Here is a 115,343-nt window from a genome sequence, read left to right as displayed (position 1 = left end):
CCAGGCCGAAGCCCAGGAGGCGGCCGACGTTGCTGACGACGTCCAGGCGGTTCAGCTCGGCTTCGTTGCGCGTGATGAACGAGGCCCAGGTGTCGATGATGGTGGGGTCGGCCTTGAGGGCGGCGCGCCAGCCGCGCGCGTCGTTCTTCGCCTTGAAGCCGTTCTCGGCGACCCACTCGACGTGCTGCACCGAGAGGTTCATCTGCTCGGGCCACGTGCCGTTGTAGTTGGCGAGCAGCCACTTCACGAAGCCGGCGTAGCGGCCCGCTTCCTGGGTGCTGTCGATCAGCGTGACGACCTCGTTGAGGATCTCGCCGTTGGCGTTGGTGACGTCCTTGCTGCGCGGGTTGCCGAAGTAGGCGTCCAGGGCGCCGCGCGCCGCGCTCGCCAGGGCCGTGCCGTACTCGCCGACGGCGGCCGCGTTGTTGTCCTGCACGTAGTAGCCGGCGCGCAGGAACAGCACCAGCTGCCCGATGTCGCCGCTGTTGTCACCCGTGTACGTGGTGGACGCGTCGCGCAGGGCGTTGGCGACGGTCACCATCTTGGCCTCGGGGAAGGCCTTGCCCGCGTTGTCCCCCGTCAGCTTGAACAGGGGGTACGTACAGTCGATCCGGGACAGGGACTTGAGCTCCTGGACCAGCGCGCTGCCCGTGGAGTTGATGACGCCCGAGAGGTCGCTGCACGAGTCGCCCGCGAAGGCGGTGCGGCGCTTGCCCGCCTTGACGGCGGGGGCGGGACGCGCGGGGGACTCTTCGAGGCTCTCCTGCGAGGAGATCCGGAAGCGGGTGTTGTTGCTCATCGCGTGCGGCGACTTGGGGACCGGGATCGCGCGGGGCGCGGAGGCGGCGGCCCCGCTCGCGTTCGCCCCTGACCCGGCCTCGGCGCCGACGGGGGCGGCCTGGCTCTGCGGCGTGAACATACCGAGCGTGATGAAGACGGCCGCGCCGAGCGCGGGAAGTCTTCGTGCCTGGGTCTTCGATATCCGGAAGGGATGCATCTGTGGGGGCCTCCGGGGCCGTTGTGGCCACGTGCTGGGGAAACACGGGCGGCTGACACGTGACGTGTAAAATTTCACATGTCGCATTGTTCTGGAAGACTTCTCGCCAGATTCATCGACCAACGCAACCGAAACTTTGCCGAGGCCCTACTCGGGATCCCCATCAATCCCCCACATCGGTGCGCGAGTTGCGAACTCCCCAATGCCCAGTCATGTCCGCTTATGTGCAGCTCCAGGTGCCCCGGACCGGGCGCCGGAGTGCCCCGCCGGAGGCATCGGGCCGCGCTTGGGGGCGGGGGTGGGGCCGGGGCGGAGCGACGACAATCGGCCAGTTCGGCGTGGGCCCTTCGTGCCGCGGGGGCCGTCGTGGGGACGGCCTCCGCCGCACTGGTGCGGTGCGTGCTCAGTTCACCGTCGCGGTGAAGACGGTGTGGTCCTGCTGCGTGCCGGTGATCCAGAAGCCCGTGTCGTCCCCCGCCCCCTCCAGGGGCGCCGCGTCGATCCACACCGGCGACGCGAACTCCGCGTACTGCTGGAACTGTGCGCGCACCGAGGACGGGGTGAAGCCCCGCGGGCCGCCGAGCGCGGTGGCGGCCTGCCAGGCGGCCTCCAGCAGGACCATGCCGGGGTAGTGGTCGCCCGCGTGCTCGAAGAGGATCGCGTGCCGCGGGTCGGGGTCGAGGAGCCAGCGGTCGTCCCGGTCGGTGGCGGCGAGCACCACGTCGGCGGACGCCGCCTTGCCGACGGCGGCCGGGGCCAGCGTGTCCCCGGGCCGGGTGCGGGAGCGCAGCCTGGCCGTCGTGGCGGTGCCGCGCAGCCGCCGGTAGGTGCCGTCCGAAATGCAGGCGAAGCGGCCGCCGCCGGCGGCGCACGGCCTGCCGTCGCGCTCGATGGTGATGTCCATGCTGAACTCCGCGAGCCGCTTGCCCCTGCGGACCATGTCGGTGCAGGCGGCCGTGAGGGACAGGTCGCTGGGGCCCCGGCCGATCACCAGGTTCTCGGCGAAGGTGGTCAAGTACAGCTCCGACAGCAGGAACTGGTGGCCCAGGGGGACGTCGAACTCGGCGTGCGCGAGGAAGAGCCCCGTCTGGCGGACGGTCTCCGCCGCCTGGAGGGCGGCGTGGCCGCCGCCGTCCGCGCTGGTGAAGAACGGGTGTACGCGCGGCCATTCGCCGGTGAGGGCGAACCGGTCCTCGTCGAGCTTCTCGCAGCCGGTCAGGAAGACCTCCGCGTGGCTCGCCCGGTGCACGTACTCGCGGGGGACCGTGGTGGTCAGCTGCGGCATGGCCGCCAGGTCGGTCGTGTAGGTGGTCGTACGGCCCTTCGGTGCAGTCACGTCTACTCTCCGCCTCTCAGCAGGGAAGTCGAGTCAGATGGGGGGTGGCTCGGAGAACGAAAGATACGGACTAGCTGGTTTCGTATTGGGTCCCTTTCGATCCGTGATGGAGGGAGGCTTGGGTGCTGGCTGAGCCTTAACCGGGTTGAAACGGTAGATAGTTCGCCACCTCAAGGGCTTCTTGGTGAGGCCCTCTTGACCATGGACATACCGCGTGTACGGTTTTATCCATCGTGCGGGCGCTCCGACTCATGGAGCCCGCCTCAACGACCGGAGGGCCAATGCGCCGTCAGCAGACCTGCCCGTACGCCTTCGACCCGTCGGGGCGGGACGTCCACGGCGAGGCCGCCCGACTGCGGGAACAGGGCCCCGTCGCCCGGGTGACCCTGCCCGGTGGCGTCGACGCGTGGGCGGTGACGGGCCAACAGGAGATCAAGGCCCTGCTGACCGACCCCCGCATCTCCAAGAACGCCTATCTGCACTGGCCCGCGTGGATCGACGGGGAGATCGCGCAGACCTGGCCCCTGGCCATCTGGGTCTCGGTGCAGAACATGGTCACCGCCTACGGGGACGACCACCGGCGCCTGCGCAAGCTCGTCTCCGGCGCGTTCACCGCCCGCAGGACCGCCCTGCTGAAGCCCCGCGTCGAGCGGATCACGCACGACCTGCTCGACCGGCTCGCCCAGGCGGCGCCCGACCAACCGGTCGACCTGCGGCAGGGGTTCGCCCACCTCGTCCCGACCCAGGTGCTCGCCGAGCTGTTCGGCATCCCCGAGGAGATCCGCGAGAAGCTGCGCCACATCATCAACGGCTTCTTCCAGACCTCCGCCACGCTGGAGGACGCGCAGCGCAACGGCGCCAACCTCTACCTGACGATGAACGAACTGATCGCCCTCAAGCGGGAGAACCCCGGCGAGGACCTGACCAGCGCGCTGATCGCGCAGCGGGACGAGGACGGCACCCGGCTGACCGAGAAGGAGCTGGCCGACAACCTGATCCTGCTCTACACGGCCGGCTACGAGACCTCCGTGAACCTGATCGACAACGCGATCACGCTGCTCCTGACCCACCCCGACCAGCTCGCGCTCGTCCGGTCCGGGCGGGCGACCTGGGAGGACGCCGTCGAGGAGACCCTGCGGATGGACGCCCCCGGCGCGAACGGCATCCTGCGCTACGCGGTGGAGGACGTGGAGATCGGCGGGACGGTGATCCCCAAGGGCGACCCGCTGGTCATCTCGTACGCGGGGGCGGGGCGCGACCCCGCCGTGCACGGCGAGCACGCCGACCGGTTCGACGTCACCCGCGAGACCCGCCGCGAGCACCTCTCCTTCGGCCACGGCCCGCATTTCTGCATCGGTGCCCAACTGGCCAGGACGGAGGCGGCGGTCGCCCTGGAAGGCCTGTTCACCCGGTTCCCCGGGATGGGGTTCGCCGTGCCCGCCGAGAGCCTGCGCCCGCTGGAGTCGTTCATCTCCAACGGACACCAGATGCTGCCCGTGCTGCTCGGGCCGTCCGCCACGGCCGGGGCGCGGCGGACGGCGGCGGACGGCGTGCACCAGGAGACCGCGGCCCTCGCGCACTAGCGCGGTGCGCCCGTCCGCCGTCACCGCGCGCCGCAGCCGGTCGGGGCGCCCTCGCGCAACAGCGGTCCGTACCACTGGAGGTGGGCGGCGAGACCCGCGGCGGGGGCCGGGCCCGGATCACAGCCCAGCTCCCGCCAGACGTGCGCGCCGGCGAACCAGTGGTCGGCGGCGAGCATGTCGAGGTGGTGCAGGGCGGTGGGGAAGCCCTCGACGCGTTCCCTGGCCCGCCGCAACGACAGGAAGGCGCCCCCGGCCAGGCCGAGGGGCTCGACCAGCAGACCGACCAGGGCGGCGGACGACACGGGACGGGGGTGGCCGACGTGGAGGACCGGAGGGACGTCGTGGTCCGCAAGGGCGGCCGCGACGGCGACCTCGGCCAGCGCGGCGACGTCGACGGCGGAGTGCACCGAGGAGCACGCGACGCCCGCCCCCAGGAACCGCAGCAGTCCGGCCAGCCCGGGAAGCATCCACCGGTCGCCCGTGCCGTAGACGAGGTGCGGCCGCAGGACCGTCCCGCCCGCGGCCAGCACGTGCCGCTCGGCGGCGGCGCGGGCCCGGCTGGTGGCGGAGGCCGGGGCGGGCACCAGGTCCTCGGGCCCCGCCCCGAGGAAGGGGCCGCGCCCGTACACCGAGGCAGTGCTCACGTACACGATGCGGCGCACGCCGTGCCGCACCGCCTCGTCGACCAGGGCCCGGGTGCCCGCGTCGTTGACCGCGCGCAGGGTCCGCGCGTTGCCCTCCACGCGGGACGCGCAGTGCACGAGGGCGTCGACGCCCTCGCACGCGCCCCGCAGCGACGCGGGGTCCGTGAGGTCGGCCCGCACGGCTTCCACGCCCTGCCCCTCGGGAGCTTCAGGGGTGCGGTATATCATTCGAACCCGCACGGTTGGTTTTGTAAGGGCAGAGCGGAGCACATGGCGTCCGATGAAGCCTTTTGCCCCTGTGATCAGCACTTTCTTTGACATTATGAAGATTCCTCGCATGATCGGGGAGTGCGATTGAGGGTCGAAGCAGGGCCTTCGGTGGCGAGAATTCGGACGGGCGGGTTTGGTTCCGGGAGGGTGGACACCTGACCTGGTGCCGAACTCCGGACAAGACCAGGGAGGGCTTTGATGGCACGGCAGGAGCGTGCGGTCCGAACGAGGATGACGATCCTGGAGGCGGCTGCCTCCGTCTTCGACGAGTACGGATACGACCGCGCCACCATCGGCGAGATCCTGGCCAGAGCCGGTCTGACCAAGGGAGCGCTGTACTTCCACTTCCCGTCCAAGGCGGCCTTGGCGGAGGGCGTGCTCACCCAGCAGTTCAGCCTGACCTCGGTGGAGCCCAGCAGCTCCAAGCTTCAGGAACTCGTGGACACGGGGCTCACGGTGGCCTACCGCATGCGGCGGGATCCGCTGGTGAGCGCCGTGGCGCGGCTGAGCCTCGACCAGGACGTGCGGGCGCAGTTCGGGACTTCGGCCATCACCCAGTGGATCGACGCGAGCGGCGGGCTGCTGACCGAGGCCAAGAAGCAGGGCGAACTCCTCCCCCACGTCGTGCCGGCCGACACCGCCTGGCAGTTCTCGGCCGCCTGGACCGGCGTGCAGGTCTACTCGCAGATCCTGGCGCAGCGGGAGGACCTCGAAGAGCGGGTGGTGTCGCTCTTCAGGCACCTGCTGCCGAGCATCGCGGTCCCGGCCGTCCTGGCCAGCCTTGAGATCAGCGTCGGGCGGGCACTTGAGCTCGGCGCCAGGAGCGACGCGCGGGCCCGGGAGGAGATGACCGAGGAGCTGGCGACGACGGGCTGAGGGTCTGCGTTCGTCGGACACCGGCTCTGACCGGGCGGGCCCGCCCGGTCGCCCGGCCTAGTCGCCCGCCACGGTCACCACCGAGCGGAAGACGAGGCCGCCGCCCTGGTGGCCCGTCACGAGCACCGACTCGGAAGCGTCCACGCCGCTGCCGGGGATGCGCCACGCCTCGATCACGCAGGTGCTGGTCAGCTCGGTGCGGCGGTCGAACTCCGCGGTGATGTCCAGCGGCACGCACGGGCGGCCCAGCGTCATGGCCGCCGCCTGGCAGGAGGCTTCGAGCAGCATCGCGTCCGGGGTGTGGTCGAGGTGGCGGTCGAAGAAGACGGGGTGCCCGGTGTCCACCCGCAGCAGCCACCGGCCCGGCCACGCCATGGCGGACAGCACGACGTCCGCGGGCGAGCGGCGCCCCACGGCCGGGGGCGGCACGGGGGGCGTCAGCCCGGCCGCTCCCGGCGCGGGGCGGTCCGTGCCGGGAGCCCGGTCGGCGGCCGGGGCGGTGGGGGCGGCCGGGGCGTTTGGGGCGACCCGGGCCAACGCGCCGCCGGTCGCCGCCAGTTGGCCGTCCCGGTGGATCTCCACGGTCACCCGGAGCCCGGTCAGGGCGCCGCCTTGCCCCGTCGTCGCCAGGGTGTCGACGCGGAGTTCGAGCGTGGCGGGCGTCCAGTCGATGTCGAAGTGCTCGGGAAGGGTGCGCACGTCGATGTCCGCCACCAGCAGCCGCCGGTCGAGGGGCACGCCGTACTCGGCGTGGGCCAGCAGGGTCGCGGTCTGGCGGATCGTCTCGGCCGCGATGAGCGGGTGGTAGCGGCCGTCGACGGCGAAGAGGCTGTGCCCGCGGGGCCATTGGGCGGCCACGGCGAAACGGTGGTCGCCCACCCGCTCCCAACCGGTGAGCACGACCTCGGCGACGCTCGTGCGCTGGACGAACTCCTTGGGAACGGTGCTGGTCAGGGGCCGCACGAGCAGACTCCCCCGCCCGGCGGCCGCGGTGGTGTCGTGCTCTGCGCCCGCCGTGCGCGACATCGCGCGATTCAGACGTAACAAGCTCGCAGACATGGTTATCCCCCTGAGTCATACGGACCTGATGCCGAGGGCAGCCCTTCGACACCGCCGAAGATACATACCGTCCGGTTTAATCTCTAGCGGGAATGCTGAAGTCCGGTCGTGTGTAAAGGGAGGTGTGGATTCCTCCTAGTGATTCCTGAGGGGATCCCTTGGGAGGGCGGGGCGAACGGGGCGGGGCCGGAGGGGTGTGCGGGCTGCGGATGGGTGGCCTCGGCACGCGAATCGGCGACGGTGTCGACCGTTCTGGGGTCGTCGGTCTTGTTTATATACCAGCCGTGCGGTTTTGTATGATGCCCTGACGGGTCGGGCTGATGTGCTCGACCGCGCCCGGCGCCCGCGCGGCGGCACCGGCCGGCCCGCGCGGCCGCCGCCGCGCCGAGGGTTCGTCGGCCACAGATTCCCAAGCGGTCCGGCGGCGCGCCGGACCCGTTGCCCCAGGAGGGCCTTCATGGCGAAGCAGGAGCGTGCCGCGCGCACGCGGCAGGCCTTGGTGCGAGCGGCCGCCGAGGTGTTCGCGCAGTGCGGTTTCACCACGGCGTCGCTGGCGTCCATCAGCGAGAGGGCCGGGGTGAGCGCCGGTGCGCTGCACTTCCACTTCGAGAGCAAGCAGGCCCTGGCCCGCGCCGTGGAGGAGGAGGCCGCCGCCGTCGTCCGCGACCTCGTCGGACGCGTCTCGGCCGCCGGGCCGCACCCGGTGCAGCGGCTCATCGACTCCACCCATGCCCTGATGGGCCGGTTGGACCGCGACGTCGTGGTCAGGGCCGGGTTCGGGCTGGGCGGCGCCCTCCCGCGCCGGGGCGATGCCATGTACCTGCACGGGGTGTGGCGGGACTGGGTCGAGGAGGTGCTGGGGGACGCGGAGCGCGAGGGCGTGCTCGCCGACGGCGTCTCGGCGGCCGACGCCTCGGTCGCCGTGGTGGCGGCGACCGCGGGCTTCGAGCTGCTCGGCGCCGACGACCGCACGTGGACGTCCACGGCCACGCTCGTGCGCTTCTGGGAACTGCTGCTGCCCCGGCTCGCGGCGGCCGACGGACTGGGGCGGCTGGTGTCCGGCGGGACTCCTGCCGTCGTTCCCGAGGGCGGCTAAACAGCGCACGCGGTACGTCCAGGGGGTGCCGATCGCTTGAGATTTGACGGGGATCTCGCTGGATCTCTGCTCTCAGGCGCGGGGATCTGATGCCGTCTCGATCGGATGGTGTTGGCATTTCCGCAGCTCAAAGGCGTTTTTTCAGGCTAGAGCGAGAGTGGAGGCACGCTAAAAGAAACAGCACGGATGGTTTGATATTGACAGACCGTGCGTGCTGTTTTTTACTGAGTGCAGCCGCACACCGAACAGAGAGCAGGGGGAGCCGGCGTGGACATCGACATCCTGGGGACACTGGACGTCAGCGAGAACGGCGTTTCGATCACCCCCACCGCACCGAAGCCCCGCAAGGTGCTCGCCCTCCTGGCTCTCTACGCCGACCAGGTGGTGCCGGTCTCCGGACTGATCGAGGAACTGTGGGGCGGCAACCCGCCCCGCAGCGCCCGCACCACCCTCCAGACCTACGTGCTCCAGCTGCGCGAACTCATCACCGCCGCACTGGAGAAGGACGCCCCCGCCGGGGACGAGCCGCCGCGCAGCGCCAAGGACGTCCTGCTGACCTCGCCGGGCGGCTACGTGCTCGTCACCGGCGGCGGCCGCGTCGACGTGCGCGACTTCGAGCGGCTCTCGGGATCGGGCTACCGGGCCATGGACGCGGGGGACTTCCCCGGCGCCGCCCGCAAGCTGCGCGAAGCGCTGGACCTGTGGAGCGGCGCCGCCTTCGCCGACGTACAGACCGGCGTACAGCTGCAGATGGAGGCCAAGCGGCTGGACGAGAGCCGGCTGTGCGCCCTCGACCAGCGCATCGAGGCCGACCTGCGGCTCGGCAGGCACCGCGAACTGCTCGCCGAACTCACGGTGCTGACGGCCCGTTACCGCACCCACGAGAACCTGCACGGGCAGTTCATGCTGGCCCTGTACCGCTCGGGACGGCGCAGCGAGGCACTTGAGGTCTACCACCGGCTGCGCGGCACGCTCGTGCGGGACCTCGGCCTGGAGCCCTCGGCGCGGCTGCGCCGCCTCCAGCAGTCGATCCTGGTGTCCGTGCCCGAGACCCCGCTGACGGCGGAGCACGCCGTGCCCGCCGCCGTCGACCGCGACCGCATGGCGACGGTCTGAACGACCGTACGTCCTACGCCTCCTACACCTCCCGCGCTTCCTGTGCCTCCCGCTCCTCGATCCGAACCGCCGCGCCCCTCCCCGCCCTCGGCCTTCGCGCGAGCGGGGCAGGGGCCGCACTGCTGTGGGCGCCGCGGCGCCGCGCGTGGAGGCCCGCTAGAGGGCCGCTACAGAAGCCCGCTCGCCGAAAACGTGCCCGGCTAGCGTGAGCCGCGGCACAGGTTTCTGGCCAATGGAAGGAATCAGGACAGAGAGCTCGACCACTACGGAGGAAGCCATGAAGGTTCAGGTTCTGGGTCCGTTGAGTGCCGAGGTCAACGGGGGATCGATCGTTCCTACGGCGGCCAAGCCGCGGCAGATCCTGTCGCTGATGGCGCTCTACCCGGGACGGGTCCTGCCCATCCCGATGCTCATGGAGGAGATCTGGGGGACCGCGCCACCACAGAGCGCGCTCACCACTCTCCAGACGTACATCCTCCAGCTGCGCAGGAGGCTGGCCGGCGCGATGGGCGTCGGCGCTCCGGGCAGCGTCAAGGAAGTGCTGGCCACCCGGCACGGCGGGTACCTGTTGCAGGTGCCCGAGGGAAGCGTCGACGTGCACGAGTACGAGCGCCTCGCGCGGGGCGGGCAGGCCGCCTTCGAAGCGGGCGACAACGAGGCGGCCGCGCGGCGGCTGCGGGCGGCCCTCGACCTGTGGTCGGGACCTGCGCTGGTCGACGTGCGCATCGGGCCGATCCTGGAGATCGAGGTCAGGAGGCTCGAAGAGAGCCGTCTCGCCACGATCGAGCGGCGCATCGACGCCGACCTGCGGCTCGGCAGGCACACCGAACTCGTCGCCGAACTCATCGACCTGACGGCCCGCAACCCGCAGCACGAGGGCCTGCACGCGCAGGTCATGGTGGCGCTGTACCGGTCGGGCCGGCAGGCCGGGGCGCTCGACGCCTACCGCAGTCTCCGCACGCGGCTGATCGACGAGCTGGGCGTTGAGCCCTCGCCGCAGTTGCAGCGGCTGCACCAGGCCATGCTCACCGTCGACCCGCAGCTGGACGTGGTCGCCGGGGCCCGGCGCACCACGACCTTCGACCTGTTCGCCGCCTGAGGACCTGCGTCCGAGTCCGAGTCCGAGTCCGAGTCCGAGTCCGCGCCCGCGTCCGGGCCCGGACAGGTGCGCCGTCGTCACGGGCGCGTCCGACAGCGTCTTGGGAGCGCCTTGAGAGCGCCTTGAGCGCCGCTCCAGGGCGGCGGGCGAGGCTCGACGTCGAACTCCTCACCGCGTACGAGCCGGTGCGCGGCCCCGTGGGCCACGGCTCCTGGAGGAACGGCCAGGCGAGTGTCCCCGACGACACGAGAGGCCCGGCCGTGCGCCTGACGCTGACGGATCCCCTGACCGAGACCCTGCACTCCCTCCTGGCCCGCCACACCGCCCGGGAGCGCAACAAGGAACTCGCCCTCGCCCTGGTCGAGTCGGCCAACCGGGGCGAACCCTGCCCGCTGACGGCCCCCTTCGCCGCCGACCGCCCGCTGCTGGCCTGCGACCGCGTCATCGCCGACGGCGACCACGTCGCCCTGCGGCTGACCGCGACGACCGGGACGGCGGTCAGCAGGCTGCTCGCCGAGCTCCGCTTCGACGGCGACGGCCGCCTCGTGGAACACCACGCGGCTCCGCTGCCCGCGGGCAGCGGCTGAGAGCCGGTGTCCGAACGCCCGCGCACGGACGCGCCCGGCCCAGGTCGGGACACGCGCTCCGACATGCCTCGTGGAGCGCTGGGCAAGCGCTGGAGGAATCGGGGGCGCGGCCCGCGGCGCCCCTAGCGTGGTGGTGTCGAGGAGGGACGGGCCGCGGACGGGAGGCGGGCCACTCGGCGCGTACGGTCCGCCCGGCCGTGTCAGCGCCGTGTCAGCGATACGTGGGCGGACCTCTCCATCATCGAAGATCCGTGCGCCAGGAGAGTCCGTGCGCCAGGAGAGGAGGAGACCGATGCCGACGGACCGCTCCCCGGCACCGACGATGATCGTGGTACTCGCCCCCGGACACGACCCCCGGGACTCGCGACCGGTCCTGGAGCTGCGGGGGCGGCTCGACGCCGACCTGTTCAGGGCCGCCGTCGACCGGATCGCCGCCGACCACCCCGCGCCGTCCGCCGGACGGCTCAGGCTGCACCGGCACGGCCCCGACCACCACAGCGTCGAACTCCCCCCGGCGACGGGCGATCCGGCGGCCGGCGACCCCGAGCCCTACCCGGCGGGACTCCTGGCCGACCTCATCACCGGCACCCGGGCGACGGAGCACGGCCCCGTGCCCGCGCCGGACGGCGGCCCGGCGCACGCCCGCGGACCGCTGCCCCGTACCTTCCCCGTGACGCCGTTGCAGCGCGAACTGCTCGCCGACGCGGGCGCGGGCCCCGACCACCAGGTCGAGCAGCTCGTCTGGCGGTGGTACGGGCCCCTGGACACCGGCCTGTTCAGCACGGCGTGGGGGTCGGTGGCCGACTGCGAGACCGTCCTCAGGTCCGCGTTCGTCTGGGACCCGCACCCGCGCACCGTCCTGTTCGACCGCTGCGGCTTCGAGGTGGCCCACCACGCGCACGGCACCTTCCCCGACCGCGAACACCTGCTGACCGCCGAGCGCCGCCGCGGCTTCGACCTGCGCCGACCGGGCCCGCTGCGCGTCGCCCTGCTCGACGGGCCGCCCGTCCGCTCCGCCGCCGACGAGCCGTCCACCGACGTGGTCCTCACCTACCACCGCGCCCTCCTCGACGGCTGGAGCGTGCGCCTGCTGATCCGGGAGTTCTACCGCGCCTACCTGTCGGGCGGCGTGCTGCCCGGCGGCGAGCGCCGCCCCGACCTGCGCGACTACACGCGCTGGCTGGACGGCCGCGACACCGCGCCCGCCCGGGACTTCTGGCGGCACACCGCCCCCGTCACCGCCCTGCTGCCGCGCGCCGAACCGGGCGAACGCACCGGCTACGACGGCGCGGGCCGCAGCCGCACCCGCCTCTCCCGGGCCGAGAGCATGCGGCTGGTGCACTGGGCGGCCCGCTGGGGCGTCACCGAGTCCAACGTCCTGCACGCCGTGTGGGCGATGCTGCTGTACCGGGCCACGGGGCCGCTGCGCGGTCCCGCGCGGATCGGCTTCGGCGTCTCCTTCTCCGGCCGGGGCTGCCTGATGGAGGACGTGGAGCGGATCCCCGGCCCGCTCGCCAACCCGCTCCCGCTGTCCGTCGAGGTCGACCCGGCGGACACGGTGGTGCGGCTGCTGCGCACCCTGCGGGACCAGGTGCTGGAGATGGCCGCCCACGAATGGACGCCTGCGGGCCGCGTACGGGAGTGGACCGGCCGGGGCCCCGAGGGGGACGCCGAGACCCTGCTGGCCTTCGAGCGGACCCCGCGCCGCGACGACCGGCTGGCCCGCGCCCTCGCGGCGCGCGGCGTGCGCGTCGAGCAGCCCGTCCCGGCCGTGGCCCGCACCGCGAGCGCGCTGGGCGTCGTCGCCCACCACGACGGACAGGGCGGCCTGGTGCTGTCCGCGGTCCACGACCGCGAACGCCTGGCGGACGACAGGACCCGCGCCATGCTCGTGCAGAGCACCGGGCTGCTGCGCCGACTGCCCTCGTCGGTGCGCGAGGGGACCACGGTCGCCGAGGTGATCGGTCCGCTCAGCGCGGCGGAGCTGCCCCGCGTGCACGAGCGGCACGGGCCGGGGAGCCGACTGGTCCGGCTGCGGGCGGCGGCCCTGCCCGGCCGGGCCGCGGTCTGTCTCGTCGCGGCGCCGGGCGCGCCCGACACCTGGTACGGCGACCTCGTGCGGTGCTACGAGGGCCCCGAGGCGCTGTTCGCGCTGGGAGTGCCGGTGGACGCGGCCCGCGACGGCGCGGCCGCGGTGGGCCGGGTCGCGGGCCCGGCCGACCGCCTGGTGCTGGGCGGCTTCTCCGGCGCGGGCGCCGTCGCGTACGAGATCGCCCGCCACCTGGCGGCGGCGGGCCGCGTCCCGCCGCTCGTGGTGCTCGGCAGCGACGAGGAGGCTTACGGGGCACGGGAGTTGGCCCGCGCGCTCACCCGGGCGGCGGGCTGACCCGGGCGGCGGGCTGACCCGACGCCGCGCCCGGCCCGGGTTCAGACGCAGGCCCTGACCAGCAGGGCGCGGTGCACGTCGTCCCGTATCCGGTCCGCGACCTCGGGGAGCCGGTCCTGGAAGTAGAAGTGGCCGCCGTCGAAGAGGCGTTGGCCCAGGAAGTGCTCGGAAGCGGCCGCCCAGCCGGTCATGCTGTGCGGCGGCGCCACGTGGTCGCCGGTGCCGCCGAACACCGAGAGGGGCACCGGCAGCGGCGCGGTCAGGGGCGGCGTGCGCCAGGTCTCGCTGATGCGCAGGTCCGCGCGGATGACCGGGGCGAACAGGTCCCACAGCTCCGCGTGCTCCAGGACCGACGACGACGAACCGCCCATGGCCAGCAGCTCCGCGCGCAGGTCCGCGTCGGACAGCAGGTGCCGCCGCGGGGAGTCCCCCTCGGGGCGCAGCGCTCCGCGTGCGGACACGCCGAGCCAGACCGGCGGGGTGCGCCCCGATTCGAGGAGCCTGCGGGTCAGTTCGTAGGCGACGAGGCCGCCCATGCTGTGCCCGAAGAACGCGAAGCGGCCCGTCAACAGGTCGTCCAGCTCGTCCAGGAGGTGGTCGAACAGCGCGCCCGCTTCGGGCACGGCGGGACGCGCGTCGCGCGGACCGCGGCCCGGCGCGTCGGGGATCCGCACGTCCCAGCCGGCCGGGAAGCAGGACGGCCAGTCCTGGTACGTCAGGTGCGACCCACCGGAGTGGTGGAACACGAACAGGCGCATCTCCGGCTCTTCTGACATCCGCATGACCGCTCCATCGACGAGACGTGCGAGCGGGTTCGGTCCCGCTCGGCACCCATGCTCCCGGCCGTCCGTCGAGGGCCGCTCAAGGGCGGATCAAGCCGGGCGGGCGACCGTCGGACACGTGCCTGGAGTGGCCCGGCGCGTTCCCTCCCCGCCCGTACCGGCCCCGTGGCCCGCGGGAGGCGGTGCCGCACACCCGCCGGACCCGAGCACACGCCCTCTCACAGACATCAGGAGGAACCGGCATGTCCCTGAACGACGCCCCGGTCGGCGAACGGGCACCCCGGGCCGGACGGCGGGCGGTCGCGCGCCGCCTGCTCATGTGCCGTCCGCAGTACTTCGACGTGACCTACAGCATCAACCCCTGGATGAACCCGGAGAAGCCGACGGACGCCCGGACGGCCCTGCTCCAGTGGGAGCAGCTGCGCGAGCTGTACCTCTCGCTCGGGCACACCGTCGAGGTGGTCGAACCCCTCTCGGGCCTCCCCGACATGGTGTTCGCCGCCAACGGCGCCACGGTGGTGGACGGCAAGGTGCTCGGCGCCCGCTTCCGGCACAGGGAGCGGACGGCGGAGGGGCCCGCGTACCTGGAGTGGTTCGCGGCCAACGGCTTCGACGAGCTGCTGTGGCCCGACCACATCAACGAGGGCGAGGGCGACTTCCTGCGGGTGGGGCGCCGGATGCTGGCGGGCACCGGGTTCAGGACCGACGTCCGCTCGCACGCGGAGGCCCAGGAGTTCTTCGGCATCCCCGTGACGGGCCTGACCCTGGTCGACCCGGACTACTACCACCTGGACACCGCGCTCGCGGTGCTCTCGGACGACGAGGTCATGTACTACCCCGAGGCGTTCAGTCCGGGCAGCAGGGCGGTGCTGCGGGAGCTGTTCCCCGACGCGCTGCTCGCCACGGCCGACGACGCCGCGGTGTTCGGCCTCAACGCCTTCTCCGACGGCCTCAACGTGCTGCTGCCGCAGGCCGCGACCGGGCTCGCCGCCCGGCTGAAGGAGCGGGGGTTCCATCCGGTCGGAGTCGGCCTCGGGGAACTCCTCAAGGCGGGTGGCAGCGTCAAGTGCTGCACTCTCGTGCTGTCCTGACGGTGTGTCATGCACGCGGTGCGACGGTCCAGGCCGTCGTCCGGATCCGCAGGTCAGGGCAGGCCGGTGACCGCCGCGAAGACGTCGTCCAGCGCCTGTGAGTGCACGGTGAGCGCCTCGGCGGCGACCGCCGCCGTGTCGAGCACGTCGAGCACCGCCCGTACGGTCCCGACACCGGTGTCGCCCGCCATCTGGAGGGTGAGCGTCGCGGTGTCGATCAGCGGGGTGCCCAGGCCCGTGTCCGTGCGGTCGTCGAAGGCGGCGGCCGCCCGGACGAGGGCGTACGGGTCGGCGAACCGCAGCCGGACGAGGCCGGGCGGCGGTGCGCCGCCGGGCGCCGGGTGGTGCCGCCGCTGCTCGTTCACGACAGGGCCTCCGTCTCGTCCGGGTCGGGCACGACCACCGTGCCGCCCTCGTCGTCGGTGAACATCTGGAGGAGCACCGCGTGCGGGACCCGCCCGTCGATCACCCGGGCCGACCCCACACCGCCCCGTACGGCGTCCAGGCAGCCGGTCATCTTGGGCACCATGCCGCCGCTCAGCTCAGGCAGGAGCTTCTCCAGCTCGCGGGCCGTGAGCCGGGGGACGACCTCGGCGTCGTGCGGCCAGCCCGCGTACAGGCCGGGGACGTCCGTCAGCACGACGAGCGCCTCGGCGCGCAGCGCGACGGCGAGGGCCGAAGCGGCGGTGTCCGCGTTGACGTTGTGGACCAGGCCGTCCTCCGCGCTGCGGGCGAGCGGGGAGACGACGGGGATGCGCCCGTCCGCCAGCAGGCTCTCCAGCGCGCCCGTGTTCACGGCGGTGATCTCGCCGACCCGGCCGATGTCCACGGGCTCCCCGTCGATCCACGGCACGTGCCGCACCGAGGTCAGGGTGTCCGCGTCCTCGCCCGTCATGCCGACGGCGAGCGGGCCGAAGCGGTTGACCAGGCCGACCAGTTCGCGCTGGACGTGCCCCGCGAGGACCATCCGCACGACGTCCATCGCGGGCGGCGACGTGACCCGCAGCCCGGCCCGGTACTCGCGCTCCAGGCCGCGCCGCGCCAGCTCGGCGTCGATCTGGGGGCCGCCGCCGTGCACCACCACGGGGCGCAGGCCCGCGTGGCGCAGGAAGACGACGTCACGGGCGAAGGCCGCGGTGAGGTCCGGGTCGGTCATCGCGTGCCCGCCCAGTTTCACGACGACCGTACGTCCCTGGTGGCGGGCCAGCCACGGCAGGGCCTCGCCGACGATCCCCGCCTTTTCCGTGGCCGAATGCGCGAGGACATTCATAAGGGCCTCGAATGCCGTGGCGCGGGCGCGCCCTGCGGGCGTTTCCTACTCATGGGAACGACTCCTCGGTCTCGTATCCCGTGCGGCATCACGATGCACGGTCCACTCGAAATCCAATTGTGTGCGACTCGATCTTCGGTGGAGCGGAAATCCATGAGGAATTCGCACTGGATGTGCGAATGCGAATTACCTTTGGCGGACGGTCTCAGACGGCGGACGGCGTGCGGTCCAGCTCCCGCTCGGCGCGGCGCAGCACGATCGAGTCGGCGATCTCGCCGCTGCGCACGGCGATGTTCGACAGCAGGGACGACGACAGGCCGTGGCTGTGCTCGGTGCCGCCCTGGAGGTAGACGCCGCAGGTCAGGCCCGATGCGGACGTGAGGCGGTAGTCGCGCTCCATCCGGTGCTTGCCCGCCGCGTCGCGCTGGAAGTGCCGGTCGAAGTCGCCGAGCAGGCGGGCGGGGTCCAGGCCGTCGTAGCCGGTGGCGAACACCAGCGCGTCGACGGACAGCTCCTCCGTCCGGTCGTCGAGCAGCGAGCGCAGGACCACCCGTGCCGAGCTGCCGAGCTGCTCGACCGAGTCGACCCGGGTGAGGTTGCGGAAGTGCAGCCGGCGGCTGTCGCGCACCTCCTCGTCGTACGAGCGCCGGAACAGCTCCCGGATGACGTCGGCGTCGACCACCGAGTAGTTGGTGTTGCTGTGGTAGCGCCAGAACGCGTCCCGCGCCCGGTCGGTGCCGAAGTAGTACTCGTCGACCGCGCCCGGGTCGAAGACCTGGTTGGCGAAGGGGGTGTCGTCGGCGACGGTGTAGCCGTAGGACGGGATCACCGACGAGACCTGTGCGTGCGGCAGCGCGTCGTGCAGGAACCGGGTGATCTCCGCGGCGCTCTGGCCCGCGCCGACCACGGCCACGTGCTTGAGGTCGTCCGGCTCCTGGGCGCGGAACCTGCTCAGGAACTGCGAGCTGTGCCAGACCCGTTCCCCGGCGCTCACGCCCTCCGGCAGCCGCGGCACCAGGCCCGTCGAGACGGCCACGTTGTGCGCGAGTACCACCTCGGTGGTCCCGTCGGCGCGGCGCGCCTCGACCTCCAGCAGGTCGGGTGCCCCTTCCCCGTCCCCGGGGACGGGGCGGACCGCGGTGACCCCGGTGCCGTAGGAGACCCGGTCGCCGAAGCCGGCGGCGGCCCACTCCAGGTACTGGTGGAACTCCTGCCGGGTCGGGAAGAAGTCCTGGTTGTTCACGAACTGCACCAGCCGGTCGGCGGCGTGCAGGTACGAGACGAAGCTGAACCGGGACATCGGGTTCCGGAAGGTCGCCAGGTCCTTGAGGAACGAGATCTGCATGGTCGTCGACGGCAGCAGCATGTTCCGGTGCCAGCCGAACGAGGGCTGCCGCTCGAAGAAGCGGTAGGTGACCGGGTGCTCCGGGGTGCTCGCCCCGTGCTCCTCCAAGGCGATCGCGAGCGACAGGTTGGACGGACCGAACCCGATGCCGACCAGGTCGATGACCTCTTGGTTGTGCCTGCCCGTTGTGCCCATGAAGACTCTCCCACTTTGCGTCTGGAAAATGAGGACGTTGTCCCGAGAGACCGATGTGAGTGTGCGCCAGCGGTCTGCTCGAAGGCAACTCAAAGACGGCATGAAGTCCTGTCCAAGACTTCTACAGAGGCGCTCGACACCTGAACTCGTTGTCCTGTTGACGGGACGGAGTTATGTTCTGCGCGGGTTCTCAGAATCTCCGCACGGCACGGCCGGAAGCCGAAAAGTCCCACGATGTGCGATCAGCCATGACCTGATGCACAGCCATGCCCTGCGCCAATTCTAGAAAGGGTGAATCCGCATGTTTGTGCCCAGTTTCTACCGTGAGCCGGAGAGTTCATGGATGGTGGACCTGATGGCCGACAACCCGTTGGCGCTCGCCGTGGCGAACGGCGCGCCCGACACCGGCCCGTTCGCCACCCACCTGCCGGTCATCTTCGACCCCGTGACCTCGGGCGACTGGCGGGGGGACCTGCGGGGGGCCACGCTCCTCGGCCACATGAACCGGGCGAATCCGCACTGGTCGGCGCTGGAGGACGGCGGTGTCCTGCTGCTGACCTTCACCGGTCCGCACTCCTACGTGTCGCCCACGGTGTACGACGTGACGCCGGCCGCCCCGACCTGGAACTTCACCGCAGTACACGTCAGGGGAGTGGTGGAGAAGATCGAATCGACGGAGGAGACCCTGGAGGTGGTGCAGTCCACCGTCAGCGCCTTCGAGAAGGCGTTCGGCGCGGACTGGGACATGACCGAGTCGCTCGGCTACTTCCGGAAGATCGCGCCGGGAGTGGGGGCCTTCCGCCTCACCGTGACCGCGGCCGACGGCATGTTCAAGCTCAGCCAGGAGCAGCCGTGCGAGGTGCGCGAACGGGTGCGGGAGTCGTTCGGGCAGAGCGGGTGCACCTACAAGCAGCAGACCGCGGGGCTGATGGGCCGACTGCCCTGAGCCTCTGTCGGACACAGGCTCTGAACCGGGCCGGGGCGCCGGAGGCTTCGATGCGGGGCCCCGGCCCGGAGGCCCGGCCCGGCCCGGAAACCCGCCCCGGAACCCCGGCCCGGCCCGGGACCCCGGCCCTCAGACGCCGACCGGCACCGAAGGCGTCCGCCCGGCCGCGTCGGCGCGGCGCGCGTCCCCCTCGGGGACACCGGCGTCCGGCGCGGCCTGCGCCCGGGGGCCCGCGGGCTCCGCCGGGGCGTGCGCCTCCAGGGCGCGGGCGGCCGCGCGGTCCAGCGTGGCCGTCACCCACTGCTCGAAGTCGACGCCCGACTGCTCCGCCGCCTCGTGCCACCGCTGGAAGCGGCTGCCCGGAACCTCCAGCCGGCGGTTCGGCTCGGCGGGAACGGCGGGTGACGGCCGTTCGCCGCCGCGCTCGGCGCGCAGGGCGGCGCGCAGTTGCTTGGTGGTCCACTGCGACCGTTCGGCGCGGTCGAGCCAGAGGTTCTGCTCCTCGACCGGCATAGAGGCCAGCTCGGCGTGGTGCTGGAAGCTCAGGGCGGTCCGCCGTCTGGAGTGGGGGAAGCGCCGCGCGACCCAGGCGTAGTTGCGCAGGGTCTGGTACGAGAGGCCGACCGCGCGTATCCCGCGCTGGTACCGGTCGGTGTAGTGGTCCTTGCCGTAGACCAGCCAGTCGCCCAGCCACCAGCAGGACGAGTCGACGACCCCGGCGAGCTGGCGCCCCGACCGCTCCCACTCGTCGTAGGCCATGCCGGTCGGCAGTTGCAGGCCCACCTTGGTCGTGAGGACCTGGTTCCTGACCGGCGCGGCCCCGGCGGCGGGCGACTGCCGCGGCGGGGTCTGGGGGAGGGCGTTCTCCGGGCCGCTCGGCGACCCCGGTGTCCGACCAGCCTGACGCGCCATCATGCCTCCAGGGAAAAGGTGCACACGATCAGCCAGAAGTCTGTAAGGACCGGCTGAAGCGGCACCGGAGCGGCACTCGAACTCTTGCGCGACCGCGTTCCGTATGGCATCGCCCGCCCGGCCATGCGCGGCCGCTCAGCCGACCGTCGTCCGCGCGGCGCTCGCCGCCAGCGCGTCGAAACGGCGCAGCAACCGGTGCTGCTCCTGCTGGAGTTGCTCGATGCGGTGCTGCAACCCGGCCAGCTCCTGGTAGAAGGGGAGCACCGCCTCGTCGGCCGCCCGGCCCGGCGCCGTCCGGGGCGCGGCGGGCAGGAGGGGGCCGGGGGCCGCGGCGAGGGTCGGGTCCTGGCGGAGGATCCGCTCGCGCAGCCCGCGCAGCTCGGGGCCGGGCTCGACGCCCAGCTCGTCCCTCATGTGGTGGTGGGCCCTGGCGTACACGCCCAGCGCCTCGGCCTGGCGGCCGCAGCGGTAGAAGGCGACCATCAGCAGCTCGTAGAACGTCTCCCGCATCGGGTGGTCGGCGGTCAGCTCCAGCAGCTCGCCGGTGATCTCGCCGTGGCGCCCCGTCCGCAGGTACGCGTCGTACTTCATCTCCAGCGCCGTCAGCCTGCGTTCCTCCAGCTGGGCCGCCTCGACCGCGCAGATGTCGCCGAGCACGCTGCCCTCCAGGGCCGGTCCGCGCCACAACGACAGGGCCCGGTGCAGCAGTTCGCCCGCCCGTCCTGGATCGTCGAGCAGGACCCGCCGGCCCTGCGCGGTCAGCTGCTCGAAGCGGACGGCGTCCGTCTCGACGGCGGGGAGCTGGAGGGCGTAGCCGTGTGCGGTGGTCACGATCCACGGTCGCCGCACGGGCTGTCCGCCCTGCGGGTCCGCGCCGGACAGCAGCCGGCGCAGCCGTGCCACGTGGACCTGGAGCGCGTTCGCCGCGTTCGCGGGAGGGCGGTGGCCCCACAGTTCGTCGATGAGCCGGTGCGCGGAGACGTTGTGGCCGGCCCGCACCACCAGCGCCCCCAGCAGCGCGCGCTGCTTGGCGCCCGTGGGCAGGATCCGCAGGCCGGTCTGCTCGTCACGGCCCTCCACGAGACCGAGGATGCGGAACTGCATCGCTTCACCTCACACAGGCTGGTCGCACAGGACGGGATCTCGGTCGGCCGCGGGCGTACGGGCGGTCGGCCGCGGGCGTACGGGCGGTCGTCGCGCGCCTTCGACCATAGGGCGGCGCCCGGCCGCGGAGCCGCGGGTACGAGGGGACTTCCGCCGCCCTTGTAGCGGGTCTTGAGCCGTCGGCCGACTGCCTCGGCGGCGGCCCCTGGAAGCCGCTCGCGCACCTGCCGGGCCCGCGTGCGCGGCGCGGGATCGTGGCACAGGAACACCTGTGCGTACAGGGGATCTTGGCGGGATCCGGGTCGTGCGGACGGCCGGTCGGCACCTGGACACGGCTGCCTTGTTGCGCCGCCGAACGGGTCCTTACGGTGACGTGGCACGCCGGAGGTCGCCGCCTTCGCCGGGTGTCCCGTCGACGGGACGGGCCCGGTGCGGCGACCGGGCCCGGTGCTCTCCCGCACCCCGCCCGGCGGCTTCCCATCCCCAGTCACCCGTGACGGACAAGGACGGTGCCAGTTGAGCACGAACCCATTCGATGACGAGGACGGCCGCTTCCACGTCGTGGTGAACGACGAGGAGCAGCACTCCCTGTGGCCGGCGTTCGCCGAGGTGCCCGAGGGCTGGCGCGTGGTCTTCGGCGAGGCGGCCAGGGCCGAGTGCCTGGAGTACGTCGAGCAGAACTGGACCGACCTTCGACCCAAGAGCCTCCAGGACGCGATGGCCGGGGACTGAAGCCCCCGCACGACAGTGATCGCCGCCCGGACGTCCCGCCGACGTCCCGCCGACGTCCGGTCCACGTCCGGGCACACACTTTTGAGTTGGGAGTTGAAGGTCGTGAGGGGCGCTGTGAGAACCGCGAGCGCGGGACCGGTGGACAACGGCGGTGAGCCCGTGCGGCACGAAGCCGTCCTGTCCCTCCTGGGGACGCAGGCCGAGGTGCACGAGTTGGGGATGGTCCTCCCCGCGAACCTCCCGGAGCGGGCCTGGGAACGCATCGGGACCAACCTGCGCGGACTGGCGAACTCCTCCGCGTGGTGGCTCGCCGACTGGCTGACCTTCGGGGAGGCCACCTACGGCTGGCGGCGGTACAAGGAGGCGATCGAGCGGACCGGGCTCGACTACCAGACCCTGCGCAACTACGCGTGGGTGGGACGGCGGTTCGACCACTCGCGCAGGAGGGCCGCGCTCAGCTTCGCCCACCACGCCGAGGTGGCCCGCCTGGCGCCGCCCGAGCAGGACTACTGGCTGCGCAAGGCCGAGCAGCAGAACTGGTCGCGCAACGAGCTGCGCAGGATGGTCCGCGCCAGCCTGGCCGCGCAGAGCGAGACGCCCAGGGCCCCCGCCGACGGCGACGGGCAGAACCGGGACGTGCCGAGGCTGGCCGATTCGGCGGCCGCGGGCAAGCGCAGGCAGAAGGTCACCACCCTGACCATCGAGCTGTCCACCAGCCAGCTGGAGCACTACGCGCGGGCCGCGGCCGCGCACGGCCTGCCCGTCGGCGAGTGGGTCACCCAGGTACTCGAAACCGTCGAGCGGCAGACCCCGGACCGGCTGACCGCCTGACCTCCCGGAGCCCTCGCCCCCCTCTCACATCGGAGTCAGTTGATGATCCTCAAGGGAAAGCGGGTCGCCCTGCCCCCGGCACCCGTCGTCCACCGGCAGTTCGAGGCGCACGCCGCGGCCGCCCCCGACGCCGTCGCGGTCGTCTGCGCGGGCCGCGGCACCACGTACGCGGAACTGGACGCGGCGGCCAACCGGTTCGCCCGCTTCCTCCTCGCACGCGGCCACGGCCGGGGCGCCAAGGTCGGCGTCTGCCTCGACTACTCGACCGACATGCTCGTCGCGATCCTCGGCACCCTGAAGGCGGGCGCGGCCTACGTGCCCTTCGACCCGGCCTACCCGGCGGCGCGCCTCGAACTGCTGCTGGGCCACGTACCCGGTCTCGCGCTCATCGTGGCCTCCCCCGAGACCGCCCCGATGGTCGGGTCGGCGGGCGTCGAGACCGTCGACCTCCAGCGGCTCGCCGGGCAGCTGGCGGACCTCCCGGCGACGGGACCCGGGGTCGAGGTCACCGGGGACGACCTCTGCTACGCGGTCTTCACGTCGGGGTCGACCGGCACGCCGAAGCTGACCGCGGTGCGGCACGAGGGCTGGTTCAACCTGATGAACTGGCTGCGGATCGAGTACGGCCTGCACAGCGGATCGCACCACCTGGTCGTCAGCGCCTTCGGCTTCGACCTCTCCCAGCGCTCCCTGATGACACCGCTGTTCTGCGGCGCGACCCAGCACCTGCTGCCGAGCCGGAACTTCGACGCCATGATGGCCTACCGCGCCCTGACCGACCACGACGTGCGCGTGGTGCACTGCGCCTCCAGCACGCTGTACGTGCTGATCGACTGGGAGACCGCGCGCGGCGGCGACGCGCTCGCCCGGCTGGACTACGTGCTCTTCGGCGGGGAGCCGCTGAAGTTCGAGCGCCTCGCGCCCTGGGCGCGGCGCGAGGGCAACACCTGCACCCTCCTGCACCAGTACGGCGTCGCCGAGTGCACCGACGTCGCGACCTCCTACGACCTCGCGGGACACCGGCTGGGCGACCACGACGTCGCCCCGGTCGGCAGGCCCGCCCACAACACCGACATCCACCTCCTGGACGAGCGGCTGGTCGGCGTCGGGGTGGGGGAGTACGGCGAGGTCTGCATCGCGGGGGCCGGCGTCGGCGCGGGCTACCTGGGCGGCACGGGCCCCGAGAACGCGAAGTTCACGACGATCGTCGCCGAGGGCGAGCCGGTCAGGATCTACCGCACGGGCGACCGCGGCCGGGTGACCGAGGACGGCGAACTCGTCGTCGCGGGACGGCTGGACGCGCAGGTCAAAGTGCGGGGCATGCGCATCGACCCCACCGACGTGGAGCGCGCGCTCGGCAGGCTCGCCGGGGTCCGCGAGGCCGCCGTCGTGGTCACGCACACCGGATCCGGCGACGCCGAGCTGATCGCGTTCGTCGTCCCGGCGGACGGGGACCTCGACGAGAACGAACTGCGCACCGGCCTCCTCGCGACCCTGCCGCGGAACATGGTCCCGGCCGCGTTCGTCCGCGTGCCGAGCCTCCCGCTGAGCCCGCACGGAAAGGTCGACCGCGCCGCGCTGCGCGACGCGCACCGGGACCGGTACGCCGTCAGCGGCGCCACCGCCTAGTCGGCCCCCCCCTCGATGACAAACGGAAGGAACACGATGATCGCCGACGAGGTGCGCGCCATCTGGTGCCGGGAACTCGGCCGCGACGACATAGCGCCCGACGACGACTTCTTCGCCCTGGGCGGCCAGTCCGTGGTCATGGTCAGGATCCAGGGCGCGTTCTTCGAGGAACTGGGCGCCGAGGTCCCGGTGGACCAGATGTACCTCAACCCGACCGTGGCGGCCATCTCCGCCTACATCGAATCCCAGCGCGCGGTGGCCCCCTGACGGGGCCCGGCCCACTTCTTCTTCTACGCCATCAGGCAAGAGAGGCGCCATGTACGACGTGATTGTCATAGGTGCCCGTTGCGCGGGTTCGCCGACGGCCATGCTCTTCGCCCGTCAGGGCTACCGCGTGCTGCTCCTGGAGAAGGCGCGCTTTCCGCAGGACACCCTGTCCTCGCACTACATCCACACGCAGGGCGTGGCCCTGCTCCACCGGTGGGGACTGCTCGACCGGCTCCGCGCGGCGGGCTGCCGGCCGATCGACCACCAGAGCTACGAGTCGCCCGGCGTGCGCATCGACGGCTTCTCGCTGCCGATCGACGGCCAGCGCACCACCTACGCGCCCCGCCGGTACGTGCTCGACCCGATCCTCGCGGAGGGCGCGGCCGCGGCCGGCGTGGACTTCCGCGAGGGCTGCGCGGTCAACGACCTGGTGTTCGAGGGCGACCGGGTCGTCGGGGTGCGGTACACCACGCCGAACGGCGCCGTCGCCGAGGACCGGGCGCGCCTGGTCGTCGGCGCGGACGGCATGCGCTCGCTGGTGGCCCGCAAGACGGGCGCACCGAACGTCATCGAGCACCCGCGCATGACCTGCGCCTACTACAGCTACTGGTCCGGGGTCCCCGCCCACTTCGAGCTGTACGAGCGGCCGGGCCGCTGGATCGGCGTCATCCCCACCAACGACGACCTCACGCTCCTCATGACGTACTTCCCGCAGGACGAGTTCTCCGGGGTGCGCAAGGACGCGGAGCCCTTCTACCTCGACGCCTTCCGCACGACGGCGCCCGAACTGTACGAGCGGATGCGGGCGGGCAGGCGCGAGGAGCAGCTGTACGGCACCGGCCACCAGGAGAACTACTTCCGCAAGGCCTACGGGCCCGGGTGGGCGCTGGTCGGCGACGCGGTGAACCACAAGGACTCCATCACCGCCCGCGGCATCACCGAGGCCTTCGTACAGGCCCAGTCGCTCACCGACCGCATCGGACAGTCCCTGCACGACGACGCCGCGCTGGAGGACGCGCTGCGCGGCTACGAGGACGACCTGGACGGCGAGGCGCTCAGCCACTACCAGGGCGCGCTCAACGTGGCCGAACTCAAGCCCGAGGGACGGGCCGAACTGCTGCGGAAGCTGGTCGGCCACCAAGAGCTGATCGACCGGTACTTCTCGACGCTGTCGGGCGCCTGCTCCATCGACGACTTCTACAACACCGAACTCTTGACGCTGCTCGACCAGAGCTGAGCGACGGCTCGCTCCCTGGTGGCCCCGCCGATTTTGGAGACCCAATGATTCCGTTGTCGTTCGCGCAGCGTCGACTGTGGTTCGTGGACCGGTTCGAAGGTCCTTCCCCGACCTACAACGGCGCCCTCGCCCTGCGGCTCACCGGTGAGCCGGCCGTCGACGCGCTCGAAGCGGCGCTCCGCGACGTCGTCGGCCGCCACGAGGCACTGCGCACGGTCGTCGTCGAGGACGACGACGGCGTCCCGCACCAGCGGGTGCTGCCCCTGGACCGGGCGCGGACCGCGCTGCGGCGGGTGGCGGCCGCGACGGAACGGGAGCGGGCCGCCGCCGTCGACGAGGCCGCCACCGCGACCTTCGACCTGGCCGCCGACCTGCCGATCCGCGCCACCCTCGTCAGGTCGGCGCCCGACGACCACACCCTGGTCCTGGTCATGCACCACATCGCCGTGGACGGCGAGTCCTTCAGGCCGCTGTGCCGCGACCTCATCACCGCCTACACGGCCCGCCGCGAGGGCGGGGCCCCCGACTGGGAGCCGCTGCCCGTCCAGTACGCGGACTACACGCTGTGGCAGCGGGACGTGCTCGGCGACGAGTCCGACCCGGACAGCCTCGCGGCCCGCCAACTGGACTACTGGCGCGGGGCCCTGGCCGACCTGGCGCAGCCGCTCGCGCTGCCCACCGACCGCCCCCGCCCGAAGTCGATGAGCCACCACGGCGACATGGTCCCGTTCGCCATCGACCCCGAGCTGCTGCGCTCCGTGGAGAAGCTCGCCGCGCGGGCCGACACCACGGTCTCGATGGTCATGCACTCCGCCCTCGCGGTCCTGCTGCACCACCTCGGCTGCGGCGACGACATCCCCGTCGGCGCGCCGATCGCGGGCCGCACCGACGAGGAACTGCGCGAACTCGTCGGGTTCTTCGTCAACACCTGGGTGCTGCGCGTCGACCTCTCCGGCAACCCGACCTTCCACGACCTGCTCCAGCGGGTGCGGGAGCGGGCGCTCGCCGCGTACGACCACCAGGACATGCCGTTCGAGCGGCTGGTGGAGCTGCTGAACCCGGACCGCTCCACCGCCTACAACCCGTTCTTCCAGGTGATGCTCGCCTGGCAGCCGGCCATCCCCGAGCCCCGGTTCCCCGGCCTCGTCGCCGTGCCCGAGCGGCTGGAGACCCGCACGGCCAAGTTCGACCTGTTCTTCGACCTGATCCCGCAGGAGTCGGGCGGGGCGCGGTGCCGCCTGGAGTACCGCAGCGACCTGTTCGACCGGGACACCGTCGAGGTGCTCGCGCGGCGCTTCGTCCGCGTCCTGGAGCGGCTCGTGGCCGACGCGGAGCGCCGCATCGGCGGCATCGACGTGCTCGACGCGGCCGAGCGGGAGCGACTGCTCGTCCGGTTCAACGACACCGCCGTCGCCCTGCCCGAACTGACCGTCCCCGAACTCTTCGAGAGCCAGGTCGCCAGGACGCCCGACGCCCCGGCGCTCGTGTGCGAGGACCGGACGCTGACCTACCGGGAGCTGGACGGGCGCGCCGACGCCGTCGCCCGGGAGCTGACGCGCCGGGGCGCGGGCCCCGAGGACCTGGTGGTCCTCGCGCTGCCGCGCACCGAGGACCTGGTGGCCGGGCTGCTCGGCATCCTCAAGTCCGGCGCCGGATACCTGCCGATGGACCCGCAGTACCTGGCGGGACGCGCCGAGAGCGTGCTGTCCGAGGCCCGCCCGCGCTTCGTGCTCACCGACACCGCGACGGCCCGCGACCTGCCGCCCCACGACATGGCGGTCGTCGACCTCGACGACCGCGCCCGCTGGGCGGCCGCCGGGGACGAGGGGGCCGCCGCCGCGCGGCCCGGCCCGGACAACCTCGCGTACGTCATGTACACCTCGGGCTCCACCGGCAAGCCGAAGGGCGCCTCCATCACCCACCGGGGCGTCGTCAACGGCGTGCGCGAACTGGTGCGCGTCCTGGGCGACGTGCCGCCCGGCTGGAAGATGCTGGCCGGCACCTCCGTCAACTTCGACGTCTCCGTCTTCGAGCTGCTGACCGCCCTGTCCACCGGCGGCACCGCCGAACTCGTGCCGAACGCGCTGGCGCTCGGCGAGCGCGACGGCTGGGACGGCCACGTGATCAGCGGGGTCCCCTCGGTGCTCGGCGAACTCGTCGGCCAGCTGGGCGGGGCGCCCCACGTGCGCACGGTCGTGTTCGCGGGCGACGTGCTCCCCGCCCAGCTGGTGCGCAAGGTCCGCGAGGCACTGCCCGGCGCGCGGATCGTCAACTCGTACGGACAGAGCGAGAGCTTCTACGCCACCGCGTTCACCTTCGAGGGCGCCGGGGAGTGGGCGGACGGCGACGTCGCCCCCATCGGCACCCCGCTGGGCAACATGCGCGCCCACGTGCTCGGCCCCGGACTCGCCCCGCTGCCGCAGGGCGCGGTCGGCGAGCTGTACGTGGCGGGCACGTGCCTGGGCCGCGGCTACCACGGCCGCCCCGGCCTGACCGCCGAGCGGTACGTGGCGAACCCCTACGGCGCCCCGGGCGAGCGCATGTACCGCACGGGCGACCTGGCCCGCTGGAACGCGCACGGCCGACTGGAGTGCCTGGGCCGCGACGACGGCCAGGTCAAGGTGCGCGGCTTCCGCATCGAGACGGCCGAGGTCGAGGCCGCGCTCACCGCGATACCCGGCATCAGCGAGGCCGTGGTGGTCGGCCGCGAAGCCCCCTCGGGCGGGCGGCGGCTCGTCGCCTACGTGGTGCACACCGGCGAAGGCGCCGTCGGCGACGACGGCGCGGGCGGCATCGGCGACGTGGACGTGATGGCCGGCGCGTCGGCCGCCGACCTGCGCAAGATCGTCGCGACCCGGCTGCCCGACTACATGGTGCCCTCCGCCTTCGTCGCCCTCGGCAGGCTGCCGCTCGGCCCGACCGGCAAGCTGGACCGCGCGGCCCTGCCCGAGCCCGAGTTCACCGGCGAGGCGTACCGGGAGCCGCGCACCGAGGCCGAGACGGTCATCACCGCGGCCTACGCGGACGTGCTCGGCGTGGAGCGGGTCGGCATCGACGACGACTTCTTCGCGGTCGGCGGGGACAGCCTGCGCTCCATCCAGGTGGTCGCCCGCACCCGCGCCCGGGGCGTCGAGCTCACCACCCGGGAGATCTTCGAGTGCCGCACGGCGGCCCGCCTCGCCGAACTCGCCGCCGCCCGCCGGGACCGGGCGCCCGTGCTCGCCGAGGACGCGACCGGCGGCGTCGGGCCGATGCCGCTGCCGCCGGTCGCGCGGCACGTGTTCGCCCGCGGCGGCGGCACCGACCGGTTCGCCATGTCGATGGTCCTCGAACTGCCCGCGGGCATCACGGCGGACGGCCTCGCCGCGACGCTGGACGCCGTGCTCGACCGGCACGACCTGCTGCGCGCCCGCCTGGTGCCGGGCGAGGAGCCCTCGCTCGACGTACGCCCCAAGGGGTCCGTACGGGCCGCCGACCTGATCCACCGGGTCGACTGCGACGGCCGCTGGGACGAGCCCGCCGCGCTGGAGGCGGCGAAGGCGCAGCTGCACGCCTCGGTGGGCCGCCTCGCCCCCCGGGCCGGGACCATGGCGGACTTCGTCTGGTTCGCCGCGCCGTCGGGCGAGGGCCGCCTCCTCGTGGTGGTGCACCACCTGGCGGTGGACGGCGTCTCCTGGCGCATCCTCATGTCGGACCTCGCCGAGGCCTGGCAGCAGGTCCGCGCGGGCAAGGCGCCCGAGCTGCCCCCGGTCGGCACGTCGGCCCGCCGCTGGGCCGCCGCGCTGGAGGACGAGGCGCTCACCGAGGAGCGCGAGGCGGAACTGGCGTACTGGCGGGACCTGCTCGAAGCGCCCGACCCGCTGCTGGGCGCCCGCGCCTTCGACCCGGCGGTGGACGTGTGGTCCACGGTCGACACCGTACGGGTGGAACTGCCCGCCGACGTCACCGAAGCGGTGCTGACCACGCTCCCCACGGCCTTCCGGGGCACCGCGAACGACGTGCTGCTCGCGGCGCTCGCCCTCGCCGTCGACCAGTGGCGCGGCGCCGACGGCTCCACCCTGGTCCGCCTCGAAGGGCACGGCCGCGAGGAGGACGTCGTCCCCGGCGCCGACCTCTCCCGCACCGTCGGCTGGTTCACCAGCATGTACCCGGCCCGCATCGACGTGCGGGGCGTGGACGCGGCCGACGCGCTGGCCGGCGGACCCGCCGCGGGAACGGCGGTCAAGCTGGTCAAGGAGCAGCTGCGCGCCGTCCCCGACAAGGGCATCGGCTACGGACTGCTGCGCCACCTGAACCCCGACGCGGCGGAGCAGCTCGCCGACCACCCGGCGCCGCAGATCGGCTTCAACTACCTCGGCCGGATCTCCGACGCCGACGTGCCCGAGCACCTGCGCGCCGACGGCTGGGTCCCGGCCCCCTGGTCCACCGAGCTGATCGCGCTGCCCGACCCCGACCTGCCCGCGCTGTCCGCGCTCGAAGTCAACTCGGTCGCCACCGACGCCCCCGACGGCACCCGGCTCCGGACCGTCTTCATGTTCCCCACCGGGCTGCTGACCCGCGAGCGGACCGCCGAACTGGCCGAGCTGTGGGTGCGGGCGCTGCACGGCCTGGCCGCGCACGCCGCCCGGCCGCACCCCGGCGGCCTCACGCCGTCCGACGCCCCGCTGGTCTCGGTGCGGCTGGACGAGATCGAGGCCTGGGAACAGCGCTACGGACGGCTCGCCGAAGTGTGGCCGCAGGCCCCCGGACAGTCCGGCATCCAGTTCGAGGCCGCGCTCGCCGACGGCTCCTTCGACGTCTACCACATGCAGTTCGTGCTCCACCTGTCCGGCACCGTGGACCCCGGGCGCATGCGGGCGGCGGGACAGGCCCTGCTCGGCCGCTACCCGAACCTGCGCTCCGCGTTCCTCGCCGCGGCCGACGGCTCCCCCGTACAGGTCCTGCCCGAACACGTCACCCTGCCCTGGCAGCACGTCGACCTCACCGGCCGCACCCCCGCCGAGCAGGACGCGGCGCTCGACCTGGTCCTCGCCGACGACCGGGCCGACCGGCTCGACCCGCTGGAACCGCCGCTGATGCGCCTCGCGCTGCTCACCTGCGGGCCGCAGCGGGCGAAGCTCGTCATCACGGCGCACCACACCCTGTTCGACGGCTGGTCGTCGCCGCTGGTGATCCGCGACCTGATCCGGCTGTACGCGGCGACCGGGGACCTCGGCCCGGTCCGCGGCTACGGCGACTACCTGACCTGGCTGTCCACCCGCGACCGGCAGGAGTCCGCCGCCCGCTGGAGCGCCGAACTCGACGGCTTCGAACAGCCGACCCTGGTGGCCCCGAGCGCCTCCGTACAGGAGGAGGTGTCCTCCCTCGGACGCGTCGAGGTGCCGCTCTCCGTCGACAAGGGCCGCGCGCTCGCCCGGCGCGCCGCGGAACTCGGCGTCACGCTCAACACGCTGCTCCAGGGCGCGTGGGCGATCCTGCTCGCCAAGCTGACCGGCCGGTCCGACGTGGTGTTCGGCGCCGCCGTCAACGGTCGGCCGCCCGAGCTGCCCGGCTCGGACGAAATGGTCGGCCTGTTCATCAACACCCTGCCGACCAGGGCGTCCTGCCGACCCGACCAGAGCGTCGCACAGGTCGTCACCGGCCTCCAGGAGCGGCAGACCGCGCTGCTCGACCACCACTACTACGGGCTCGCCGACATCCAGCGCGACGTCGGGCTGCCCGCCCTCTTCGACACGATCGTGGTGTTCGAGAACTACCCCATCGACCGGGCGGGCATCGTCGACGCGAACACCGCCGCCGGGTTCTCGATCGACGCCGTCCGGCCGTTCGCGGGCTCGCACTACCCGCTCACCCTCAACGCGTCCGACCCCTACCTGCGGACCTCCCTCGACTACCAGAAGAACCTCTACCGCCGGGAGGAGGCCGAGCTGATCGCGACCCGGCTGGTCCGGGTGCTCGACCAGGTGCTGGCGGACCCGGCCGTACGGGTCGGCGCCGTCGACGTGCTCTCCCCCGACGAGCGGGACCGGCTGGTGCGCGGGGTCAACGACACGGCACGCCCCCTGGCGGCGACGACCCTGCCGGACTCCTTCGAGGCCCAGGCGGAGCGCGACCCCGGGCGCGTGGCCCTGATCGGCGAACGGGAGACGCTGACGTACGGCGAGTTCAACCGCCGCGCCAACCAACTGGCGCACTGGCTGGTCGAGCGGGGCGCGGGCCCCGAGCGACTGGTCGCGGTGCGCATCCCGCGCTCCGTCGACCTGATGGTGGCGATCCACGCGGTCGTCAAGGCGGGCGCGGCCTACGTGCCCATCGACACCGAGCTGCCCGACGACCGGGTGCGGCACGTGCTGGACCGCGCGGCGCCCCTGCTCGTGCTCGACGGGACGCTCCCCGACGTGTCCGGGTACCCGACCGCGAACCCCGCTCGGACGCTGTCGCCCGACAACGCCGCCTACGTCATCTTCACCTCGGGCTCCACCGGCGGCCCCAAGGGCGTGCAGGTCTCCCACCGGTCGATCGCGAACCGGCTCGCGTGGGGCCTGGCGCACTTCGACGTCGGCCCCGACGACCGGGTGCTGCTCAGCACGTCCGCGAGCTTCGACGTCTCGGTCCCCGAACTGTTCGCACCCCTCCAGGTCGGCGCCGCCGTGGTGATCGCCCGCCCCGACGGGCGCCGCGACCCGGCCTACCTGGCCGAGCTGATCCAGCGCGAAGGGGTGACCGGCGCCGACTTCGTGCCCTCCCTGCTGGAGGTGTTCGCCGGAGAGCCCGCCGTGAAGCAGTGCCACAGCCTGCGCTGGATCGAGGTCGCGGGCGAGGCCTTCCCGCCCGCGCTCGCCAACAAGGTCGCCGAACTGCTGCCGGACTGCGGCGTGCACAACCTCTACGGACCCACCGAGGCGTCCGTCGAGGTCACCGCGTGGCAGCACGTGCCGGGCTCCGACCGGGTGCCGATCGGCGCGCCGGTCTGGAACACCCAGGTGTACGTGCTGGACGCGGCGCTGCGCCCGGTCCCGCCCGGGGTGCCGGGCGAGCTGTACCTGGCGGGCACCGGCCTGGCCCGCGGCTACCTGGGCCAGGGCGCGCTGACCGCGAACCGGTTCGTCGCCAACCCCTTCGGCGGGCCCGGCACCCGGATGTACCGCACCGGCGACCTGGTGCGCTGGAGCGACGGCGGCCAGGTCGAGTACCTGGGCCGCATCGACTTCCAGGTCAAGGTCCGCGGCTTCCGCATCGAACTCGGCGAGATCGAGAACGCGCTGACCGCGCACCCGGACGTCGACAACGCGGTGGCCCTGGTCCGCGAGGACCGCACGGGCGACCAGCGGCTGGTCGCCTACGTCCTGACGGCCGGCGGCACCGACCCGGCGGCGCTCGACACCGGGGCCCTGACGGAACTGCTCAAGCGGCGGCTCCCGGAGTACATGGTCCCCTCGGCCCTTGTACCGCTCGCCGCGTTCCCCACCACCCCGACCGGGAAGCTCGACCGCAACGCGCTCCCCGCACCGGAACACACCGGGGCCGCCGCGGGCCGGGGGCCGCGCAACCACCACGAGGAAGTCCTCTGCCGGCTGTTCGGCGAACTGCTCGGCGCCGACGGGATCGGCATCGACGTCGACTTCTTCGACTTCGGCGGGCACTCGCTGCTGGCCACCCGGCTGGTCGGCCGCATCCGCAGCGAGCTGAACGCGGACGTGAAGGTCACGACGGTGTTCCGCAATCCGACCGTCGCCCGACTGGCGGAGCAGATCGAGAAGTTGGCCACGTCGAAACGCCCCAGGCTGCGCCCGATGAACGTACAGGAGACCCGTCGATGATCCCGCTGTCCTTCGCCCAGAGCCGGATGTGGATCCTCCACAAGCTGGAGGGCCCGTCCGCGACCTACAACGTCCCCTTCGTGCTGCGCCTGGAAGGGACACTGGACACGGCGGCCCTGGCCGCCGCGGTCACCGACGTGACCGACCGGCACGAGAGCCTGCGCACCCTGGTCGCCGAGAACGCGGACGGCACGGCGGAGCAGCGGATCCTGCCGCCGGACGAGGCGTCCTTCGTCTTCCGCGTGGTCGAGGTGGCCGCCGACGAGGTGGACGCCGCCCTGCACGAGGCCGGGCGCGAGCCGTTCGACCTGGACACCGACCTCCCCCTGCGGACGACCGTGCTGCGCGTCTCCCCGCGGGAGCACGTCCTGGTGTTCGTGTTCCACCACATCGCCGCGGACGGGTCGTCGGTGGCGCCGTTCGTCAGGGACCTGGTGTCGGCGTACACGGCCCGTCTCGGCGGCGGCGCGCCGGACTGGGCGCCGCTGCCGGTCCAGTACAAGGACTACACGCTGTGGCAGCGGCAGGTGCTGGGCGACGAGGACGACCCGGAGAGCACCATCGCCGAGCAGCTCGCCTACTGGAAGAAGGAGCTGGCCGAGATACCGCAGCCGCTGCAGCTGCCGCTCGACCGGCCCCGCCCGGCCACGGCCAGCCACCGCGGCGGCGAGGTGCCCTTCCGGCTGTCGGCCGAGCTGATGGCCCGGCTCGACGAACTGGCCGCCGAGCGCGGCGCCACGGCGCCCATGGTGGCCCAGGCCGCGCTGGCCGTGCTCCTGAACAAGCTGGGCGCCGGCGAGGACGTGCCGATCGGCAGCCCCATCGAAGGCCGCGGCGACGAACAGCTCGACGACCTGATCGGGTTCTTCGTCAACACCTGGGTGCTGCGCGCCGACCTGTCGGGCAACCCGTCCTTCGGCGACCTGCTGGAGCAGGTCCGCGACAAGGCCCTCACCGCGTACGACAACCAGGACGTGCCGTTCGAGCGGCTGGTGGAACTGCTCAACCCGGAGCGCACCAGCGCCTACATGCCGCTGTTCCAGTCGGCGCTGGGCTGGCAGTTCGTGTGGGGCGAGATAGAGATGCCGGGCCTGCGGGTCACCCCCGTGCCGGCCGCCACCGGCACCGCCAAGTTCGACCTGCTCATCAACATCGTCCCGAACGCGTCCGGCGGCACCCACGGCCTCCTCGAATACGCGACGGACCTGTTCGACCACGGCACGGCCGAGCGGATCGTCGAGCGGTTCGTCCGCATCCTGGAGCAGGTGCTGGCGGACCCGGCCGTGCCGATCGGCTCCATCGACGTGCTCTCGGCCGACGAGCGCGACTGGCTGCTGCGCGGGGCCAACGACACCGTGGCGGACGTGCCCGAGCGGACCGTCGACGCGCTCTTCACGGAGCGTGCCGTCGCGACGCCGGACGCCGTGGCCGTGGTGCGCGGCGACACGGCCCTGACGTTCCGGGAGGTGGACGAGCGGGCCAACCGCCTCGCACGGGTGCTGACCGCACGCGGCGTGACGCGCGAGACGGTGGTCGCCGTGGCCCTCTCCCGGTCGCCCGAGTGGGTGGTGGCCATCCTCGCCGTGCTGAAGGCGGGCGGTGCGTACCTGCCCGTGGACCCCGCCTATCCGGCCGAGCGGCTGGCGTTCATGGTCACCGACGCGAAGGCGCTGCTGGTGCTCGCCGACGCGGCGTCGGCACGGAACCTGCCCGAACTGGCCGCGCCCGTGGTCCGCCTGGACGACCCCGACGTGGTCGCGGCACTGGCCGACGCCGACCCCGGCCCGGTGACCGACGCCGACCGCGGCGCCCCGGTGGCGGTGGCCAACACGGCGTACGTCATCTACACCTCGGGCTCCACGGGGCGGCCCAAGGGCGTGGCGGTCAGCCACGCGGGCATGGCCGCCCTGGTCGCCACGGAGACCGAACGCCTCGCGGTGACGCCGGACAGCCGCGTGCTGCAGTTCGCCTCACCGAGCTTCGACGCCTCGCTCTGGGAGTGGGGCATGTCGCTCCTCGCCGGAGCCCGGCTGGTCCTGGCGGACCAGGACGCACTGGCCGCGGGCGAACCCCTGGTCAGCACGGTCGCCGCACACGGCGTCACGCACGCGACGCTGCCGCCCGCGGTGCTCGCGGCGCTGCCCGTCGGCTCACTGCCGAGCGTGCGGACCCTGGTCGTCGGCGGTTCGGCCTCCTCGCCCGAGCTGGTGGCGCAGTGGTCGGCCGGACGCCGGATGGTCAACGGCTACGGGCCGACGGAGATCACCGTCTGCGCCGCCATGAGCGCCCCGATGACCGGCGACGGCCGCACCCCGCCGATCGGCAGGCCCGTCGCCAACAGCCAGGTGTACGTGCTGGACACGGCGCTGCGCCCGGTCGCCCCCGGCGTCGCGGGCGAGCTCTACATCGCGGGACCCGGCCTCGCCCGCGGCTACCTGGGGCAGGGCGCGCTGACCGCGAACCGGTTCGTCGCCAACCCCTTCGGCGCGCCCGGCACCCGGATGTACCGCTCGGGCGACCTCGTGCGCTGGAACAGGGACGGCGAGCTGGAGTACCTCGGCCGCACCGACTTCCAGGTCAAGATCCGCGGCTTCCGCATCGAACTCGGCGAGATCGAGCACGCGCTCACCACCCACCCCGGCGTGGCGCAGGCGGCGGCCGTGGTGCGCGAGACCCCGCAGGGCGACAAGCAGCTCGTCGGCTACCTGGTCCCCGAGCCGTACGCCGCGGCCGACGTCGCCGACGCGCAGGTGGACGAGTGGCGCGACCTCTACGACGACAGCTACACCGAATCCAGCGACGGCACGCTCGGCGACGACTTCCAGGGCTGGAACTCCAGCTACACGGGCGAGCCGATCCCGATCGAGCAGATGCGCGAGTGGCAGGACGCGGCGGTGGCCCAGGTGCTGCGGTTCGCGCCGCGGCGGCTGCTGGAGATCGGCGTGGGCTCGGGCCTGCTCCTCGCGCAGATCGTCGGCGAGGTGGAGGAGTACTACGGCACCGACATCTCCGCCACGGTGGTGGAGCGCGTCCGGGCCCAGGCCGAAGAGGCCGGACACGGCGACCGGGTCCGGGTCAGCGCCCGGCCCGCCGACGACGTCGAGGGCCTGCCGCGCGGCCGGTTCGACACCATCGTGCTCAACTCGGTGGTGCAGTACTTCCCGAACGTCGACTACCTCGACCAGGTGCTGCGCGGGGCGCTGGAACTGCTCGCGCCCGGCGGCCGCATCGTCGTCGGCGACGTCCGCAGCGCCACCACGCGCGGCTTCATGCAGGCCGCCGTGCAGCGCGCGGCACACCCGCACGCCTCGTACGACGAACTGCGCACGCTGGTGCAGCGCGAGCTGCTGGCCGAGCGGGAACTGACCATCGCCCCCGAGTGGTTCACCCGGTGGTCGGCGGGCGCGCCCGCCGACGTGGACGTCGACATCCGGGTGAAGCCGGGGCGCGCCCACAACGAACTGACCAGGCACCGCTACGAGGTGGTCCTGCACAGCCGCTCCGCCGACGTCCTCGACGTGACCGGCGCGCCCTCGGTGCCGTGGGGCGAGCACGTCCACACGACGGCCGACCTCGGCCTCCTCGCGGACCGGGCGGACGGCCCGGTGCGGGTCACCGGCGTGCCCAACGCGCGCCTCGTCGAGGAGGCCGCCCTCGTCGCGGCGACCGGCCTGCTCCCCCTGGCGTCGAGGAGCGGTGCGCCGGTCGACCCGCAGGACCTGGCCCGGTGGGCTGACGAGCACGGCCGCGAGGTGGTCCTCACCCCGTCGGGCGAGGACCCCAGGTGCTTCGACGCGGTGCTGCTGACCGGTCGGCGGACCGGGCCGCGGGGCGTCACGGGCGCGTTCGTGCCCGGCGCCGCGACCGGCCGGGCCCTGGCCAACGACCCCGCGCTTGCCAGGTCGATCGGCCCGCTCCTCAAGGAACTGCCCGCGTACCTGCGCGAGCGGCTGCCCGACTACATGGTCCCGCCCGCGTTCGTGCCGCTCTCCGAGCTGCCCCTGACTCCCAACGGGAAGCTGAACCAGCGGGCGCTGCCCGCACCCGACCAGGGGCGGGCGTCGACCGGCCGTGCGCCGCGCAACGAGGTGGAGGAGGTCCTCGGCGCGCTGTTCGCCGAAGTGCTCGGCGTGGACGGCGTCGGCATCGACAACGACTTCTTCGCCAGCGGCGGGGACAGCATCCGCTCCATCCAGATCGTCGCCCGCGCCAGGGCGCGCGGCATCGAGGTCAGCACCCGGGAGATCTTCGAGCTGCGCACGGTCGCCCGGCTCGCGGAACTGGTCGAGGGCCGCGCGGACGACCGCGTCGCCCTGGCCGAGCTGCCGGGCGCGGGCACCGGCTGGGCCCCGCTCATGCCGACGGCGGCGCACGTGCTCGGACTCGGCGGCGGCCTCGACCGGCTCAACATGTCCATGATGCTGACGCTGCCCGAAGGCATCGACCGCGCGGGCCTGGTGGCCACGGTGCGGACCGTGCTCGACCGGCACGACGCGCTGCGCGCCCGGCTGGACCGGGCGGGACGGGGCCTGTCGATCGGGGAGCCCGGCAGCGTGGACGCCGACGCGCTGCTGCGCGAGGTCCCCTGGGCCGGCGCCGACGCGCACGCCGAACTGGACGCGGCCGCCGACCGGCTCGCCCCCGAGGCGGGCGTCATGGCGCAGTTCGTCTGGTTCACCTCGGACACCGGCACCGGCACCGGCGCGGACACCGGCACCGGCGCTGACCGGCTGCTGGTCGTGCTGCACCACCTCGTCGTCGACGGAGTGTCGTGGCGACTGCTCGTACCGGAGTTCGCCTCGGCCTGGCAGCAGGTCCAGGAGGGCCGCACCGAGCCGCCCGCGGCCGGGGGCACCTCGCTGCGCCGCTGGGCGCACGCCCTCGCCGCCGAGGCGGTCAGGCCCGAGCGGGTCGCCGAACTGCCCGTGTGGCAGCGCATCCTGAGCGGCGACGAGCCGGTGCTCGGCGCGCGTCGGCCCGACCCGGCGGTCGACGTCACCGCCACCGTGGACACGGTGCGCGTCCAGGTGCCGGCCGACGTCACCGAGGCCGTGCTGACCAAGGTGCCCGCGGTCTTCCGCGGCGGTGTCGACGACGGGCTGCTGGCCGCCCTCGCCCTGGCACTGGCGCGGTGGCGCGCGACGCGCGGCGTGCCCGCCTCGTCCGCGCTGGTCAGGCTGGAGGGACACGGGCGCGAGGAGGACGCGGTGCCCGGCGCCGACCTGTCGCGCACGGTCGGCTGGTTCACCGCGATGTACCCGGTGCGCCTCGACGTGACCGGCCTCGACCTCGCGGACGCGTTCGCGGGCGGCCCGGCGATCGGCCGGGCGGTCAAGACGGTCAAGGAACAGCTGCGGGAGGTGCCGGGCGACGGCATCGGCTTCGGCCTGCTCCGCCACCTCAACCCGGAGACCGCCGCCGCGCTGCACACCGGCGGGGAACCGCAGATCGGGTTCAACTACCTGGGCCGCACCTCCGGCGGGGCCGCGTCGGGCGACCCGCGGGACCGGGGCTGGACCCCGGACGGCAGCAGCCCCGACCTGATCGCCGCGCCCGACGCCGACATGCCGGTGATGTCCGCCCTGGAGATCAACGCGGTGGCCGGCGCCACGCCCGCGGGCGAGGAGCTGACCGCGTACTTCGGCTTCCCCACCGGGCTGCTCTCCCGGGACGAGGTCACCGAACTGGCCGGACTGTGGGTGGAGGCGCTCACCGCGCTCGCCCGGCACGCCGCGACCCCCGGGGCCGGCGGACTGACCCCGTCGGACGCGCGGCTGGTCGACGTGGGCCAGCAGGAGATCGACGCCTGGGAGGAGCGGTTCGGCCACCTGGCCGAGGTGTGGCCGGTGACCCCGGCGCAGTCCGGGATCATCTTCCACTCGATGCTGGCGGGGTCGTCCTTCGACGCCTACCACGTGCAGCTCGTGTTCCACCTCTCGGGCGACGTCGACCCGGAGCGCATGCACCGGGCGGGACAGGCGCTGCTCGAACGCCACGCCGGCCTCAGGGCCGCGTTCGTCGACCGGGCCGACGGCGACCTCGTCCAGGTGGTCCCGGCGGCCAGCACGACCCTGCCGTGGCGCCACCTCGACCTGAGCGGGCACGGCGAGGAGGAGCGGACCGGGACGTTCGAGCGCTTCCTCACCGAGGACCGCACGGCCCACTTCGACGTGGCCGCCCCGCCGCTGATCCGGCTGGCACTGGTCACCCTCGGGGCCGGCCGCGCCGAACTCGTGATGACCGTCCACCACGCGCTGGCCGACGGCTGGTCCGCGCCCCTGATGCTCCAGGACCTGCTCCGGCTCTACGGCTCCCGCGGCGACGCGACGGGCCTGCCCGCCACCCGCGGCTACGGCGAGTTCCTCGCCTGGTACGCGCGGCAGGACCGCGAGGAGGCGGCCCGCGCCTGGGCCGCCGAACTGGCCGGGGTCCACGAGCCGACCCTGATCGCTCCCGGAGCCGGGATCGAGGACGGCCTCGACCAGATCGAGATCGGCCTCCCGGCCGACCTGTCCGCCGCGCTCCACCGGCGCGCCGCCGAGCTGGGCGTCACCATCAACACCGTGGTGCAGGGCGCCTGGGCCCTGCTGCTCGGCCAGCTCACCGGCCGCCAGGACCTGGTGTTCGGCGCGACCGTCTCCGGGCGCCCGGCCGCGGTCGCGGGCGTCGAGTCGATGGTCGGCATGTTCATCAACACCCTCCCCGTGCGCGTCGCGTACGCGCCGGGCGACACCCTCGCCGCACTGCTCACCCGCCTGCAGGACCGGCAGGCCGCCCTCCTCGAACACCACCACCACAGCCTCACCGAGATCCAGCAGGCCGTCGGCCTGCCGACCCTCTTCGACTCGCTGGTCGTCTTCGAGTCGTACCCGGTCGACGAGGAGGGCATCGGCGCCGCCACCGAGGCGGCGGACGGCATCGCCATCACCGGCCTGCGCCCGTCCAACGGCACGCACTACCCGCTGGCCCTGATGGCGGCCGTCGAGAAGAACCTCACGTTCCTTCTCCAGTACACGCCCGGCGCCTTCGACCGGGACGCGGTCGCCGCGTACGCCTCCCGGTTCGTGCGCGTCCTGGAGCAGATGGCGGCCGACCCCGCGCGGACGGTCGCCCGGCTCGACGTGCTGGAGCCGGCCGAACGCCACCGCCTCCTCGTCGAGTTCAACGACACGGCCGTCCCGACCCCGGACGTCACGGTCACCGGGCTCGTCGAGGCGCGGGCGGCGGAGCGCCCGGACGAGATCGCCGTGGTCGCGGGGGAGAGGTCGCTCACGTACCGCGAGGTGAACGCGGGGGCCGACCGGCTGGCGCGCGAACTGGCCGACCGCGGCGTGGGCGCCGAGTCGGTGGTGGCGGTCTCGCTGCCGCGCTCCGCCGACCTGGTGGTCGCCCTGCTCGCGGTGCTCAAGGCGGGCGGCGCCTACCTGCCGGTCGACCCCGCGTACCCCGGACACCGGCTGGCGGCCGTCCTCGACGAGGCACGGCCGCACCTGGTCCTGACGGACTCCGCCACGGCCGCGGCGCTGCCCGAGCACGCGGCCCCGGACGTGCTCCTCGACGCGCTCGACCTCTCCGGCGCCGCGGAACCACTCGAACTCGCCCTCCACGCCAAGCAGTTGGCGTACGTGATGTACACCTCGGGCTCCACGGGCAAGCCCAAGGGCGTCGCCATCACCCACGAGGGCGTGGCCAACGGCGTACTGCGGCTGGCCTCCCGCGTCGGCCTGGAGCCGGGCAAGCGGCTCCTGGCGGGCACGTCGGTCAACTTCGACGTCTCGGCGTTCGAGATCTTCACGACCCTCGCCACCGGCGGCGTCGTCGAGGTCGTCCAGGACGTCCTGGCCCTGGCCGGCCCCCGGGGCTGGAGCGGCGACGTCATCTCCACCGTGCCGTCCGCCTTCGCCGAACTCGTCGACGACATCCGCGACCGCACCCGGGTGGAGACGGTCGTCTTCGCGGGCGAGGCACTGCCCTCCTCGCTCGTCGACCGGACGCGCGCCGCGTTCCCCGGCGTACGGATCGTCAACGCGTACGGGCAGAGCGAATCCTTCTACGCCACCGCCTTCACCGTCGAGGGCGACGCCCCCGTCCCGGCCGGCAGCGCGCCCGTCGGCACCCCGCTCGGCAACATGCGCGCCTACGTGCTCGGCCCCGGCCTGGCCCCGGTGCCACCGGGCGCGGTCGGCGAACTGTACGTCGGAGGGCTGGTGGGCCGCGGCTACCACGGCCGCGCCGCACTCACCGCGGAGCGCTTCGTCGCCGACCCGTTCGGCCCGGCCGGTGCGCGCGCGTACCGCACCGGCGACCTCGTGCGCCTCGACGCGGACGGCCGACTGGAGTACGTGGGACGCGGCGACGCCCAGGTCAAGGTGCGCGGCTTCCGGATCGAGCCCGCCGAGGTCGAGGCAGCGCTCCTCGCGCACCCCGGCGTCGTCCGGGCCGCCGTCGTCGCCCGCGACGACCGCGGCACCGGCAAACGGCTGGTCGCGTACGCGGTGCCCGCCGACCCCGGCGCGGGACCCGGGGCGGAGGAACTGCACGACTTCGTCGCGCGGCGGCTGCCGGACTTCATGGTGCCGTCCGCCTTCGTTCCCCTCGACCGGCTGCCGCTCGCCCCGAACGGCAAGCTGGACCGGGCCGCGCTGCCCGAACCGCAGTACGCGGGCGCCGCCTACCGGGCCCCTGGCACCGCCCGCGAGGAGGCCCTGGCCGCGCTCTTCGCCGAAGTGCTCGGGGTGGACCGCGTCGGCGTCGACGACGGCTTCTTCGAACTCGGCGGGCACTCCCTGCTCGCCACCCGGCTGATCAGCCGCGCCCGCGCCGTCCTGGGGATCGAGATCCCCATCCGAAAGGTCTTCGACCTGCCGACCGTGGCCGCGCTCGCCGCGTGGTCGCAGGCGTCGGCGGCTCCCCGGCGCCCCGGCCTGCGCAAGATGTTCACAGAGGAGTAGAGGCAATGACCCAGCTGATCCCGCTGTCCTACGCGCAGCGCCGGATGTGGATCCTGCACCAGATGGAGGGAGGGTCGGAGAACTGGAACATGCCGGCCGCCTTCCGGCTGACGGGCTCCCTGGACCGGGCCGCCCTGGCCGCCGCGGTCCGTGACGTGGTCGACCGGCACGAGGTGCTGCGCACCGTCTACGGCACGGGCGACGACGGCGAGCTGTACCAGCGGATCCTTCCGACGGAGCAGGCCGCGCCCGAGGTCGCGGTCGTCGACGTGACGCCCGCCGAGGTGCCGGACGCGGTCGCCGGAGCCATGGCCCACCGGTTCGACCTGACCGCCGAAGTCCCCCTGCGCGTACGGCTGTTGCGCTGCTCGCCCGAGGAGCACGTACTGGTTCTGGTGATCCACCACATCGCCACGGACGGCAGCTCGGGCGCGCCCCTGGTGCGGGACCTCGCGGCGGCGTACACGGCCCGCCTGGCGGGCGCCGCCCCGTCGTGGGAGCCGCTGCCGGTGCAGTACAAGGACTACACGATGTGGCAGCGGGAGCTGCTGGGCGACCCGGCGGACCCGGACAGCCTGGCCGCCGGGCAGGTCGCGTACTGGCGCGAGGAGCTGGCCGGGGTTCCGCAGCCGCTCTGCCTGCCGCTGGACCGGCCCAGGCCCGCGCGGGCGAGCGGGCGCGGCGCCACGGTCGGCCTCGCGGTGGAGCCCGAGGTGTCGGCCGGACTGCGGAAGCTGTCCGAGGAGCGCGGCGCGACCCTGTCGATGGTGCTGCACGCCGCGCTCGCGGTGCTGCTGCGCAAGCTCGGCGGCGGGGACGACGTGACGATCGGCAGCTCGATCGCCGGGCGCACCGACGAGGCGCTGACCGACCTCGTGGGCTTCTTCGTCAACACCCAGGTGCTGCGGGTGGACCTCTCGGGCGACCCGTCGTTCACCGACCTGCTCGGCCAGGTCCGGGACAAGTCCCTCGCGGCCTACGAGAACCAGGACGTGCCGTTCGACACCCTGGTCGAGGCGGTCAACCCCGAGCGCTCCGCCGCCTACCAGCCGCTGTTCCAGGTGATGCTCGGCCTGCAGAACTACGCGCGGCCCGACCTCGAACTCCCCGGCCTCACCCTGGAGGTGGAGCGGACCGTCCCGGCGACCTCCAAGACGGACCTGTTCTTCAACCTGGCCGAGGACGACGCGGGCGTGCTGCGGGGCGACCTCTCCTACGCCACCGACGTGTTCGACCGGGAGACGGCCGAGGCGATCGCCACCCGGTTCGCCCGCGTCCTGGAGCAGCTGACCGCCGATCCCGGAATGAGCGTCGGGGACGTCGACGTCCTGGGCGTGGCGGAGCGCCACCACCTCCTGGTGGAGGTGAACGACACCGCGGAGCCGACCCTCGAACTGGTCGCCGAGGTGCGCAGGCAGGCGGCCGCGACACCGGACGCCGTCGCCGTCATCGGCGTGGAGGAGACCCTCACCTACCGGGAGCTGGAGGCCCGGTCGAACCGGCTGGCGAACTGGCTGACCGGCCGGGGCGTGCGGGCCGAGTCCCGGGTCGCCGTGCACCTGCCCAGGAACGCGAACCTCGTGGTGGCGCTGCTCGCGGTGGTCAAGTCGGGCGGCGCCTACGTGCCCGTCGACCCGGACCACCCGCGCGCCCGGATCGACTACATCCTGGAGCACGCCGATCCGCTGCTGGTGCTCGACGAGCGGACGCTGGCGGACGCCGACTGGGAGAGCTGCCCCGACACGGCACCCGAGGTGACGGTGCGGCCGGAGAACATCCAGTACGTCATCTACACGTCGGGGTCCACGGGCCGGCCCAAGGGCGTCGCGGTCCCGCGCGGCGCGGTGGCCAACTACCTGGCCACCAACCAGCGGCGGTTCCCCCTGTCGGCCGACGACCGGGTGCTGTTCAGCACCACCGTGGCGTTCGACATGGCCAACACCGAGCTGTACCAGCCGTTCGTCTCCGGCGCGGCCATGGTGGTGGCGGACAAGGCCACCGTCACCGACCCGGCGGCCGCGCTGGAGCTGATGCGCCGCCACGGCGTCACCGCGGTGCAGGCCACGCCCGCCTTCTTCCAGATGCTGCTGGCGCACGACCCGGAGGCGGCGAAGGACCTGCGGATCATCATCGGCGCCGAGGCCGTGCCGGTGCGCCTGGCCGAGACGCTGGCCCGGCAGGCCGCCGAGGTGTTCAACATGTACGGCCCCACCGAGACCGTGACGTGGTGCACCGAGGCACGCGTGACGGTGGGGGAGGGCGCGCCGATCGGGCGGCCGATGGGCAACTTCCAGGTGTACGTGCTCGACTCCCGGCTGCGCCCCGTGCCGCGCGGCGTGCCGGGCGAGCTGTACATCGCGGGCGCCGGAACGGCCCGCGGCTACCAGGGCAGGCCCGGCCTGAGCGCCGAGCGGTTCGTGGCGTGCCCGTTCGGCCCGGCGGGCGTGCGGATGTACCGCACGGGAGACCTGGTGCGCTGGGACCGGCGCGGGCAGCTGGAGTACATCGAGCGCACCGACTTCCAGGTGAAGGTCCGGGGCTTCCGGATCGAGCTGGGGGAGATCGAGCACGCGCTGACCGGGCACCCCGGCGTGCTCCAGGCGGCGGCCGTGGTGCGGGAGAACCAGGAAGGCGACAAGCGCATCGTGGGGTACGTGGTGCCCGAACCCGGCGCCGCGCGGGCCGCGGGCGGGGTGCGGGAACTGCTCGACGAACTGCCCGCGTTCCTGCGGCGCGACCTCCCGGACTACATGGTGCCCGCCTCGCTGGTCGCGCTCACCGAGGTCCCGCTGACGCCCAACGGCAAGCTCGACCGCACGGCGCTGCCCGCCGAGGAGGCGCCCGCGGAGACCGGCCGCGATCCGCTCAACGCCCACGAGGCGAGGATGTGCGGCTTCTTCGCCGAACTGCTGGGCCTGGAGCGGGTCGGCGTCGACGAGGACTTCTTCGCACTGGGCGGGCACTCCCTGCTGGCCACCCGGCTCGGCGCCCGCATCCGCGACGAGTACGGCATCGACGTGCCGCTCAGGACGATCATCAAGTTCCCCACGGCGGGCGAGCTGGCCGCGCTGCTGCTCGTCGCCACCCCGGCGGAGGCGTCCGACTCGCTCTCGGTCGTGCTGCCGCTGAACGCCGACCCCGGCACGGGCAACCCGCCGCTGTGGTTCTTCCACGGCGGCGGCGGCCTCGGCTGGACGTACTTCAGCTTCGCGGCGTACGTCCAGGACTGGCCCGCGTACGCCCTCCAGGCCCGCGGTTCCGACGGCGTGGACGAGCTGGCGGACTCGGTGGAGGAGATGGTCGAGGACTACGTCACCGAGATGCTGAAGATCCAGCCGGACGGGCCCTTCCACCTGATCGGCTGGTCCTACGGCGGCACGGTCGTGCAGGCCGTCGCGGAGGCGCTGGACCGGCGCGGACACGAGGTCGCCTTCGTGGCCATCCTGGACTCCCAGCCGGGCGGACACGGCTTCACGGAGATCCACGCGGGCAAGACGCCGGCCGACTACCGGGCGGAGCTGGAGGAGTTCTTCGGCCAGTACATCGGCACCGACAACCGGCAGGACTTCCTGGACGCCATGGCGCGGGTCCTGGCCAACAACACGACGCTCATGATGGATTTCGAGTCGCCCGTCTACCGGGGCGACGTCCTGTTCTTCAGCGCGACGCTCCAGGAGCAGTCGTACGCGCACCTGTGGAAGCCGTACGTCCTCGGCTCCATCGAGGTGCACGACGTGCGCGCCACCCACCACGAGATGAACATGCCCGCCGCGGTGGCCGAGGTCATGGCGGTCGTCAACCGCAAGCTGACGGAGCTGACGGAGCCCGCGGGGTCGTCGCGATGACGGAACCAGGCACGTCCACGGACCGGGCGGACACGGACCAGGGGGACACGGAACAAGTGGACACGCGACGAGCCGACGCACGACGGGAGGGCCGGGCCACGCTGCTGTGCGTGCCGTTCGCGGGAGCGGGACCCTCCTTCTTCCACCCGTGGCGGGACCTGGCGGGCGACCGCTGGCGCGTCACGTCGGTCGAACTGCCCGGCAAGGAACGGCGGATCCTGGAGGAGCCGTACCGCAACGTCGTCGAGGCGGCCAAGGGATCGATCGACGAGGTCGTCGCGGACATCGGCGAGGGGGGAAGGACCGTACTGTTCGGGCACAGCCTCGGCGCGGTGCTCGCGTACGAGCTGACGCACCTGCTGGGCGCGCGCGGCGTGCACGTCGAACGCCTCGTCGTCAGCGGTTCGCCGGGGCCCTGGACCCAGCGCGAGAGGCGGGCGGCCGGACTGCCGGACGAGGAGTTCCTCGCCCGCGTCGAGGAGTTCGCCGGGTTCCGCCACGAGGCCCTGGACCACCCGGAGATGCGGGAGCTGATCCTGCCCGTGCTGCAGGCCGACTGCGCGATGCACGAGAGCTACGTCCCGAGCACCGACGCACCGGTCCGGGTGCCGATCTGCTCGCTGCGCGGCGCCTCCGACGGCCTGGTCACCGCGGACGAGGCACGGCAGTGGCGGGACGCCACCACGGCGGACGGGTTCCACTACGTGGAGCTTCCCGGGGACCACATGTACCTGGTGGACCTCGGCCGCGAGGTGCTGGACGCGATCGAGGCGGAATCCAGCGGCGGTCGCTAACGTCCGGACGGGCGGTCGACTCCCCCCGGAGACACGGCAGTACGGCGCTCCGCCGTCGCCGCGGCCGCCCGTCCCGCGGCCCCCTCGCCCGGCTCCTCCTCATCGCGCAGCCCCCCGAACGTGCGGAAGAAACGGAGACCCACCATGTCGATCAGCGCGAACGCCGTGGCCGATGCCGTGGTCGCGCCGCCTTCGGCGCTCAGCCCCGAAGGAGTGCGCGACGCCCGGCTGCGCCTCGCGGGCCGCGTGGCGCGCACGCCCCTCGTGCGCAGCGACGAACTGGACCGCGCGGCAGGCGCCCGGCTGTGGCTGAAGGCGGAGAACCTCCAGCGCGGCGGCTCGTTCAAGATGCGCGGCGCACTGCTCGCCGTGGACCGCCTGGCCTGCTCCGGGAGCGTCGGCGTGGTGGCGCAGTCCACCGGCAACCACGCCATAGCCGTGGCGCTCGCCGCCGCCCGGCACGGCCTCCCCGCCGTCCTGGTGCTGCCCGTCGACGCCGCCGGGACCAAGGTGCGGCGCATCCAGGAGGCCGGTGCCCGGGTCGTCAGGGCGGGCACCACCCTGGCCGAGCGGATCGCGGTGGTCGAGGAGCTGAAGCACGCCCACGGCCTGGACGAGATCGACCCCTACCAGAACCCTGACGTGGTGCTCGGCCAGGCCACCGCGACCGAGGACCTGCTGCACCAGGTGCGCGAAGCCGAAGGCCACCTGGACGCGCTGGTCCTGCCCGTGGGCGGCGGCAGCGCGCTGGCCGGCGCCTGCCTGGCCGCCACCGGCCGGGACGTCGACGTCTACGGCGCCGAGCCGCTCGCCGTGCCCGCCCTGACCGCGGCCCTGCGGGCCGGCGGCCCGGTCACCGTGGACGCCCGGCCCACCATCGCCGACGGACTGCGCCCCGACCGGATCGGACGACTCCCCTACGACCTGGCCCACGACCGGGTCGCCGGGGTCTACACGATCGAGGAGGAGGCCATCGCCGAAGCGCTGCGCCTGGTCCTCGTCCACGCCCGGCTGGTCGTCGAGCCCGCCGCCGCCACCGCCGTGGCGGGCGCCCTGCGCCTCGCCGCGGACGGCCGCGCCCGGGACATCGGGGTGCTGGTCTCGGGCGGCAACGTCGAACCCCGCCTCGTGGCGTCCCTCCTGGACGGACAACCGACCGACCTGCCGCAGGAAAGGCAATCGTGATCACTCACATCGTTCTCTTCAAGCTCAAGGAAGGCGTCCGGCGCGCCGACCCCGCCGTGGTCGAGGCCGAGAAGTACGCCAGGTCGGTCGGCGACAACGTGCCCGAGCTCGCCGACTGGCGGGTGGGCTGGAACACCGTCGACCGGCCCGTCTCCTACGACTTCGCGGCGATCGGGGTCCTGCCCGACCCCGCCGCGCTGGAGCGGTACCAGAAGAACGCGTACCACCAGGAGTCCGTCCAGAAGTGGCGGGCGATATCCGACTGGGTCGTCGCCGACCTGGAAGACATCTGAGGAGGAAGGGTGTTCACGCAGTACGACCCCGAATCCGCGGCGCTCACCGAAGAGCTGCGCGGAATGTTCGACGACTTCCGCGCCGGCACCTGGTCGGCCGACGACCTGCGGGCGCACCAGACCGCCAAGCTGCGCGACGTGCTCGCCCACGTCCGCGCCGGTTCCCCGTTCTACCGGGAAAGACTGGCGGGACTCTCCGACGGGGCGCTGTCCGCGCTGCGGAGCGACGACCTCAGGAGCCTGCCCTTCACCACCAAGGAGGACCTCCAGCGGGCCCAGTTCGACCTGCTCTCGCTGCCCGTGTCCGCGGCCTGGACCTTCTACGAGACCACCGGCACCACGGGCAGGCCCACCCCGTGCCCCCGCACCAACGGCGACACCATCCACAACAACACCGTGCTCACCTCCTACTACCGGGACGTCTTCGCGGCGCACGGGGACCACCAGGTCGTCGGCATCTCGGGCCCCACGGAACTGCACGCCACGGGCGACACGTTCGGCGACGTGTGCCGCAACCTGGGACACGCGGTCGCCAAACTGTGGCCGCACTCCCCGGTGGTCGGGTTCGACCGCGCCCTCGAAGTCCTGCGGCTGCTGCCGGTGACCGGGCTCTTCTGCACCCCCGGCATGGCCCTGCGGCTGGCCCGCAAGGCCGTCGAGGCGGGCCTCGACCCCCGGCGGGACTTCTCCCTCGACGTCCTCATGCTCACCGGCGAGCTGATGTCGCCCAGCCTGCGGGACAACATCGGCGACCTCTGGGGCGCCGACGTGCACAACTGCCTCTACGCCTCGCAGGAGGCGTCCGTCCTCGCGGCGGCCACCTCCGACGGAACGCTCCGCACCGCACCGCTGATCAACCTCTACGAGGTGGTCGATCCCGTCACGGGCGAGCCCGTCGCGCCCGACGCCGACGGGGTGCGCTACGGCGAACTCGTCGTCACGAACCTCTACACCGGCGCGAAGCCCCTCGTCCGCTATCGCACGGGCGACATGGTGCGGATGAGGGAGGCCGGGCCCGGCGCCGCCGTACCGGCACCGTCGGTGGAGGCCGTGGGACGCGTCCGCGACCGGCTCCGGCTGAACGGGCACCTCGTCAACGGCTACGACCTGGAGAACCTGCTGCTGCGCCACTTCCGCGGCTACCTCGACTACCAGATCACCGTGGCCGACGACGGCGCGGGCACGGACCTGCTGTCGCTGACCCTGAACGCCGACCCCGACCGCAACGGGCGGGACGCCGTCGAACGGGCGGCCGCGGACTGCCGCGCCGAACTCGACACCGCGCTCGACGTGGGCTTCGGCGACCCCGGTCCCATCACCAGCACCGGAGCCATGGTCAGCTGGAAGGCCGCGCGCGTGGTCGACCGCCGCAACCCGGCCGCCGGAACCTCCGTCGAGTCCCGTTCGGCCGAGCGGATCGCCGGGACCAGGACGTGACGGCCGCCCCGCCCGTCACGGACGCGGCCCCCGCCGGGCACCGGGCGCGGCCCGGACTCGGGACCTGGGCGTACGACCGGGGCGAGTTCGTCCGCGCCGACGCCCCGCGGCTGCCGCTCTCCACCCAGGGCCTGCACTACGGGACCGCGGTGTTCGAGGGGATCCGCGCCTACCGCTCGGACGGCGTGCTCCAACTGTTCCGGGCCCACGAGCACTACGAGCGCCTGTTGCGCGGCTGCCGGATGCTGCGCATCACGGACGTCCCCGCGAGCGTCGGCGAACTCGTCGACCTCACCGTCGAGCTGCTGCGCAGGAACGCCCACGACGCAGACGTCTACGTGCGGCCCGTGGCGCACAAGCTCGGCCTGCTGCCCGGCACGCCGCCCGGCGTCTCGCTGGCCGGGGTGTCGGACGCGCTCTCCCTCACCACGTTCGCCTATCCGACGGCCGGGGCGGTCCAGGAGGTGCGCTGCGCCCTGAGCGCGTGGCGGCGCCCGTCCCGCGACGCGCTGCCCGTCCAGGCGAAGATCGCCGGCGGCTACGTGACCAGCGCCCTCGCCTGCGACGAGGCGCGCGCGGCCGGCTACGACGACGCGGTCCTCCTCGACGGGGCGGGCAACGTCGCCGAGGCGACCACCGCGAACGTGTTCGCGGTGCGCGACGGCGTCCTCGTCACCCCGCCGGTCACGGGAGACCTGCTGCCCGGCATCACCAGGGACACCGTCATCACCCTGTGCCGGGAGGAAGGGACGACGGTCCTGGAACACCCCCTCACCCCCGCCGACCTCTACACCGCGGACGAGGTGTTCCTCACCTCCACCGGCAAGGAGGTCGCCGCCGTCGTCGAGCTGTCGGGCCGGGACGTCGGCAGCGGCACGGCAGGACCGGTCACGACCCGGGTGGCCGCGCTGTACCGCGCGGCCACGACGGCCCGCGACCGGGCCGGCGCGGCGGGCGCCCCGCGCTGGCTCACCGTCGTCCCCGAACCCGACCCGGCCCCTCACATCCCGCACGCACGCACGTCAAGCGAAAGGGCACCCAGATGAATCCGTCCGATCTCATCTCCCTCCTGCGCCCCGACTCCGGCCACCCCGCGGCGATCGGCACGCTCGGCCCTCCCGGCACGAGCAGCGAAGTGGCGTCGAAGAGGTACGCCGTCCAGATGACGGGCCCCGACGGACCGCCCGTCGCCACCCGGCTGTACGACACCTACGAGGAGGCCGGGGAGGCGCTGCGCGCCCGCGAGGTGAGCCACATCGTCGTGGCCAACGCCTACAAGGGCATCTACCAGTTCTACATGGACCCGAGCGTCGAGCTGGCCGGAGTGTTCGTGATGGACACCCCGCTGTACGGCCTCGCCACGCGCCGCGGAGCCGGCCCCGTGCCGGACGTACCGATCATCGCGAGCCACCCCTCGCCCGAGCCGATCATCGCGCAGCTGCTGCCCGACCCGCACGCGACGTACAAGGTCATCCACTACGACTCCACCAGCGCCGCCGCGCGGGCCGTCGTCGACGGCAGCTCCGACCTCGCCCTCACCACCACCCCGGCCGCACACCTGCACGGCCTGGAGTTCGTCTCCAGGACCCGGCCCATCCGGATGGTCTGGTCGGTGTTCGGCGGAACAGCACACGCACGAGTCAAGGGGGCCATCCCGTGCTACTCCTGAACGGCGACCAGGTACGACGGGCCCTGCCGGTGTCCCTGGCACACCAGGTGGTGGCCGAGGTCATGCGCCGCTTCAGCGCGGGCGACGTCGTCCAGCCGGTGCGCACCGTGCTCGGATCGGGCCGCGACGCCTCGCTGTTCGCCGCCATGCCGTGCCACGTCACCGGCGGGTCCGACACCGGATACGGCATGAAGGCGGTGCTGCACGCACCCGGCAACCGCGCCCGCGGCCTGCCGACCCACGTGGGACTCGTGGTGGTGTTCGACCCCGAGACCGCGCAGCCCCTGGCCCTGATCGACGGCGCGGCCGTGACCGCGCTGCGCACGGCAGCGGCGTCCGCCGTGGCGACCGAGGCGCTGGCCGTCCCGGACGCCGGTGACCTGGCCCTGATCGGGGCCGGCACCCAGGCGCGCAGCCATCTGCTCGCGCTGCGGGAGATCCGGGAGCTGCGCAGGGTGCGGCTGTGGAACCGGGGCGCCGAACGGGCCGCGGAGTTCGTGGCGTGGGCGCGCGCGGAGACCGGCATCGACGTCGAGCGGGTGGCCGCGCCCGCGGACGCGCTGCGCGGCGCCGACCTGGTGTGCACGACGATCGACACGGCCGAACCCGTCGTCGGGGCGGCGGACCTGGCCCCGGGAACCCACGTCAACGCCGTCGGCTCGTCCGTTCCGGGCAAGCGCGAGCTGGACGCGGCGGCGGTGGCCTCCTGCACGGTCTTCGTGGACAGCGCGGAAGGGGCCGGGCGCGAGTCGTCCGAACTCGCGGCGCCCGTTGAGGAGGGACTGGTGCCTCCCGGCCGGCCGCTGACCGAGATCGGCGAGGTGCTGCTGGGCAAGCACCGGGGACGTACGGACCCCGCCGAGCGCACGCTCTACAAGTCGCTGGGCATGGCCGCGCAGGACGTCGCCTCCGGATTCGCCGTCGTCCGCGCCGCCCGGCGCCTGGGCATCGGCACCGAGGTCGAGTTCAGCTGCTGAAACCCCCGGCAGGACACGGGCAACACGGGGCAAGAGGAGAAGAGGAGAAGGGGACAGCGCATGACGGCCTTACTGATCGGCAACGTCGGAATCGTCGGCGACGAGCGGCGCATGGCGGAGTACCGCGCGAAGGTGCTGGACACGCTGCGCCTGTACGGCGGGGGGTTCGTGATCCGCGGCGGGGAGTTCGAGGTGCTGGAGGGCGACTGGCACCCCGAGCACGTGTCGGTGATGGGGTTCCCCACGGCCGGGCACGCCCGCCGCTGGTACGCCTCGCCCGAGTACCACGCCATCCTCCCGCTCCGCGACGGCACGCACATGGACCTGGTGCTGGTCGAGGGCGAGGGCGCGTGACACCGCCGTCCCGCCGCCGACGCCCCTTCGCCCAGGTCGACGTGTTCACCGACGTCGCCTATCGCGGCAACCCCGTCGCCGTCGTCCTCGACGGCGACGGGATCGCCGACGGGGACATGGCCCGGATCGCGCGGTGGACCAACCTGTCCGAGACGACGTTCGTGGTCCCGCCCGCGTCCGACGACGCCGACTACGGGCTGCGGATCTTCACTCCGGGCGGCGAGATCCCGTTCGCCGGCCACCCCACGCTGGGCACCGCGCACGCCTGGCTGGAGGCCGGGGGCGTCCCGAAGCGGCCGGGACTGCTGACGCAGAGCTGCGGCCTCGGCACGGTCGAGGTCAGGCGGTCCGAAGGCGGGCTGGGCTTCAAGGCGCCCGCCCTCCGCCGCAGCGGCCCCCTGGACGACGCGCACCTGGACCGCATCGCCCGCGGGCTGCGCGTCGACCGCGCGCGGATCGTCGACCACCAGTGGGTCGACAACGGCCCCGGCTGGGCCGCCGTGCGGCTCGCCTCGGCCGCCGAGGTGCTCGCGCTGGAACCGGACGACGCGCACATGGGCGGGCTGACGCTCGGCGTGGTCGGCGCCCACCCCGCGGGTGCGCCCGAGCAGTTCGAGGTCAGGGCCTTCGCGCTGCCGCAGGGGGTGCGCGAGGACCCGGTCACCGGAAGCCTCACCGCCGGCATCGCCCAGTGGCTCGTCGGCGACGGCACGGCCCCGCGCCGCTTCCGGGTCGGCCAGGGGGCGCGCCTGGGACGCCAGGGCGTGCTCACCGTGGAGGCCGTCGGCCGGGACATCTGGGTCGGCGGCGCGAGCGTGACCTGTGTGCACGGCACCGTCGACGCCTGACGGTCCGGGTGCCGGTCCGGGCGCTGATTCGGGCGCTGACCAGGGCGGGACGCCGTGTCAGGCGCCGTGACAGACGGGTGACAGGCGAGTGACAGGCCGGACCGCGACCGTGATGGCATGAGACGGACAGCGATTGCAGTTTCCGGGCTGCGGAAGGCCTACGGCGACAAGACCGTCCTCGACGGCATCGACCTCGATGTCGCCGCGGGAACGGTCTTCTCCCTGCTCGGCCCGAACGGAGCGGGCAAGACGACAACGGTGAACGTCCTGGCGACGTTGCTCACCGCCGACGCGGGGACGGTGCGGGTCGCAGGGCACGACGTGGCGACCGCTACCAAGCAGGTGCGCGCCGCCATCGGGGTGACCGGTCAGTTCGCCGCGGTGGACGACCTGCTCACGGGCAGGGAGAACCTGCTGATGATGGCGGCCCTCAAGCGCGTGCGCTCCGGCGGCGACCTGGTCAACCGGCTGCTGGAGCGGTTCGACCTGGTGGAGTCGGCCGACAAGATGGCCGCCACCTACTCCGGCGGCATGCGCCGGAAGCTGGACCTGGCGATGACGCTGGTCGGCAGCCCGGAGGTCATCTTCCTCGACGAGCCGACGACGGGCCTCGACCCGCGCAGCCGGCGCACGATGTGGGGGATCGTCCGCGAACTGGTCGCCGAAGGCACCACCATCTTCCTCACCACCCAGTACCTGGAGGAGGCCGACGAACTCGCCGACCGCATCGCGGTGCTGAGCGGGGGCAGGTTCGTCGCCGAAGGCACCGCGGACGAGCTCAAGCGGCTCGTCCCGGGCGGTTACGTACGGCTGCGCTTCACCGAAGCGGGCAGCTACCGGTCCGCCGCCGCCGCACTGCGCGACGCCACCGCGGACGACGAGACGCTGTCCGTGCAGATCCCCAGCGGCGGCACGCAGCGCGAACTGCGCTCCATCCTCGACTGGCTGGACTCCGTCGGCATCGAGGCGGACGAGCTGACCGTGCACACCCCCGACCTCGATGACGTCTTCCTCGCCCTGACCGACCGCTCGGGCAAGGACGTCAGCGACATCAGCAAGGAAGTGATCTCGCAGTGAGCGCTGTCTCGACGGCACTGGCCGACTCGGCCATCATGCTGCGCCGCAACCTGAAGCACACGACGCGCAACCCCGTCACGGTGTTCAACGCGATCCTGTTCCCGATCGTGATGATGCTCATCTTCGTCGGGGTGTTCGGCGGCGGGTTCGACGTCGGCGTCGACTACATCGACTACGCGACGCCCGGCCTGCTCGTGATGACCATCAGCTACGGGATGGGCGCCACCGCGACGGCCGTCAACGACGACATGACCAAGGGCATCATCAACCGTTTCAAGACGATGGACGTCTCGCGCGGCGCCATGCTGGCCGGGCACGTCGTCATCACCACGGTGCGCTGCGTCGTGGCCTGCGCCGTCATCGTCGGCGTGGCCTTCGCGATGGGCTTCGACCCGAGCGCGAGCGCCACCGGCTGGCTCGGCGCGTTCGGCCTGATCGCCCTGGTCAGCTTCGCGGCCAGCTGGCTCATCGTCGCCATGGGCCTGTCCGCCAAGACCGCGGCGGGAGCCGGCATGGCCGCCGTACCGCTGATCATGCTGCCGTTCCTGAGCAGCGCGTTCGTCCCCGCCGACACGATGGGCACCGGTGTGCGGCAGTTCGTGGAGTACCAGCCCTTCACCCCGATCATCGAGACGCTGCGCGGCCTGCTGATGGGCGGCGCGTCGAGCGGCGACGCGGTCGCGGCCGTCGCCTGGTGCGCCGGGTTCACGGTCCTCGGGTACGCGTGGGCGGTCTCCACCTTCAAGAAGCGAGCGTGACCCCCACCAGCTGAGACCAGCCCGTCCGCGTTCCCTCCCGCGCCGCCTCGACGAACCCCGTGTCGCCGAGGCGGCGCCGTGCTGTCCGCTCGATCCTGGCCACGTCCGTGTGGGAGCGGTCGGGCAGCCCGCGCACGGACGTGCTCGCCGCGAGCAGCCGGGCGGCCTGCTCGGGGTCGTCGCGGCGCAGCGCCAGGTCCGCGACCCCGACGAGCGCCCGCGCGATCAGCGGCGCGTGCCCAGCCTCGGCCGCCGCGGCGCAGGCCGCCGCGTGGTGGGCCCGCGCCTCGTCCAGGTCGTCGGCGAGGCGGCCGAGCAGGTCCTGGGTCACCGCGCGGATGTTCGCCTGCTCCGCCTCGGCGCCCAACAGCTGCGTCGCGATGCCCAGTTGACCGCGCGCCTCATCGGGCCGGCCGCCCCACCGGGCGAGTTCCGCCTTCGACAGGGCCAGCACGGCCAGCGCGCCCGGCCAGGTCACCCGCTCCGCGTACCGCTGCGCCTCGGCGACGGCGGCCCCGCTGGCCTCCTCGTCGCCGAGCAGCCAGTACAACTGCGCCTGGCGCGAGCGCATCTGGATGATGTCCTCGGTGCCGCCGACCTCGGTGACGACCGCGATCGCCTGCTCGTAGTGCTCGCACGCGGCGGCGTACTCGCCGCGCACGGCTATCCGGTCCGCCAGCTCGGTCAGGGCGAACGAGATCCCGAACCGTTCGCCGAGCGCCCGGAACTCGGCGAGCGCCTGCTCCAGGTGCCGGTCCACGTCCCGCCCGCCCTGGCCGAGCATGACCCGCATCTTGCCCAGGTGCAGCCGGGCCAGCGCCCGCGTCCAGGGGTCCTCGTCGTCGAGCAGCGGCTCGAACGCGGGGAGGAACGCGTGCGGGCCCTCCAGCATGCGCTTCAGCGGGGCGACGAACCCCATCAGCGGATGGCCGTGCCGCCCGCTCCCGGCCGCCAGGTGGGCCCGGTGGATCCACTCCGCGACCTGGTGCTCGTCGCCGGGGCCCGCGCTCAGGAAGTGCACGACCAGCGCGTACATCACGGCCCGCAGGTCATCGGCCGCCTCCCCGGGCAGCTCGCCCGCCGCGGTGATCAGTTCGAGGCCCTCGACCCGGTGCCCGCCGAGCCACCAGTACCAGCCCGCGCCCGCCGCGAGCCGCATCGCCGCCTGGGCCTCGCCCGCCGCGAGCGCGCCGCGCATCGCCGCGCCGATGTTGTCGTGCTCGGCCTCCAGCGCGGCCAGCCACGTCAGTTGCTCGGCGCGGCGCAGATACGGGTCCGCGGTCTCGGCCAGTGCGGTGAAGTGGGCGAGGTGCGCGCGCCTGGCCGCCTCCGCTTCGCCCGAATCGGCGAGCCGCTCCCTGGCGTAGTCCCTGATGGTGCCGATCATGCGGAAGCGCGGTCCTTCGCCGTCGTCGTCCGCGCGCAGCAGCGACTTCTCGGTCAGCGAGGTGAGCAGTTCGAGCACCTGGTCGGGTTCGACCGCGTCGTCCGCGCAGACCCGCTCGGCGGCTTCCAGGCCCGCGCCGCCGGAGAACACCGAGAGGCGGCGCAGGACGAGCCGTTCGGCGTCGGTGAGCAGCTCCCAGCTCCAGTCGACCAGCGCGCGGAGCGTCTTGTGCCGCGGCAGCGCGGTGCGGCTGCCGCTGGTCAGCAGGCGGAACCGGTCGTCGAGCCGGTGGGCGAGCTGGTCGACCGACAGGGTGCGCAGCCGGGCGGCGGCCAGTTCGATCGCCAGCGGCATCCCGTCGAGGGTCCGGCAGACGCGCTCCATCGTGGCCAGCGTGGCGGCGTCGGACGCGAGGTCGCGCCGCACGGCCCCGGCCCGGTCCCGCAGCAGTCGTACGGCGGGCGCCGCCGCGATCTCCTCGGGGCCCGCGCCCCGCGCGGGCAGGTCCAGCGGCTCGGCCTGCCACAGCGCCTCCCCGGTGATGCCGAGCGGTTCCCGGCTCGTCGCCAGGATCCGCAGCCGCCGGCACTCGCCGAGCAGCCGGTGGGCGAAGACCGCAGCCGAGTCGACGACGTGCTCGCAGTTGTCCAGGATCAGCAGCGCCTCCCGCTCGCGGATCGCGGCGACGAGCCGGTCCGCGGGCTCCGCGTGCGGGGACCCGCCGAGCAGGGCGTCGCGCAGGCCGAGACCGGCGAGCGCCGCCTGCGCCACGTCGGCCACGTCCCCGTCCGTGCCGACGGCGGCCAGCTCCACCAGCCAGACCCCGTCGGGGAGTTCGCCGAGCAGCGTCCGCGCGGTCTCCGCCGCCAGCCTGGTCTTGCCCGCGCCGCCGGGGCCGATCACGGTGGTGAGCCGGTGCGCGGAGACGAGGCCGCGGACCGCGGCGACGTCGGCGTCCTTGCCGATGAAACTGGTCAGTTCGGCGCGCAGGTTGGTCCTGCGGCCCTGCTCGCGCGTCCCCACCTCGCCCCGCAGCAGCGCGACGTGCAGCGCGGCCAGCTCGGGCGACGGATCGACGCCCAGCGCGTCGGCCAGCGCCTCCTTCGCCCGCTGGTACACGAGCAGCGCCTCGCCGGTGCCGCCCGCCGCGACGTGGGCGCGCATCAGCGCGGCGACGAACCGCTCCCGCAGCGGGTGCGCGGCCACCAGCCCGGTCAGTTCCGCGACCAGCTCCGCACCGCGCCCGAGGGCGGTCTGCGCGTCGAACAGCTCCTCCATGGCGGTCAGCCGCAGCCCGTCGAGCCGCCCGGCGGCGGCGTCGAACGCGGCGCTGTCCTGGAGGCCGACGTCCTGGAGGGCGGCGCCGCGCCACAGTTCGAGGGCCTCGCGCAGCAGCCGGGCCCGTCCCGCGGTGTCCCGGTCGGGGGCCCGGCCCGCGGCGACGAGGCGTTCGAAGCGGACGGCGTCGACGGCGTCGGGCTCCACGGTCAGCCGGTACCCGTCGGTGTGGCCCTCGATCGCCCCGTACGGCAGTGCCTTGCGCAGCCGGGACACCAGGCGCTGGAGGGCGTTCGTCGCGTCGGCGGGCGAGTGCTCGCCCCAGATCCAGTCGATGAGCGACGCCTTGGGCACCGCGCGCCCCGGCCTGAGCGCGAGGGCGACCAGCAGTCCGCGCAGCCGCGCACCCGGCACGTCGACCGGTCCGCCGTCGTCCGCGCACACCTCCAGAGGCCCCAGTATCGCGATCTGCACCCGCTGATACTGCCACGTGCCCCAAGAGCCCGTGTCCGAACCGGCGTCGGCCTCCGCACGAGCCGGTACGAGGGTGAACACGGCCGCTCGCGCAACCCCATCGGGACCGGGTGCGCCGCACCCCGCCGCCACCGGCCGGACGCCCGGGGGAACGCGGGATATTCGTCCCGCCGCCCAGCGGAGCTGTCCCGCCGGCGGGACGCGGACGAAGAGGAAGGGGAACGGGCAATGGAAACGTCGTCGAAGGTCCACCAGCGAACGGGGCGGGACGGGGCAGCGGAACGACGGGCCGCGCCCGAGGGCGCGCCGGTGCCACTCGTGCGGGAGGTCGCGCGGCTGTGGGCGGAGTACCTCGACGGCCGCGAGGTCGGGGCGGACGACGACTTCTTCGCCCTCGGCGGCAACTCGCTGACCGGCATCAAGATCATCGACCGGGTGGCCCTGGACTACGGCGTCCAGCTGTCCGTGCGCGACTTCTACCTGGCGCAGACCCCGGCCAGGGTCGCCGAGCTGATCGAGAAGGGCGGGGCCTCGACGTGAGGCTGACGCCGGGCCCCGCGCGGGACGTCGACCTCGACCGCGTCGACCTGTTCGACCTGGACCTCTACGCCTCGGGCGACCCGCACCCGATCTGGGACGCGATGCGCGAGGAGGCGCCCCTGCACCACCAGGTCCTCCCGGACGGACGCGAGTTCTGGTCGGTCACCCGCTACGACGACGTGTGCCGGGTGCTCGGCGACCACCGGGAGTTCACCTCGGAGCGCGGCACGGTCCCCACCCACCTGGGGACGGACGACGTCGCGGCGGGCACCCTGATGACGTCCACCGACCCGCCGCGGCACACCGAGGTCCGCAGGCCGCTGAACGCCAGGCTCACCGCGCGGGCCGTACGGTCCTGGGAGGACCGGATCCGCGGCACCGTCGTGCGCTTCCTGGAGCCCGCGCTCGACGGGCGGCCCTTCGACCTGGCCGAGCGGGCGCTGCTGCTGCCCGCACTGGTCACGGGCCCCCTCCTGGGCATCCCGGAGAAGGACTGGGAGGACCTCGTCCGACTGACCGCGATGGTGACGGCCCCCTCCGACCCGCACTTCCGGCTCGGCAGCGAGGCCGCGACCCTGGCCATCTCCCACCACGAACTGCTCGCCTACGTACGGGAGTGGGTCCGTACGCGGCGGGCCGACGGGAGCGAGGACGACAGCCTGCTCCAGCACCTCATGAGCGTCCGCCCCGCGGGCGCCCCGCTCACCGACGAGGAGATCGCCCTCGACGGGTACAGCATCCTCCTGGGCGCCAACGTGACGACGCCGCACACCGTCTCGGGCACGGTGCAGGCGCTCATGGAGCGGCCCGAGCAGTTCGACAAGGCGCAGGCCGACCCGACGCTGGTCCCCAACCTGGTCGAGGAGGGCCTGCGCTGGACGTCGGCCGCCTGCAACTTCATGCGGTACGCGGTGGACGACGTGCACATCGCGGGCGGCACGGTCCCGGCCCGCGGGGCGGTCGTCGCGTGGATCGGCTCGGCCAACAGGGACGCGAGCCGCTTCCCCGACCCGCACGTCTTCGACATCACCCGCGACAACGCCAAGCGCCAGGTCGCCTTCGGGTACGGGCCGCACTTCTGCATCGGCGCGCCGCTGGCCCGGATGACCCTGCGGATCTTCTTCGAGGAGCTGCTCGGGCGGTTCGGATCGATCGAACCGGCCGGCGAACCGCAGCACCTGCGCTCGTACTTCATCGCCGGAATGACCCACCTGCCCATCGTCGCCGAAGAACGGCACACACCATGAACCCCGGCTCCACCACCACCGTCTCGCCCTGGTTCGTCAGGCCGCCGTCCGACGCGTACGCGGCCCGGATCTTCTGCTTCCCCTTCGCCGGGGCCGGGGCCTCCGCCTTCAGCGCCTGGCCCGCCGCGATCGACGGCGCCGAGGTCTGCCCCCTGCAGTTCCCCGGCCGCGAGAACCGCCTGGGACACCCGCACTACGGCACCTACGAGAACCTCGCCGACAGCCTGGCCCAGCAGCTGGAACCGCTGCTCGACCGGCCGTACGCGCTCTTCGGGCACTGCGCGGGCGCGCTGCCCGCGTACGAGACCGCGCTCCGGCTCGCCGCACGCGGCCTGCCCGCCCCCGGCCGCCTCTTCGTGTCGGGCCAGCCCGCCCCGCACGACGCCCCGCGCGACCGGATGCTCACCATGGGCGAGCCCGAACTCCGCGCCGAGCTGGCGGCGTTCCTGCGCGGCCGGGGCATCGAGCCCAGGCCCGACATGATCGACCTGGGCATGCTGGTGCTGGGCCGCGACCACGCCGCCGCGAGCGCCTACAGGCGCGAACCGGCCGCGCTGGACTGCCCCGTCGTCGTACTGCGCTGGCGGGACGACCCCGACGTGGGCCCCGACGCGCTCGACGGCTGGCGCGAGTACTCCGAATCCGTCCGGTTCCTGGCGCTCGACGGCGGCCACTACGCGTTCATGGACGCGCCGGACGGCCTGCTGGAGCACTTGTCCTCCTGGCGCCACGACAGGCCCTAGGCGCGAGGCCCCGCCCTTCACGAATCTCACGCGCTTCACGAATCTCACGCCCTTCACGAAGCTCACGCGTTCCACGAATCTCACGCGTTCCACGAAGCGATCGGCCGCGGACACCCGCGGCCACACCCGTTTTTCTTCTTCACGTTCACGCAACCGTTGGGGGAGGTCCTGGTGCAGGACGTCGACACGTTCCGGTCCCATTCGCGACGCGCCGTCACCGAGGCGCGCGCCCACGGGGCGGACGAGCCCGCCCGCGAGCCCGTCGCCGTCGTGGGCATGTCGTGCCGCCTGCCCGCCGCCGACGGCCCCCGGGCCTTCTGGCAGCTGCTGCGCGACGGCGGGAGCGGCATCACCGACGTCCCGGCCGACCGCTGGGACGCCCGGCGGCTCCTCTCCCCCGACGCCACGGCCCCCGGCGGGATCACCACCACCCGCGGCGGCTACCTGGACGACGTCGCGGGCTTCGACGCCGACTTCTTCGGGATCGCCCCCAACGAGGCCGCGATGATGGACCCCCAGCAGCGGCTGATGCTGGAACTCGGCTGGGAGGCGCTGGAGGACGCCGGGATCGTCCCCGCTGACCTCGCCGGGACGCGCACGGGCGTCTTCGTGGGCGCCATGTGGGACGACTACGCGACCCGGCTCTACAAGCACGGCACCCGGCGCATCGACCGCCACTCCGTCACCGGACTCCACCGCAGCATCATCGCCAACCGGCTCTCCTACACGCTCGGACTCAACGGCCCCAGCCTCGCCGTCGACGCCGCCCAGTCGTCGGGACTCGTGTCGGTGCACCTCGCGGCGGAGAGCCTGCGCGCGGGGGAGTGCACCCTCGCGCTCGCGGGCGGCGTCAACCTCGCCCTCGTCCCCGAGAGCACCATCGGCTCCACCAAGTTCGGCGGCCTGTCGCCCGACGGGCTGTGCAAGACCTTCGACGCCCGCGCCAACGGCTACGTACGCGGCGAAGGCGGCGCCTACGTGGCCCTCAAGACCCTGTCCAGGGCGGTCGCCGACGGCGACCGCGTCTACTGCGTCATCGAGGGCAGCGCCGTCAACAACGACGGTGCCACGCCCGGCCTCACGGTGCCCAGCGCACGCGCCCAGGAAGAAGTCGTCCGCCGCGCCCACGAGCGCGCCGGCACCCGCCCCGAGGACGTCCAGTACGTCGAACTGCACGGCACCGGCACCCGCGTCGGAGACCCCGTCGAGGCGGCCGCCCTCGGCGCCGCGCTCGGCACCGGGCGCCCCGCCGACTCCCCGCTGCGCGTCGGGTCGGCGAAGACCAACATCGGCCACCTGGAGGGCGCCGCGGGCATCGTCGGCCTGCTCAAGACGGCCCTCAGCATCTGGCACCGCGAACTGCCGCCCAGCCTCAACTTCGAGACGCCCAACCCCGACATCGCCTTCGACGAACTGCGGCTGCGCGTCCAGCGGGAACTCACCCCCTGGCCCCGCCCCGACCGCCCCCTGATCGCCGGTACCAGCTCCTTCGGAATGGGCGGCACCAACTGCCACGTCGTCCTGCGCGAATGGACGCCGGACGGGCCCGCCGCCGACCAGGCCGTGCCCGAGCCGTCCGTGGTGACGGACGGGACGCTGCCGTGGGTGCTGTCGGCGAAGTCGCGCGGGGCGCTGGAGGAGCAGGCGGGTCGCTTGCTGGAGCACTTGGAGCGGCAGCCGGAGGCGACCCCGGCCGGGATCGGTCACGCGCTGGTGGCGAGCCGGTCGGTGTTCGACCACCGTGCGGTGGTCGTGGGTTCTCAACTTGCCGACTATCAGGGTGCGTTGAGTGCGCTGGCGGCCGGTGAGCCGTCGGCCCGTGTGGTCGCGGGCGCCGCGGCGGCGAAGGGTGGGAAGACGGTGTTCGTCTTCCCCGGGCAGGGCTCGCAGTGGGTCGGCATGGGCGTGGAGCTGATGCGCGACTCGCCGGTCTTCGCCGAGCACCTGACGGCGTGCGCGGCGGCGTTGGAGCCGTACACGGGCTGGAATCTGATCGATGTGCTGAACCAGGCGGAGGGTGTGCCCGCGCTTGAGGGTGATGCAGTCGTGCAGCCTGCTCTGTGGGCGGTGATGGTGTCGCTGGCGCGGCTGTGGGAGTACCTGGGCATTGCCCCGGACGCGGTGGTGGGTCATTCGCAGGGTGAGATCGCCGCCGCGCACTTCGCGGGGGTGCTGTCGCTGGAGGACGCGGCCCGCATCGTGGCGCTGCGCGCCCAGGCGCTCACCCGGATCGCGGGCCGCAGCGGCATGGTCTCCCTCCCCCTGCCCCTGGCGGACGCCGAGGCGTTCGTCGCCCGGTGGGAAGGGCGGCTGACCCCGGCCACGGTCAACGGCCCCTCGGCCACCGTGGTCGCCGGTGACGTCGCCGCGGTCGAGGAACTGCTCGCGCACTGTGCGCAGGAGGGCGTACGGGCCCGCCGCGTGCCGATCGACTACGCCTCCCACACCTCCCACGTCCACCCGTTGCGGGACGAGTTGCTGGACGCCCTCGCCCCGGTCGAGGCGCGCGAGGCCACCGTCGCCTTCTACTCCACCGTCGCCGGTCACCTGGACGGCCCGATGGCCGACACCACGGTCATGGGGGCCGGGTACTGGTACGACAACCTGGCGACGGCCGTGCACTTCCAGACGGCCACCGAGGCGCTGCTGGACGCAGGACACACCCTGTTCGTCGAGGTCAGCCCCCACCCCGTGCTCACCCACGCCGTGCAGGAGACCGCCGCGCACCACGAGGCCGAGGTCGCCGTCACCGGCACGCTGCGCCGTGCCGACGGCACCTGGCAGCGCGTCGTCACCTCGCTCGCCACCGCGTACGCCCAGGGCGCCGCCCCGGTCGACTGGGCGGGCTTCTTCCCGGCCGCCGCACCCGCCCACCTGGACCTGCCCACCTACCCCTTCCAGCGGCAGCGCCACTGGATCGACCTGGCGACGGACGGCGCCGACGAGCTGCCCACGGCACCGGAAGCGACCGTCGCCCGGACGGCGGGGAACACCGCCCCCACCCCGTCGTCACCGCTCCTCGACCGCCTCGCGGCGGCCTCCGGGACCCGGCAGGAGCAGATCCTCACCGACCGCGTCCTCGCCGAGGTCGCGGCGATCACCGGACGCGTCACCTCGGAGACGGTGGACGGCGACCGCACGTTCAAGGACTTCGGCTTCGACTCCTTCGCCTCCGTCGAGCTGCGCAACCGCCTCGGCGCCCTCACCGGTCTCGACCTCCCGGCGCCCCTGCTCTTCAACCACCCGACCCCCGCAGCCGTCGCCCGCCACCTGCGGACCGAGTTGCTGGGCGCCGAAGGGTCCGCCGATTCCGCCGACCCCGCTTCGCCGTCCGCCGCGGCGGTCGCGGACGAACCGATCGCGATCGTGGGCATGGCCTGCCGCTACCCGGGAGACGTCCGCACCCCCGAGGACCTGTGGCGGCTCGTCAGCGAGGGCGCCGACGCCATCACCGGCTTCCCCACCGACCGGGGCTGGGACCTCGAACGGCTCGTCGACCCCGACCTGGAGCGCCCGGGAACCTCGTACGTCGCCAAGGGCGGATTCCTCTCCGGCGCCGCCGAGTTCGACCCCGCGTTCTTCGGGATCGGCCCGCGCGAGGCGACGGCGATGGACCCGCAGCAGCGGCTGCTCCTCGAAACCTCGTGGGAGGCCGTCGAGCGGGCGGGCATCGACCCGGCCGCCCTGCGCGGCAGCAGGACCGGCGTCTTCGTCGGCGCCATGACTCAGGAGTACGGCCCCCAACTGCACGAAGGCGCCGCCGGGTACGACGGGTACCTGCTGACCGGCAACACCGCGAGCGTCGCTTCGGGCCGCATCTCGTACACCCTCGGCCTCCAGGGCCCCGCCGTGACGGTGGACACCGCGTGCTCGTCCTCGCTGGTCTCGCTGCACATGGCGGCCCAGTCGCTGCGCAACGCCGAGTGCGACCTCGCGCTGGCGGGCGGCGTCGCCGTCATGGCGACGCCCGGCATGTTCGTGGAGTTCAGCCGCCAGCGCGGCCTCGCGGCCGACGGGCGGTGCAAGGCGTTCTCCGACGCGGCGGACGGCACGGCCTGGGCGGAGGGCGCTGGCCTGCTGCTGCTGGAACGCCTCTCCGACGCGCGCAGGAACGGCCACCGGGTGCTGGCGGTCGTCCGGGGCTCCGCGGTCAACCAGGACGGCGCGAGCAACGGCCTCACCGCCCCCAACGGGCCCTCGCAGGAGCGCGTCATCCGCCAGGCGCTGGCGGGCGCGGGACTGGCGGCGCACGAGGTCGACGCCGTCGAGGCGCACGGCACGGGCACCGCGCTCGGCGACCCGATCGAGGCACAGGCGATCATCGCCACGTACGGCGAGGGGCGGCCGGAGGACCGGCCGCTGCTGCTGGGCTCGCTCAAGTCCAACATCGGCCACGCGCAGGCCGCCGCGGGCGTGGGCGGCGTCATCAAGATGGTCATGGCCATGCGCGAGGGCGTGCTGCCGAGGACGCTGCACGTGGACCGGCCGTCCTCGCACATCGCCTGGGACCGGGGCGCGGTGGAACTGCTGACCGGGGAACGGCCCTGGCCCGAGACCGGCCGCCCGAGGCGCGCGGGCGTCTCGTCGTTCGGCATCAGCGGCACCAACGCCCACCTCATCGTCGAACAGGCCCCGCAGGAGGAGCCCGCCGTCGAGGCGGCCGTGCCGGAGCCGTCCGTGGTGACGGGCGGGGTGTTGCCGTGGGTGTTGTCGGCGAAGTCGCGTGCGGCGCTGGAGGAGCAGGCGGGTCGTCTGCTGGAGCACCTGGAGCGGCAGCCGGAGGCGATCCCGGCCGGGGTCGGTCACGCGTTGGTGGCGAGCCGGTCGGTGTTCGACCACCGTGCGGTGATTGTGGGTTCTCAACTTGCCGACTATCAGGGTGCGTTGAGTGCGTTCGCGGCCGGTGAGCCGTCGGCCCGTGTGGTTGCGGGCGGCGCGGTGGCGAAGGGTGGGAAGACGGTGTTCGTCTTCCCGGGGCAGGGCTCGCAGTGGGTCGGCATGGGCGTGGAACTCATGGCCGCCAGCCCCGTGTTCGCCGAACATCTCACCGCGTGCGCGGCGGCGTTGGAGCCGTACACCGGTTGGAACCTGATCGATGTCCTGCGGCAGGTGGAGGGTGCGCCCGCGCTTGAGGGTGATGCCGTCGTGCAGCCCGCTCTGTGGGCGGTGATGGTGTCGCTGGCGCGGCTGTGGGAGTACCTGGGTGTCTCTCCGGACGCGGTGGTGGGTCATTCGCAGGGTGAGATCGCCGCCGCGCACTTCGCGGGGGTGCTGTCGCTGGAGGACGCGGCCCGCATCGTGGCGCTGCGCGCCCAGGCCCTGGCCGGGATCGCCGGTCTGAGCGGCATGGTCTCGCTCCCGCTGCCCCTGGCGGACGCGGAGGCGTTCGTCACCCGGTGGGAGGGACGACTGGTCGTCGCGACGGCCAACGGCCCCTCGGCCACGGTGGTCGCCGGTGACATCGAGGCCGTGGAGGAGCTGTTGGCGCACTGTGCGCAGGAGGGCGTACGGGCCCGCCGCGTGCCGATCGACTACGCCTCCCACACCTCCCACGTCCACCCGTTGCGGGACGAGTTGCTGGACGTCCTCTCCTCGGTCGAGGCCCGGGAAGCCGGGGTGGCGTTCTACTCGACGGTCGCCGGTCACCTGGGCGGTCCGGTGGCGGACACGAGGGTGATGGGGGCCGGGTACTGGTACGACAACCTGGCGACGGCCGTGCACTTCCAGGCGGCCACCGAGGCGCTGCTGGACGATGGGCACACCCTGTTCGTCGAGGTCAGCCCGCACCCGGTGCTGACCCACGCGGTCCAGGAGACCGTGGAGGTCCACGAGGGCGGGGCCGAGGTCGCGGTCACCGGCACGCTGCGGCGCGACGACGGCACCTGGCAGCGTGTCGTCACCTCGCTCGCCACCGCGTACGCCCAGGGCGCCGCTCCGGTCGACTGGGCGGGCTTCTTCCCGGCCGCCGCACCCGCCCACCTGGACCTGCCCACCTACCCCTTCCAGCGGCAGCGCCACTGGCTGGAGCGGACCGGGAGCGCGGTGGACGCGGCCTCGGCCGGACAGTCGGCGGTCGCGCACCCCCTGCTCGGCGCGGCGGTGGAGCTGGCGGGTGCGGACGTCACCGTGCTGACCGGCCGGTTGGCGCTCGGTACGCACGGCTGGCTGGCCGACCACACGATCGGCGGCGCCGTACTGCTGCCCGGCACGGCCTTCGTCGAGATGGCGCTGCGCGCGGGCGACGAGGTGGGCGGCGACCTCCTCGAAGAACTCACCCTGCGGGCGCCGCTCGCCCTGACCGCGACCGGCGGCGTCCAGCTGCGGGTCGAGGCGGGGGAGCGCGACGACACCGGACGGCGCTCCGTGGAGATCCACTCCCGGCCCGACGGCGAGGGGACGGGCGCGCCCTGGACCTGCCACGCCACCGGTGTGCTCGCCGACGGCGGCCGGGAGTCCTTCTCGTGGGACCCGGCGGTGTGGCCGCCGGCCGGTGCCGAGCCGGTGGACACCGACGGGCTCTACCCGTCGCTGGACGCCGTCGGCTACCGGTACGGCACCGCGTTCCGGGGCGTACGGTCGGTGTGGCGGCGCGGCGACGAGGCGTTCGCCGAAGTGGTGCTGGAGCAGGAGCGGCACGGCGAGGCGACCGCCTTCGGCATCCACCCCGCGCTGCTGGACGCCGCCCTGCACGCGGGGCTGCTCCCGGGCGCGGGGGCCGGGCGCGAACCCGGTGCGCTGAGGCTGCCGTTCGTCTGGTCCGACGTGCGGCTGCACGCGGCGGGCGCCACGACCCTGCGGGTGCGGCTGGCTCCGGCGGGCGGCGACGCCCTCGTGGTGGAGGCCGCCGACACCGAGGGCGCGCCGGTCGCGTCGGTCGGTTCGCTGGCGCTGCGCCCCGTCGACCCGGCCGCGCTCGAAGGGGCCGGGGGCGGGCACCTCGACGCGCTGTTCCGCATGGACTGGGTGCCCGTGGCCGTGCGGGCCGAGGACGGGGCCAGGGAAGGAGCCCAGGGAGGTGCCAGGGAAGGGGACCAGGAAGGCCCGTGGGCGCTGCTGGGCGACGACCCGCTCGGGCTCGGCGCCGCGCTGGAGGCCGTACGGCCGCAGCGGTACGACGACCTGTCCGCGCTCGGCGACGCGTGCGCGGCGCCCGGGTCCCGGCCCGCGCTCGCCCTGACCCACCTCCTGCCCGCCGCTGCCACGCCCCCCGGCGCGGCCACAGTCCCGGGCGCCGAAGCCGACGCCGACTCCCACGACACCGTCCATGGCACCGCTCACGACCCCGCCGCCGTGCGCACCGCGCTGCTCGACGCGCTGGCCCTGGTGCGGGCGTGGCTCGCCGACGAGCGGTTCGCCGGCACGCGCCTCGCGGTGGTCACCCGCGGCGCGGTGACGGCGGGCGCCACCGAGCGCCCCGACCTCGCCACGGCGCCGGTGTGGGGCCTGCTGCGCACCGCGCAGACGGAGAACCCGGACCGCTTCGTCCTCGTCGACCTCGACGACGACGAGCGCTCCGCACGCGCCCTGCCCGCCGCGCTCGCCAGTGGCGAACCGCAGTTCGCGGTGCGCGCGGGCGAGATGCTGGTGCCCCGGCTCGTCCGGGCCGCCACCGACGGCCCGCAGTCCGCGCCGCCCGCGCCCGCCCCGTGGGACCCGGCGGGAACGGTCCTGATCACCGGCGGCACCGGCACCCTGGGCGGCCTCTTCGCCCGCCACCTGGTGACCGCGTACGGCGTACGGCACCTGCTGCTCACCAGCAGGCGGGGCCCGGACGCCCCCGGCGCGCGCGAACTGGTGGACCGGCTGGCCGCGCTCGGCGCGACGGCCACGGCCGTGGCCTGCGACGTCGCCGACCCCGATGCGCTGTCCCGCCTGCTGGCCGCCGTGCCCGACGCGCACCCGCTGACCGCCGTCGTGCACACGGCGGGCGTGCTGGACGACGGCGTGGTCTCCGCGCTGACCCCCGCTCAGCTGGCGGCTGTGCTGCGGCCCAAGGCGGACGCGGCCTGGCACCTGCACCGGCTCACCCGGCACCTGGACCTGACGGCGTTCGTCCTGTTCTCCTCGGTGATGGGCGCGCTCGGCGGCCCCGGCCAGGGCAACTACGCGGCGGCGAACGTCGCCCTCGACGCACTGGCCGCACACCGCCGCGCGGCAGGGCTGCCCGCCACCTCGCTGGCCTGGGGCCTGTGGGACGAGCGCAGCGACCTGACGGGGGACCTGGACCGGGCGGACCTCGCCCGGATGGCCCGCTCGGGGCTGCTGCCCCTGCGCTCGCGCGAAGGACTCGCCCTGTTCGACGCGGCCCTCGCGCTGGACGGGCCCGCGCTCGTCCCCGCGCGCCTCGACCTCGCGCGGCTCGCCCAGGACGGCACCGGCACGCCGTCCCCGGTGCTCGGCGCCCTGGTGCGCCCCCGCGCCGCCCGGCGCACCGCGGCCGGGAGCGCGGCGGGCGGCGGCGCGGTCGGACGGCGGTTCGCCGCAATGCCGACGGCCGACGCGGAACGCGAACTGCTGGAGGCCGTACGCGCCCACACCGCGACCGTGCTGGGCCACGCGACGCCCGAAGCGGTCAGGCCCGACAGCAAGTTCAAGGACATCGGCTTCGACTCGCTGTCGTCGGTGGAGCTCCGCAACCGCCTCGGCGCCGCCTTCGGGCTGCGCCTGTCGCCGACCGCGGTCTTCGACCACCCCACGCCCGCCGCCATCGCCCGCCACCTGCGCGGCGAACTGCTCGGCGACGCGGACCGGTTCGCCGCGCCCGCCGCCGAGGCCACGGGCCCGGCCGCGGCCGCCGCGCAGGCCGAGCCCGTCGCCATCGTCGGCATGGGCTGCCGCCTGCCCGGCGGCGTCGGCTCGCCCGACGAGCTGTGGGAGCTGGTCGCGTCCGGCCGCCACGGCATCGCGGGACTGCCCACGGACCGCGGCTGGGACCTGGAGGGGCTGTACGACCCGGACCCCGACCAGCGGGGCAAGAGCTACGTCAGGGAGGGCGGCTTCCTCTACGACGCGGCCGAGTTCGACGCCGGGTTCTTCGGCATCGCGCCCCGCGAGGCGCTGGCCATGGACCCGCAGCAGCGGCTGCTCCTCGAAACGACCTGGGAGGCGTTCGAGCACGCGGGCATCCGCCCGGAGGCCGTGCACGGCAGCCGGGCGGGCGTGTTCGTCGGCGCCATGCCCCAGGAGTACGGGCCCCACCTCCACGAAGCCCCCGAAGGGGTCGACGGCCTGCTCCTGACCGGCAACACGATGAGCGTCCTCTCCGGCCGCCTCTCCTACTTCCTCGGCCTCGAAGGCCCGGCGATCACCGTGGACACGGCGTGCTCGTCGTCCCTGGTGGCCCTGCACCAGGCGGCGCACGCGCTGCGCCAGGGCGAGTGCACCTTCGCGGTGGCCGGCGGCGTCGCGGTGATGGCCACCCCCGGCGTGCTCACCGAGTTCAGCAAGCAGCGCGGACTGGCGCCCGACGGCCGCATCAAGTCCTACGCGGCGTCCGCCGACGGCACCGGCTGGAGCGAGGGCGTCGGCATCGTCCTGCTGGAACGCCTCTCCGACGCGCGGAAGAACGGCCACCGGGTGCTGGCCGTCATCCGCGGCTCCGCGGTCAACCAGGACGGCGCGAGCAACGGCCTCACCGCCCCCAACGGACCCTCGCAGGAACGCGTCATACGCCAGGCCCTGGCCAACGCGCGCCTCGCCCCCGACGAGGTCGACGTGGTCGAGGGACACGGCACAGGCACCAAGCTGGGCGACCCGATCGAGGCACAGGCGCTGCTCGCCACGTACGGCCGCCGGCGGCCCGACGACCGGCCGCTGTGGCTGGGCTCGCTCAAGTCCAACATCGGCCACACCATGGCCGCCGCCGGCGTCTCCGGCGTCATCAAGATGGTGATGGCCCTGCAGAACGGAGTGCTGCCCCGCACGCTGAACGTGGACGAGCCGACCCCGCACGTCGACTGGGAGTCGGGCGCGGTCGAGCTGCTGACCGAGGAACGGCCCTGGCCCGAGACGGGACGCCCGCGCCGCGCGGCCGTCTCCTCCTTCGGCATCAGCGGCACCAACGCCCACGTCATCGTCGAACAGGCCCCGCAGGACGAGCCCGCAGCCGAAGAGCCCGTCGGGCCTTCGGTGGTGACGGACGGGACGCTGCCCTGGCCGCTGTCCGCGAAGACGCCGGAAGCGCTCGCCGAGCAGGCGGCCCGCCTGCTCGCACACCTGGACCGGCACCCGGCGGCGACGCCCGCCGAGATCGGCCACGCACTGGCCGCGAGCCGGTCGTCGTTCGACCACCGCGCGGTGGTCGTCGGCCGCGAAGTCGCCGACTACCGGGGCGCGCTGGCCGCGCTCGCGGCGGGCGAGCCCTCGCCGCAGGCGATCACCGGCACGGCGGCGGCCCAGCGGGGCAGGACGGTCTTCGTCTTCCCCGGGCAGGGCTCGCAGTGGGTCGGCATGGGCGTGGAACTCATGGCCGCCAGCCCCGTGTTCGCCGAGCACCTCACCGCCTGCGCCGCGGCACTTGAGCCGTACACCGGCTGGAACCTGATCGACGTCCTGCGGCAGACACCGGGCGCGCCCTCCCTCGACCGGGTCGACGTCGTGCAGCCCGCGCTCTGGGCGACGATGATCTCCCTGGCGCGGCTGTGGGAGCACCTGGGCATCGCCCCCGACGCGGTCGTCGGCCACTCCCAGGGCGAGATCGCCGCCGCGCACGTCGCCGGGGTGCTGTCCCTCCAGGACTCCGCCCGGATCGTGGCGCTGCGCTCCCGCGCCATCACCCGCCTCGCGGGCCTGGGCGGCATGGTCTTCCTGCCCCTCGCCGAGGCGGCGGCCGGGCGACTGATCGCCCGCTGGGCGGACCGGGTCGCCGTCGCCGTGGTCAACGGGCCGACGGCCACCGTGGTCGCGGGCGACGCCGACGCGCTCGCCGAGGTCGTCGCCCACTGCGAGGCCGAGGGCATCAGGGCCCGTACGGTCCCGGTGGACTACGCCTCGCACACCGCGCACGTCGAGGCGCTCCACGACGAACTCCTCGACCTGCTGGCCCCGGTGCGCCCGCGCCGGGCGGACGTGGCGTTCTACTCCACGGTGGGCGACCGCGCCGGTGGCGCGCTGCGCGACACGACCGGGATGGACGCGGCGTACTGGTACGAGAACCTGCGCACCACCGTCGCCTTCGAGACGGCCACCCGCTCCCTGCTGGACACGGGACACACCCTGTTCGTCGAGGTCAGCCCGCACCCGGTGCTCACCCACGCCGTGCAGGAGACCGCCGAGGCCCACCGGGGCACCGGCGAGGCCGCCGTCACCGGCACCCTGCGCCGCGACGACGACACCTGGCAGCGCGTCCTGACCTCCCTGGCCACCGCCGACACCCGCACCCCGGCCGACTGGGCGGGCTTCTACCCCGCCACCGCGCCCGCCCACCGCTCCCTGCCCACCTACCCCTTCCAGCGCGAGCACTACTGGATCCGGCAGGCGGACCGCGCCACCGACCCCGGCGCGCTGGGCCTGCACGCCACCGAACACGGCCTGCTCGGGGCCGCCGTCGCCCTCGCGGACGGCAGCGGACACGTCTTCACGGGACACCTCTCGGCGCGCAGCCACCCCTGGATCGCCGACCACGCCGTCCACGGCACGACCCTCCTGCCCGGCACCGCGTTCGTCGAACTGGCCCTGCACGCGGGCCAGGCCGTCGAAACCCCCCACCTGGAGGACCTGACCCTCGAAGCGCCCCTCGCCCTCGCCGCCGACGGCTCCCTGCACCTCCAGGTGCACGTGGCGGCCGCCGACGCCGAAGGCCGCCGCGCCCTCGCCCTGCACTCCCGGCCCGACGACGCCGGCCCCGACCGGCCCTGGACCCGCCACGCCACCGGCACCCTCGCCCCCCTGCCGACCGCCGCCCCCGACCCGGCCCACTGGGCCGAGCCGACGGCCTGGCCGCCGAAGGGCGCCGTGCCCGTCCCCGCCGACACCCTCTACGACCGGCTCGCCGGGCGCGGCTACCACTACGGCCCCGCCTTCCAGGGCCTGGCCGCCCTCTGGCGGCACGACGACACCCTCTACGCCGAGGTCGCCCTCCCCACCGACGACACCGCCGACCCCTACGGCCTGCACCCCGCGCTCTTCGACGCCGCGCTCCACCCGATCGTCGGCACGGGGCCCGAGCAGGACACCGGCCAGGTGCTGCTGCCGTTCGCCTGGTCCGGCGTCCGGCTGCACGCCGTGGGCGCCCGGTCCCTGCGCGTGCGGATCGCGCCCGGCGACGCCGGGACCCTGCGCATCGCGCTCGCCGACCCGACCGGGCAGCCCGTCGCCGACGTGACGTCGCTGGCCGTACGGCCCGTCACCACCGAACAGTTGGCGAAGGCCGTCGCGTCCGGCGGCGACGACCACCTGTTCCGCATCGCCTGGACCCCCGTGCCCGACGCACGGCCCCTCACGGCGGGCCGCGCGGCCTTCCTGGGGGCCACCGTCCCCGAAGCCCTGCGCGCCGCGCTGCCGGGCGGCACCGGGGCCGGACACCACTCGGACGCGGCGGCGCTGCTCGCGGCCGCCACGTCCGACCTGCCCGACCTGCCCGACCTGGTCGTCGCCACCGGCCTGCTGGAACTGCCGGAACCGGCCGACGACGTGCCCGGCGCCGCCCGCGCCCGCGTCCAGTACGCCCTGGAGCTGATCCAGACGTGGCTGGCCGACGGGCGGACGGCCGACAGCAGGCTGGTGTTCCTCACCCGGCGGGCCGTCGCCGTCGACCCCGCCACCGAGACGCCGAGCCCGGCCCAGGCCGCCGTGTGGGGCCTGCTCCGCACGGCCGAGACCGAGAACCCCGGCCGCTTCGCCGTGATCGACCTGCCGGACGGGGACGCGGTCCACGCCGAGTCGTTCCGTACGGCCCTGGCCTGCGGCGAGCCCCAAGTGGCGGTGCGCGACGACGAACAGCGGCTGTACGCACCCCGGCTCGTACGGGAGACCCCGCCCATCACGGACACCGGCACCGACGCCGACACCGGTAGCCGTACGGGTACCGGCACCGGCACTGGCACCGGCACCGTCCTGATCACCGGTGGCACCGGCACCCTCGGCGCCCTGTTCGCCCGCCACTACGCGGCGACCGGACGGGCCGGCCACCTCCTGCTGACCAGCAGGCGGGGCCCCGACGCCCCGGGCGCGTCCGAACTCGCCGCCGAACTCACCGCGTCGGGCGTGCGGGTCACCGTCACCGCCTGCGACACCGCCGACCGCGACGCGCTCGCCGCGCTCCTGGCGGCCGTCCCCGCCGAACACCCGCTCACCGCCGTCGTGCACACCGCGGGCGTGCTCGACGACGGCACCCTCGCCTCCCTGACGGCGGACGGCGTCGAGCGCGTGCTGCGCCCCAAGGCCGACGCCGCCTGGCACCTGCACGAACTGACCAGGGGAGCGGACCTCACCGAGTTCGTCCTCTTCTCCTCGGCGGCCGGCGTCCTCGGCACCCCGGGCCAGGGCAACTACGCGGCGGCCAACACCTTCCTCGACGCACTGGCCGAACACCGCCGAGCGGAAGGGCTGCCCGCCACCTCCCTGGCCTGGGGACTGTGGTCCGACAGCAGCGGCATGACCGGCCACCTGGACGCCGCCGACCTGGCCCGGATGGCGCGCCTGGGCATCGAGCCCATGACGGCGGACGAGGGCCTGGCCCTGTTCGACGCCGCCCGCGCCGCCGACGCCGCCTGCCTGGTGCCCGCCAGGATCTCCCCCGCCCTGCTCCGCCCCCGCCTGGAGAGCGGCACCCTTCCCGCCGTGCTCAAGGGACTCGTCCGCGCCCCCGCCCGCAGGGCGGCGGCGGCCACCGACGCGGGCGCCGCCACCCTCCGCGACCGGCTGGCCCGCCTGACCCCCGAAGAGGCCGGGGACACCGTCGCCGCCCTCGTCCGCACCCACGCCGCGCACGTGCTCGGCCACACCACCGCCGACACCGTCCACCTCGACAAGGCGTTCAAGGACCTCGGGTTCGACTCGCTGACCGCCGTCGAACTGCGCAACCGCCTGGCGGCCGCCACCGGACTGCGCCTGGCGCCCACCCTCGTCTTCAGCTACCCGACCCCCCGCGAACTGGGGCAGCACCTGAGCGGCCTGCTGCGGCCCGCCGAGGCCCCGGCGGAGGCCGGGGACGCGGAGATCAGGGAACTGCTGCGGACCGTGCCGATCGAGAAGCTGCGCGGCGCGGGCGTCCTGGACCTGGTCCTCGCCGCCGCGGGCCGACCGGGACCCGGCACCGGCACGGACACCACGACCGGCACGACCGGCATGAGCAGTACCAGCAGTACGAGCAGTACGACCGACACGAACGACGCGCTGGACGACCTCGACCTGGACGCACTCGTCGACCTCGCTCTGGACGAGAGGAGCAACTGACATGGAGAACTCCACCGACCGCCCGGCCGACGGTGCCGACCGCCCGGCCGACGGCGGGGACCGCGTCCAGCGCGCCCTGCGCGCCCTGCTGGAGGAGCGCGACCGCCTCCGGCAGGAGAACGAGGACCTCAGGGCCGGGCGCGGCGAACCGATCGCGATCGTGGGCATGGCCTGCCGCTACCCGGGCGGCGTCGCCTCGCCCGAGCAGCTGTGGGAGGTGGTCCGCGACGGCCGCGACGCCGTGGGCGAGTTCCCGCGCGACCGCGGGTGGCGGGACGTCTTCGACCCCGACCCCGACACGGCGGGCGGCTCGTACGCGCGGCACGGCGGGTTCCTGGCGGACGCGGCCGACTTCGACCCCGGGTTCTTCGGCATCAGCCCGCGCGAGGCCCTGGCCGTCGACCCGCAGCAGCGGCTGCTCCTCGAAACCTCGTGGGAGGCGATCGAACGGGCCGGCATCCTCCCCGCCGCCCTGCGCGGCACGGACGTCGGCGTCTTCTCGGGCGTCAGCTCCCCCGAGTACGGGGCGCGCTTCCTCGAAGCGGCCGGACACGACCTGGAGGGCTACCTGCTTCAGGGCAGCGCCCCGAGCGTCGCGTCCGGCCGGGTGGCGTACCAGCTCGGCCTGACGGGACCCGCGGTGACCGTGGACACGGCGTGCTCGTCGTCCCTGGTGGCCGTGCACCTGGCGATGCGGTCGCTGCGCTCGGGCGAGAGCTCGCTCGCGCTGGCGGGCGGGGCCGCGCTGATGGCGACGCCCGCGCTCTTCCTGGAGTTCTCCCGGCAGCGCGGCCTGTCGGCCGACGGCCGGTGCAAGTCCTTCGCGGACGCGGCCGACGGCACCGGCTGGGCCGAGGGCGTGGGCGTGCTGCTCCTGGAGCGGCTGTCCGACGCCCGCCGGAGCGGTCACCCGGTGCTCGCCGTCCTGCGCGGCAGCGCGGTGAACCAGGACGGCGCCAGCAACGGGCTCACCGCCCCCAACGGCCGCGCCCAGGAGAAGGTGATCCGCACGGCGCTCGCCAACGCGGGGCTCCGGGCGTCCGACGTCGACCTGGTCGAGGCGCACGGCACCGGCACCACCCTGGGCGACCCCATCGAGGCGGGCGCGCTGCTGGCGACGTACGGACAGGGCCGCGCCGAGGGCAGGCCGCTGTGGCTGGGGTCCCTGAAGTCGAACATCGGCCACTCGATGGCCGCCGCCGGTGTCGGCGGGGTCATCAAGACGGTGCTGGCCCTGCGCCACCGCCACCTCCCCAAGACCCTGCACGTGGACGCCCCCTCGCGCCACGTGGACTGGTCGTCGGGCGCCGTCGAACTCCTCGCGGAGGGCCGCGAGTGGACCCGTGCGGACGGCCCCCGGCGGGCCGCCGTGTCGTCGTTCGGCGTCAGCGGCACCAACGCGCACGTCATCCTGGAAGAGGCCCCTGAAGAGGTCCAGGAGCACGAGCGCCGGGGCGTCGTCGGCGGCCTCGTGCCCTGGGTGCTGTCCGGGAAGAGCGCCGCCGCCGTGGAACAACAGGCGCGCACGCTCCACGACTTCGTCACGGCCCGCCCCGGCCTCGACGCCGCCGACGCGGGCCGGTCGCTGGCGTCGGGCCGTACGGCGTTCGAGCACCGCGCGGTGGTCCTGGGCCACGACCTGGACGAACTGCTGGCGGGCCTGGCCGCGCTCGGCGACGGCACCGAGTCCGCCGCCGTGGCGCGCGGCACGGCCGGGCAACAGGGCGGCACGGTCTTCGTGTTCCCCGGGCAGGGCTCCCAGTGGGTCGGCATGGGCCGTCGGCTCTACGACGCCTTCCCCGCCTTCGCGCGGAGCCTCGACGCGTGCGCGGCCGCGCTGGCCGAGTGGGTCGACTGGTCGCTGCTCGACGTGGTGCGCGCAGCGCCGGGCGCCCCGACGCTGGACCGGGTGGACGTCGTGCAGCCCGCGCTGTTCTCCGTGATGGTGGCCACGGCCGCCCTGTGGCGCTCCTGGGGCGTCGAACCGGCCGCGGTGGTGGGGCACAGCCAGGGCGAGATCGCCGCCGCCCACGTCTGCGGCGCCCTGTCGCTGCGCGACGCCGCCAGGACCGTGGCGCTGCGCAGCAAGGCCCTGGTCGACCTGATCGGGCACGGCTCGATGGCGTCGGTCGCCGAGTCGGTCGACTTCGTGGAGTCGCGGCTGGGGGCCTGGCAGGACCGGGTGAGCGTCGCGGTGGTCAACGGGCCCAGGTCCGTGGTCGTGTCGGGGGAGCCGGACGCGCTCGACGAGTTCGTCGAGAAGATGCGGGCCGAGGACGTCCAGGCCCGGCGGATCTCGGTCGAGTACGCCTCGCACTCGCACCACGTCGCCCGAGTTCGCGACCAGGTGGTCGCCCCGCTGGCCGACCTCGCCCCCCGGACGTCCGAACTGCCCTTCTACTCGACCCTGTACGGCAGGGTCGTCGACACCGCGGGGCTGAACGCCGACTACTGGTACGACAACCTGCGCGAGAAGGTCCTCTTCGAGTCCTCCGTACGGCAGCTCGCCGACGACGGGTTCCGGGTCTTCGTCGAGATGAGCCCGCACCCCGTGCTGACCGTGCCGGTGCAGGAGACCGTCGAGGACGTGGACGGCGCGCTGGTCCTGTCGTCGTCGCGGCGGGGCAGGGACGAGGTGGAGTCCGTGCTCGGCTCGCTGGCCCGACTGCACGCCCGGGGCGGGGCCGTGGACTGGGACGCCCTGTTCGGCCCGGGGCGCCGGGTGGACCTGCCGACGTACGCGTTCCAGCGGCAGCGCTACTGGCTGGACTCCGCGCCCCCCGGCGCGACGGCGCACGCGCCCGTACCGGAGCCGCCCGTTGAGGAGGAGGCGCCCGTCGCCCTGCCCGACCGGCTCGCGGGCCTCCCCGACGACGAGGCGGCGGCGCTCCTGCTCGACCACGTCCTCACCAAGGTCGCCGTCGTGCTCGGCCACCCGTCGGGCGAAACCCTGGACCCCGACCGGGAGTTCAAGGAGCTGGGCTTCGACTCGATGCTCTCGGTGCAGTTCAGCAAGGGCCTGGCCGCGACGACCGGGCTCAGGCTGAAGCCGAACCTGGTGCTGCGGCACCCGACGCCGAGGCTGGTCGCCGGGCACCTCATGGCCTCGATGACCGCGCTCCACCCCGCGAACGGCCGCCCCACCCCGTGAACGGCCGAGCCACCCGGTTCCCGCCGAATGCTGATTCTGCTGATTCTGGCTATTTTGCCGAGGAGATGATTTCTGTGCGTTCGTTCGGTGCGTCGTCCGCGCACAAGGGCTTGTGGCGGGCGCAGGAGATGTTCCCCGACACCCTCAACCACGCGCTGACCCTGTGGGACGTGGCGGGCGCGCTGGACCCGGCCGTCGTGGAGTCCGCGTTCCGGCACGTGATGGACGAGGCGGAGGTCCTGCGCGTCACCTTCGTCGACGGCGCCGACGGGCTGCGGCTCGTCCCCAGGGAGCTGGGGGACTGGCGCCCCTTCCACCTGGACGTCTCCGCCGCCGACGATCCGGAGCGGGCGGCGCGCGAGGCGCTGGCCGACCTGCTGCGCCGGCCGTTCGACCTGGAGCGCGACCTGCTGTTCCGGCTCGGCGTGGTCAGGCTCGCGGCGGACCGCTCCGTGCTCGCGGTCGTCTACCACCACCTCATATCGGACGGGTTCGGCGCCGCGGGCCTGCTCTCGCGGCGCCTCGCCGAGGCGTACACGGCGCTCGCGCGCGGCGAGGACGTCCCCGGGCTGCCGCAGCCGTGGGACGCCGAGTCGTTCGCGGCCGAGTCGCAGCGGTACGGCACCGGCGAACGGTTCGCCGAGGACAAGGAGTTCTGGCGCGGCTACCTGGCCGACGCGCCCGCCCCCGCGCGGGTCCCGCGCGTCGCCCTGTCCGACGCGCGGCGGGCCGCGCTCGACGAGCCCGCGGGCGCCGCCGACCGCTGGGGGGAGCTGACCGGGACGATCGGCATGGTCAGCCGCACCCTCACCGTCCCGCGCGCCGAGGCGGACGTCTGGACCGAGACCGCGAAGTCCATGGGCGTGTGGACGTCGTCGATGCTGACCGCCGCCGCCGCGGTGTTCCTGCGGCACCGCTGCGACCGCCGGGACTTCCTCCTCTCGCTGGCCGTGGCCAACCGGGGCGGAACGGCGAGCCGGACCCCCGGCCTCGCGGTGAACGTGGTGCCGGTACGGGTGAGCGTGCCGCTCGACGCGACCTTCACCGAGATCGCCGACGCGCTCGGCGACGAGACGTACGAGATCTTCGACCACTCCGCCTGCCACTACTCGGAGATCCAGCGCGCGAGCGGCACCGCCCTGAGCGACCGGGGCAGCTTCGGCGCCGTCGTCAACGTCGTCGAGTTCGCCGAGCGGCTCAGCTTCGCCGACAGCCCGGCGCACTTCATCGGCGGGACGACCGGCACCTTCGAGGAACTCGCGATCGGCGTCTACACCGACGGGACGCCCGACAGCGACCTGTACGTCAGGCTCGACGCCCCCGCGAGCCTCTACTCGCGCGCGGAACTCCGCTTCCTCGGCGAGGACCTGATCGCGCACGTCCGCGCCCTCGTCGCCGCCGCCGACCGGCCGGTCGGCGCACTGGACACGCTCGGCGGCGCCGAGCGCGACCTGTCGCTCGCGGCGCCGGACGACACCGCGGCCGCCCTGCCGGGGCTGACGGTCCCCGAGCTGTTCGCCCGCGGGGCCGGGCGCGCGCCGGACGCCGTCGCGGTGGTGTCGGGGGACGCGGAACTCCCGTACCGCGAACTCGACGAGCGCTCCGAGCGCCTGGCCGACGTGCTGCGCGGGCGCGGCGTCGGACCCGAGACGGTCGTGGCCGTGGCGCTGCCCAGGTCGGCCGACCTGGTCGTCGCCCTGCTCGCCGTGGCGAAGGCGGGCGGCGCCTGGCTGCCGGTCGACCCGGCGCTGCCCGTGGAGCGGGCGGCGTCGGCGGCGGGCGCCGCCTCGGCCCGCGCCCTGCTCACCGACGCGGCGGGCGCCGACGCGCTCGGCGGCGCGCTGTACCTGCCGGTGATCCTCCTCGACGACACCCCGCCGGACACCGGCACCGGCACCGACGGCGCCGTGCCCGTGGCACCCGTCCGCGGGGACACCTTGTCGGCCGTGCTGTACGGCTCGGACGCGACGGGCGCCCCCACGGCGGTCGCCGTGACCCACCGCAACGTCGAACGCCTCGCCCTTGACCGCCGCCAGCGGGGCGCGGGCACCGTGCTGTGGCACGCGCCGCACACCTCCGACGCGCTGCTCCTCGACGTGTGGGCGCCCCTGCTGACCGGCGGCCGGATCGTCGTCGCGCCCCCCGGACCGCTCGACGCGAACGCGCTGGTCCAGGCACGGGCGGCGCACGGGATCACCGAAGTGCGGCTGTCCGCCGACCTGTTCGCGCGGATCGCGGCCGAGCGCCCCGAAGCGCTCGCCGGGCTGCGCGAGGTGCGCACCGACGGCGACCGCGTGCCGTCGGCGGCGGTGCGGCGGGTACGGGAGGCCTGCCCCGGACTGACGGTCGTGAGCGGCCACGGCACGGCGGAGACCACCGGGTGGGCGGCGGCCCACCGCCTGGCGCCCGACGGGCCGGCCGGACGGGAGGGCGCGGTCGGCCGCCCCGTGGACCACACGGCCCTCTACGTCCTTGGACCGGGTCTCGCGCCCGTGCCCGAGGGCGTGACCGGCGAGCTGTACGCGGCCGGGCCCGGCGTGGCACGCGGCCTGGCGGGCCGCCCCGGGGCGAGCGCCGAGCGGTTCGTGCCCTGCCCCTACGGCCCGCCGGGCGGGCGCATGTACCGGACCGGCGACCTGGTGCGGCGGGGCGCCGACGGCGTCCTGGAGTACGTGGGCCGGGCCGACGCCCGGGTGGACGTGCGCGGCGCCCGCGTCGAACCGTTCGCGGTCGAGGAGGCGCTGGCCGAACACCCCGACCTCGCGCGGGCGGTGGTGGTCGCGGGACACGACGCCTCGGGGCAGCGCCGCCTCGTGGCCCATGTGGTTCCGGCGGGCGGCCGTACGGTCGAGGACGACGGACTGCGCCGGTTCGCCGCCGGGCGGCTGCCGGAGTTCATGGTCCCTTCGGTGTTCGTGGTGTCGGGCGAGCTGCCGCTGACCGCCGAGGGGAGGGTGGACGGGGCGGCGCTGCCGGAGCCCGTGGCCGACGACGCGTACCGGGCGCCGCGCGACCACACCGAGCGGGTGCTGGCGCGGGCGTTCGCCGAGGCGCTCGAAGTGGACCGGGTGGGCATCGACGACGACTTCTTCGACCGCGGCGGCAACTCGCTGCGGGCGATCAGGCTGACCGGGCTGATCCGGGCGGAGCTGAGCCAGGAGGTGCCCATCCGCACGCTGTTCGCGGTGCGCACGGTCGCGGGCCTGACCGACACCTGGAAGGAACTCGCCAGGTCCAGCAGGCCGGCCCTGCGCAGGAGGACCAAGGAGGGCGCGGCCCTGTGACCACCGGGCGCGACGGCCCTCCGCGGTCCCCCTGGGGCCTCAGCGGAGGGCTTTCCCGGCGGCGGAGAGCTCCCGGACGGTGGCGGCCACGAGGTCGTTGACCTCCTGGCCGTACTGGTCGAGGTAGAAGTGGCCGCCCTCGAAGACGCGCAGCGCGAACGCACCGGTGGTGTGGTCCCGCCAGGCCCGTGCCTCGGCGACCGTGGTGTGCGGGTCCGCGTCGCCGACCAGCATGGTGACGGGGCAGTCGAGCCGTACGCCGGTGACCCGGGGGTGGGTCTCGATGGCCGTGTAGTCACCGCGCACGGCGAAGAGGATCGAGGCCCGCAGGTGCTTGTTCTCCAGGTAGACGGGGTCGGTGCCGCCGACCGAGCGCAGCTCGTCGACGAGGCCTTCGTCGTCCCGCAGGTGGACCGTCCCGCCGCGCAGCAGGGAGGGCGGGGGATAGCCGGATGCCAGCAGCCACGCGGGCGGGGCGCCGGTCTCGTCCTGGCGACGTCGGGCCACCTCGAAGGCGAGGACGGAGCCCATGCTGTGGCCGAAGAAGACGGTGGGGCGGCCGTCGTCGCAGCGGCGCAGCGCGGCGTGGACGAGGTCGGCGAGCCGGGCGAAGTCCTCGACGCAGCCCTCGGCCCGCCGCTCCTGCCGTCCCGGGTACTGGACGGCGAGCACGTCCAGCTCCGGCGACAGGGCTTCGGACAGTGCGTGGAAGTAGCTCGCCGAGCCCCCGGCGTGCGGGAAGCAGACGAGGCGGAACTCGCTGTCGTCGTTGGGGTGGAAGCGGTGGATCCACTGTCCGTCGAACGTCCCTGAGCCTGTCATCTCCGACCCTTCTTCGCGTGTACGGGCTGCCGCCCGGCGGTGGCGCAGCGAGAGTGTCACCTTCCCGGGGCTCCGGCGGCCGGTGCGCGCGCGAGTCGGCGGGAGGGACGGGTCCCGTTGATTTTCCGGGGCCCGCGTCCGACCCTGGCCTGGTGTCCGACCTCGGGCCGGTGTCCGGCCTTGGCCTGGTGTCCGACCCTGGGGCGGTGTCCCGCCGGCGGGACACCGGGCCCCGCGGAGCCGCCGGACGTCGTTCCGGGCCGTTCCCGTGCCTTTCCCGTGCGGCGTCGTTCAGGCGGCGGCGCGGCGGACGTTGATGCTGCCGTGCCGGGTGCGGGCGCGGACCCGGACCGTCTCCTCGGACTCGTCCGGGGCCCCGGACGGGGCGAGCGCGTTGTGTACCAGGCCGAGGCCCGAGCGGACGTCGAGCAGGGCGGCGGTGCCCTCGCGGACGCCGACGTCGATGCTGCCGTAGGAGGTCTCCAGCTGGACGGCGCCCCTGGCCGCCTCGCCCACGCGCACGGCGCCGTGCGTGGTGGTGGCGGTGATCGAGGACCCGGCGCGCCCGACCTCGACGTCGCCGTTGGTGCTGGTCACCCGCAGTTCGCCGGTGACGGCCGTGACGATCGTGGTGCCGTGCGCGTTCGTCAGCACGGCGGGCCCGTCCACGTGGCCGACGCGCAGGCTGCCGGAGCTGGTGGTGATCTCGGCCCTGCCCTCGACCCGGTCGACGGAGACGGAGCCGTCGGGCGAGTCCACCCGGAGCTGACCCGTGGTGCCGAGGCGGACGTCGCCCACCGAGGTCTTCACCCGGACGTCGCCGAGCGTGCCCTCGCCGAGCACCCGGGCCCAGCCGCCGGTCAGGTCGACGTGCGAGCCGGCGGGCAGGTGGACCGTGATGTCGACGGTGCCGGTGCGGCCGAGCAGCGTGGGCTTGGGCGTCCTGACGGACAGCGTGCCGTTCGCGTACGTGACCTCGGTCTGCTCGGCGGTCCGTACGTCCAGCTCCTTCTCGGGGGCGTGGGGCCGCACGTCGACGGCGGTGTCGTGGCGGTCGCCCGCGGCGAACAGGACGGAACCGGCCTCGACGTGCACGACGGCCGAGATCGGGGCGGAGGTGTCGAACGAAGGCATGTCTGTACCGTCCTTTGGCTTTGCGGTGCATCCCCGTCGGTGGGGTGTGGCACCATCATGGCACTCATATGGCGCCACACGCAAGCCATCAAAGGTCATGGCGGCGCCATGATGGCGCCAAGGTGGTGTCGGCTCAGGGGGCGGTGGCGTCCGCGAGGAGCCCTCCGGTGACGGCCGCGGCGACCCGGTCGACGTCGTCGGCGAGGTAGAAGTGGCCGCCGGGGAAGACCTGGAGCGAGAAGTCGCCGCTGGTGCGCTCCCGCCAGCCCCGCACCTCGTCGACCGGCACCATCGGATCGCTCTCCCCGACCAGGGCGGTGATCGGAGCGGCGAGCGGCGCGCCCCCGTCCCAGCGGTACGTCGCGAGGGCCAGGTAGTCGGCCCGCAGCGCGGGCAGCACCATCTCCAGGACGTCTGGATCGTCGAGCAGCGACTGGTCGGTGCCGCCCAGCCCGCGCACCTCGGCCACCAGCTCGGCGTCGCCCCGGGGCGCGTGCCGGACACCGGCCCGTACGCTCGGCGCGCCCCTGCCGGAGAGGAACAGCCGCCGGGGGGCGGCCGGTCCGTCCCGGTCGAGCAGCCGGGCCGTCTCGAACGCGACGAGCGCGCCCATGCTGTGGCCGAACAGCGCGTACGGCCGCCCGGGGTCGGCGGCCAGCCCCCCGGCCAGCTGCCCGGCCACCGCCTCCACGAGCGGGGCCATCGCGGCGAACGGCTCCTCGGCGTACCGCTCCTGACGGCCCGGATACTGCACGGCCACCACGTCGAAGTCCGCGGACAGCGCGTGCGCCAGGGGCGCGTACGCCGTCGCGGAGCCCCCCGCGTGCGGGAAGCACACGAGCCGCGTCCCGTTCCCTGTGTCCGCGGTGAAGCGTCGGAACCACGTGCTGTCCACTGTCGGGTCGTCCCTTCGGTCAGTACTGGCGGCGGTCACGGCAAAGGCCCGCCGGTGCCCACGGGGGTGGGGGCGCCGACGGGCGGTTGCCCCGCGAAGGGCCGCGGCCCTCGGTGGCGGAGCTCACGATCTTGAGTGTTCCGGCGCGGCCTCGACCGGCACTCGCGCGGCGCTTGAGGACCGTGCGGCCGGTGCGGGCGTTGCCGCCCCGCCGGGCGGGTCAGTAGCGGTAGTGGTCGGGCTTGTAGGGGCCGTCGACCTCGACGCCGATGTACGCGGCCTGTTCGGGGCGCAGGGTGGTGAGCTTGACGCCGAGGGCGTCGAGGTGGAGGCGGGCGACCTTCTCGTCGAGGTGCTTGGGCAGCACGTAGACGTCGGTGGGGTACTCGTCGGGCTTGGTGAACAGCTCGATCTGGGCCAGGGTCTGGTCCGCGAAGGAGTTGGACATCACGAACGAGGGGTGGCCGGTGGCGTTGCCCAGGTTCAGCAGACGGCCCTCGGACAGCACGATGAGGGCCTTGCCGTCGGGGAACGTCCAGGTGTGGACCTGCGGCTTGACCTCGTCCTTGACGATGCCCCCGATCTTCGCCAGGCCGGCCATGTCGATCTCGTTGTCGAAGTGGCCGATGTTCCCGACGATCGCCTGGTGCTTCATCCTGGCCATGTCCGAGGCCATGATGATGTCCTTGTTGCCCGTCGTGGTGACGAAGATGTCCGCCGTCTCGACGACCTCGTCGAGCGTGGTGACCTGGTAGCCGTCCATCGCCGCCTGGAGCGCGCAGATCGGGTCCACCTCGGTCACGATCACCCGCGCGCCCTGGCCCCGCAGCGACTCCGCACAGCCCTTGCCCACGTCGCCGTACCCGAACACGACCGCCGTCTTGCCACCGATCAGCACGTCGGTGGCACGGTTGATGCCGTCGATCAACGAGTGGCGGCAGCCGTACTTGTTGTCGAACTTCGACTTCGTCACCGCGTCGTTCACATTGATCGCGGGGAACAGCAGGACGCCGTCACGCTGCATCTCGTACAGCCGGTGCACACCCGTCGTGGTCTCCTCCGTCACACCCTTGATCTCGGAGGCGAGCCGGACCCAGTCCAGGGAGCTGTTCTCCAACAGGGCGCGCACCACGGCCAGTTCCTCGTTGTCCGCCGCGGGCAGCACGCCCGTCTTGCGGTACTCGACCCCCTGGTGCACCAGCCCCGTGGTGTCGCCGCCGTCGTCGAGGATCATGTTCGGCCCCGCGTGGCCCGGCCAGGTCAACGCCTGCTCGGTGCACCACCAGTACTCCTCCACGGTCTCGCCCTTCCAGGCGAAGACCGGCACGCCCCGCGGATCGTCCCGGGTGCCGTCCGGGCCGACCGCTATCGCCGCCGCCGCGTGGTCCTGCGTCGAGAAGATGTTGCAGGACACCCAGCGGACCTCGGCCCCCAGCGCCACCAGGGTCTCGATCAGCACGGCGGTCTGCACGGTCATGTGCAGCGAGCCGGTGATCCGGGCGCCCGCCAGGGGCCGCCGCGCCGCGTACTCCCGGCGGATCGACATCAGACCGGGCATCTCGTGCTCGGCGAGCGTGATCTCCTTGCGGCCGAAGCCGGCGAGCGAGAGGTCCGCGACCTTGAAGTCCGTGAAGTCAGCGGTGGGTTGCGAGGGCATGCGGGGCTCTCCTTGAGTTCAGTACGTTGCGGTGGATGTCGAGCGTCGCGGTCGATCGGTTGAGGGTGATGTAGTGCAGGCCGGGCGCGCCCTCGGCGAGCAGCCGCTCGGCCATCGCGGTGGCGTGCTCGACGCCGATGCGGTGACCGGCGTCCTGGTCGCCCGCGGCGGCCTCCAGCCGGTGGGCCAGCGCCTCGGGGAAGGCGGCGCCGCTCAGCTCGGCGAACCGGGCGACCTGGCGCACGTCGGTGGCGGGCATGATCTCCGGGACGATGGGCGTGTCGCAGCCCGCCGCCGCGACCCGGTCGCGCAGCCGCAGGTAGTCCTCCACGTGGAAGAACATCTGGGTGATCGCGTAGTCGGCGCCCGCCCGGCACTTGGCGACGAAGTGCCGGACGTCGCTGTCCCAGTCGGGCGAGCGCGGATGGCGCTCGGGAAAGGCCGCGACGCCGACGCCGAACTCCCCGGCCTCCTTGACCAGGCGCACCAGTTCGTGGGCGTGGGTGAAGCCCTCGGGGTGCGGGACCCAGGGGCCGCCCGGGTCCCCGGGCGGGTCGCCGCGCAGCACCAGGACGTCACGGACCCCGGCGTCCGCGTACTGCCCGATGATGTGCCGCAGCTCGGCCACCGAGTGCCCGACCGCGGTCAGGTGCGCGACCGGCCGCAGCGTCGTCTCGGTCACCAGGCGCTTGGTGACCTCGACGGTGCGCTCCCGCGACGAGCCTCCCGCGCCGTAGGTGACGGACACGAAGTCGGGAGCGAGGGGTTCGACGCGGCGGATCGCGTCCCACAGCGTCCGCTCCCCCCGAGGCGTCTTCGGCGGGAAGAACTCGAACGAGAAGGTCACCGCGTCCGGGCCGGGACGGAGGCGCGCGGCGTTCCGCGCCCGGTCCCCAGAGGCCCGGTCCCCAGAGGCCCGGTCCCCGGATGCCAGGTCGCGGCGGTGCGTTGCTTCCACGGGGGACACGCGCTCAGAGCCCCGCGGCCGTCCTGAGTAGCTGGGCGCGGTCGGTGCGCTCCCAGGTGAAGTCGGGGAGTTCGCGGCCGAAGTGGCCGTACGCGGCGGTCTGGGCGTAGATCGGGCGCAGCAGGTCCAGGTCGCGGATGACGGCGGCCGGGCGGAGGTCGAAGACCTCGGCGATGGCGTGCTCGATCCTGTCGGTGTCGACGGTGTTGGTGCCGAAGGTCTCGACGAACAGGCCGACGGGCTCGGCCTTGCCGATCGCGTAGGCGACCTGGACCTCGCAGCGGGCGGCGAGGCCGGCCGCGACGACGTTCTTGGCGACCCAGCGCATCGCGTACGCGGCCGAACGGTCCACCTTCGAGGGGTCCTTGCCCGAGAAGGCGCCGCCGCCGTGCCGGGCCATGCCGCCGTACGTATCGATGATGATCTTCCGGCCGGTCAGACCCGCGTCACCCATCGGACCGCCGATCTCGAAGCGGCCCGTCGGGTTCACCAACAGCCGGTACCCCTCGGTGTCCAGCTTGATCCCGTCCTCGACCAGCCCCTTGAGCACGTGCTCGACGACCTGCGTACGGACGTCGGGGGCGAGCAGCCCGTCCAGGTCGATGCCGCGGGCGTGCTGGGTGGAGACCACCACGGTGTCGAGCCGCACGGCGGTGTCGCCCTCGTACTCGACGGTGACCTGCGTCTTTCCGTCGGGCCGCAGGTAGGGGACGGTGCCGTCCTTGCGGACCTCGGTGAGGCGGCGTGAGAGCCGGTGGGCCAGCTCGATGGGCAGCGGCATCAGGTTCGGCGTCTCGGCGGTCGCGTAACCGAACATCAGGCCCTGGTCGCCCGCGCCCTGCGCGTCCAGCCCGTCGCCCGCGTCGCCCGCGTCGCCCCCGTCACGTCCGCCACCGGCCGCGCCGCCCCCGACGCGCTGCTCGTACGCGGTGTCGACGCCCTGCGCGATGTCCGGCGACTGCGCTCCGATCGACACCGAGACGCCGCAGGACGCGCCGTCGAACCCCTTGGCGGACGAGTCGTACCCGATGCCGAGGACGGTGTCCCGCACGAGCTGGGCGATCGGGACGTAGGCCGTGGTGGTGACCTCGCCCGCGATGTGCACCTGGCCGGTGGTGATCAGCGTCTCGACCGCGACGCGCGAGGCGGGGTCCTCGCGCAGCAGCGCGTCGAGGATCGTGTCGCTGATCCGGTCGGCGATCTTGTCGGGGTGCCCCTCGGTCACGGACTCCGAGGTGAACAGACGACGGGGCATGACGCTCCAGTTGGTCGGCGGCGCACGGCACCGGGTACGGCGTCGTGCCCGGCACCGAGGGCGCCGGGCACGAACGGCGGGCGGATCCGCCCGCGCCCCGGCCACGATGGCCGCCCCCGGACGAGGGGCGCTCGAAGGGCGACGGAACACCGACGGAGAGGGGCCCCGCACCTCGTGGTCCCACTGTGGCGCATGAGTGGCACCTTCTGGGGTACGCGCGTGCTAATCGCGCGCCATACACGAACAAAAATTTCGATCATTTGTTCTGCATGGCCGATTCCTTCCGCCGGCGGGTGCTGTCGGGGCGGCGGAGAATCCCTGCGACTGGATGGTTGACCTGCGGAAATCCCAACACGACCTGAAGGTGGTGCCACTCTGGACGGGAATGGCGATATCCATGACCCCATGTGGCGCCATGAGTGTGCCAATATGGCGTTACCGATGACGCATCCCGCCTCGTCACGCAGAAGGAGCATCGTCATGTCCCTCACCGAGACCCGTCAGACCGAGACCCGACGGACCGAGACCCGTCGGCCCCGCCCGGAGCTGCAGCAGGTCCTGGAGGAGATCGTCGACTCCGGCTTCGCCGGGATCCAGGTGCGCGTCCACGACGACCGGGGCGCCTGGACCGGCAGCGCCGGGGTGAGCCGGTTGGGCAGCAGCACCCCGCCCCCGGTCGACGGCAGGTTCCGGATCGGCAGCACCACCAAGACCTTCACCGCGACCGTGGTGCTGCTGCTGGTGGCCGAGGGGAGGATCGGTCTGGACGACCCGGTGGACGACGTCCTCCCCGGCTTCGGGCTGGACCGGCGCATCACGGTGCGGATGCTGCTCCAGCACACCAGCGGGCTCTTCAGCCACACGGGCGAGTACTACGAGGACGGGACGACCGCGCCGGGGATCCCCTGGCAGGGGCAGGAGTACGTGGACAAGCAGTTCCACAGCTACCGCCCGGAAGAGCTGGTGCGGCTGGCGCTTTCCAAGCCCGCGCGCTTCGAGCCGGGCACGGACTGGAGCTACTCCAACACCAACTACGTACTGGCCAAGCTGCTCGTCGAGGAGGTCACGGGACGCTCGCTGGGCGAGGAGACCCGGCGGCTGCTCATCGGGCCGCTCGGCATGTCCGGCACCGTCGCCCCGGGCACCTCGCCGGAGCTGCCCGAGCCGCACGCCCACGGCTACTACCGGTACGAGCACGCCGGTCAGTGGAAGGTGGCCGACGTCACCCGCTTCAACGTCTCCTGGATCTCCGCCGCCGGGGACATGATCTCGACCACCGAAGACCTCCACACCTTCTTCTCCGCGCTCATGGGCGGCGAGGTCCTGCCGGCCCCCCTGCTCGACGAGATGCGCACGCCGCACCCCAAGTCCGGCTACGGCCTGGGGCTGTTCGCGCAGGAGACGGACGGCGGCGGCACGGTCTTCCACCACAACGGCGGCTTCTTCGGCTGGGCGGCGCTGATGTACGCCACGCCGGACGGCGGGACGACCCTGACCGCCTCCCTGACCTCGGGGGACGCCGAACTCGACTTCGCCGCCACCGCCGCCGCCTTCCAGCGGGCGCAACAGCGGCTCGTCGCCGAGGTCTTCACCAACAGCGCGGACCACTGATCGCCGACAGGGGGAGAGGCCGCTCGCCGAGGGGGCGGTCCCGCCCCCTCGGCAACCGTCCCGTCCCGCCCCTTCCTGCCCTCCCCACCCTCCCCTTTCCTGCCTCTTCCTTCCCGCCGCGTCAGCCGGTCGCGGCCGCCGCCCACCTGCCGTCGTGCGCTTGGTCGGCCAGGCCGCGCTGCGACAGCTCGGCCAGGTGCTTGAGGACCGTCCGCTCGGTGTAGCCCACCGCCTCGGACAACTCCCGCACGGTGTGCGGCGGGCTCCCCGTCAACTGCCTGAAGGTACGGGCCGTGTGCCGCCCGAGCCCGTCCACCTCCACCTCCACCTCCACGTCCGCCGTCACGACGGACTCCACGACCGGCGTCACGTCCGACCCCGACGGACCACAGGGCACGGGCCCCGAGGGCGCGGGCACGGCCACGGCCTTGGCCTCGACCTTGGCCACGGTCACGGGCGCGGCCACCGCCGCCGCCGTAGCCCCTGCCCCTGTCGCTGCCGTCGCCACCGCCCCTGCCGTCGCCACCGCCCCCGCCGTCGCCCTCGCCGTGGGCCGCGCCGCCCGGACGGGGCGGGGCGTCCGGTTCACGACCCGATGCCTGCGGCCCTTCTTCTTCCTGCTCACCTGCTGCTCCTCCGCTGTCGTTCTTCTGTTCGCCCTGGACAACGAGCCACCGCGGGGAGCGTGCGCACCTTCACCCGATGGGCGGACGCGGGCGGGGCGCGCCGTCGCCCCCGGGAGGGGCGGGGAAGGGCTACATTCGCGCTACTTGAGGCAACCGTCCCGAAGGATTCCCGTGCGACGTTCTCCGCGCCCCCGCCATGGGTGACGACGCCGGGTCGAACCCGCGGACGTCCACGAGGCCCCGGCCCTGGCTGCGGGACCAGCTGGGCCGGATGCGCGGTCTCGAACCGTACGAGGACGAACCGCTGCCCCCGCCGGCCGACCCCGACCGCCCGGGGGCGCCGTTCGTCGTCGCCCTGGCGCTCCTGATCGGGGAGTCGCTGATGGCCAACGGCGCGTCCGCGGAGGAGACCGCCGCGGGCATGCTGGTGACCGGGGAGGCGTACGGGCTCATCTGGTGCGAGCCGGACGTCACCCGGTGGGTGCTGTCGTTCTCCGGGCGCATGGCGGACGACGAGTGCCCGGTCACCGAGCAGCGCGTCGTACGCCGCCACACCACCGACTTCACGGCCCTGGGGGAGGCCTACCGCCTCGTGGCCCGGATCGGCGACGGCCTGGTCCCCGTCGACGAGGCCCGCGAGCGCGTGCGGGCGCTGTGCCCGGAGGCGGACGGCCAGGTGCTGGAGAACCTGCGGGTCCGCTGGGGCAGGGCGGCCGCGCACGGCGGGATCGTGGCCGCTTCGGGAAGCGTCGTCGCGGGCGGCGGCACGTCCGTCGTCGTACCGTCCTTCGTGGCCGCCACCCTGGGCGCCTACATCTCGTCGGCGCTGGCCGCGCTGGGCGTGCTGCCGTTCTACCGGTACGCCCTGGCGGCCGCCCCCGCCGCCGTGTTCGCCTTCGGGGCCGACTCGCTCGGCTACGGCGACGACAGCCCCGCGCTCATCATCGGCGGAATCATGGCGCTGCTGCCCACCCTGACGATGGTCAGCGCGGTCCAGGACGCGCTGGCCGGGCACTACCTCACCGCCTACGGGCGCATCATGGAATCGGTGCTCGTCTTCCTCGCGCTGGTCACCGGCACGGGCGTGATCCTCCTGATCGGCGCGCGCAACGGGGCGAGCCTGCCGCTGCTGCCCCAGGGCACGCCCATCTCGCCCGCGTACGCGTCCTGGCGGCTGGCGGGCACCGCGGTGTTCACCGCCGCCATCGCGTACCGCATGCGCCTGCCCGTCCACCAGTGGTACCTGGTGGTCCTGCTGGGCGTCGGGGGCGTCGTCGAATACGTCGTCGTACGCGACCTGGGCTACTCCCGGGTGATGGCCACGGGCCTGGCGGCCATGACGATCAGCCTGATCTGCCAACTCCTCACCCGCAGGGCCGGCACGTCCGTGCTCTCCCTGGCGATCCCGGCCGTCGCGCCCCTGCTGCCGGGCAGCGTGCTCTACCGGGCGCTGAACGAGCTGGCGCTCAGACAGATCGAACACGGAGTGGGCCGCCTGATCGAGGCCCTGGCCCTGATCGTGACGCTCGCGGCGGGCGTCAGCATCGGCGTCGAGATCACCTACGCACTGGCGAGGCTAGGACAACGCAGAGCCCTGCGCGGCGCCCGCCCCCCGAACGCCACCGACGACCCGACCGAAGACATCCGCACCGACGCCTGAGCGTGGGGACACGGCAACCTATGACATGGAGTTGACCATGAGGTCGGTGGCCGTCACGGGGACGCGGATCACCGGGCATCGTCCGCCCGGTGCGTACGACACGGTATTCGGCGACTACCTCGGCCCGTTCGCCGACTCGCACTTCTTCATCGGCGGTGCCAAGGGCATCGACTCGCTCAGCCTGGTGTGGCTCGCCAGGAACACCGGCGCACAGATCACGCTCGTCGTACCGGGCTCACTGGACCGGCAGCCCGCGCAGGCTCAGCGGGCCGTCGCCCGGACGAGAGAGCGCATCGAGAGGATCGTCGAGCTGGGCGCAACCGAACTGCACACCGCCGCCTACCACGCCAGGAACCGCTGGATGGTCGACCGCAGCAGCATGGTCATCGGGTTCCCGCACGCGACAGAGCCGTCAACGGGTACGTGGCAGACCCTCACCTACGCGGCGGAGCAGGGGAAACCTCGGCTGATCGTGCCCGTATGACTCGCATGTGCGCCACGACGACGGGATGGACGGCAGAACAGTGGGAGCCGCCGCACTCAAGCGCCTCGGGAAGCGACGCGGTCTGTCGCTCTTGGGGCGCTGCTGGGGGGCGCTGTCGATGGGGCGGCGCCCGCTCCTCCTGGCTCCAGCGGTGGAGACGAAGGCCCAGATGCCCTAATCCGGCCAAGGCCAGTGGGCCGCAGCGGGTGAGCTGCGGCCCACTGGTGGGGTGCGGCCTACTGGCGGTTGAGTGCTCGTGTCCGTGTCCTGGCCCTTCGGGACACCGGTCGGCGGAGTGCTTGCCGCCTCTCGTGGTCCGTGAGCGCCCTGATCAGAGTGAGACCCGCCGCGGTGACCATGAAGACGGCGGACAAGGCGGCCGTCAGCCACTTGGACGTGTTCCCTTCCTGCATGGAGTACAGGACGACCGCGGTCATCGGGATGAGGGGAGTCGCCGCGGTGGCCGAGAGCCGGAGAGACCTGTTCTTCTTGGGCTCGGGGCGGCGGGGCTCGGGCGGGGCTTCGGCCTCAACCGTGGTGGGCTGTGGTTCGACGGGTTGGCGGAGGGCACTGATGTTGAGACGGCCTTCGCTGTGGATGTGGACGACGAGCGGTTGCCCGTCACCGTGCTCATGGGCATCGAGTCCCGCGTCGGCTTCTTCGACGATCAGGTCGATGCGGGCGGCCTCGGCTGGATCGTCGTGCATCCTCTGAAGTGCCTGCATGAACGACGCGACTCGCTCGTCCTCCGAGGGAAATCCCTCCGGGTTGGTGTTCACTGCTCCTCCTCCCCACTTTTGGTGATCTGTCTGTCGGCCCTCTCCCGAAGCTTCCGCAGGGCGTCCCTCGTGTAGCCCTTGACCGCCCCCTCCGAAACCCCCATGTCGTCGGCAGCCTCCTTGACGCTCTTCTGCCTGATGAAGCGGAGATGGACGGTCTGGCGTTCCCGGGGCGACAGTCCTTGGAGTGCCTGGCCGAGGTAGATCCGGTCGATGATCTCCTGGTATTCGTCACGGTCGTCGGGGACGTCCAGGTCCCCGTAGTAGCGGCGTTGCTCGGGCTCCCCCTCCTGCCTCCACCACTTCTTGCACTCGTTGGCCGCGATCCTGTACGCGTAGGCCATGTGGTTCTCGCCCCTGAGACGATCCCAGTGGATGCGGAGCGCGGTGAAGACGTCGTTGACGATCTCCTCGGCAACCGGGTGCGGGACTCCCCGCCGGATGAGGGATCCCAGCATCACGCCCGAGTGCTCTCGGAACAGGTCGATGACCTCGTTGTCGTACTGTTCCTTCTCGCTCACCGGAGGTGGTCACCCACTGGTTGATCGTCTTGGCGCCGGTGCCTCGGCGAAGCCACGTGGCCGGTGCCGGTGCCCGGACCGAGAGCCGGCGGAGACGCAGGGGCGCTGTCCTGGTCGCCGTCTCGCGGCAGTGAAGTTCCGTTCGGCGCCGAGCCGTTGGGGGAACCGCCGTTCTGCGGGACCGGGCTGACCCGGATGACTCGGGTGCGACCGCCCTCCTCGGACTCCATGAAGTCGACGCCGGGCTTCAGCATCGGGATGACGTTCGCGGTGGCCGCGTTGCGCTCGCGCTCCAACTCGATGGCCGTGCGGCTCTTGGTCCGCTCGCTCATGTATTCCCAGAAGCCTCCGCCGCGGCGGAAGAAGCTCGTGGCGATGTCCAACAGTCCCATCCGGATCTCTCGCTCTCGTGGGCGACGTTGTTCATCAGTGACAAGTCGAGTGCGAGCGGATCGGTGGGGGGCCGTCTTCAGGATTCTTTTGAGACCCGGGGACCCGAACTGCCTTCAGGCGGGCGCCGCATGGCGAACTTGCGGGTCATCGGCTTGGGCGGGGCCGGGTGGCAAGACGGGCGCGCACTTCACCTCGCGGGATGTTTTGGTGCGCGGGGCGAGGAGGGGTCGGTCGTCCGTACGGGCGGCGGCCCGAGCACGGCGCGGTGCTCCTCGCACGCGTGCACCGCGCGCGGCGGCCCCGAGGCCGCGTCCACGTACGCCACCACCCGTACGCCCTGAACGCCGCCGCAGCGCGCGCAGCCCGACACCCCGGTCACCGGGCGGCTCCCGCTGCCCGCTGGGCCCGGTCCAGCAGCCGCACCACGTCCTTCGCGGCGCACGCGGCGCCGACCCGGCGGGGCGGTACGGCCCAGTAGATCCCGCACGAGGTCCACGCGGGATGCGGCACGTACAGCCAGGTCCCGTCGCCCACGCACTCCGCGTCCGTACGGTCCCAGGTCTCCCGCGTCCCGAGCGGCACGAGCGCGTGGTACCACCGGTACCCGTCACCGAGCACCGGCCCGCCGCCCAGCAACTCCTCCAGCACGGAGGCGATGTCACTGTCGTCGTCGCTCCCCGCCACGGCCCGCACCGGCCTGACCGGGATCCGAACGGCATCGAAGTGCACGCCGAGCGGCAGGAACGCGACCCCACCCAGGTTCGCGGACCAGTCCTCGTACGCGGTGTCCGGCACGGGCGCGGTCGACGCGAGCCACCCCCGGGTGATCGGGATGCTCAGTGCCTTCGGAAGCAGACTTTCGACGGTTGCTCCCCGGAGCACCCACACTGCCGATTGGCAGCACCACATCCGTCAGGCCGAGGAGAACCGCCCATGAAGGACCGACCGGTCAGCCTGCGCCACCACACCGCCTGCACCTCGCAGGTCCGCGACACGATCGGGGACCTGTACCGCCAGGTGCGCGCAGACCTCCTGGAGCACCCGAACTACCGGCTGGACGTGTTCCTGGAACGCCTCGACCGCCATGGCGCCGAGGCCGGATGGGCCGCGGTGATCGCGCACGACCCGGTGACGGGCGAGCCCGTCGGCTACGCCTACGGCAACACGGTCACCCCCGGCGACCGCTGGTGGCAACGCATGTCCACCCCAGCTCCCAGCCGTTACGCGGCCAGAACCGCCGTCGCGGTGAAGGAGATCGGCGTCGTCCCCGCCTCACGCGGCATAGGTGTCTCTGTACGGATGCACGAGGAACTGATGCGTCACCGCGCCGAGCCCCACACCACCCTCATGGTCAACCCGGCGGCCGGAGACGGAAAAGTTCTGAGACTGTACGAAGGCTGGGGCTACCGGGAAATCGGAGTGGTACAGCCGTCCCCCGCCTCGCCCTGGCTCGTCTGCATGGCCCGCACCACACGGCCCGCAACCTGACACCCCCACGCGAAGCTGCCGGGTTGGGAACGCGAGGGCGACACGATCCGGCGTACGTACGAGATCCGCTACCACGCGGCCGTCGCCGCGATCGTCACCATCGCCGACCGCTCACGACGCGTACAGCACCACGCCGATCTCGACCTGCGCATGAACACCCTCACCGCACGCATCACCACACACGACTCCGGATACGTACTCACCGCACTCGACGTCGACCTGGCCCACCGCATCGACGCGATCGTCGCAGCGCACCAAGCGCTCCCGCTCGACTGAAACCGCGGACCGGCGCGGGGGCGCGTGGTCGTATGAGCGGCATGGCCTCTCGTGTGCTGTACCTGTTCGGCAGTGCCGCTCCGCCGGTCCTCGACATCGCCCGTGTCGTCGAGGACGCGCAGGCCGATGGGTGGGACGTGTGCCTGGGGCTGACGCCCACGGCCGGCGACTGGCTGCACGGGAGCCTGGACGACCTGGCCGCGCTGACGGGCAACCCCGTGCGCCAGCGGTACAAGAGGCCCGGGGAACCGGACGTCTGGCCGCCCGCCGACGCGATCGCGTTCGCCCCGGTGACGGCGAACTCGCTGAACTCGTGGGCGCTCGGGCTGACGAGCGTGTTCGTGGTGGGCGTCGTGGCGGAGGCCATCGGCAAGCGGATCCCCGTCGTCGCGATGCCGTGCGTCAACTCCGCCTACGCGCGGCACCCGCAGATCCAGCCCTCGATCACCACGCTCCGGGCCGCCGGTGTGAGGGTGCTGTGGGGCGAGGAGGGCTTCACGCCCAACGAACCGGGCGAGAAGAAGCCCTATCCGTGGCGGACGGTCCTGGACGCGGTACGAGAGCCCCGGCCACGGACCAGTTGAAGTCCCCGCGCCGCGACCCGCACCGGACCCGGACCCGGACCCGCCCCGGACCCCCGCGACCCGGACCCGCACCGGACCCGCCGCGCCGCGACCCGCCGCGCCCGGTCCACCGGACCTGTCCGACAATTGCTGCCCGCCGGATTCCTCGACAGACAGGTGGGCGACCGTGGACGATTCGCACCCGCTCCTGACCTTCTTCACGGACGCAGCCGACGGCCGCTTCCCGCCGGTCGACGGCCGGGTGACGGTGTTGCCGCCGCTGGCGGGGGGCCTTGAGTGCTCGGTCGCCTTCACCGGCCACGCCGTCGTCGCCACCGCCATGAGCGGTGAGGACGTGCGCGCCCAGGGGCCGGACGGCTTCGGCGCGTCGCTCTCGCCCGACTTCCTGCGTCACCTGGCGGGCCCGAAGGGCTGGATCGACGTCATCGACGCGACGCTCACCGCCCCGGGCACGGGCGGCCCGCCGCGCCTCGCGGAGCTGACCGGCGCGGACGACCACCCGCGCGTCCGCCACGCCCGGAACCTGCGGACGGACGTCAAGGTCTACGGCGACGAACGCGGCCTCGTCACCCTGGCCGACGGCCTCGCCGGGCGGCGCGAGCTGAGCGTCGAACTCCACGACCCCCAGGACGGCGGCCGAGGGCACGGGAGGTCGCTGCTCGCCGACGCGCTCTCGCTCGTACCCGAAGCGCACCCGGTCTTCGCCGCCGTTTCCCCCGGCAACGCCCGCTCCCTGCGCGCCTTCCTCGCCTGCGGCTTCACGCCCGTGGGCAGCGAGGTCGTACTGCGCCCCGAACGGTGACAGCCGAGCGCGCCGCCCCCGGTCAGGGCGTTTCGGCGAGGGGAAAGGCGGGGGAAAGAAGCGCGACACGCGGTGGTGAGCCGATAGCCGTAGGTCGAAGTCCTATGGGATGATCATCTCAGGGGGAGAGGTTTGTCGTGCGGTCATGTCGGTGGCCTTCGACACTTTCCCTGGGGGTTGTCCCTCCCCGGGACCCGTCGAGCCGTAGTGAGGAACGGAAAGGACGACGAGAATATGGGGGAGGGCATCCGGTTCGCCGTACTCGGAGCCGTTCGGGTGTTTCGCGGTGAGAACTCGCTGACCACGGGTTCCCCGCAACAACAGGCACTGCTGGTCGCGCTGCTGCTGCGCGCGGGACGGGCCGTGCCCGCGCACGAGCTGATCGCCGGAGTCTGGGGCGAGGAGGCGCCGGACTCCGCCCTGTCGAGCCTGCGCACCTACGCGTGGCGGCTGCGGCGGCTCGTGGAGGAGGAACGGTCGGACCCCAAGATCCTCGTCTCGCTGCGCGACGGCTACCAACTGCTGGTGCCGCCGCACTCGGTGGACGCCCTGCACGCCGAGGAGCTGGCGGCCGGGATCGCGCGGGCCAGGGCGGCCGGGCAGGAGGAGGAGCGCGGCAGGCTCCTCTCGCAGGCGCTCGGGCTGTGGCACGGCGAGCCCCTGGCGGGGGTGCCGGGGCCGTTCGCCGAGCAGCAGCGCTCCCGGCTGACCGAACTGCGGCTCGCGCTGCTGGAGGAGCGGTTCGGCCACGACCTCCAGCAGGGGCGGCACGCCCTCGTCATCCCGGAGCTGATCAGCTACACCCATGAACACCCGCTCCAGGAGCGGCCGTACGGCTTCCTGATGCGGGCGCTGTACGCCACCGGGCGGCAGGCCGACGCCCTCGCGGTGTTCGGCCGGGCGCGCGACGTGCTGGCCGGGGAACTGGGCATCGACCCCGGCCCCGAACTGAAGGAACTCCACGAGCGCGTCCTCGCCAACGACCCCCGGCTCATGGTGCGTACGGAGGAGGGGCGGGAGGGCGCTCGGGCGACGGGCACCGCCGCCCCGGCCGACGCCGCCCCCGGTGCGGGCGCGCCCGAGCGGCCCAGGGAACCGGCCGCGCCGCCCCGGCCCGCCCAACTGCCCGCCCACATAGGTGACTTCATCGGGCGGTCCGGCCAGGTGCAGGCCCTCCACCAGGCCCTCGCCGACCCCGACCGCCCGTCCCTCGCGGTGGTGTCCGTCACCGGCATGGGCGGCATCGGCAAGAGCACCCTGGCCCTCCAGGTCGCCCACCGGGCCAAGGCCGACTTCCCGGACGGCCAGCTCTACGCGGACCTGCGCGGCAGCGGCCTGGAACCGGCGGACCCCGGGGTCGTCCTGGGCAGCTTCCTGTCGGCCCTCGGCGTCCCCGGCCCGTCGATGCCCACGTCGACCGAGGACCGCGCCCTGCTCCTGCGCACGACGGTGGACGGGCGCCGCATCCTGGTCCTCCTGGACAACGCCCGCGACCCCGCGCAGGTCAGGCCGCTGCTGCCGGGCTCGGCCGACTGCGGCGTCATCGTCACCAGCCGGGCCATGCTCACCGGCCTCTCGATCACCGCCCAGAAGGACCTGGGCGTCTTCGACGCGGCCGAGGCGATCTCCCTGCTGCGGGCGGTCGTCGGGGCGGCCCGCGTCGACGAGGAGCCCGAGGCCGCCGCCGAACTGGCCCACATGTGCGGCTACCTGCCGCTCGCGGTGCGCATCGTCGCGGCGCGGCTCGCGGCCCGGCCCAGGTGGCGGGTGGCGACCATGACGGGCCGCCTCGCCGACGAGCGGCTGCGCATCGGGGAGCTGCGCGCGGGGGACCTGGCCGTGGCCGCCGCCTTCGAACTCGGTTACCGGCAGCTGACCCCCGACCAGGCCAGGGCGTTCCGGCTGCTCGCGCCCGTCGCCCGGCAGGGCATCGTGACGGCCGCCGCGGCCGCGGCGCTGGGCCTCGACGAGTACGACGCCGAGGACCTGCTCGAATCGCTGGTGGACGCGGCCATGCTGGAGGCGCCGCTGCCCGGCCGCTACCGCTACCACGACCTGGTGCGCTCCTTCGCGCTCCAGCTCGTGGTGTCCGAGGGCGCGGCGGCCGACGAGGGGGCCGAGGCGCTGGCGCGGCTGCTGGACTTCCTGCTGGCGGGGGCGTGCTCCGCGTTCCAGTCGATGGTGCCCGGCGACCCGGTCGGGGCGATACTCGGCGGCGAACTGGAGGCGGGCCCGCGCTTCGCCTCGCTCGCCGAGGCGCGCGCCTGGGTGGTCGAGGTGTTCGACTGCGCGGCCGTCGCCGCGACCCTGGCCGCGCAGGGGCCGCCGGGCGCCGACCCCCGGATCCTGGGGACGGCGAGCGACCTGCTGGTCGCGCTCAGCCCGTTCGGCCCCGACATCCCGTACCTCCAACTCGCCTCCGCAGCACGCATGGTGGCCGACGCGGCGGCCGCGCGCGGCGACGACCAGGCGGAGGCCCGCGCCAGGTTCGTGTGCGGCAACGCCGCCCTCCAGCACACCCAGCTGGTGGAGGCCGAGCTGCACACCCGGCTGGCGACCGAGGCCTGCCAGCGCGCCGGGGACAAGGTCATACTCCGGCAGATACTCAACGACCGGGGCCTGATCGCCCAGTGGCAGGAACGGTTCGCGGACGCGGTGGAGTTCTACGACCGGTCCCTCGAACTGGCCCGCGAGCTGGGACACCGCTCCGGGGAGCTGACCACGGAGCTGAACGCCGCCCAGGCCAGGCTGAGGAGCGGCCGGGCCGCCGACGCGGTGCGGGAGTGCGAGGCCGTGCTGGAGCGGCTGCACGCCGTGCGGGACCCGCGCGGGACCTCGTACGCCTGGTACGTCCACGGCATGGCGCTGCGCGAACTGGGCCGGTACGAGGACGCGGTCGTGAGCTACACCGCGTGCCTTGAGGTGTGCGCGTCGGCCCGGCTGCGGGCCCGCGAGGCCCAGGCGCGCTTCCGGCTCTCCGACAGCCTGCGCTGCCTGGGCCGGTACGCCGAGGCGCGCGCGGAGGCCGAAGCGGCCCTCTTGCTCAGTGAGGAGCTGGGTGCACAGCGTGAGCGCGGGCACTGCCTGCTCGCCCTGGCGCGGGTGCTCGCGGTGACCGGCGAGGCCGAGCCGGCGCTGGCCAGGGCCCGCCAGGCCGGCGAGGTGTTCGCCGGTCTCGGGCTGAGCGACGCGGAACGGGCCGAGGAACTGGTGCGCTCCCTGGAGGCGGGCGCGGCGCCCACGAACGGCTGACACGGGGGCCGGGAACGGCCGAGCGGCCCGGTGCGCATCGCGCCGGGCCGCTCCGGACCACTCGTACGGACGGCCGCGCCGCCTCGTACGGACGGGCCGCCTCGATCGGACGGGGCGTTGATCCCCCGTATCGTACGGGGCGTCGATTCCCCGTGGGAGCAGGCTCTTCAGCCCTGGCTGTTCCAGTCCTTCGGCTCCTCGCCCCTGGGAATCACCACGCCACCGCCCTCCACGATCGGGTCGGCCAGCACGGACGTCGTGCCCCCTGCGGCCCCGGAGTTCTGCGTGGCGGAGCCCACCGACAGGACGCCCGCCGACAGGACGGCGCATCCGACGGTGACCAGAACCGCGGTGTCACGCAGGATCCGGGACTTGAGGGGAGTCGTCATGGGTTGCCGTCCATTCCGTGATCAGTGCCTGACTGGGGAGGAGAGCCGGTAAGACGTTGGTTGTCCGGGCGGCTCGGCAACAAGATTCCTTCCGGCCGATCTACGCCCCATCTACAGCGGATGTGCGGCCCGCCGCCGGTGCGCGGGCGACGCGACGAGGCCGCGTATATCGCCGCCGTGCAGCATTCCTCGCACGACGGCCGTACGGCTTGGGGCGGTGCCCGCTCCCGCAGGTGAGCGGGCCGGGGCGGGCCCCCGGACTGGGAGAGGAACAACCGAACATGGACACACGAGAGGTGGGCCCCGCGGCATCGGAGGCCGAGGCCCGCGCCGCGTTCGTCTCGCGCAGCGCCGGTCCTGCGCTCGTCGAGGCGGAACTGCGCCGGAACGTAAGGGAGTTGCTGCCCGGCGAGGTCGACGCCACCTCGGACACCGAGACGTTCCTGGCCGCCCTCGCCGGATACGCGGCCCGGTGTCCCGAGCCCGCCGGGTCGGCGGTCTGGGGCCTGGACCTCGCCTCGGGCGCACTGCGCCGGACCGCCGTTCCCGAGGCCGGCGGCCCCGTGGCGCACGGGGCCGGTCTGACCTGGGTGGGCGCCCTCGAAGCCGCACTGGTCCAGCACTGCGAAGGCATCCTCGCCCGGCGGCTGGCGTCCCCGGACACCCGGGTGCCCCGGCTCCGTCTGGAGCCCGCGCGGGAGCCCGCCGTCCGGGAGGGGCGCGGGGTGCCCGCGACCGGCGCGACGCCGGGAGACCCGGCCGTCCCCGAGGAACTGCTGCGCGTGCTGCGCGCCCAGGGCGAGCCGGTGGCGCACGACCTGACCGGCCTGCTGTCCCTGCCGGCCTGCGCCCTGCGGCTCGACCGGGACGGCGGGACGCCGTCGGAGCCGGACACCGTCGTCGCCACGGGCGCGACGCGGGCGGATGCCCTGAGCACCGCCGCCGCGCGCGTCCTGGCGCTGAAGGGGCACCGGGCCGCCGGTCGGCCGGGACCGCTCACCGTCCCCGCCATCGGGCGGGACCGCGAACCCGGCTCCGTCCGGGTGCGGCCCCCCGCCCAGTGGTCCACCCCCCTGGACGCGCTGCGCGCCGACGGGCACAGCCCGGTGGCCCTGCTGCTCGACCACGACACCCGGCTGAGCCGGGTGCTGCCGTACGCGGTACGGATCGTGCTGTCGGCCAGGTGACCCCTCCCCCCGGCCCCGCTCCTCCCGACTCCGCTCCCGCTCCTCCCGACTCCACTGCCTCCTGACCCCTGCCCGTTACGACGCTCCTCACGGCCCTGGTGACGACCCCGTCCCAGGTCTAGATCGCACGTTCGAGAAAGGTTGTTCTGACATGTTGATCCACCAGGGCGAGACGCAACGGCGCGCACCCGAGAGGGAGGTGCACGCCCCGGCCGCGGACGTCTACGGCGCCCCGGGCGAGTCGCACACCTGGGTCGAGGAACTCCCGATCGCCCTCTTCCAGTACTTCCTGCTCCACGTCGAAGGACGCACCTGGCTCGGCCGGGAGTCGGTGCCCGAGAGCCGCGCCGAGCCGCACGGCATCCTCCAACCTTCCATGCTCATGGGAGAGTTCGAGGAGATGGGGGTCGCGGGGAAGGAGGTCTCCTTCCGGTACATCGCGTGCACGCCCCAGGAGCGGGAAGAGGTGTTCGTCCGGGCCCTCGCGGCGCCGGACGCCGACATCGACTTCCCCTTCCCCCGGGCGGACGCCGAGTGGGACGCGTCCCTGTCCGCCGACTACCGGGACGGCGGCGCCGCCCTGGCCGAGAGCCTGGACGCGGACGAGGAGCACCTGAGGGAGTTCAGCGCGCACGTGCTGCGCGGACGGCTGGCTCCCGGCGACGCGGTCTTCGACCCGGCGTGCTCGACCGGCGCCCATGCGGCCGCGCTGGCACGGGAGTTCCCCGAGTGCGTCTTCACGATCTCGGACGCCTCGCCCCGGCTGCTCGAAGCGGCGGCGCGACGGGTACCGGGGGCCTTGGTGGCCGACGCGACCGACTCGCCCGTCGCACCGGGCTCGGTCAAGGCACTGGTCCTGCGCCGCCCGAACGCGGAGGCCTTCCCGGCACTCGTCGGCCTGCTCGCCCCGGGCGGCCACGCCCTCGTGCTCGGCCACGCCTCCATCGACGTCCCGGTGCGCACGCTGGCGCGCAGGCACGGCCTGAAGGTGCTGTCGACGCTGGGAGCCAGGCCGGGCAGGACCGAACTGTTCCCGTACTACCTGCTGCTGCGCCCCGAGAACGACTGACCTCCCACCGCACGGCCGCCCGGAACCGACGTCCCGCACCCCTCCGCCCCGGCGGGGAAGGGGGTGCGGGACGTCGCGGCGCGTACCGTGCGGGAACGTCCGCCGTACCCCTGGGCGCCCTGGACGCCGCCGCCCTCCTGCAAGCCTCCGAGAAGGTCAACGCCGCCCGCCCCGCGGCCCGCGTCAGTCCAGGGTGCTGTCGCGGATCTCCAGGGTGCAGCACTTCACGCTCCCGCCCCCCTTGAGCAGCTCCGACAGGTCCACCCCGATCGGCTCGAAGCCCCGCTCGCGCAGCTGCCGCGCCAGCCCCTCGGCGGCCTCGGGCAGGACGACGTGCCGCCCGTCGCTGACCGCGTTGAGGCCGAACACCGCGGCGTCCACCCCGCTCACCAGCAGCGCGTCGGGGAACAGCCGCCGCAGCACGGCCCGGCTGCCGGGGGAGAACGCCTCCGGGTAGTACATGACCTCGTCGCGGTCCAGCACGGCCAGGGCCGTGTCGAGGTGGTAGTAGCGCGGGTCCACGAGGTCCAGGCCCACGACCGGCCGCCCGAAGAACTCCCGCGCCTCGGCGTGGCTCTCGGGCGTGCTGCGGAACCCCTTCCCGGCCAGCAGCCGGCTCTCGGTGACGAGGAAGTCGCCCTCGCCCTCGTTGACGTGGACCGGGTCGTGGACCCGCGCGTAGCCGCGCGTGCGGAACCACTCCAGGTGCGCGGGCCCCTCGGCCGCGCGCTGCGGGTTGCGGAAGCGGGCGCCCAGGACCCGGCCGTCCACGACGGTCGCGCCGTTCGCCGCGTACACCATGTCGGGGTGGCCCGGCAGCGGGTCGATGAGGTCGACCTTGTGGCCCAGCTCCTGGTACAGGGCGTACAGCCGCTCCCACTGCGCGACGGCCAGGGCGTTGTCCACCGGCACCGCGGGGTCCATCCAGGGGTTGATGGAGTACGTGACCTCGAAGTGGGTCGGGCGGCACATCAGGTAGTGGCGGGTGCGCGGGAGGCGGTCCCGCCGGTGCTCGTGCATGTGGGCTTCCTTCGCTCGGTGGCCGGGGGTGGGGCGTACGGGGGTGGGGTGTACGGGAGTTGGGCGTACGGGAGTGGGGGGCGCCGCGCGGCGCGCGGCGCCGGGCGGCGTCACACGCGCAGCGCGGTGCGCAGCAGGACCCGCGCCCCGGCCACCAGGTCCGCCGGGCTGGTGTCCTCGTCGGGCCGGTGGCTCAGCCCCTCGATGCTCGGCACGAAGATCATGCCGATCGGGGCGATGTCGGCGACGACCTGCGCGTCGTGGCCCGCGCCGCTGGGCAGCTCGCGGCGGGACAGGCCCAGCTCGTCGGCGCTCTCGGCGATGGCGGCGCGCAGCGCGGGATCCGTCGCCACCGGGGCGGACTTGGTCGCGGCCGTGAACTCCAGCCTGGTGCCGGTCAGTTCGGCGAGCGCGGCCAGGTCGTCGCGTACCGCCGCCTCGGCCCGCTCCAGCCGCTGTGCGTCGGTGTCGCGCAGGTCGATGGTCAGCCTGACCGCACCCGCGATGGTGTTGGGCGAGTTCGGGAACGCCTCCAGACGGCCGACCGTGGCGACCCGGCACAGGTCGTCCGTGGCCGTGCGCTCCACGGAGGTGATCATGCGGGCCGCGGCGGTCAGCGCGTCCCTGCGGTGCTCCATGGGTGTGGTGCCCGCGTGCCCGGACGCGCCGTGGACGTCGGCCGTGAGCACGGTGCGGCCGGTGATGGCCTCCACCACGCCGATCCGCTGACCGCCCTGTTCGAGCACGGGGCCCTGCTCGATGTGCAGTTCCAGGTACGCGGCGACGTCGTCGGACGACCAGACCGCCTCCTCCAGCGCGTCCAGGTTCCCGCCCAGGCGGGCCAGCGGGCCGCGCAGCGAGCGCCCCTCGACGTCCCTGGGATCGTCGGGCAGGCCCGCCAGCCGGCCGGCGAGCACCATGGAGCCCCAGAAGGGCTGGGGGAAGAGCGCGCCCTCCTCGTTGGCGAAGGCGATGACCACCGGTTCGTACGGCAGCCGGGCCCGCGATTCGGTGAGGACCTGGAGCACCTCCAGGCCGGCGAGGACGCCGTAGGCGCCGTCCAGGCGGCCCCCGTTGACGACGGTGTCGAGGTGCGAGCCGATGAGCAGCGCCTTGCCGCCCCGCGCGGCGAGGCCGGGCGGGCGCCGTATCAGGACGTTGCCTCCGGCGTCGACGCGGGCCACGAGCCCGGCCTGCTGCGCCTCGCGCACCAGGTGGAGCCGGGCCTCGATGTCCGCGTCGTCGAAGCCCGCGCGGGTGACGCCGCCGTCACCGCTGTACCCGATCTTCCCGAAGGCCTCGATGCGGCCGAGCAGCCGCTCCCCGTCGATGTCGGCCGCGAGGTCCGTGGGCCCGGCAGGGGTCGACGGGGAGGGCGTTTCGATGGTCATGGCTGGCCTTTCTGTCGGTACGGGACGACGGTGCTCACGAGGGCAGGGGGGTGCGGGACCGGTCGCCCGCCATGGCCAGGACGAGGCTGCGCGGGCGCAGGTCGGTCCAGTGGGTCTCGATGTGCGCGGCGCACGCGGCTCGGTCGTCCGGGCCGTGCACGGTCGCCCAGCCCGGTGGTACGTCCAGGTGGGAGGGCCACAGCGAGTACTGGTCCTCGTCGTTGCGCAGCACCAGGAACGCGCCTGCGGCGGCTTCCGCGCCGGGGGCGCCGCCCGCTTCGGGGGCGCTGCCCGCGCTGTCGAAAGGATTCGTCATATCGGGAGTTCCACTTCCAGTCGGGCAGCCCGGTCGGGCGTGCGGGTGGTGAGGACGGCGGCGATCTCGGCGAGCGGCCCCGGCCTGGTCATCTCGTGGTGGGCGCAGTCGACGCGGTGCTCCTCGAACCGGCCGCCGACGTACGGCGCCCAGGCGCGGGCGGGCTCCAGCCCTTCGGGGAGGTCCCGGGCGGCCGTGAAGAACAGCACGTCGCCGTCGAAGACGGGGGTGCGCGCCGCGTCCAGCAGGGTCAGGTTGTGGTCGAAGACCGTGAGCAGGGCGTCGAGCTGCCGCTCGTCGAACCCGGCGATGGCGCTGCCGCGCTCCTCCAGGAACGCCCGCAACTGGGGCCTTCCAACCGGGAGTTCGGGCAGTTCGTCGCCGTGTCCCAGGTCCCTGAGCAGGGCGGTGACGACGTCCTGGGCGGGATCCGCGTCGGTGACGGCCCCCGGCGGGTACGCGTCGAGCAGGGCCAGCAGCGCCACCTCCTCGCCCAGCGCGCGCAGCCGCGCCGCGATCAGATGGGCGACGTTGCCGCCGAACGACCAGCCCAGCAGGTGGTAAGGACCCGCGGGCTGGACGCGCCTGATGTGCGCCAGGTACTCCTCCGCCATCTCCGCCAGGTCCCCGGGCAGCGGCACGTCGGCGGCCAGCCCCCGGGCCTGGAGGCCGTACAGCGGGCGGTCCGCGCCCAGGTGCCGCACCAGGCCCGCGTAGCTCCAGCTCAGGCCGCGCGCGGGGTGGACGCAGAACAGCGGGGGAGCGCCGCCGCCGGTGGCCAGCGGCAGCAGGACGTCCAGCGCGCCGTGCTCCCGCTGGTGCTCGGCGGCGCCGGACAGCAGCGCGGCGAGCCGGGCGGGGGTGCGCGCCTCGAACAGGTCGCGGACCCTGACCCGGTGCCCGAGCACCGACTCGATCCGCCCGACCAGCCGCGCGGCCAGCAGCGAGTGCCCGCCCTGGGCGAAGAAGTCGTCGCCCGCGCCCACCGAGGGCACCCCGAGGGCGTCGGCGAACAGGGCGGCGAGCGCGGCGGCCAGCGGCGACGCGGCCTCGCCCGCCGGGGCGTCCTGCGCCGCCGCCTCCGGCGCGGGCAGCGCCTTGTGGTCGACCTTGCCGCTCGTCGTGGTCGGCAGGGCGTCGAGCGCGACGAAGGCCGACGGCACCATGTAGTCGGGCAGCCGCGCGCCCAGGTGCGCCCGCAGCCCGGCGACCGGCAGTTCGCCCTCGCACGTCACGTACGCGACCAGGCGCGCGTCGCCCGGCCGGTCCTCGCGGACCAGGACCGCGGCCGCGCTCACCAGCGGATGCGCCGCGAGCACCGACTCGATCTCCCCGGGCTCGACCCGGTGGCCGCGCACCTTGGCCTGCCGGTCGACCCGGCCGAGGAACTCCAGCTGCCCGTCCCGGCCCCAGCGCGCCAGGTCGCCGGTGCGGTACATGCGCGAACCGGGCTCGCCGTAGGGGCAGGCCACGAACCGCTCGGCGGTCAGCGCCGGCCGCCGCCAGTAGCCGAGGGCCAGCTGGGCCCCCGACAGGTACAGCTCGCCCGGCACGCCGGGCGGCTGGGGCGCCAGCGACGCGTCCAGCACGTAGGCACCGGTGTTGGGCAGCGGACGGCCGATCGAAGGGCCGCGCTGGTCGGGGCCCGGCACGGGGCGCGTGACGGTCGCCCACACGGTCGCCTCGGTGGGGCCGTAGACGTGGTCGACGGCGACGCCGCGGGCGTGCAGGGCCCGCAGCAGCTGCGCGGGCAGCGCCTCGCCGCCGACGATCGCGCGCAGCCCCCGCAGGGCCCCGGTGCGCTCCGGCGGCTGGGCGACGAGCTGCTGCCACAGGGTGGGCGTGGCCGAGGTGCGGGTGATGCCCGCGTCGCCGATCAGCGCGGTGAGGGCGACCGGGTCGCGCACCTCGTCGGAGCTCGCGAGGACCAGCAGGGCGCCGTTGGTCAGCGCGCCGTGGATGTCGAGCGCCGACACGTCGAAGGTGAACGGGACGACGTTCAGCCAGTGCTCGGGGCCCTCGGGCGCGTCGGCGGCCAGGTCCCTGCCCAGGGTGCCCAGGAGGTTGGTCAGCCCGCCGTGCGGGACGACGACCCCCTTGGGCCTGCCCGTGGTCCCCGAGGTGTAGATGACGTACGCCGGGTCGTCGGGGCCCGGCCGGTGAGCGGCGGGCACCGGGCCGGGGGCGTCGGCCGCCGGTCCGTCCACGGCGACGACCCGAAGGCCGTCGTGGGCCGGGCTCCCGGCCAGGGCGGCGGTGGTGAGCACGGCGGCCGGCCGGATGTCCGCCAGCACCGTCTGGAGGCGGGCGGCGGGCGCGTCCGGGTCGAGCGGCACGTACGCGGCCCCGGCCCTGAGCACGGCCAGCATGGCGACGATCGCGTCGGCCGTGCGGGGCAGCAGCAGGACGGCCCGCTCACCGGGGCCCACGCCGAGACCGGCCAGGCGCCGCGCCAACCGCTCGGCGCGCCCGTGCAGTTGCGCGTAACTGAGCAGGCTCTCCCCGCACAGCAGGGCGGGCGCGTCGGGCGTGCGCCGCACCTGCTCGTCGAACAGCTCGACGACGGTGCCGGGGGGCACGTCGCGGTGCGCGGCGTTCCAGCCGGTGAGCACCTGGCGGCGTTCGTCGCACGACATCAGCTCCAGGCCGCTCAGCCGCGTCCCGGGGGCGCGCACCGCATGGGCGAGGAGCCTGCGCAGCCGCTCCACGAGCTGCTCGACGGTGGCCGCGTCGAACAGGTCGGTGTCGTACTCGACGTCACCCTCCAGCCCGTCGGGCGTGCCGTCGGCACGGCGGTGCTCGATGAAGTCGAGGGACAGGTCGAACTTGGCGGCCTGCGTGCCGACCGGCATCTCGCCCACGCGCAGCGCGCCGAAGTCGGCGTCGGTCCGCCCGGTGTTGTGCAGCGCCACGTGCACCTGGAACAGCGGGTGGTAGGCGAGGGAGCGGGGCGGGTTGAGGGCTTCCACGAGGCGTTCGAAGGGGAGGTCCTGGTGGGTGTAGGCGGTGAGGTCGGTGTCGCGTACGCGGGTGAGGAGTTGGTGGAAGGTGGGGTCTCCGGAGGTGTCGGTGCGCAGGACGAGGGTGTTGACGAAGAAGCCGATGAGGGGGTCGAGCTGGTCGTCGGTGCGTCCGGCGACGACGGTGCCGAGCGGGATGTCGGTGCCTGCTCCGGTGCGGGTGAGGAGGGTGGCGAGGGCGGCCTGGAGGACCATGAAGAGCGTCACCCCCGACTCCCGGGCCAGCCCGGTGAGCCCGGCGTGCAGCTCGGCGTCCAGCGTCAGGCGCCGGCGCGCCCCCCGGTGGGAGGCGACCGCGGGCCTGGGCCGGTCGAAGGGCAGCGGCAGCTGGTCGGGGATGCCGGCGAGCGCGGTGCGCCAGTAGTCCAGCTGACGCGCCGTCGGGCTGTCGGCGTCCTCCCCGTCGCCCCGCGCCCCGCCTTGAGCCCCGCCCAGCACCTCGCGCTGCCACAGCGCGTAGTCGGCGTACTGGACCGGCAGCGGCTCCCACCCCGGGGCCTGGCCCTCGCAGCGGGCCGCGTACGCCTCGGCCAGGTCGCGCAGCAGCGGCCCGAAGGACGAGCCGTCGGTCGCGATGTGGTGCGTCACCAGGAGCAGCACGTGCTCGGTGGGGGTGATCGTGTACAGCGCGGCCAGCAGCGGCAGTTCGGTGCCGATGTCGAAGGCGTACTCGGCCGCCGTGTCCAGGGCGTGGGCCAGCTCCGGCTCGGCGAGCGTGAGCGTGTGCAGCCGCGTCCTGGCCGCGTCCCCGCTCAGGACGAGCTGGTGCGGGACGCCCTCGTGGTGCGGATAGACCGTGCGCAGGACCTCGTGCCGGTCCGTCACGTCCTGGAGGGCCGCGGCGAGCGCCCCGGTGTCCACGGGGCCGGAGAGGGTGAGCGCGAGCGGCACGTTGTACATCGCCGACGGGCCCTCGAACTGCTCCAGGAACCACACCCGCTGCTGCGCGTACGACAGCGGTACGCGCTCCGGGCGCGGAGCCGGGGCCACCGCGCGCCTGGCCCGCCCGGCATGCGGCAGCCGCTCGGCGAGGCGGGCGACGGTGGGGGCCTCGAACAGGGCCCGCAGGGGCAGTTCGACGCCCAGCGCGGTGCGGACCCGGCTGATGAGGCGGGTGGCGAGCAGGGAGTGGCCGCCCAGCGCGAAGAAGTCGTCGTCGGCGCCGACCCCGGTGGTTCCCAGCACCTCGGCGAACAGCGCGGCCAGCGCCCGCTGGCGCGCCCCCAGGGGCGCGCGCCCCGTCGTGGCGGCCGCCTCGGGCGCGGGCAGCGCCCGTACGTCGACCTTGCCGTTGACGGTGAGGGGGAAGCGGTCGAGCACCAGGCAGGCGCTCGGCACGAGCGGCGGCGGGAGTTCGCCGCGTACGGCGTCCAGGACGGCCCCGGGCTCCGGGGTCCTGCCCTCGACGGCCACGACGTGCGCCACCAGGCGCCGCTCCCCGTGCGCGTCTTGATGGACCGTCACCTTGGCCCGCGCGACGTCGGGGTGCCGGGCCAGGGCGTCCTCGATCTCGCCCGGCTCCAGGCGGAAGCCGCGCAGCTTGACCTGGTCGTCGGCCCGGCCCAGGAACTCCAGGCGCCCCTCCGCGTCCCAGCGCACCAGGTCCCCGGTGCGGTACATGCGCGACCCGGGCTCGCCGTAGGGGCAGGCCACGAACCGCTCGGCGGTCAGCGCCGCGCGGTTCCAGTAGCCCCGGGCGAGCCCCTCGCCCGCGAGGTACAGCTCGCCGCGCGCGTGGGCGGCCACCGGCTGGAGGCAGTCGTCGAGCACGTACGCCCGCATGCCGTCCAGCGGCCGTCCCACGGGGATCCGCTGCCCAGGCTCGTAGGGCGCGGCCAGGTGGTGGCGGGCGGCGAACGTGGTCGTCTCGGTCGGCCCGTACCCGTTCACCACGGTCAGTTCCGGGCACCGCTCCAGGACCCGCGCCACGGCGCCGGGCGACACGGCCTCGCCGCCCGCCCACACCTCGCGCAGCCCGCCGAGGCAGGCCGGGTCCTCGTCGGCGAACGCCGCGAACAGCCCCGCCGTCAGCCAGACGGCACTCAGCCCCTCCTCGTCGGTCAGCCGCCGCACGGCGGCCGGGGTGAGCCCGCCGGGCGGGGCCACGACGACGCGGCCCCCCGTGAGCAGCGGCACCCACAGCTCGTACGTGGAGGCGTCGAAGGCGTGCGAGGAGTGCAGCAGCACCGCCCGGTGGCCCCCGCCGCGCCAGGCGCTGTCGGCGGCCAGCGCGGTCACGTCGCGGTGCGTGATCGCGACGCCCTTCGGGCCGCCGCTTGAGCCCGAGGTGTACATCAGGTACGCGAGCCGGTCCGGGTGCGGCCGCGCCGCCGGGGTGCCGTGCGTGGCGGGTACGTCGGCGCGCGCGCAGCCCGTGACGTCCAGCACGTCGATGTTGTCGCCGTCGGCGTCGGTGTTGCCGTCGGCGGCCGGGTGCGCGCCGCCCGCGGTGTCGGTCAGCAGCAGCCTGGCCCCGGTGTCGGCGGTGATCAGCCGCAGCCGCGCCGCGGGGTGGTCCAGGAGCAGCGGCACGTAGGCGGCGCCGGCCTTGAGGACGGCGAGGATCGCCACCACCAGGTCGGCCGAGCGCTCCATCAGCAGGGCGACGCGGTCCTCGGCGGCCACCCCCCGGGCGCGCAGCCGCGCGGCCAGGTGCTCGGCGCGGTCGTCGAGCTGGGCGCGGGTGAGCCGCAGGCCGCCGTCGACCAGCGCGGTGCTGCCGGGGGCGGCGGCGACGGACTCGGCGTACGCGGACAGCAGGTCGGCGGGCGGCTCGGTCGCGGCGCGTCCGCTCCACCCGCCCAGGACCAGCTCCCGCTCCTGGGGCGAGGTCAGCGGCAGCCTGCTCAGCCGCTCGTCGGGCCGCTCGGCCGCGGACAGCAGCAGCCGGTGCAGTCCGCGCGCCAGCCGGTCGGCGGTGGGCTGGTCGAACAGGGCGCCGTTGAGGACCAGTTCGCCGGTGATGCCCTGCGGGCGGCCCTCGGGCGAGCGCAGCTCCTCGAAGTCCACGGAGACGTCGAACTTGGCGGCGGGCGAGCCGACCGCGTGCGGGGCGACGCGCAGGCCGGTCACCTCGTCGGTGCCGGGGGAGGGCGTCCGCAGCGTCAGCATCGTCTGGAACAGCGGGTGGCGCCCGGCCGCCCTGGGCGGGTTGAGGGCTTCCACGAGGCGTTCGAAGGGGAGGTCCTGGTGGGTGTAGGCGGTGAGGTCGGTGTCGCGTACGCGGGTGAGGAGTTGGTGGAAGGTGGGGTCTCCGGAGGTGTCGGTGCGCAGGACGAGGGTGTTGACGAAGAAGCCGATGAGGGGGTCGAGCTGGTCGTCGGTGCGTCCGGCGACGACGGTGCCGAGCGGGATGTCGGTGCCTGCTCCGGTGCGGGTGAGGAGGGTGGCGAGGGCGGCCTGGAGGACCATGAAGAGCGTCACCCCCGACTCCCGGGCCAGCGCCGTCAGCGCCGCGTGCACGTCCGGTTCGAGGCGGAAGGCGGCGAGCGTGCCGCGGGCCAGGCTCCGGTCGGCGCCCGGGTGGTCGACGGGCAGGTCGAGTTCGGCGGGCAGGTCCTTCAGCACGGCCGTCCAGTGCGCCGACTGCTCGGCGAGCACGCCGCCCGTGCCGTCCGCCCCGCCCAGCACCTCGCGCTGCCACAGCGCGTAGTCGGCGTACTGGACCGGCAGCGGCTCCCACCGCGGCGCCCGGCCCTCGCAGCGGTCCGCGTACGCGGACCACAGGTCGCGGTGCAGGGGCCCGGCCGACAGGCCGTCGTCGCAGATGTGGTGCATCACCAGGAGCAGCACGTGCGCGGTGGGCGAGAGGGTGAACAGGCTCGCCCGGAAGGGGACTTCGGTGTCCAGCAGGAAGCCCCGGGCCGTGGCGAGCTCCAGCTCCCGCGCCAGCTCCTCATCGGACACCTCGGCGCGCTCCAGCCGCGTGGCGGCCTCCTCGGGAGTCAGCACGCGCTGCCAGGGGACGCCCTCGTGGTCGGGGTAGACGGTGCGCAGGCTCTCGTGCCGCCGCGTCAGGTCGGCCACGGCGTGCGCCAGCGCCTCGGGGTCGAGGTCGCCCTCCAGCCGGAAGGCGGCCGTGGTGTGGTACGCGGGCCCGGGGCCCTCCAGCCGGTCCAGGAACCACAGGCGCAGCTGGCCCGCGGAGAGCGGGACGCGCTCGGGCCTGGGCCCGGCCGTCAGCGCGGGGCGGGCCGCGCCGCCGTCGTCGAGCCGGGCGGCGAGCCGGGCGACGGTCGGGTGCTCGAACAGGGCGCGCACGGGCAGTTCGACGCCCAGCGCGGCGCGGACCCGGCTGATGAGGCGGGTGGCGAGCAGGGAGTGGCCGCCCAGGGCGAAGAAGTCGTCGTCGGCGCCGACCCCGGTGGTGTCCAGCACCTCGGCGAACAGCCCGGCCAGGATCTCCTCGCGCGGCGAGCGGGGCGCCTGCCCCACCACGACGTCCAGGGCGCCGGGCTCGGGCAGCGCGCGCCGGTCGAGCTTGCCGTGGGCCGTCAGCGGCAGCGCGTCCAGCACCACGTACGCGGCGGGCACCATGTAGGGCGGCAGCACGGACGCCAGGTGCTTGCGCAGCACCCCGGCGTCCACCCGGGCGCCCGGCGCGGCCACGAGGTGCGCGACGAGCCGCTGGCCGCCGGCCCGGTCCCGGCCGACCGTCACGACCGCCTGGGAGACGTCCGCGTGGGCCGTGAGCTGGGCGGCGATCTCGCCCGGCTCGATCCGGTAGCCCCTGACCTTGACCTGGTCGTCGGTGCGGCCCAGGTACTCCACCTGGCCGTCCGCCCGCAGCCGCACCAGGTCCCCGGTGCGGTACATGCGCGACCCGGGCTCGCCGTACGGGCAGGCCACGAACCGCTCGGCGGTCAGCGCGGCCCGGCCCAGGTAGCCCCGGGCCAGCGGCGCCCCGGCCAGGTACAGCTCGCCGGGCAGCCCGATCGGCACGGGCCGCAGCCGCGCGTCCAGGACGAGGACGCGGGTGTTGCTCAGGGGCCGTCCGATGACCGGGTCGTCGCTGTCGGCCAGTCGGCAGCCGAGCGTGTCCATGGTGCACTCGGTGGGGCCGTACTGGTTGTACGCGCGCACGCCGGGCGCGGCGCGCAGCCGGCGCCACAGCTCGGAGCCCGCGGCCTCGCCGCCGAGCGTGATCAGGGGCGGGTGGTGCTCGCCCTCGTCGAGGAGCCCGGCGGCGACGAGCTGTTCGGTGAAGGTCGGGGTGACGTCCAGGAAGCCGATGCGGTGCTCGCGCACGTAGCCGACCATCGCCTCGGGGTCGCCGCGCACCTCGTCGGTCAGCAGGTGGGTCTCGTACCCGCCGACCAGCCAGAGCAGCATCATCCAGGAGGTGTCGAAGGTGAGCGCGGCGCTGAGCGCGCCGCGCAGCGGGCCCGAGTGCTCGACCTCGGGCCGGTAGAGGTACCGGACGTGGTCGTGGAACAGGTTGGCCAGCGGCCCGTGCTCGATCACCACGCCCTTGGGGCGCCCGGTGGAGCCCGAGGTGTAGAGGACGTACGCGGCGGTGGCGTCCAGGACCGGGGCGAGCCGGTCCGCGTCGGTGACGTCCGCGCCCGACAGGCCGGCCAGGGTGCGCGGGGTGCCGGGCTCGTCCAGGACCACCCGGGGCAGGACGCCCGGCAGGGACGCCTCCGTCGCGGTGCTCGTGACGGCGAGCGAGACGCCGGCGTCGTCCAGCAGCAGGGCGATGCGGTCGGCGGGCTGCTCGGGGTCGAGCACCAGGTGGGCGGCGCCGGTCTTGAGCACGGCGAACAGCGCGACGACCGCGTCGGCGGTGCGCGGCAGGCACAGCGCCACGATCTTCTCGGGGCCTGCCCCCAGGCCGATCAGGTGGCGGG

The 115,343-nt window shown here is 73.8% G+C and carries 72 protein-coding genes (2 of these 72 cut by a window edge); 44 read left to right on the top strand and 28 right to left on the bottom strand.

The annotated features are described in order from the left end of the window. Together ACIBNE_RS34110 and ACIBNE_RS34105 are read right to left on the bottom strand one after the other, a co-directional pair. Positions 1–997, bottom strand: the 5' portion of a protein-coding gene (locus ACIBNE_RS34110; RefSeq protein WP_399278602.1) for a collagenase. 1,334 nt of this gene lie to the left of the window's left edge; only the first 997 of its 2,331 coding nucleotides appear in the window; its start codon is at positions 995–997; its stop codon lies off the left edge, out of view. 403 nt (positions 998–1,400) lie between these two features. Continuing rightward, positions 1,401–2,333, bottom strand: coding sequence for a ScbA/BarX family gamma-butyrolactone biosynthesis protein (locus ACIBNE_RS34105; protein WP_399278600.1), 933 nt, complete (start codon positions 2,331–2,333; stop codon positions 1,401–1,403). Positions 2,334–2,614: 281 nt separating this feature from the next. Between ACIBNE_RS34105 and ACIBNE_RS34100 the strand changes: the two genes are divergently transcribed. Next, positions 2,615–3,916, top strand: a complete 1,302-nt coding sequence (locus tag ACIBNE_RS34100; RefSeq protein WP_399278598.1) for a cytochrome P450 — start codon at positions 2,615–2,617, stop codon at positions 3,914–3,916. A 20-nt stretch (positions 3,917–3,936) separates the two neighbouring features. Here the strand turns inward: ACIBNE_RS34100 and ACIBNE_RS34095 are convergent, their stop codons facing one another. Next, positions 3,937–4,881: an NAD-dependent epimerase/dehydratase family protein gene (locus ACIBNE_RS34095; RefSeq protein WP_399278596.1), complete on the bottom strand. Its 945-nt coding sequence runs from the start codon at positions 4,879–4,881 to the stop codon at positions 3,937–3,939. A 147-nt stretch (positions 4,882–5,028) separates the two neighbouring features. Here ACIBNE_RS34095 and ACIBNE_RS34090 point away from each other — a divergent pair, with 147 nt between their 5' ends. Beyond that, on the top strand, positions 5,029–5,706 hold the full coding sequence (locus ACIBNE_RS34090) for a ScbR family autoregulator-binding transcription factor (protein ID WP_399278594.1): 678 nt from the start codon (positions 5,029–5,031) through the stop codon (positions 5,704–5,706). Between the two features lie 57 nt (positions 5,707–5,763). Here ACIBNE_RS34090 and ACIBNE_RS34085 read toward each other — a convergent pair whose 3' ends face one another. Next, positions 5,764–6,732, bottom strand: a complete 969-nt coding sequence (locus ACIBNE_RS34085; RefSeq protein WP_399278592.1) for a ScbA/BarX family gamma-butyrolactone biosynthesis protein — start codon at positions 6,730–6,732, stop codon at positions 5,764–5,766. Positions 6,733–7,222: 490 nt separating this feature from the next. Here ACIBNE_RS34085 and ACIBNE_RS34080 point away from each other — a divergent pair, with 490 nt between their 5' ends. The 5 genes from ACIBNE_RS34080 (at position 7,223) to ACIBNE_RS34060 (ending at position 13,049) form a co-directional block, all read left to right on the top strand. Beyond that, positions 7,223–7,861 carry a ScbR family autoregulator-binding transcription factor gene (locus ACIBNE_RS34080; RefSeq protein WP_399278590.1) on the top strand — a complete coding sequence of 213 codons (639 nt, stop codon included), beginning with the start codon at positions 7,223–7,225 and terminating at the stop codon, positions 7,859–7,861. 267 nt (positions 7,862–8,128) lie between these two features. Next, on the top strand, positions 8,129–8,977 hold the full coding sequence (locus ACIBNE_RS34075) for a BTAD domain-containing putative transcriptional regulator (RefSeq protein WP_399278588.1): 849 nt from the start codon (positions 8,129–8,131) through the stop codon (positions 8,975–8,977). A gap of 277 nt (positions 8,978–9,254) precedes the next feature. Continuing rightward, complete coding sequence (locus ACIBNE_RS34070) at positions 9,255–10,076, top strand: BTAD domain-containing putative transcriptional regulator (protein ID WP_399278586.1); 822 nt, start codon at positions 9,255–9,257, stop codon at positions 10,074–10,076. Between the two features lie 122 nt (positions 10,077–10,198). Next, complete coding sequence (locus ACIBNE_RS34065) at positions 10,199–10,663, top strand: hypothetical protein (RefSeq protein WP_399278584.1); 465 nt, start codon at positions 10,199–10,201, stop codon at positions 10,661–10,663. A 292-nt stretch (positions 10,664–10,955) separates the two neighbouring features. Continuing rightward, positions 10,956–13,049 carry a condensation domain-containing protein gene (locus ACIBNE_RS34060; protein ID WP_399278582.1) on the top strand — a complete coding sequence of 698 codons (2,094 nt, stop codon included), beginning with the start codon at positions 10,956–10,958 and terminating at the stop codon, positions 13,047–13,049. Between the two features lie 41 nt (positions 13,050–13,090). On the opposite strand, the gene ACIBNE_RS34055 is transcribed toward ACIBNE_RS34060, so the two are convergent. Continuing rightward, positions 13,091–13,831 (bottom strand): thioesterase II family protein, encoded by a 741-nt coding sequence (locus ACIBNE_RS34055; protein ID WP_399278580.1) that lies wholly within the window; start codon positions 13,829–13,831, stop codon positions 13,091–13,093. Positions 13,832–14,073: 242 nt separating this feature from the next. Between ACIBNE_RS34055 and ddaH (ACIBNE_RS34050) the strand changes: the two genes are divergently transcribed. Then, complete coding sequence (gene ddaH, locus ACIBNE_RS34050) at positions 14,074–14,922, top strand: dimethylargininase (protein ID WP_399278578.1); 849 nt, start codon at positions 14,074–14,076, stop codon at positions 14,920–14,922. A gap of 53 nt (positions 14,923–14,975) precedes the next feature. Here ddaH (ACIBNE_RS34050) and ACIBNE_RS34045 read toward each other — a convergent pair whose 3' ends face one another. The 3 genes from ACIBNE_RS34045 to ACIBNE_RS34035 all read right to left on the bottom strand — a co-directional run bounded on the left by ACIBNE_RS34045 (position 14,976) and on the right by ACIBNE_RS34035 (position 17,732). After that, positions 14,976–15,287, bottom strand: a complete 312-nt coding sequence (locus ACIBNE_RS34045; RefSeq protein ID WP_399278576.1) for a hypothetical protein — start codon at positions 15,285–15,287, stop codon at positions 14,976–14,978. Continuing rightward, positions 15,284–16,192: an acetylglutamate kinase gene (gene argB / locus ACIBNE_RS34040; protein WP_399278574.1), complete on the bottom strand. Its 909-nt coding sequence runs from the start codon at positions 16,190–16,192 to the stop codon at positions 15,284–15,286. Before argB ends, ACIBNE_RS34045 begins: the two co-directional genes overlap by 4 nt. Positions 16,193–16,397: 205 nt before the next feature. Continuing rightward, positions 16,398–17,732, bottom strand: coding sequence for a lysine N(6)-hydroxylase/L-ornithine N(5)-oxygenase family protein (locus tag ACIBNE_RS34035; RefSeq protein WP_399278572.1), 1,335 nt, complete (start codon positions 17,730–17,732; stop codon positions 16,398–16,400). Positions 17,733–18,033: 301 nt separating this feature from the next. Between ACIBNE_RS34035 and ACIBNE_RS34030 the strand changes: the two genes are divergently transcribed. Beyond that, entirely contained in the window at positions 18,034–18,678 is a 645-nt protein-coding gene (locus ACIBNE_RS34030) for an FMN-binding negative transcriptional regulator (protein ID WP_399278570.1), read from the top strand. A 129-nt stretch (positions 18,679–18,807) separates the two neighbouring features. Here the strand turns inward: ACIBNE_RS34030 and ACIBNE_RS34025 are convergent, their stop codons facing one another. Together ACIBNE_RS34025 and ACIBNE_RS34020 are read right to left on the bottom strand one after the other, a co-directional pair. Then, complete coding sequence (locus tag ACIBNE_RS34025) at positions 18,808–19,593, bottom strand: LmbU family transcriptional regulator (RefSeq protein ID WP_399278568.1); 786 nt, start codon at positions 19,591–19,593, stop codon at positions 18,808–18,810. Between the two features lie 132 nt (positions 19,594–19,725). Continuing rightward, a complete protein-coding gene (locus ACIBNE_RS34020; RefSeq protein WP_399278566.1) occupies positions 19,726–20,694 on the bottom strand; it encodes a BTAD domain-containing putative transcriptional regulator in 969 nt (322 codons plus the stop codon). Positions 20,695–21,210: 516 nt separating this feature from the next. Here ACIBNE_RS34020 and ACIBNE_RS34015 point away from each other — a divergent pair. The 19 genes from ACIBNE_RS34015 to ACIBNE_RS33925 all read left to right on the top strand — a co-directional run bounded on the left by ACIBNE_RS34015 (position 21,211) and on the right by ACIBNE_RS33925 (position 55,398). Further along, on the top strand, positions 21,211–21,426 hold the full coding sequence (locus ACIBNE_RS34015; protein ID WP_399278564.1) for an MbtH family protein: 216 nt from the start codon (positions 21,211–21,213) through the stop codon (positions 21,424–21,426). Positions 21,427–21,540: 114 nt separating this feature from the next. Continuing rightward, positions 21,541–22,257, top strand: coding sequence for an LmbU family transcriptional regulator (locus ACIBNE_RS34010; protein WP_399278562.1), 717 nt, complete (start codon positions 21,541–21,543; stop codon positions 22,255–22,257). Between the two features lie 42 nt (positions 22,258–22,299). Beyond that, positions 22,300–23,886, top strand: a complete 1,587-nt coding sequence (locus tag ACIBNE_RS34005; RefSeq protein WP_399278560.1) for an amino acid adenylation domain-containing protein — start codon at positions 22,300–22,302, stop codon at positions 23,884–23,886. A gap of 36 nt (positions 23,887–23,922) precedes the next feature. After that, positions 23,923–24,153, top strand: a complete 231-nt coding sequence (locus ACIBNE_RS34000; RefSeq protein ID WP_399278558.1) for an acyl carrier protein — start codon at positions 23,923–23,925, stop codon at positions 24,151–24,153. A 49-nt stretch (positions 24,154–24,202) separates the two neighbouring features. Continuing rightward, positions 24,203–25,390: an NAD(P)/FAD-dependent oxidoreductase gene (locus ACIBNE_RS33995; protein WP_399278556.1), complete on the top strand. Its 1,188-nt coding sequence runs from the start codon at positions 24,203–24,205 to the stop codon at positions 25,388–25,390. A 44-nt stretch (positions 25,391–25,434) separates the two neighbouring features. Further along, positions 25,435–33,210, top strand: coding sequence for an amino acid adenylation domain-containing protein (locus ACIBNE_RS33990; RefSeq protein WP_399278554.1), 7,776 nt, complete (start codon positions 25,435–25,437; stop codon positions 33,208–33,210). After that, the gene (locus ACIBNE_RS33985) at positions 33,207–42,161 is read left to right on the top strand and encodes an amino acid adenylation domain-containing protein (protein ID WP_399278553.1); all 8,955 of its coding nucleotides are present in this window, start codon (positions 33,207–33,209) and stop codon (positions 42,159–42,161) included. The genes ACIBNE_RS33990 and ACIBNE_RS33985 overlap by 4 nt, the downstream gene beginning before the upstream one ends. Before the next feature lie 5 nt (positions 42,162–42,166). Continuing rightward, entirely contained in the window at positions 42,167–46,006 is a 3,840-nt protein-coding gene (locus ACIBNE_RS33980) for an amino acid adenylation domain-containing protein (protein WP_399278551.1), read from the top strand. Positions 46,007–46,062: 56 nt separating this feature from the next. Continuing rightward, positions 46,063–46,800, top strand: a complete 738-nt coding sequence (locus ACIBNE_RS33975; protein WP_399278549.1) for a thioesterase II family protein — start codon at positions 46,063–46,065, stop codon at positions 46,798–46,800. Between the two features lie 144 nt (positions 46,801–46,944). After that, positions 46,945–47,985, top strand: a complete 1,041-nt coding sequence (locus tag ACIBNE_RS33970) for a threonine/serine dehydratase (protein WP_399278547.1) — start codon at positions 46,945–46,947, stop codon at positions 47,983–47,985. Further along, on the top strand, positions 47,982–48,278 hold the full coding sequence (locus ACIBNE_RS33965) for a Dabb family protein (protein WP_399278545.1): 297 nt from the start codon (positions 47,982–47,984) through the stop codon (positions 48,276–48,278). The genes ACIBNE_RS33970 and ACIBNE_RS33965 overlap by 4 nt, the downstream gene beginning before the upstream one ends. A 9-nt stretch (positions 48,279–48,287) precedes the next feature. After that, on the top strand, positions 48,288–49,715 hold the full coding sequence (locus tag ACIBNE_RS33960; protein WP_399278543.1) for a phenylacetate--CoA ligase family protein: 1,428 nt from the start codon (positions 48,288–48,290) through the stop codon (positions 49,713–49,715). Beyond that, the gene (locus tag ACIBNE_RS33955) at positions 49,712–50,761 is read left to right on the top strand and encodes an aminotransferase class IV (protein WP_399278541.1); all 1,050 of its coding nucleotides are present in this window, start codon (positions 49,712–49,714) and stop codon (positions 50,759–50,761) included. Before ACIBNE_RS33960 ends, ACIBNE_RS33955 begins: the two co-directional genes overlap by 4 nt. Beyond that, positions 50,758–51,384, top strand: coding sequence for a hypothetical protein (locus ACIBNE_RS33950; RefSeq protein ID WP_399278539.1), 627 nt, complete (start codon positions 50,758–50,760; stop codon positions 51,382–51,384). The genes ACIBNE_RS33955 and ACIBNE_RS33950 overlap by 4 nt, the downstream gene beginning before the upstream one ends. Beyond that, on the top strand, positions 51,372–52,361 hold the full coding sequence (locus ACIBNE_RS33945; protein WP_399278537.1) for an ornithine cyclodeaminase family protein: 990 nt from the start codon (positions 51,372–51,374) through the stop codon (positions 52,359–52,361). The genes ACIBNE_RS33950 and ACIBNE_RS33945 overlap by 13 nt, the downstream gene beginning before the upstream one ends. A gap of 60 nt (positions 52,362–52,421) precedes the next feature. Then, the gene (locus tag ACIBNE_RS33940) at positions 52,422–52,715 is read left to right on the top strand and encodes a DUF1330 domain-containing protein (protein ID WP_399278535.1); all 294 of its coding nucleotides are present in this window, start codon (positions 52,422–52,424) and stop codon (positions 52,713–52,715) included. After that, positions 52,712–53,563, top strand: coding sequence for a PhzF family phenazine biosynthesis protein (locus ACIBNE_RS33935; protein WP_399278533.1), 852 nt, complete (start codon positions 52,712–52,714; stop codon positions 53,561–53,563). Before ACIBNE_RS33940 ends, ACIBNE_RS33935 begins: the two co-directional genes overlap by 4 nt. A gap of 117 nt (positions 53,564–53,680) precedes the next feature. Next, positions 53,681–54,640, top strand: coding sequence for an ABC transporter ATP-binding protein (locus ACIBNE_RS33930; protein ID WP_399278530.1), 960 nt, complete (start codon positions 53,681–53,683; stop codon positions 54,638–54,640). Then, the gene (locus ACIBNE_RS33925) at positions 54,637–55,398 is read left to right on the top strand and encodes an ABC transporter permease (protein ID WP_399278528.1); all 762 of its coding nucleotides are present in this window, start codon (positions 54,637–54,639) and stop codon (positions 55,396–55,398) included. The genes ACIBNE_RS33930 and ACIBNE_RS33925 overlap by 4 nt, the downstream gene beginning before the upstream one ends. On the opposite strand, the gene ACIBNE_RS33920 is transcribed toward ACIBNE_RS33925, so the two are convergent. Next, positions 55,382–58,537 (bottom strand): BTAD domain-containing putative transcriptional regulator, encoded by a 3,156-nt coding sequence (locus ACIBNE_RS33920; protein WP_399278526.1) that lies wholly within the window; start codon positions 58,535–58,537, stop codon positions 55,382–55,384. The two genes, ACIBNE_RS33925 and ACIBNE_RS33920, sit on opposite strands and share 17 nt — an antisense overlap. 228 nt (positions 58,538–58,765) lie before the next feature. On the opposite strand from ACIBNE_RS33920, the gene ACIBNE_RS33915 reads away from it, so the two are divergent. The 6 genes from ACIBNE_RS33915 to ACIBNE_RS33890 all read left to right on the top strand — a co-directional run bounded on the left by ACIBNE_RS33915 (position 58,766) and on the right by ACIBNE_RS33890 (position 81,896). Further along, entirely contained in the window at positions 58,766–59,077 is a 312-nt protein-coding gene (locus ACIBNE_RS33915) for a phosphopantetheine-binding protein (protein ID WP_399278524.1), read from the top strand. Continuing rightward, positions 59,074–60,324, top strand: a complete 1,251-nt coding sequence (locus tag ACIBNE_RS33910) for a cytochrome P450 (protein WP_399278522.1) — start codon at positions 59,074–59,076, stop codon at positions 60,322–60,324. The genes ACIBNE_RS33915 and ACIBNE_RS33910 overlap by 4 nt, the downstream gene beginning before the upstream one ends. Next, positions 60,321–61,067, top strand: coding sequence for a thioesterase II family protein (locus ACIBNE_RS33905; protein ID WP_399278520.1), 747 nt, complete (start codon positions 60,321–60,323; stop codon positions 61,065–61,067). The genes ACIBNE_RS33910 and ACIBNE_RS33905 overlap by 4 nt, the downstream gene beginning before the upstream one ends. A gap of 171 nt (positions 61,068–61,238) precedes the next feature. After that, entirely contained in the window at positions 61,239–75,461 is a 14,223-nt protein-coding gene (locus ACIBNE_RS33900) for a type I polyketide synthase (protein WP_399278518.1), read from the top strand. A gap of 1 nt (position 75,462) precedes the next feature. After that, entirely contained in the window at positions 75,463–78,612 is a 3,150-nt protein-coding gene (locus ACIBNE_RS33895; protein ID WP_399278516.1) for a type I polyketide synthase, read from the top strand. Between the two features lie 74 nt (positions 78,613–78,686). Continuing rightward, positions 78,687–81,896, top strand: coding sequence for an amino acid adenylation domain-containing protein (locus ACIBNE_RS33890; protein WP_399278514.1), 3,210 nt, complete (start codon positions 78,687–78,689; stop codon positions 81,894–81,896). Positions 81,897–81,935: 39 nt separating this feature from the next. Here the strand turns inward: ACIBNE_RS33890 and ACIBNE_RS33885 are convergent, their stop codons facing one another. The 6 genes from ACIBNE_RS33885 to metK all read right to left on the bottom strand — a co-directional run bounded on the left by ACIBNE_RS33885 (position 81,936) and on the right by metK (position 88,626). Next, complete coding sequence (locus tag ACIBNE_RS33885) at positions 81,936–82,718, bottom strand: thioesterase II family protein (RefSeq protein ID WP_399278512.1); 783 nt, start codon at positions 82,716–82,718, stop codon at positions 81,936–81,938. A 291-nt stretch (positions 82,719–83,009) separates the two neighbouring features. Then, on the bottom strand, positions 83,010–83,852 hold the full coding sequence (locus ACIBNE_RS33880) for a DUF4097 family beta strand repeat-containing protein (RefSeq protein WP_399278510.1): 843 nt from the start codon (positions 83,850–83,852) through the stop codon (positions 83,010–83,012). 133 nt (positions 83,853–83,985) lie between these two features. Beyond that, on the bottom strand, positions 83,986–84,747 hold the full coding sequence (locus ACIBNE_RS33875) for a thioesterase II family protein (protein WP_399278508.1): 762 nt from the start codon (positions 84,745–84,747) through the stop codon (positions 83,986–83,988). 220 nt (positions 84,748–84,967) lie between these two features. After that, positions 84,968–86,404, bottom strand: coding sequence for an adenosylhomocysteinase (gene ahcY / locus ACIBNE_RS33870; RefSeq protein ID WP_399278506.1), 1,437 nt, complete (start codon positions 86,402–86,404; stop codon positions 84,968–84,970). Then, positions 86,382–87,251 (bottom strand): methylenetetrahydrofolate reductase [NAD(P)H], encoded by an 870-nt coding sequence (gene metF / locus ACIBNE_RS33865; protein ID WP_399278926.1) that lies wholly within the window; start codon positions 87,249–87,251, stop codon positions 86,382–86,384. Before metF ends, ahcY begins: the two co-directional genes overlap by 23 nt. Before the next feature lie 124 nt (positions 87,252–87,375). Next, on the bottom strand, positions 87,376–88,626 hold the full coding sequence (metK, locus tag ACIBNE_RS33860; RefSeq protein WP_399278504.1) for a methionine adenosyltransferase: 1,251 nt from the start codon (positions 88,624–88,626) through the stop codon (positions 87,376–87,378). 480 nt (positions 88,627–89,106) lie between these two features. Here metK and ACIBNE_RS33855 point away from each other — a divergent pair, with 480 nt between their 5' ends. After that, on the top strand, positions 89,107–90,237 hold the full coding sequence (locus ACIBNE_RS33855; RefSeq protein ID WP_399278502.1) for a serine hydrolase domain-containing protein: 1,131 nt from the start codon (positions 89,107–89,109) through the stop codon (positions 90,235–90,237). Positions 90,238–90,358: 121 nt separating this feature from the next. Here ACIBNE_RS33855 and ACIBNE_RS33850 read toward each other — a convergent pair whose 3' ends face one another. Continuing rightward, on the bottom strand, positions 90,359–90,862 hold the full coding sequence (locus ACIBNE_RS33850; protein WP_399278500.1) for a hypothetical protein: 504 nt from the start codon (positions 90,860–90,862) through the stop codon (positions 90,359–90,361). Positions 90,863–91,059: 197 nt separating this feature from the next. On the opposite strand from ACIBNE_RS33850, the gene ACIBNE_RS33845 reads away from it, so the two are divergent. Together ACIBNE_RS33845 and ACIBNE_RS33840 are read left to right on the top strand one after the other, a co-directional pair. After that, a complete protein-coding gene (locus ACIBNE_RS33845; protein WP_399278498.1) occupies positions 91,060–92,523 on the top strand; it encodes a threonine/serine exporter ThrE family protein in 1,464 nt (487 codons plus the stop codon). A gap of 37 nt (positions 92,524–92,560) precedes the next feature. After that, on the top strand, positions 92,561–93,007 hold the full coding sequence (locus tag ACIBNE_RS33840; RefSeq protein WP_399278496.1) for a hypothetical protein: 447 nt from the start codon (positions 92,561–92,563) through the stop codon (positions 93,005–93,007). Positions 93,008–93,243: 236 nt separating this feature from the next. Here the strand turns inward: ACIBNE_RS33840 and ACIBNE_RS33835 are convergent, their stop codons facing one another. The 5 genes from ACIBNE_RS33835 to ACIBNE_RS33815 all read right to left on the bottom strand — a co-directional run bounded on the left by ACIBNE_RS33835 (position 93,244) and on the right by ACIBNE_RS33815 (position 95,495). After that, positions 93,244–93,786: a hypothetical protein gene (locus ACIBNE_RS33835; protein ID WP_399278494.1), complete on the bottom strand. Its 543-nt coding sequence runs from the start codon at positions 93,784–93,786 to the stop codon at positions 93,244–93,246. Beyond that, a complete protein-coding gene (locus tag ACIBNE_RS33830; protein WP_399278492.1) occupies positions 93,783–94,307 on the bottom strand; it encodes an RNA polymerase sigma factor in 525 nt (174 codons plus the stop codon). Before ACIBNE_RS33830 ends, ACIBNE_RS33835 begins: the two co-directional genes overlap by 4 nt. Further along, positions 94,304–94,699 carry a hypothetical protein gene (locus tag ACIBNE_RS33825; protein WP_399278490.1) on the bottom strand — a complete coding sequence of 132 codons (396 nt, stop codon included), beginning with the start codon at positions 94,697–94,699 and terminating at the stop codon, positions 94,304–94,306. The genes ACIBNE_RS33830 and ACIBNE_RS33825 overlap by 4 nt, the downstream gene beginning before the upstream one ends. 188 nt (positions 94,700–94,887) lie before the next feature. Continuing rightward, positions 94,888–95,079, bottom strand: coding sequence for a hypothetical protein (locus ACIBNE_RS33820; protein WP_399278488.1), 192 nt, complete (start codon positions 95,077–95,079; stop codon positions 94,888–94,890). Beyond that, entirely contained in the window at positions 95,076–95,495 is a 420-nt protein-coding gene (locus ACIBNE_RS33815) for a hypothetical protein (protein WP_399278487.1), read from the bottom strand. Before ACIBNE_RS33815 ends, ACIBNE_RS33820 begins: the two co-directional genes overlap by 4 nt. Before the next feature lie 138 nt (positions 95,496–95,633). Between ACIBNE_RS33815 and ACIBNE_RS33810 the strand changes: the two genes are divergently transcribed. The 5 genes from ACIBNE_RS33810 to ACIBNE_RS33790 all read left to right on the top strand — a co-directional run bounded on the left by ACIBNE_RS33810 (position 95,634) and on the right by ACIBNE_RS33790 (position 101,102). Beyond that, positions 95,634–96,188: a GNAT family N-acetyltransferase gene (locus tag ACIBNE_RS33810; protein WP_399278485.1), complete on the top strand. Its 555-nt coding sequence runs from the start codon at positions 95,634–95,636 to the stop codon at positions 96,186–96,188. Positions 96,189–96,203: 15 nt separating this feature from the next. Further along, the gene (locus tag ACIBNE_RS33805; RefSeq protein ID WP_399278924.1) at positions 96,204–96,464 is read left to right on the top strand and encodes a 4a-hydroxytetrahydrobiopterin dehydratase; all 261 of its coding nucleotides are present in this window, start codon (positions 96,204–96,206) and stop codon (positions 96,462–96,464) included. 41 nt (positions 96,465–96,505) lie between these two features. Further along, a complete protein-coding gene (locus ACIBNE_RS33800) occupies positions 96,506–97,048 on the top strand; it encodes a flavoprotein (RefSeq protein ID WP_399278483.1) in 543 nt (180 codons plus the stop codon). Positions 97,049–97,214: 166 nt separating this feature from the next. Then, a complete protein-coding gene (locus ACIBNE_RS33795; protein WP_399278481.1) occupies positions 97,215–97,850 on the top strand; it encodes a hypothetical protein in 636 nt (211 codons plus the stop codon). Positions 97,851–98,126: 276 nt separating this feature from the next. Continuing rightward, positions 98,127–101,102, top strand: a complete 2,976-nt coding sequence (locus ACIBNE_RS33790) for a BTAD domain-containing putative transcriptional regulator (RefSeq protein ID WP_399278479.1) — start codon at positions 98,127–98,129, stop codon at positions 101,100–101,102. Positions 101,103–101,269: 167 nt separating this feature from the next. Here ACIBNE_RS33790 and ACIBNE_RS33785 read toward each other — a convergent pair whose 3' ends face one another. After that, positions 101,270–101,491, bottom strand: a complete 222-nt coding sequence (locus ACIBNE_RS33785) for a hypothetical protein (RefSeq protein ID WP_399278477.1) — start codon at positions 101,489–101,491, stop codon at positions 101,270–101,272. A 281-nt stretch (positions 101,492–101,772) separates the two neighbouring features. Between ACIBNE_RS33785 and ACIBNE_RS33780 the strand changes: the two genes are divergently transcribed. After that, complete coding sequence (locus ACIBNE_RS33780; protein WP_399278475.1) at positions 101,773–102,678, top strand: hypothetical protein; 906 nt, start codon at positions 101,773–101,775, stop codon at positions 102,676–102,678. Between the two features lie 151 nt (positions 102,679–102,829). Next, positions 102,830–103,747: a class I SAM-dependent methyltransferase gene (locus ACIBNE_RS33775; protein ID WP_399278473.1), complete on the top strand. Its 918-nt coding sequence runs from the start codon at positions 102,830–102,832 to the stop codon at positions 103,745–103,747. A gap of 183 nt (positions 103,748–103,930) precedes the next feature. On the opposite strand, the gene ddaH (ACIBNE_RS33770) is transcribed toward ACIBNE_RS33775, so the two are convergent. The 4 genes from ddaH (ACIBNE_RS33770) to ACIBNE_RS33755 form a co-directional block, all read right to left on the bottom strand. After that, positions 103,931–104,767, bottom strand: coding sequence for a dimethylargininase (ddaH, locus tag ACIBNE_RS33770; protein ID WP_399278471.1), 837 nt, complete (start codon positions 104,765–104,767; stop codon positions 103,931–103,933). Between the two features lie 110 nt (positions 104,768–104,877). Then, positions 104,878–106,158 carry a M20 family metallo-hydrolase gene (locus ACIBNE_RS33765; RefSeq protein ID WP_399278469.1) on the bottom strand — a complete coding sequence of 427 codons (1,281 nt, stop codon included), beginning with the start codon at positions 106,156–106,158 and terminating at the stop codon, positions 104,878–104,880. A 34-nt stretch (positions 106,159–106,192) separates the two neighbouring features. After that, positions 106,193–106,474, bottom strand: coding sequence for an MbtH family protein (locus ACIBNE_RS33760; RefSeq protein WP_399278467.1), 282 nt, complete (start codon positions 106,472–106,474; stop codon positions 106,193–106,195). Further along, a protein-coding gene (locus ACIBNE_RS33755; RefSeq protein WP_399278465.1) for an amino acid adenylation domain-containing protein crosses the window boundary here: on the bottom strand, positions 106,471–115,343 show its 3' portion. The gene runs 1,474 nt beyond the window's last position; only the last 8,873 of its 10,347 coding nucleotides appear in the window; the start codon falls outside the window, past its right edge; its stop codon occupies positions 106,471–106,473. Before ACIBNE_RS33755 ends, ACIBNE_RS33760 begins: the two co-directional genes overlap by 4 nt.

This window comes from Streptomyces sp. NPDC050504 (assembly GCF_044458065.1).
Lineage (GTDB): Bacteria > Actinomycetota > Actinomycetes > Streptomycetales > Streptomycetaceae > Streptomyces.
Note: the sequence above shows the minus strand (reverse complement) of the source record. Positions and strands in the feature narration are given on the sequence as shown.

Excerpts from the sequence above, each read along its gene's own strand:
- ACIBNE_RS34100 (WP_399278598.1), top strand. The coding sequence starts at position 2,615 with ATGCGCCGTCAGCAGACCTGCCCGTACGCCTTCGACCCGTCGGGGCGG.
- ACIBNE_RS34095 (WP_399278596.1), bottom strand. The coding sequence starts at position 4,881 with ATGTCAAAGAAAGTGCTGATCACAGGGGCAAAAGGCTTCATCGGACGC.
- ACIBNE_RS34090 (WP_399278594.1), top strand. The coding sequence starts at position 5,029 with ATGGCACGGCAGGAGCGTGCGGTCCGAACGAGGATGACGATCCTGGAG.
- ACIBNE_RS34085 (WP_399278592.1), bottom strand. The coding sequence starts at position 6,732 with ATGTCGCGCACGGCGGGCGCAGAGCACGACACCACCGCGGCCGCCGGG.
- ACIBNE_RS34080 (WP_399278590.1), top strand. The coding sequence starts at position 7,223 with ATGGCGAAGCAGGAGCGTGCCGCGCGCACGCGGCAGGCCTTGGTGCGA.
- ACIBNE_RS34070 (WP_399278586.1), top strand. The coding sequence starts at position 9,255 with ATGAAGGTTCAGGTTCTGGGTCCGTTGAGTGCCGAGGTCAACGGGGGA.
- ACIBNE_RS34060 (WP_399278582.1), top strand. The coding sequence starts at position 10,956 with ATGCCGACGGACCGCTCCCCGGCACCGACGATGATCGTGGTACTCGCC.
- ACIBNE_RS34055 (WP_399278580.1), bottom strand. The coding sequence starts at position 13,831 with ATGCGGATGTCAGAAGAGCCGGAGATGCGCCTGTTCGTGTTCCACCAC.
- ddaH (WP_399278578.1), top strand. The coding sequence starts at position 14,074 with ATGTCCCTGAACGACGCCCCGGTCGGCGAACGGGCACCCCGGGCCGGA.
- argB (WP_399278574.1), bottom strand. The coding sequence starts at position 16,192 with ATGAATGTCCTCGCGCATTCGGCCACGGAAAAGGCGGGGATCGTCGGC.
- ACIBNE_RS34035 (WP_399278572.1), bottom strand. The coding sequence starts at position 17,732 with ATGGGCACAACGGGCAGGCACAACCAAGAGGTCATCGACCTGGTCGGC.
- ACIBNE_RS34030 (WP_399278570.1), top strand. The coding sequence starts at position 18,034 with ATGTTTGTGCCCAGTTTCTACCGTGAGCCGGAGAGTTCATGGATGGTG.
- ACIBNE_RS34025 (WP_399278568.1), bottom strand. The coding sequence starts at position 19,593 with ATGATGGCGCGTCAGGCTGGTCGGACACCGGGGTCGCCGAGCGGCCCG.
- ACIBNE_RS34020 (WP_399278566.1), bottom strand. The coding sequence starts at position 20,694 with ATGCAGTTCCGCATCCTCGGTCTCGTGGAGGGCCGTGACGAGCAGACC.
- ACIBNE_RS34005 (WP_399278560.1), top strand. The coding sequence starts at position 22,300 with ATGATCCTCAAGGGAAAGCGGGTCGCCCTGCCCCCGGCACCCGTCGTC.
- ACIBNE_RS34000 (WP_399278558.1), top strand. The coding sequence starts at position 23,923 with ATGATCGCCGACGAGGTGCGCGCCATCTGGTGCCGGGAACTCGGCCGC.
- ACIBNE_RS33995 (WP_399278556.1), top strand. The coding sequence starts at position 24,203 with ATGTACGACGTGATTGTCATAGGTGCCCGTTGCGCGGGTTCGCCGACG.
- ACIBNE_RS33990 (WP_399278554.1), top strand. The coding sequence starts at position 25,435 with ATGATTCCGTTGTCGTTCGCGCAGCGTCGACTGTGGTTCGTGGACCGG.
- ACIBNE_RS33985 (WP_399278553.1), top strand. The coding sequence starts at position 33,207 with ATGATCCCGCTGTCCTTCGCCCAGAGCCGGATGTGGATCCTCCACAAG.
- ACIBNE_RS33980 (WP_399278551.1), top strand. The coding sequence starts at position 42,167 with ATGACCCAGCTGATCCCGCTGTCCTACGCGCAGCGCCGGATGTGGATC.
- ACIBNE_RS33970 (WP_399278547.1), top strand. The coding sequence starts at position 46,945 with ATGTCGATCAGCGCGAACGCCGTGGCCGATGCCGTGGTCGCGCCGCCT.
- ACIBNE_RS33950 (WP_399278539.1), top strand. The coding sequence starts at position 50,758 with ATGAATCCGTCCGATCTCATCTCCCTCCTGCGCCCCGACTCCGGCCAC.
- ACIBNE_RS33940 (WP_399278535.1), top strand. The coding sequence starts at position 52,422 with ATGACGGCCTTACTGATCGGCAACGTCGGAATCGTCGGCGACGAGCGG.
- ACIBNE_RS33930 (WP_399278530.1), top strand. The coding sequence starts at position 53,681 with ATGAGACGGACAGCGATTGCAGTTTCCGGGCTGCGGAAGGCCTACGGC.
- ACIBNE_RS33915 (WP_399278524.1), top strand. The coding sequence starts at position 58,766 with ATGGAAACGTCGTCGAAGGTCCACCAGCGAACGGGGCGGGACGGGGCA.
- ACIBNE_RS33905 (WP_399278520.1), top strand. The coding sequence starts at position 60,321 with ATGAACCCCGGCTCCACCACCACCGTCTCGCCCTGGTTCGTCAGGCCG.
- ACIBNE_RS33895 (WP_399278516.1), top strand. The coding sequence starts at position 75,463 with ATGGAGAACTCCACCGACCGCCCGGCCGACGGTGCCGACCGCCCGGCC.
- ACIBNE_RS33885 (WP_399278512.1), bottom strand. The coding sequence starts at position 82,718 with ATGACAGGCTCAGGGACGTTCGACGGACAGTGGATCCACCGCTTCCAC.
- ACIBNE_RS33880 (WP_399278510.1), bottom strand. The coding sequence starts at position 83,852 with ATGCCTTCGTTCGACACCTCCGCCCCGATCTCGGCCGTCGTGCACGTC.
- ahcY (WP_399278506.1), bottom strand. The coding sequence starts at position 86,404 with ATGCCCTCGCAACCCACCGCTGACTTCACGGACTTCAAGGTCGCGGAC.
- metK (WP_399278504.1), bottom strand. The coding sequence starts at position 88,626 with ATGCCCCGTCGTCTGTTCACCTCGGAGTCCGTGACCGAGGGGCACCCC.
- ACIBNE_RS33855 (WP_399278502.1), top strand. The coding sequence starts at position 89,107 with ATGTCCCTCACCGAGACCCGTCAGACCGAGACCCGACGGACCGAGACC.
- ACIBNE_RS33845 (WP_399278498.1), top strand. The coding sequence starts at position 91,060 with ATGGGTGACGACGCCGGGTCGAACCCGCGGACGTCCACGAGGCCCCGG.
- ACIBNE_RS33840 (WP_399278496.1), top strand. The coding sequence starts at position 92,561 with ATGAGGTCGGTGGCCGTCACGGGGACGCGGATCACCGGGCATCGTCCG.
- ACIBNE_RS33825 (WP_399278490.1), bottom strand. The coding sequence starts at position 94,699 with ATGGGACTGTTGGACATCGCCACGAGCTTCTTCCGCCGCGGCGGAGGC.
- ACIBNE_RS33810 (WP_399278485.1), top strand. The coding sequence starts at position 95,634 with ATGAAGGACCGACCGGTCAGCCTGCGCCACCACACCGCCTGCACCTCG.
- ACIBNE_RS33800 (WP_399278483.1), top strand. The coding sequence starts at position 96,506 with ATGGCCTCTCGTGTGCTGTACCTGTTCGGCAGTGCCGCTCCGCCGGTC.
- ACIBNE_RS33785 (WP_399278477.1), bottom strand. The coding sequence starts at position 101,491 with ATGACGACTCCCCTCAAGTCCCGGATCCTGCGTGACACCGCGGTTCTG.
- ACIBNE_RS33780 (WP_399278475.1), top strand. The coding sequence starts at position 101,773 with ATGGACACACGAGAGGTGGGCCCCGCGGCATCGGAGGCCGAGGCCCGC.
- ACIBNE_RS33775 (WP_399278473.1), top strand. The coding sequence starts at position 102,830 with ATGTTGATCCACCAGGGCGAGACGCAACGGCGCGCACCCGAGAGGGAG.
- ddaH (WP_399278471.1), bottom strand. The coding sequence starts at position 104,767 with ATGCACGAGCACCGGCGGGACCGCCTCCCGCGCACCCGCCACTACCTG.
- ACIBNE_RS33765 (WP_399278469.1), bottom strand. The coding sequence starts at position 106,158 with ATGACCATCGAAACGCCCTCCCCGTCGACCCCTGCCGGGCCCACGGAC.
- ACIBNE_RS33760 (WP_399278467.1), bottom strand. The coding sequence starts at position 106,474 with ATGACGAATCCTTTCGACAGCGCGGGCAGCGCCCCCGAAGCGGGCGGC.